Source organism: Variovorax sp. FW301-JW7, assembly GCF_058788795.1.
This window is the reverse complement of record NZ_JBYTBC010000010.1, coordinates 1-112,763: the sequence shown is the minus strand read 5'-3', so window position 1 is coordinate 112,763 and position 112,763 is coordinate 1. Positions and strand designations below refer to the sequence as shown.

General features: G+C 69.3%; 103 protein-coding genes and 1 riboswitch (1 of these 104 running past the window's edge). Of the genes, 43 read left to right on the top strand and 60 right to left on the bottom strand.

From position 1 onward, the window contains the following. From AC3WQM_RS24795 to AC3WQM_RS24770, 6 genes are all read left to right on the top strand, one after another. A protein-coding gene (locus AC3WQM_RS24795) for an AmpG family muropeptide MFS transporter (RefSeq protein ID WP_492682439.1) crosses the window boundary here: on the top strand, positions 1-44 show its final stretch. The gene continues 1,351 nt to the left of window position 1, outside the view; only the last 44 of its 1,395 coding nucleotides appear in the window; its start codon lies off the left edge, out of view; it ends in the stop codon at positions 42-44. A gap of 155 nt (positions 45-199) precedes the next feature. Next, on the top strand, positions 200-1,402 hold the full coding sequence (locus AC3WQM_RS24790) for a beta-ketoacyl-[acyl-carrier-protein] synthase family protein (protein WP_492682437.1): 1,203 nt from the start codon (positions 200-202) through the stop codon (positions 1,400-1,402). Then, positions 1,399-2,214: a beta-ketoacyl synthase chain length factor gene (locus AC3WQM_RS24785; RefSeq protein WP_492682435.1), complete on the top strand. Its 816-nt coding sequence runs from the start codon at positions 1,399-1,401 to the stop codon at positions 2,212-2,214. Before AC3WQM_RS24790 ends, AC3WQM_RS24785 begins: the two co-directional genes overlap by 4 nt. A gap of 202 nt (positions 2,215-2,416) precedes the next feature. Then, a complete protein-coding gene (locus tag AC3WQM_RS24780; protein WP_062476797.1) occupies positions 2,417-3,139 on the top strand; it encodes a response regulator in 723 nt (240 codons plus the stop codon). Between the two features lie 16 nt (positions 3,140-3,155). Further along, positions 3,156-4,364, top strand: a complete 1,209-nt coding sequence (locus tag AC3WQM_RS24775; RefSeq protein WP_369630911.1) for an ATP-binding protein — start codon at positions 3,156-3,158, stop codon at positions 4,362-4,364. 65 nt (positions 4,365-4,429) lie between these two features. Further along, complete coding sequence (locus tag AC3WQM_RS24770; RefSeq protein WP_492682433.1) at positions 4,430-5,659, top strand: O-antigen ligase family protein; 1,230 nt, start codon at positions 4,430-4,432, stop codon at positions 5,657-5,659. 49 nt (positions 5,660-5,708) lie between these two features. Here the strand turns inward: AC3WQM_RS24770 and AC3WQM_RS24765 are convergent, their stop codons facing one another. Beyond that, complete coding sequence (locus tag AC3WQM_RS24765) at positions 5,709-5,918, bottom strand: zinc-finger domain-containing protein (RefSeq protein WP_056583879.1); 210 nt, start codon at positions 5,916-5,918, stop codon at positions 5,709-5,711. Between the two features lie 8 nt (positions 5,919-5,926). Then, complete coding sequence (locus AC3WQM_RS24760; RefSeq protein WP_489060258.1) at positions 5,927-6,880, bottom strand: branched-chain amino acid transaminase; 954 nt, start codon at positions 6,878-6,880, stop codon at positions 5,927-5,929. Positions 6,881-7,015: 135 nt separating this feature from the next. Between AC3WQM_RS24760 and AC3WQM_RS24755 the strand changes: the two genes are divergently transcribed. Continuing rightward, a complete protein-coding gene (locus tag AC3WQM_RS24755) occupies positions 7,016-8,014 on the top strand; it encodes a recombination-associated protein RdgC (RefSeq protein ID WP_489060260.1) in 999 nt (332 codons plus the stop codon). Positions 8,015-8,039: 25 nt separating this feature from the next. On the opposite strand, the gene AC3WQM_RS24750 is transcribed toward AC3WQM_RS24755, so the two are convergent. Next, entirely contained in the window at positions 8,040-8,468 is a 429-nt protein-coding gene (locus AC3WQM_RS24750) for a glycerate kinase (protein ID WP_390347307.1), read from the bottom strand. A 277-nt stretch (positions 8,469-8,745) separates the two neighbouring features. Between AC3WQM_RS24750 and AC3WQM_RS24745 the strand changes: the two genes are divergently transcribed. Beyond that, positions 8,746-9,201: a hypothetical protein gene (locus AC3WQM_RS24745; protein WP_489060264.1), complete on the top strand. Its 456-nt coding sequence runs from the start codon at positions 8,746-8,748 to the stop codon at positions 9,199-9,201. 99 nt (positions 9,202-9,300) lie between these two features. On the opposite strand, the gene AC3WQM_RS24740 is transcribed toward AC3WQM_RS24745, so the two are convergent. From AC3WQM_RS24740 to AC3WQM_RS24730, 3 genes are read right to left on the bottom strand one after another with little or no spacing between them, the layout of a single operon-like run. After that, positions 9,301-10,818 (bottom strand): BCCT family transporter, encoded by a 1,518-nt coding sequence (locus tag AC3WQM_RS24740; protein WP_487848853.1) that lies wholly within the window; start codon positions 10,816-10,818, stop codon positions 9,301-9,303. A 40-nt stretch (positions 10,819-10,858) separates the two neighbouring features. Then, positions 10,859-12,250, bottom strand: coding sequence for a DNA repair protein RadA (gene radA / locus AC3WQM_RS24735; protein WP_307696501.1), 1,392 nt, complete (start codon positions 12,248-12,250; stop codon positions 10,859-10,861). Positions 12,251-12,273: 23 nt separating this feature from the next. Further along, positions 12,274-13,200 (bottom strand): LysR family transcriptional regulator, encoded by a 927-nt coding sequence (locus AC3WQM_RS24730; RefSeq protein ID WP_492682431.1) that lies wholly within the window; start codon positions 13,198-13,200, stop codon positions 12,274-12,276. A gap of 74 nt (positions 13,201-13,274) precedes the next feature. On the opposite strand from AC3WQM_RS24730, the gene AC3WQM_RS24725 reads away from it, so the two are divergent. The 18 genes from AC3WQM_RS24725 (at position 13,275) to AC3WQM_RS24640 (ending at position 29,737) form a co-directional block, all read left to right on the top strand. Next, positions 13,275-14,975: an FAD-dependent oxidoreductase gene (locus tag AC3WQM_RS24725; protein WP_492682429.1), complete on the top strand. Its 1,701-nt coding sequence runs from the start codon at positions 13,275-13,277 to the stop codon at positions 14,973-14,975. Continuing rightward, positions 14,972-15,976, top strand: coding sequence for a tripartite tricarboxylate transporter substrate binding protein (locus AC3WQM_RS24720; protein ID WP_492682427.1), 1,005 nt, complete (start codon positions 14,972-14,974; stop codon positions 15,974-15,976). The genes AC3WQM_RS24725 and AC3WQM_RS24720 overlap by 4 nt, the downstream gene beginning before the upstream one ends. A gap of 87 nt (positions 15,977-16,063) precedes the next feature. Next, entirely contained in the window at positions 16,064-16,501 is a 438-nt protein-coding gene (gene hpaR, locus AC3WQM_RS24715; RefSeq protein ID WP_492682425.1) for a homoprotocatechuate degradation operon regulator HpaR, read from the top strand. Next, complete coding sequence (locus AC3WQM_RS24710) at positions 16,498-17,133, top strand: fumarylacetoacetate hydrolase family protein (protein ID WP_492682423.1); 636 nt, start codon at positions 16,498-16,500, stop codon at positions 17,131-17,133. Before hpaR ends, AC3WQM_RS24710 begins: the two co-directional genes overlap by 4 nt. After that, positions 17,130-17,900, top strand: coding sequence for a fumarylacetoacetate hydrolase family protein (locus AC3WQM_RS24705; protein WP_492682421.1), 771 nt, complete (start codon positions 17,130-17,132; stop codon positions 17,898-17,900). Before AC3WQM_RS24710 ends, AC3WQM_RS24705 begins: the two co-directional genes overlap by 4 nt. A gap of 35 nt (positions 17,901-17,935) precedes the next feature. After that, entirely contained in the window at positions 17,936-18,937 is a 1,002-nt protein-coding gene (locus tag AC3WQM_RS24700; RefSeq protein ID WP_492682419.1) for a Bug family tripartite tricarboxylate transporter substrate binding protein, read from the top strand. Positions 18,938-18,974: 37 nt separating this feature from the next. After that, positions 18,975-20,441 carry a 5-carboxymethyl-2-hydroxymuconate semialdehyde dehydrogenase gene (hpaE, locus tag AC3WQM_RS24695; protein ID WP_492682417.1) on the top strand — a complete coding sequence of 489 codons (1,467 nt, stop codon included), beginning with the start codon at positions 18,975-18,977 and terminating at the stop codon, positions 20,439-20,441. After that, a complete protein-coding gene (locus AC3WQM_RS24690) occupies positions 20,438-21,412 on the top strand; it encodes a tripartite tricarboxylate transporter substrate binding protein (protein ID WP_492682415.1) in 975 nt (324 codons plus the stop codon). The genes hpaE and AC3WQM_RS24690 overlap by 4 nt, the downstream gene beginning before the upstream one ends. Positions 21,413-21,414: 2 nt before the next feature. Further along, on the top strand, positions 21,415-21,750 hold the full coding sequence (locus AC3WQM_RS24685) for an aromatic ring-opening dioxygenase subunit LigA (RefSeq protein WP_062476850.1): 336 nt from the start codon (positions 21,415-21,417) through the stop codon (positions 21,748-21,750). Next, positions 21,747-22,574 carry a DODA-type extradiol aromatic ring-opening family dioxygenase gene (locus AC3WQM_RS24680; protein ID WP_062476853.1) on the top strand — a complete coding sequence of 276 codons (828 nt, stop codon included), beginning with the start codon at positions 21,747-21,749 and terminating at the stop codon, positions 22,572-22,574. Before AC3WQM_RS24685 ends, AC3WQM_RS24680 begins: the two co-directional genes overlap by 4 nt. Positions 22,575-22,587: 13 nt before the next feature. After that, positions 22,588-22,995: a 5-carboxymethyl-2-hydroxymuconate Delta-isomerase gene (locus tag AC3WQM_RS24675; protein ID WP_492682413.1), complete on the top strand. Its 408-nt coding sequence runs from the start codon at positions 22,588-22,590 to the stop codon at positions 22,993-22,995. Positions 22,996-23,012: 17 nt separating this feature from the next. After that, on the top strand, positions 23,013-23,816 hold the full coding sequence (gene hpaH / locus AC3WQM_RS24670; protein ID WP_062476860.1) for a 2-oxo-hept-4-ene-1,7-dioate hydratase: 804 nt from the start codon (positions 23,013-23,015) through the stop codon (positions 23,814-23,816). 11 nt (positions 23,817-23,827) lie between these two features. Next, positions 23,828-24,649: a 4-hydroxy-2-oxoheptanedioate aldolase gene (hpaI, locus tag AC3WQM_RS24665; RefSeq protein ID WP_492682411.1), complete on the top strand. Its 822-nt coding sequence runs from the start codon at positions 23,828-23,830 to the stop codon at positions 24,647-24,649. A gap of 21 nt (positions 24,650-24,670) precedes the next feature. Further along, positions 24,671-25,138, top strand: a complete 468-nt coding sequence (locus tag AC3WQM_RS24660; protein WP_095949815.1) for a nuclear transport factor 2 family protein — start codon at positions 24,671-24,673, stop codon at positions 25,136-25,138. 37 nt (positions 25,139-25,175) lie between these two features. Then, positions 25,176-26,909, top strand: a complete 1,734-nt coding sequence (gene ilvD / locus AC3WQM_RS24655; RefSeq protein ID WP_062476869.1) for a dihydroxy-acid dehydratase — start codon at positions 25,176-25,178, stop codon at positions 26,907-26,909. A 37-nt stretch (positions 26,910-26,946) separates the two neighbouring features. After that, the gene (locus AC3WQM_RS24650) at positions 26,947-27,939 is read left to right on the top strand and encodes a Bug family tripartite tricarboxylate transporter substrate binding protein (RefSeq protein ID WP_062476871.1); all 993 of its coding nucleotides are present in this window, start codon (positions 26,947-26,949) and stop codon (positions 27,937-27,939) included. A gap of 18 nt (positions 27,940-27,957) precedes the next feature. After that, positions 27,958-28,746, top strand: a complete 789-nt coding sequence (locus AC3WQM_RS24645) for a class II aldolase/adducin family protein (protein ID WP_070063516.1) — start codon at positions 27,958-27,960, stop codon at positions 28,744-28,746. A gap of 13 nt (positions 28,747-28,759) precedes the next feature. Further along, a complete protein-coding gene (locus AC3WQM_RS24640) occupies positions 28,760-29,737 on the top strand; it encodes a 2-dehydropantoate 2-reductase (protein ID WP_492682409.1) in 978 nt (325 codons plus the stop codon). Between the two features lie 15 nt (positions 29,738-29,752). On the opposite strand, the gene AC3WQM_RS24635 is transcribed toward AC3WQM_RS24640, so the two are convergent. From AC3WQM_RS24635 to AC3WQM_RS24625, 3 genes are all read right to left on the bottom strand, one after another. Further along, positions 29,753-30,547: a hypothetical protein gene (locus tag AC3WQM_RS24635; protein ID WP_492682407.1), complete on the bottom strand. Its 795-nt coding sequence runs from the start codon at positions 30,545-30,547 to the stop codon at positions 29,753-29,755. A gap of 150 nt (positions 30,548-30,697) precedes the next feature. Further along, complete coding sequence (locus tag AC3WQM_RS24630) at positions 30,698-31,411, bottom strand: YebC/PmpR family DNA-binding transcriptional regulator (RefSeq protein ID WP_492682405.1); 714 nt, start codon at positions 31,409-31,411, stop codon at positions 30,698-30,700. 95 nt (positions 31,412-31,506) lie between these two features. Then, a complete protein-coding gene (locus tag AC3WQM_RS24625) occupies positions 31,507-32,463 on the bottom strand; it encodes a DMT family transporter (protein WP_492682403.1) in 957 nt (318 codons plus the stop codon). Positions 32,464-32,604: 141 nt separating this feature from the next. Here AC3WQM_RS24625 and AC3WQM_RS24620 point away from each other — a divergent pair, with 141 nt between their 5' ends. Continuing rightward, positions 32,605-33,543: a LysR family transcriptional regulator gene (locus AC3WQM_RS24620; protein ID WP_492682641.1), complete on the top strand. Its 939-nt coding sequence runs from the start codon at positions 32,605-32,607 to the stop codon at positions 33,541-33,543. On the opposite strand, the gene alr is transcribed toward AC3WQM_RS24620, so the two are convergent. Then, positions 33,486-34,583, bottom strand: coding sequence for an alanine racemase (gene alr / locus AC3WQM_RS24615; RefSeq protein ID WP_492682401.1), 1,098 nt, complete (start codon positions 34,581-34,583; stop codon positions 33,486-33,488). The genes AC3WQM_RS24620 and alr overlap by 58 nt on opposite strands. Before the next feature lie 171 nt (positions 34,584-34,754). Here alr and lplT point away from each other — a divergent pair, with 171 nt between their 5' ends. The 3 genes from lplT to AC3WQM_RS24600 all read left to right on the top strand — a co-directional run bounded on the left by lplT (position 34,755) and on the right by AC3WQM_RS24600 (position 37,511). Continuing rightward, a complete protein-coding gene (gene lplT / locus AC3WQM_RS24610; RefSeq protein WP_492682399.1) occupies positions 34,755-36,059 on the top strand; it encodes a lysophospholipid transporter LplT in 1,305 nt (434 codons plus the stop codon). Between the two features lie 61 nt (positions 36,060-36,120). Next, positions 36,121-37,011: a DMT family transporter gene (locus tag AC3WQM_RS24605; protein ID WP_492682397.1), complete on the top strand. Its 891-nt coding sequence runs from the start codon at positions 36,121-36,123 to the stop codon at positions 37,009-37,011. 11 nt (positions 37,012-37,022) lie between these two features. Next, positions 37,023-37,511, top strand: a complete 489-nt coding sequence (locus AC3WQM_RS24600) for a glutathione peroxidase (protein ID WP_492682395.1) — start codon at positions 37,023-37,025, stop codon at positions 37,509-37,511. Here AC3WQM_RS24600 and AC3WQM_RS24595 read toward each other — a convergent pair whose 3' ends face one another. From AC3WQM_RS24595 to AC3WQM_RS24550, 10 genes are all read right to left on the bottom strand, one after another. Then, positions 37,512-37,946, bottom strand: a complete 435-nt coding sequence (locus AC3WQM_RS24595) for a carboxypeptidase regulatory-like domain-containing protein (protein WP_489060301.1) — start codon at positions 37,944-37,946, stop codon at positions 37,512-37,514. Positions 37,947-38,044: 98 nt separating this feature from the next. Then, positions 38,045-39,283 carry a glycolate oxidase subunit GlcF gene (gene glcF, locus AC3WQM_RS24590; RefSeq protein WP_492682393.1) on the bottom strand — a complete coding sequence of 413 codons (1,239 nt, stop codon included), beginning with the start codon at positions 39,281-39,283 and terminating at the stop codon, positions 38,045-38,047. Positions 39,284-39,305: 22 nt separating this feature from the next. Next, positions 39,306-40,430 (bottom strand): glycolate oxidase subunit GlcE, encoded by a 1,125-nt coding sequence (glcE, locus tag AC3WQM_RS24585; protein WP_492682391.1) that lies wholly within the window; start codon positions 40,428-40,430, stop codon positions 39,306-39,308. A 7-nt stretch (positions 40,431-40,437) separates the two neighbouring features. Beyond that, positions 40,438-41,940 (bottom strand): FAD-linked oxidase C-terminal domain-containing protein, encoded by a 1,503-nt coding sequence (locus tag AC3WQM_RS24580; RefSeq protein WP_354345236.1) that lies wholly within the window; start codon positions 41,938-41,940, stop codon positions 40,438-40,440. Positions 41,941-41,954: 14 nt separating this feature from the next. Then, positions 41,955-43,616: an L-lactate permease gene (locus tag AC3WQM_RS24575; RefSeq protein WP_492682389.1), complete on the bottom strand. Its 1,662-nt coding sequence runs from the start codon at positions 43,614-43,616 to the stop codon at positions 41,955-41,957. 126 nt (positions 43,617-43,742) lie between these two features. Continuing rightward, positions 43,743-44,630 (bottom strand): LysR substrate-binding domain-containing protein, encoded by an 888-nt coding sequence (locus AC3WQM_RS24570; protein WP_492682387.1) that lies wholly within the window; start codon positions 44,628-44,630, stop codon positions 43,743-43,745. Positions 44,631-44,812: 182 nt separating this feature from the next. Beyond that, entirely contained in the window at positions 44,813-45,742 is a 930-nt protein-coding gene (locus AC3WQM_RS24565; RefSeq protein WP_492682385.1) for an SMP-30/gluconolactonase/LRE family protein, read from the bottom strand. 208 nt (positions 45,743-45,950) lie between these two features. Then, the gene (locus AC3WQM_RS24560; protein WP_492682383.1) at positions 45,951-47,375 is read right to left on the bottom strand and encodes an ammonium transporter; all 1,425 of its coding nucleotides are present in this window, start codon (positions 47,373-47,375) and stop codon (positions 45,951-45,953) included. A gap of 29 nt (positions 47,376-47,404) precedes the next feature. After that, positions 47,405-47,743 carry a P-II family nitrogen regulator gene (glnK, locus tag AC3WQM_RS24555; RefSeq protein WP_099794566.1) on the bottom strand — a complete coding sequence of 113 codons (339 nt, stop codon included), beginning with the start codon at positions 47,741-47,743 and terminating at the stop codon, positions 47,405-47,407. 70 nt (positions 47,744-47,813) lie between these two features. Next, entirely contained in the window at positions 47,814-48,677 is an 864-nt protein-coding gene (locus tag AC3WQM_RS24550) for a TorF family putative porin (RefSeq protein WP_492682381.1), read from the bottom strand. 217 nt (positions 48,678-48,894) lie between these two features. Between AC3WQM_RS24550 and AC3WQM_RS24545 the strand changes: the two genes are divergently transcribed. Next, on the top strand, positions 48,895-50,442 hold the full coding sequence (locus AC3WQM_RS24545) for a YifB family Mg chelatase-like AAA ATPase (protein WP_492682379.1): 1,548 nt from the start codon (positions 48,895-48,897) through the stop codon (positions 50,440-50,442). 23 nt (positions 50,443-50,465) lie between these two features. Here AC3WQM_RS24545 and AC3WQM_RS24540 read toward each other — a convergent pair whose 3' ends face one another. The 13 genes from AC3WQM_RS24540 to AC3WQM_RS24480 all read right to left on the bottom strand — a co-directional run bounded on the left by AC3WQM_RS24540 (position 50,466) and on the right by AC3WQM_RS24480 (position 66,546). Further along, positions 50,466-51,653 carry a fumarylacetoacetate hydrolase family protein gene (locus tag AC3WQM_RS24540; protein ID WP_492682377.1) on the bottom strand — a complete coding sequence of 396 codons (1,188 nt, stop codon included), beginning with the start codon at positions 51,651-51,653 and terminating at the stop codon, positions 50,466-50,468. A gap of 65 nt (positions 51,654-51,718) precedes the next feature. Then, positions 51,719-55,462: a molybdopterin cofactor-binding domain-containing protein gene (locus AC3WQM_RS24535; RefSeq protein WP_492682375.1), complete on the bottom strand. Its 3,744-nt coding sequence runs from the start codon at positions 55,460-55,462 to the stop codon at positions 51,719-51,721. Next, entirely contained in the window at positions 55,459-55,971 is a 513-nt protein-coding gene (locus tag AC3WQM_RS24530; RefSeq protein WP_492682373.1) for a (2Fe-2S)-binding protein, read from the bottom strand. The genes AC3WQM_RS24535 and AC3WQM_RS24530 overlap by 4 nt, the downstream gene beginning before the upstream one ends. After that, positions 55,949-57,109 carry an ABC transporter substrate-binding protein gene (locus tag AC3WQM_RS24525; RefSeq protein ID WP_492682371.1) on the bottom strand — a complete coding sequence of 387 codons (1,161 nt, stop codon included), beginning with the start codon at positions 57,107-57,109 and terminating at the stop codon, positions 55,949-55,951. Before AC3WQM_RS24525 ends, AC3WQM_RS24530 begins: the two co-directional genes overlap by 23 nt. Before the next feature lie 70 nt (positions 57,110-57,179). Continuing rightward, entirely contained in the window at positions 57,180-57,905 is a 726-nt protein-coding gene (gene pncA, locus AC3WQM_RS24520; protein ID WP_095949848.1) for a bifunctional nicotinamidase/pyrazinamidase, read from the bottom strand. 34 nt (positions 57,906-57,939) lie between these two features. Then, a complete protein-coding gene (locus AC3WQM_RS24515) occupies positions 57,940-58,674 on the bottom strand; it encodes an ABC transporter ATP-binding protein (protein WP_492682369.1) in 735 nt (244 codons plus the stop codon). After that, positions 58,671-59,462 carry an ABC transporter ATP-binding protein gene (locus AC3WQM_RS24510; protein ID WP_095949850.1) on the bottom strand — a complete coding sequence of 264 codons (792 nt, stop codon included), beginning with the start codon at positions 59,460-59,462 and terminating at the stop codon, positions 58,671-58,673. The genes AC3WQM_RS24515 and AC3WQM_RS24510 overlap by 4 nt, the downstream gene beginning before the upstream one ends. Then, positions 59,459-61,384 (bottom strand): ABC transporter permease, encoded by a 1,926-nt coding sequence (locus AC3WQM_RS24505; protein WP_307589730.1) that lies wholly within the window; start codon positions 61,382-61,384, stop codon positions 59,459-59,461. The genes AC3WQM_RS24510 and AC3WQM_RS24505 overlap by 4 nt, the downstream gene beginning before the upstream one ends. An 81-nt stretch (positions 61,385-61,465) precedes the next feature. Further along, positions 61,466-62,671, bottom strand: a complete 1,206-nt coding sequence (locus AC3WQM_RS24500) for an ABC transporter substrate-binding protein (RefSeq protein WP_492682367.1) — start codon at positions 62,669-62,671, stop codon at positions 61,466-61,468. 59 nt (positions 62,672-62,730) lie between these two features. Further along, positions 62,731-63,315, bottom strand: a complete 585-nt coding sequence (locus AC3WQM_RS24495) for an amino acid synthesis family protein (RefSeq protein ID WP_130426486.1) — start codon at positions 63,313-63,315, stop codon at positions 62,731-62,733. 41 nt (positions 63,316-63,356) lie between these two features. Continuing rightward, positions 63,357-63,998, bottom strand: coding sequence for an amino acid synthesis family protein (locus AC3WQM_RS24490; protein ID WP_492682365.1), 642 nt, complete (start codon positions 63,996-63,998; stop codon positions 63,357-63,359). A gap of 21 nt (positions 63,999-64,019) precedes the next feature. Continuing rightward, positions 64,020-64,922, bottom strand: coding sequence for a UPF0280 family protein (locus AC3WQM_RS24485; protein ID WP_492682363.1), 903 nt, complete (start codon positions 64,920-64,922; stop codon positions 64,020-64,022). A 4-nt stretch (positions 64,923-64,926) separates the two neighbouring features. After that, positions 64,927-66,546, bottom strand: a complete 1,620-nt coding sequence (locus AC3WQM_RS24480; protein WP_492682361.1) for a 6-hydroxynicotinate reductase — start codon at positions 66,544-66,546, stop codon at positions 64,927-64,929. A 319-nt stretch (positions 66,547-66,865) separates the two neighbouring features. Here AC3WQM_RS24480 and AC3WQM_RS24475 point away from each other — a divergent pair, with 319 nt between their 5' ends. From AC3WQM_RS24475 to AC3WQM_RS24465, 3 genes are read left to right on the top strand one after another with little or no spacing between them, the layout of a single operon-like run. After that, on the top strand, positions 66,866-67,639 hold the full coding sequence (locus AC3WQM_RS24475) for a ferredoxin--NADP reductase (protein ID WP_062473986.1): 774 nt from the start codon (positions 66,866-66,868) through the stop codon (positions 67,637-67,639). Positions 67,640-67,667: 28 nt separating this feature from the next. Next, positions 67,668-68,444, top strand: coding sequence for a TetR/AcrR family transcriptional regulator (locus tag AC3WQM_RS24470; protein ID WP_492682359.1), 777 nt, complete (start codon positions 67,668-67,670; stop codon positions 68,442-68,444). After that, positions 68,390-69,589: an amidohydrolase family protein gene (locus AC3WQM_RS24465; RefSeq protein WP_492682357.1), complete on the top strand. Its 1,200-nt coding sequence runs from the start codon at positions 68,390-68,392 to the stop codon at positions 69,587-69,589. Before AC3WQM_RS24470 ends, AC3WQM_RS24465 begins: the two co-directional genes overlap by 55 nt. Before the next feature lie 28 nt (positions 69,590-69,617). On the opposite strand, the gene AC3WQM_RS24460 is transcribed toward AC3WQM_RS24465, so the two are convergent. The 4 genes from AC3WQM_RS24460 to metH form a co-directional block, all read right to left on the bottom strand. Continuing rightward, entirely contained in the window at positions 69,618-70,022 is a 405-nt protein-coding gene (locus tag AC3WQM_RS24460; RefSeq protein WP_492682355.1) for a GtrA family protein, read from the bottom strand. Between the two features lie 7 nt (positions 70,023-70,029). Beyond that, positions 70,030-70,971, bottom strand: coding sequence for a glycosyltransferase family 2 protein (locus AC3WQM_RS24455; RefSeq protein WP_492682639.1), 942 nt, complete (start codon positions 70,969-70,971; stop codon positions 70,030-70,032). Between the two features lie 29 nt (positions 70,972-71,000). Continuing rightward, complete coding sequence (locus AC3WQM_RS24450) at positions 71,001-72,794, bottom strand: ArnT family glycosyltransferase (RefSeq protein ID WP_492682637.1); 1,794 nt, start codon at positions 72,792-72,794, stop codon at positions 71,001-71,003. A gap of 61 nt (positions 72,795-72,855) precedes the next feature. After that, positions 72,856-75,618, bottom strand: a complete 2,763-nt coding sequence (gene metH / locus AC3WQM_RS24445; protein ID WP_492682353.1) for a methionine synthase — start codon at positions 75,616-75,618, stop codon at positions 72,856-72,858. Between the two features lie 22 nt (positions 75,619-75,640). Next, a riboswitch (S-adenosyl-L-homocysteine riboswitch) is annotated at positions 75,641-75,716 on the bottom strand. A 132-nt stretch (positions 75,717-75,848) separates the two neighbouring features. Between metH and AC3WQM_RS24440 the strand changes: the two genes are divergently transcribed. Together AC3WQM_RS24440 and AC3WQM_RS24435 are read left to right on the top strand one after the other, a co-directional pair. Then, entirely contained in the window at positions 75,849-76,904 is a 1,056-nt protein-coding gene (locus tag AC3WQM_RS24440; RefSeq protein ID WP_235926910.1) for an esterase/lipase family protein, read from the top strand. A gap of 11 nt (positions 76,905-76,915) precedes the next feature. Continuing rightward, positions 76,916-77,827: a lipase secretion chaperone gene (locus AC3WQM_RS24435; protein ID WP_492682351.1), complete on the top strand. Its 912-nt coding sequence runs from the start codon at positions 76,916-76,918 to the stop codon at positions 77,825-77,827. 21 nt (positions 77,828-77,848) lie between these two features. Here AC3WQM_RS24435 and AC3WQM_RS24430 read toward each other — a convergent pair whose 3' ends face one another. Then, complete coding sequence (locus AC3WQM_RS24430) at positions 77,849-78,286, bottom strand: PACE efflux transporter (RefSeq protein WP_062473998.1); 438 nt, start codon at positions 78,284-78,286, stop codon at positions 77,849-77,851. Positions 78,287-78,388: 102 nt separating this feature from the next. On the opposite strand from AC3WQM_RS24430, the gene AC3WQM_RS24425 reads away from it, so the two are divergent. Next, positions 78,389-79,309 carry a LysR family transcriptional regulator gene (locus AC3WQM_RS24425; RefSeq protein ID WP_062474000.1) on the top strand — a complete coding sequence of 307 codons (921 nt, stop codon included), beginning with the start codon at positions 78,389-78,391 and terminating at the stop codon, positions 79,307-79,309. Between the two features lie 6 nt (positions 79,310-79,315). On the opposite strand, the gene AC3WQM_RS24420 is transcribed toward AC3WQM_RS24425, so the two are convergent. From AC3WQM_RS24420 to AC3WQM_RS24340, 17 genes are all read right to left on the bottom strand, one after another. Continuing rightward, entirely contained in the window at positions 79,316-80,074 is a 759-nt protein-coding gene (locus AC3WQM_RS24420) for an SH3 domain-containing protein (RefSeq protein WP_492682349.1), read from the bottom strand. Positions 80,075-80,152: 78 nt separating this feature from the next. Continuing rightward, positions 80,153-81,202 (bottom strand): homocysteine S-methyltransferase family protein, encoded by a 1,050-nt coding sequence (locus tag AC3WQM_RS24415; RefSeq protein WP_492682347.1) that lies wholly within the window; start codon positions 81,200-81,202, stop codon positions 80,153-80,155. Positions 81,203-81,268: 66 nt separating this feature from the next. Next, on the bottom strand, positions 81,269-82,426 hold the full coding sequence (locus tag AC3WQM_RS24410; protein ID WP_492682345.1) for a histidinol-phosphate transaminase: 1,158 nt from the start codon (positions 82,424-82,426) through the stop codon (positions 81,269-81,271). Then, positions 82,423-83,244, bottom strand: coding sequence for an N-formylglutamate deformylase (gene hutG, locus AC3WQM_RS24405; RefSeq protein ID WP_062482294.1), 822 nt, complete (start codon positions 83,242-83,244; stop codon positions 82,423-82,425). Before hutG ends, AC3WQM_RS24410 begins: the two co-directional genes overlap by 4 nt. Positions 83,245-83,250: 6 nt before the next feature. Further along, positions 83,251-84,633, bottom strand: a complete 1,383-nt coding sequence (locus AC3WQM_RS24400; RefSeq protein ID WP_492682343.1) for a formimidoylglutamate deiminase — start codon at positions 84,631-84,633, stop codon at positions 83,251-83,253. After that, the gene (gene hutI / locus AC3WQM_RS24395) at positions 84,630-85,886 is read right to left on the bottom strand and encodes an imidazolonepropionase (protein ID WP_492682341.1); all 1,257 of its coding nucleotides are present in this window, start codon (positions 85,884-85,886) and stop codon (positions 84,630-84,632) included. The genes AC3WQM_RS24400 and hutI overlap by 4 nt, the downstream gene beginning before the upstream one ends. Before the next feature lie 19 nt (positions 85,887-85,905). Next, on the bottom strand, positions 85,906-86,478 hold the full coding sequence (locus tag AC3WQM_RS24390; RefSeq protein WP_492682339.1) for a HutD/Ves family protein: 573 nt from the start codon (positions 86,476-86,478) through the stop codon (positions 85,906-85,908). After that, on the bottom strand, positions 86,475-87,143 hold the full coding sequence (locus AC3WQM_RS24385) for an amino acid ABC transporter permease (protein ID WP_062482282.1): 669 nt from the start codon (positions 87,141-87,143) through the stop codon (positions 86,475-86,477). The genes AC3WQM_RS24390 and AC3WQM_RS24385 overlap by 4 nt, the downstream gene beginning before the upstream one ends. 7 nt (positions 87,144-87,150) lie before the next feature. Further along, positions 87,151-87,903 (bottom strand): transporter substrate-binding domain-containing protein, encoded by a 753-nt coding sequence (locus AC3WQM_RS24380; RefSeq protein WP_487848898.1) that lies wholly within the window; start codon positions 87,901-87,903, stop codon positions 87,151-87,153. Positions 87,904-87,955: 52 nt separating this feature from the next. Continuing rightward, positions 87,956-88,690: an IclR family transcriptional regulator gene (locus AC3WQM_RS24375; protein WP_095951039.1), complete on the bottom strand. Its 735-nt coding sequence runs from the start codon at positions 88,688-88,690 to the stop codon at positions 87,956-87,958. 141 nt (positions 88,691-88,831) lie between these two features. Further along, positions 88,832-89,671 (bottom strand): phytanoyl-CoA dioxygenase family protein, encoded by an 840-nt coding sequence (locus AC3WQM_RS24370; RefSeq protein WP_307589766.1) that lies wholly within the window; start codon positions 89,669-89,671, stop codon positions 88,832-88,834. Between the two features lie 70 nt (positions 89,672-89,741). Further along, positions 89,742-91,472 carry a urocanate hydratase gene (gene hutU / locus AC3WQM_RS24365; RefSeq protein ID WP_095743140.1) on the bottom strand — a complete coding sequence of 577 codons (1,731 nt, stop codon included), beginning with the start codon at positions 91,470-91,472 and terminating at the stop codon, positions 89,742-89,744. Between the two features lie 37 nt (positions 91,473-91,509). Continuing rightward, on the bottom strand, positions 91,510-93,072 hold the full coding sequence (gene hutH, locus AC3WQM_RS24360) for a histidine ammonia-lyase (RefSeq protein WP_492682337.1): 1,563 nt from the start codon (positions 93,070-93,072) through the stop codon (positions 91,510-91,512). Between the two features lie 69 nt (positions 93,073-93,141). After that, positions 93,142-93,879: a histidine utilization transcriptional repressor HutC gene (hutC, locus tag AC3WQM_RS24355; RefSeq protein WP_062481289.1), complete on the bottom strand. Its 738-nt coding sequence runs from the start codon at positions 93,877-93,879 to the stop codon at positions 93,142-93,144. A gap of 7 nt (positions 93,880-93,886) precedes the next feature. Next, positions 93,887-94,681 (bottom strand): ABC transporter ATP-binding protein, encoded by a 795-nt coding sequence (locus AC3WQM_RS24350; protein WP_062481286.1) that lies wholly within the window; start codon positions 94,679-94,681, stop codon positions 93,887-93,889. Then, the gene (locus tag AC3WQM_RS24345) at positions 94,666-95,511 is read right to left on the bottom strand and encodes an ABC transporter permease (protein WP_492682335.1); all 846 of its coding nucleotides are present in this window, start codon (positions 95,509-95,511) and stop codon (positions 94,666-94,668) included. Before AC3WQM_RS24345 ends, AC3WQM_RS24350 begins: the two co-directional genes overlap by 16 nt. Positions 95,512-95,524: 13 nt before the next feature. After that, complete coding sequence (locus tag AC3WQM_RS24340) at positions 95,525-96,493, bottom strand: ABC transporter substrate-binding protein (protein ID WP_492682333.1); 969 nt, start codon at positions 96,491-96,493, stop codon at positions 95,525-95,527. A 306-nt stretch (positions 96,494-96,799) separates the two neighbouring features. On the opposite strand from AC3WQM_RS24340, the gene recQ reads away from it, so the two are divergent. Further along, a complete protein-coding gene (gene recQ, locus AC3WQM_RS24335) occupies positions 96,800-98,710 on the top strand; it encodes a DNA helicase RecQ (RefSeq protein ID WP_492682331.1) in 1,911 nt (636 codons plus the stop codon). 10 nt (positions 98,711-98,720) lie between these two features. Here recQ and AC3WQM_RS24330 read toward each other — a convergent pair whose 3' ends face one another. After that, a complete protein-coding gene (locus tag AC3WQM_RS24330; protein ID WP_492682329.1) occupies positions 98,721-99,623 on the bottom strand; it encodes a LysR family transcriptional regulator in 903 nt (300 codons plus the stop codon). A gap of 121 nt (positions 99,624-99,744) precedes the next feature. On the opposite strand from AC3WQM_RS24330, the gene AC3WQM_RS24325 reads away from it, so the two are divergent. Beyond that, positions 99,745-100,974: an alpha-hydroxy acid oxidase gene (locus tag AC3WQM_RS24325; RefSeq protein WP_492682327.1), complete on the top strand. Its 1,230-nt coding sequence runs from the start codon at positions 99,745-99,747 to the stop codon at positions 100,972-100,974. A 52-nt stretch (positions 100,975-101,026) separates the two neighbouring features. Then, positions 101,027-101,995 (top strand): tripartite tricarboxylate transporter substrate binding protein BugE, encoded by a 969-nt coding sequence (locus AC3WQM_RS24320; RefSeq protein ID WP_492682325.1) that lies wholly within the window; start codon positions 101,027-101,029, stop codon positions 101,993-101,995. A 16-nt stretch (positions 101,996-102,011) separates the two neighbouring features. On the opposite strand, the gene xylB is transcribed toward AC3WQM_RS24320, so the two are convergent. From xylB to AC3WQM_RS24300, 4 genes are all read right to left on the bottom strand, one after another. Further along, positions 102,012-103,484 carry a xylulokinase gene (gene xylB / locus AC3WQM_RS24315; RefSeq protein ID WP_492682323.1) on the bottom strand — a complete coding sequence of 491 codons (1,473 nt, stop codon included), beginning with the start codon at positions 103,482-103,484 and terminating at the stop codon, positions 102,012-102,014. A 70-nt stretch (positions 103,485-103,554) separates the two neighbouring features. Next, entirely contained in the window at positions 103,555-104,736 is a 1,182-nt protein-coding gene (locus AC3WQM_RS24310; RefSeq protein WP_492682321.1) for a nucleoside hydrolase, read from the bottom strand. A 190-nt stretch (positions 104,737-104,926) separates the two neighbouring features. Continuing rightward, positions 104,927-106,552: a S41 family peptidase gene (locus AC3WQM_RS24305; RefSeq protein ID WP_492682319.1), complete on the bottom strand. Its 1,626-nt coding sequence runs from the start codon at positions 106,550-106,552 to the stop codon at positions 104,927-104,929. Positions 106,553-106,628: 76 nt separating this feature from the next. Further along, positions 106,629-108,953 carry an ATP-binding protein gene (locus AC3WQM_RS24300; protein WP_492682317.1) on the bottom strand — a complete coding sequence of 775 codons (2,325 nt, stop codon included), beginning with the start codon at positions 108,951-108,953 and terminating at the stop codon, positions 106,629-106,631. A gap of 116 nt (positions 108,954-109,069) precedes the next feature. On the opposite strand from AC3WQM_RS24300, the gene AC3WQM_RS24295 reads away from it, so the two are divergent. From AC3WQM_RS24295 to AC3WQM_RS24285, 3 genes are all read left to right on the top strand, one after another. After that, positions 109,070-110,269, top strand: a complete 1,200-nt coding sequence (locus AC3WQM_RS24295; protein ID WP_492682315.1) for a threonine ammonia-lyase — start codon at positions 109,070-109,072, stop codon at positions 110,267-110,269. Between the two features lie 121 nt (positions 110,270-110,390). Further along, positions 110,391-110,543 (top strand): hypothetical protein, encoded by a 153-nt coding sequence (locus AC3WQM_RS24290; protein WP_169805104.1) that lies wholly within the window; start codon positions 110,391-110,393, stop codon positions 110,541-110,543. A 151-nt stretch (positions 110,544-110,694) separates the two neighbouring features. After that, complete coding sequence (locus AC3WQM_RS24285) at positions 110,695-112,548, top strand: phosphoenolpyruvate carboxykinase (GTP) (protein ID WP_492682313.1); 1,854 nt, start codon at positions 110,695-110,697, stop codon at positions 112,546-112,548. Positions 112,549-112,763 lie beyond the last annotated feature (215 nt).

Genomic DNA, 112,763 nt, shown 5'->3' with positions numbered 1-112,763 from the left:
CCTCGCGCATGGCGGCCCGCACAGGCGACGGCGAGCGTCAATAGGGCCTGCGCCGGAGCTGTCATCTATAGGAAACAGCCGACGCAACCCGATACGTAACGCTGGTAGGCTGCGACATTCATTGCGTGAAAATTGCGCTTTTCCGCTTTTTCCTCTGTCGTCGACGCCTTTTTCCTTGTCGCGCGCTCCCATATCCATCGTGCCGTCCCGAATTTCTCCCCTTCAAATCAGTGCCTACACGGCCACCTCGGCCGTCGGCGTCGGCAAGGAAGCGCACGCCGACGCGCTCGCGCACTCGCGCAGCGGCCTGCGTGCCAACGATTTCGGCGAGGCACCGCTGCCGACCTGGATCGGCCGTGTCGACGGCCTGGAAGACGTCCGCCTGCCCGAATCGGCCGCGTTCTGGGACTGCCGCAACAACCGGCTGGCCTGGCTGGGCCTGCAGGCCGACGGCTTCCTCGAGGCGGTCGCGGCGGCGCGTGAGAAGTACGGCGCCACGCGCATCGCGCTGGTGCTCGGCACCTCCACGGCCAGCATCGGCGAGACCGAGCTGGCCTACACGCAGCTCGACGCCGACGGCAACTTTCCGCCGGACCAGCGCCGCGCGGCCGTCCACACGCCGCATTCGCTGGCCATGTTCGTGCAGCAGGTGCTGGGCATCGACGGCCCGAGCGAGACGATTTCGACCGCCTGCTCGTCCAGCGCCAAGGTGTTCGCCTCGGCCGAGCGCCTGATCCGCCTGGGCCTGGCCGACGCGGCCGTGGTCGGCGGCGCCGACACGCTGTGCGGCAGCGTGCTGTTCGGTTTCAACTCGCTGGAGCTGGTCTCCACCGAGCCCTGCCGCCCCTTCGACGCCGCCCGCAAGGGCATCAGCCTCGGTGAGGCAGCCGGCTTCGCGCTGGTCGAGCGCGTGCAGGCGGGCGAGAGCGCCACGCAGCTGCTGGGCTACGGCGAAGCCAGCGACGCGCACCACATGTCGACGCCGCATCCCGAGGGCCTGGGCGCCGAGCGCGCACTGGACGACGCGCTGGCGCGCGCCGGCCTGTCGGCCGACGCCATCGACTACATCAACATGCACGGCACGGCGAGCCAGAAGAACGACGAGGTCGAGGGCGCGCTGGTGGCGCGCCGCTTTCCGGCGCGCACGCACGCCAGCTCGACCAAGGGCTTCATGGGCCACACGCTGGGCGCAGCCGGCATCGTCGAGGCCGTCGTCTGTCTGCTGGCGATCGAGCGCGGCCTGATGCCGGGCACGGTCAACACGCGCACGCTGGACGAAGGCTTCGGCCCCCAGATCAAGCTCGCGCCTGCGACGGGCGAGGTGCGCTACGCGCTGTCCAACTCCTTCGGCTTCGGCGGCAACAACTGCGCGCTGGTCTTCGGCAAGGCGGTGGCGGCATGAGCACCCCCACGCTCTACATCGAAGGCCCCGCCTTCTGGACCCCCACGCTGCCCGGCTGGGACGCCGCGCGCGCGGCCTTCCGCGGCGAAGGCGCGCTGGCCGACCCGCCCGCCAAGCGGCCCTCGCCGCAGGTGCTGGCCCCGGCCGAACGGCGCCGCGCGCCCGACACCGTGGCGCTGGCGCTCGAAGTGGCCGCCGCGGCCATCGCGGGCGCCGACCGGCCCGCGGCCGACGTGCCCTGCGTGTTCACGTCGGCGCACGGCGACCTGTCGATCAACGACTACATGTGCAGCACGCTCGCGGGCGACCCGAAGATGCTGTCGCCCACCAAGTTCCACAACTCGGTGCACAACGCGGCCGTGGGCTACTGGACCATCGGCACCGGCTGCATGGCGGCCAGCAACGCCGTCTCGGCCTATGGCCACAGCTTTGCCGCCGGCCTGCTCGAGGCGGCCGTGCAGTGCGCGGCCGACCAGACGCCGGTGCTGCTGGTGGGCTACGACGCCCCCACGGTCGGCGCGCTGGCCTCGGTGACCGACAGCCGCGGCCTGCTGGCCGTGGCGCTGGTGATCGCGCCCGAGCGCACGGCCCGCACGGTGGCCAGCCTCGACTGGTCGCTGGTCGGCGATGCCGCTGCGGCGACGGCGCCGCGCTCGGCCGCCGCCGCCACGCTGAAGGACATCAACCCGATGGCCGACGCCCTGCCCCTGTTCGAGGCGCTGGCGCAGGCCCCGGGCAGCGCAGACGCGCCCATCGACCTGCCGCTGTCGGCCGCGCTGGCCCTGCGGCTGCGCCTGCAGGCCGCGGGCTGACCGGCCCCCGCCGGGGTCGGCGGTGCGTGTTGACACACACGAACCGCGCGGGTGGCGCCCCGGTACGTCATCATTGCCGCATGGCGCCCACGCAACCTGGGCGAAGCGCTATGTTTTCCGCAGCGATCCAGGTTGACAGGGCGATGCTGCGTTTACCCAACTTTACGGAGCGTTCAAGCCCGCTTGCTCCCGGTGAACGACCATGAAGCGCATGAGCACCCCCCAACTCCTGATGATCGAAGACGACGCCCGCCTGGCGCAGATGGTGGGCGAGTACCTGACGCAGTCGGGTTTCGCCTTCAACCACGCCGGCGACGGCGCCACCGGCCTGGAGCAGCTGCAGCAGCACGCGCCCGACCTGGTGATCCTCGACCTGATGCTGCCCGACACCGACGGCCTCGAGGTCTGCCGCCGCATCCGCGCCCTGCCCGGCCCGCTGGCCAAGGTGTCGGTGCTGATGCTCACGGCCAAGGGCGACCCGATGGACCGCATCATCGGCCTGGAGATCGGCGCCGACGACTACCTGCCCAAGCCCTTCGAGCCGCGCGAGCTGCTGGCGCGCATCCGCGCCGTGCTGCGCCGGCGCAGCGAGAACGCCACCGAGGCCGAAGCCTCCACGGTGATGCGCTTCGGCACGCTGGAGATCGACCGCAACGCGCGCACCGTGTCGGTGGCCGGCGCGCTGGCCGACCTCACCTCCTACCAGTTCGACCTGCTGGTGGCGATGGCCGAGCGCGCGGGCCGCGTGCTCACGCGCGACCAGATCATGGAGGCCGTGCGCGGCCGCGAGCTCGAGGCCTTCGACCGCTCGATCGACGTGCACATGGGCCGCATCCGCGCCGCCATCGAGGTGGACGCGAAGAATCCGAAGCGCATCCTCACCGTGCGCGGCGTGGGCTACGTGTTCGCCAAGCAGCAAGACTGACCCGGACCGCCCCGCGATGCTGCGCAGCCTCTACCGCCGCCACCTCTACGTCCGCATCTGGCTCGCGGTGGTCGGCGGCGTGGTCATCCTCACGCTGATGGCCAACTGGATCGTGCGCGTGGCCGCCGAGGCCGAGCGCGAGCGCCTGGCGCCCGTGCCGCGCGAGGTGGTCGTGCTCGACAGCCAGGACCGCACCATCGGCACCGGCAAGGCCATGCGCGTGCCGGGCCAGGGCCTGGAGTTCGACGTGCAGCTGAGCGACGGCCGCGACATGACGCTGCGCGTGGCGCCGCGCGAGCGCCCCACCGGCACCGGCGGCTTCGCGCCCTGGCGCACGCCGTTCGGGCTGGGCTGGATGATCGCGCTGGTCGGCGTGGCGGTGGCATTGGGCGTCTACCCGATCGTGCGGCGCATCACCCAGCGGCTCGAGACCCTGCAGCGCGGCGTGCAGCGCTGGGGCGAGGGCGACCTGTCGGCGCGCGTGCCCGAGGAAGGACAAGACGAAGTGGCCGATCTCTCCAAACTTTTCAACGCCTCCGCCGAACGCATCGAACAGCTGGTGCGTTCGCACAAGTCGCTGCTGGCGAATGCCTCGCACGAGTTGCGCTCGCCGCTCACCCGCATCCGCATGGGCCTGGAGCTCATGGGCGACCGGCCGAGCCCGACGGCGCGCGAAGAGATTTCGCGCAACATCGGCGAGCTCGACCAGCTCATCGACGAGATCCTGCTGGCCAGCCGGCTCGACGCCAGCGAGGCCGACATGGGCACCATCGAAGCCGTCGACCTGACCGGCCTGGCCGCCGAAGAGTGCGCGCAGGTGAACGCCGAACTCGACCTGGCCGAAGGCACCGACAACGCGACGCTCACCGTGCAGGGCGTGTCGCGCCTGCTGCGCCGCGCGATCCGCAACCTGCTCGAGAACGCCCGCCGCTACGGCGCGGGCGAGATCAGCGTCGAACTCGGCAGCGCCGGCGGCTACGCCACGGTGCGCGTCAACGACCGCGGGCCGGGCGTGCCGGCGGCGCTGCGCGAACGCATCTTCGAACCCTTCTACCGCCTGCCGGGCGCCAGCGAGCGCAACGGCGGCGTCGGCCTCGGGCTGGCGCTGGTGAAGTCGATCGCCGAACGCCACGGCGGATCGGTGCAGTGCGAAGACCGGCCGGGCGGGGGCGCGAGCTTCGTGATCCGCCTGCCGGCCAAGGGCCCTGCCGCCGCAGCGCACTGAGCGCCTTCGGGCGCGCAGGGGCAAGTCAGGTTCAGCCGAGGGGCCGCACCTAAAATCCCGCCCCTATGCAGAGATCGCACATCGTTCGGCCCGCGGCCATGTTCTGGGGGCTGGTGGTGTTCATGCCGGTCGGCGTCACCTACCTGTCGGCCATCGTGCTGCTGCTCACCCTGCTGGTGGCCGGCGGCCTGCGCGAGCGCTATGCGCGGCTGCGCGCCAACCCGCTGTGGTGGCCGGTGGTTGCCTACGTGGCGTGGACCTTCATCGTGCTCGCCGTGCGGCCGCACTACCCCGAGACCCCTTCCAACCTGTTCCACGGACTGCGCATCGCCCTCACCTTCCTGATGGCGATGGCGCTCACGCGCGAGGAGGCGCTGTGGGCGCTGCGCGGCTTCCTCTTGATCGCGGCGCTCAACATCGTGCTCATCGTGCTGCACTACAGCCTGGGCTTTCCGGTGCCGGGCGCGCTGCGCGGCGTGGTGATGGAGGTGGGCAACAAGTCGATCAGCAACGCGCTGCTGTTCAGCATCGTCGCGGCCAGCGCCGCGGTCTACGGGCTGTCGCAGATCGCCGGGCACCGCCCCTGGCGCGCGCTGCCGGCCTTTGCGCTCGTGCTCGGGCTGGGCGCCGTCGTCGCGCTGCCGCTCACCTCGCGCACCTCGGTGCTGGCGCTGCTGCTGGTGATTCCGGTGGTCTGCCTGCACCAGTGGAAGAACCACCTGAAGGCGCTGTCGGCCGCGCTGATCCTGGGCGCGGTGGTGATCGGCGCGGGCCTGTACCAGCTGCCGCAGCTGCAGCAGAAGGTCGAGACCGGCATCGAGGAACTCGAGAAGGCGCAGACCGGCGCCGTGTTCCACGGCAGCTGGATCATCCGCTACTACATGTACCGCGACACCGGCGCCATGATCGCCGACCAGCCCGTCGCGGGCTGGGGCATCGGCGGCTGGACCGAGCAGTGGCACAAGCGCGGCCCGGCGCTGTTCGCCGACTCCAACATGCCGCACAACGACTTCCTCTGGGTGGGCGCACAAGGCGGCATCCCGGGCATCCTGAGCCTGCTGGCGATCATGCTCGTCGCCGTCTGGCAGGCCTGGCGCCGGCCCGACATCGCCGGCCGCTACGCGCTGGCCGCCACGCTCATCGCGCTCATCGCGTCGAGCGTGAATTCGGCGATGCGCGATGCGCAGATCGGGCTGGCCGTGCTGTGGATCGCGATGGTCTACCTGCGGCTGGCGCAGGAATCGCAGGACCCCGATCCGTGGCGCGGCCTGTGGCCGCGGGCCCGGCCAAGCTGAAACGAAAAAAACGGCCGCAAGGGCCGGTTTCTTTTTTCCGCCTGGCCGCTCAGTGGCGGCTGGACACGGTCTCGCCCGCCTTCAGGCGGTACACCGTGCCGCAGTACGGGCACTTGGCTTCGCCGGTGCGCGCCACGTCGAGGTAGACCTTCGGGTGGCCGTTCCAGAGCTTCATGTCGGCCTTGGGGCTGGGGCAGAACACGCCGCCCTGGTGATTGAGCTCCTTCGCGAGGAGTTCGACGACTGCATTGGTGGACATGGTTTCTCTCAGACCTTCGTGAGCCAGTGGGCGTACTTGGGATTCTTGCCGTTCACAATGTCGAAGAAGGCCGACTGGATCTTCTCGGTGACCGGGCCGCGCGAGCCGCCGTCGCCGCGGTTGCCGATCTCGATGCGGTCGAGTTCGCGAATCGGCGTCACTTCGGCGGCGGTGCCGGTGAAGAAGGCTTCATCGGAAATGTAGACCTCGTCGCGCGTGATGCGCTTTTGCACGAGCTCGATGCCCAGGTCCTTGCAGATGTGCAGGATGGTGTTGCGCGTGATGCCGTTCAGGGCGCCGGCCGACAGGTCGGGCGTGTAGACCACGCCGTTCTTGACCACGAACACGTTCTCGCCCGCGCCTTCCGACACGAAGCCGCTCGCGTCGAGCAGCAGCGCTTCGTCGTAGCCGTCGTCCAGCGCTTCCATGTTGGCCAGGATCGAGTTGGTGTAGTTGCTCACCGACTTGGCCTGCGTCATCGTGATGTTCACGTGGTGGCGCGTGTAGCTGGAGGTCTTCACGCGGATGCCGCGGCGCATGCCTTCTTCACCGAGGTAGGCGCCCCAGGACCAGGCGGCGACCATGGCGTGGATCTTGTTGCCCTTGGGGCTCACGCCCAGCTTTTCGGAGCCGATCCAGATGAGGGGGCGCAGGTAGCAGCTTTCGAGCTTGTTCTCGCGCACGACCTGTTTCTGGGCTTCGTTCAGCTGTTCCTGCGTGAAGGGGATCTTCATGCGCAGGATCTTGGCGCTGTTGAACAGGCGCTCGGTGTGCTCGGCCAGGCGAAAGATGGACGTGCCGCCGTCGGCCGTCTTGTAGGCGCGCACGCCCTCGAAGGCGCCGCACCCGTAGTGCAGCGTGTGGCTGAGCACGTGGATCTTGGCGTCGCGCCAGTCCACGAGTTCGCCGTCCATCCAGATCTTGCCGTCACGGTCGTCCAGCGAGGGGGGGATCGAGCTCATTTCCTGATTCCTTTGGGAGCGGTGGGGGGGTGCGACCCGCGGGGAAAGTCGCAAAAGCTTTCGATTTTAAGGCGGTGCCTGGAATCGGGTGCCCGACAATGGCCGGTTGTGCCAACCAGTGGAAAAAGGGTTCCCGTGTCCGTATTCAAGAACGTCATCGTCTATCGCATCGAACCTGCCTGGTCCCAATCACTGACCGAGGCAGAAGAAGGGCTGGCCAAGCAACGCTTCGTGCCTTGCGGCCCCTCGCAGGAAAAGTCCGCCGGCTGGGTCGAGCCCCGCGGCGAAGCCAACGGCCCGTTGGTCGAATCCATCGACGGCCAGTGGCTGGTCGAGTACATGATCGAAAGCAAGCAGGTCCCCGGCTCCGTGGTGCGCCGCAAGCTCGACGAGCGCTGCGCCCAGATCGAGACGACCACCGGCCGCAAGCCCGGCAAGAAGGAAAAGAAGGAGCTCAAGGAAGACATCACCCTCGAGCTGCTGCCCATGGCCTTCACGCGCAGCGCGCGCGTGACGGTGTGGATCGACAAGGCCGAGAACCGCCTCGTGATCAACTGCGGCAACGCGGCGCGCGCCGACGAAGTGGTCACCAGCCTCGTGAAGTCGCTCGACGGCTTTGCCGTGGCGCTGATCAACACGCAGATCGAGCCGGCCGCCGCCATGGCCAACTGGCTGCTGACGCAGGAGCCGCCGGCCGGTTTCAGCATCGACCGCGAGTGCGAGCTCAAGGCCTCCGACGACTCCAAGGCCGTGGTGCGCTACGCCAAGCACGCGCTGGACATCGACGAGGTCAAGCAGCACATCACGGACGGCAAGCGTCCGACACGTCTGGCGCTCACCTGGGACGACCGCGTGTCCTTCGAGCTGACGCACGGCCTGCTGATCCGCAAGATCACCTTCCTCGAAGGCACGGGCGACGGCGCGGCGGGCGGCAAGAAGGAAGACAACTTCGACGCCGACGTGGCCATTGCCACCGGCGAACTCGGCCAGCTGGTGCCGGCGCTGCTCGACGCGCTGGGCGGCGAGGCGGCGTTCTCGGCAGCACCACCGGATGAAGCACCCAAGGCTGCGGCTACTGCCACCGCGCCTGCGGCGCAGGCCGACACGCCCGAAGAAGAAGACGCACCGTTCTAAGTAAGGCGAAGCGCCCGCGCCGCCTTCAGGCCGCGGGCGTTTCTTCGTCCGCCGGCGTCTCGGGCCGCGTGAGCGTCCAGCTCTGCAGCTTGCCGCCGTTGAACACGGTATCGACGTAGGAGCCGCCGGCATCGGTCCAGCGGTACAGCTCGGGCTGCTCGTTCTCGGGCGAGCGCAGCTCGCCGAGCGCGCGCGTCATCGCGATGACGTGCATCAGCGTCACGCCGGGCTTGAGCTTGGCGTTGAGCATCACCGAGCTCGCCACCGTGCCCATGGGCCGGTCGGCGGCCCGCTTGAGCACCTGCATCGTGCGGTTGAAGTGCATCAGCAGGAACATCACGATGGCGCCGCCGGCGAACGCCACGCCGCCCCATCCGTATTGGTGCCACGACAGGCCGAGGAGCACGACGGCCCCCACGGGCACCAGCAATTTCTGGAAATTCATGGGGCGCATTGTCGCCGCCCGGTGGAAGGCCCCCGCAAGCCGATGCAGTTGCCCCAGGGGTCGCGCACCTGCGCCATGTGTTCGTCGCCCTCCAGCCGCAGCGATGAATTTCATTCGGCGACAGCGGGAAACGGGCCGCGATTGTGCAGCCCTGACCGCGCCGCAGTAGCGACCGTGGCTACCGCCGGGCGCAGAAAGCGGTACTCACCCCGAAAAGCGCAGGGTGCGGCGATGGGTGCGGGCACATTTCGCCGCACGGGCATCTGCCCGGGCCACCGAGAAACGCATGAACATCCAGCGCTCCGTCAGCATCGTTCGACTCACCCTTGCCGCCGCACTCGCGGGCACCGTCCTCAGCGGTTGCTACGTGGTGCCGCTCGGGCAACCCGCTCCCATCGCGCCGTCGCAGCAAAGCTATGCCGTCGCACCGGGGCCTGTGTCACAGACCTTCAGCGCGCGGCTCTATCCGTCGAATGCCGAAGCCGCGCGCTACGGCGCCGTCGGGGGCACGGTGACCAACGACATGAACGGCCGCGGCCACTTCAATGCGCAGATCGGCGCCGAACAGTTTCAGGGAGAGGCGACCCGCGTGGCCGGCTCGCGCACCACCGGCGTGGCGAACGCCACCGGCAGTCGCGGCGGCAACCTGAGTTGCCAGTACACGATGAACTCCGCCACCTTGGGCAGCGGCCAGTGCGTGCTCAACAACGGGCCGGCGTTCACGATGCACATCGGAAGCTAAGCAACGAATCAGAGAAGGCCAGGGAGGCCAGGGAAGGTAGGGAGGGTCTGCCCGGCGCGTCCACCACGCGCCGGGCATTTTTTTCTTTGGCCTACCGATTCACCAGTTCACGAGCTGCCGCATCTTGCGTCGCAGCTCGCGCTCGCGTTTCTGCTCGGCGTTCCAGTCGTCGCGGATGGCCAGCGTGACCGACAGCGCCATCAGCAGGATCACGAACGCAAAGGGCAGCGCGAACACGATGGTCGCCGTCTGTATCGCCTTGATGCCGCCCGCGAACAGCAGGCTCAGCGCAATCGCCGCCACCAGCACGCCCCAGGTGATCTTCACGCGGGCCGGCGGGTTGGGGTTGCCCTTCGTGCTCATGATGCCCAGCACCAGCGTCGCGGAATCGCCCGAGGTCACGAAGAACACGAACACCAGCAGCGTCGCCACGATCGACAGCAGCCCGCCCATGGGCATGGCCTTGAACATCACGAACATGGTGGTCGACACGTCGGCCTTCACCGACTCGACCAGCGGCACGCCCTGGAAGATCTCGAAGTTGAGCGCGGCGCCGCCGAACACCGAGAACCACGCGAAGCCCACCAGCGTGGGCGCGATCACCGTGCCCAGGATGAACTGGCGGATCGTGCGCCCGCGCGACACGCGCGCAATGAACAGGCCCACGAACGGCGACCACGCCAGCCACCAGGCCCAGTAGAAGAGCGTCCAGTCGGCCACCCACGAGCTGTTGCGAAACGGGTTCATGCGCAGGCTCATGCGCACGAACTCGGCGAGGTACGAACCCAATGTGTTGGTGAAGGTCTCGACGATGGCGATGGTGGGCCCCACCACCAGCACCGTGAGCGCCAGCAGCGCGGCCAGCACCAGGTTGCCCATCGACAGCCACTTCACGCCGCGCTCGACGCCCGTGACCGCCGAGGTGATGAACAGCACCGTCGTCACCACGATGATCACCGCCTGCGTCCAACGGCCGATGTCCGTGCCGAAGGCCGCGTGCAGCCCGCTGTTGATCTGCGTGGCGCCCATACCCAGCGAGGCCGCCACGCCGAAGGCCGTGGCCACCACGGCCAGCACGTTGAAGGCCGGCGACAGCCGCTGCACGAAGCGCCACGGCAGCGCCTCGGTGGCCGAGCTGACCAGCGGCAACGCCTTGCGACGGAAGCTGAAGAAGGCGATCGACAGGCCCACGATGCCGTAGATCGCCCAGGGGTGCAGCCCCCAGTGGAAGAAGGCGTAGCGCATGGCCACGCCGGCCGCATCGGGCGTGCCGGGGATCACGCCGGGCGGCGGGTTCGCGTAGTGTGAGATCGGTTCGGCCACGCCCCAGAACACCAGGCCGATGCCCATGCCGGCCGCGAACAGCATCGCGAACCAGGCGCCGATGGAGAACTCGGGCTCGTCGTCCTCGTCGCCCAGCTTCAGGTCACCGAAGCGGCTGAACGCCAGGAAGAAGGCCAGCACCACCAGACCGAGCACCACCCACAGGTAGAACCAGCCGAAGTTGCGCGTGATGTCGGCGAGCGCGGTGCTGAACACGCGGTCGAGCGACGCGGGAGAAATCAACCCCCACAGCACGACCACGGCGATCAGCCCGGCGGAGACGATGAGTTGCATGGGGGGTCTCCTGGTGGGGGTGTTGTCGTGCGGGTGCGCGTCAGTCGAGCCGTCGCACCACGTCCATCGCTTCTTCGATGCGGTCGACCGGGTGGATGGTCAGGCCCTCGATCTCCTTCGTGCCCTTGCGCGGCGCGTTGGCCTTCGGCACCACGGCCACGCTGAAGCCCAGCTTGGCCGCTTCGCGCAGGCGCTCCTGCCCGCGCGGCGCGGGCCGCACCTCGCCGGCCAGGCCCACTTCGCCGAAGGCGATGAAGCCCTTGGGCAGCGGCTTGCCGCGCAGGCTGGAGGTGATGGCCAGCATCACGGCCAGGTCGGCCGCGGGCTCGCTGATGCGCACGCCGCCCACCGCGTTGACGAACACGTCCTGGTCCATGCAGGCCACGCCCGCGTGGCGGTGCAGCACGGCCAGCAGCATCGCGAGGCGGTCGCGGTCCAGGCCCACCGACAGCCGGCGCGGGCTCGGCCCGCCGTTGTCGACCAGCGCCTGGATTTCCACCAGCATCGGCCGCGTGCCTTCGAGCGTGACCAGCACCACGCTGCCGGGCACCGGCTCGGCGTGCTGGCTCAGGAAGATCGCGCTCGGGTTGGTCACGCCCTTCAGGCCGCGCTCGGTCATGGCGAACACGCCGATCTCGTTCACCGCGCCGAAGCGGTTCTTGATGGCGCGCACGAGGCGAAAGCTCGAGTGCGTGTCGCCTTCGAAGTACAGCACCGTGTCGACCATGTGCTCGAGCACGCGCGGGCCGGCCAGCGCACCTTCCTTGGTGACGTGGCCCACCAGCACCACGGCCGTGCCGCTGGTCTTGGCAAAGCGCGTGAGGTGCGCCGCGCATTCGCGCACCTGCGCCACCGAGCCGGGCGCGGAGGTGAGCTGGTCGGAGTACACGGTCTGGATGGAGTCGATCACCGCGATGGCCGGGCGCGTGGCGTCGAGCGTGGCGATGATCTTTTCGAGCTGGATCTCGGCCAGCACCTGCACCTGCGAGTGGTCGAGCCCGAGGCGGCGCGAGCGCAGCGCGACCTGCGAGCCGCTTTCTTCACCCGTGACGTACAGCGCGTTCTGCCCTGCGCGCTGCAACGCATCGACCGCCTGCAGCAGCAGCGTTGACTTGCCGATGCCCGGGTCGCCGCCGATCAGCGTGACGCCACCCGACACGATGCCGCCGCCGAGCACGCGGTCGAGTTCGTCGATGCCGGTGGGCGTGCGCGCGATATCGGTCGCTTCGATTTCCGACAGCGTGGCGAGTTCAGACGCGCCCGCGAGCGACGCGAACTGCGTGCCGAAGCGGTTGTTGGCCGGTCCGTTGGCCGCGCCGGCGACCTGTTCGATGAGTGTGTTCCATGCACCGCAGCTGGGGCATTTGCCGAGCCACTTGGGGCTGGTACCGCCGCATTCGCTGCAGACGAAAGTTGTTTTGTCCTTGGCCATGCAGCGAGTTTAGGGGGCGCGGTTCAGGCGATGGCGAATTCGCGCACCAGCAGGTCCGCGAACGCCGCCGCGGCCGGCGAGAGCGATCGGCCCTGCCGCGTCACGACCGCGATGTTGCGCGCCACCGTCGGGCGCATGAGCCGCCGCGCGACCAGCCGCGTGTGGTCGGCATGCGCGAGGATCGACGCCGGCAGCAGCGCCGGGCCGAGCCCGCTGGCCGCCATCGCGAGCGCCGTGGTCAAGAGCGTCACCTCGTAGGCGATGTCCAGCCGCACGCCGGCGGTTGCGGCGGCGATGTCGATGCTGCTGCGCACGCCGTACCCGGGCTTGACCGTGATCAGCGGATGGCCCGCGAGCTGCCGCCAGGTGATGCGGTCGGTGCCGGGCAGGCGCAGGTCGCGGTCGGCAATCACCGCGAGGTGGTCGTGCACGAACACGCGCTGGTCCAGCCCCGGCGTGCGCGCCTGCAGCGTGCCCACGCCGAAGTCGACCTGCTCGCCGAGGACCTTCTCCACGAACTGCCCGGGCGCGCAGTCTTCGATGGCGACCTTCACGTCGGGATGCAGGTCGAGGTAGCGGCGCAAGGCCTTGGGCATCAGCGTCTGCGCGATGGTGGACGTGGCCGCGATGCGCACGCGCCCGCGCCGGCCCGCCGCCAGCTCGGCCATGCCAGTGCCCAGCGCATCGAGTTCGGCCAGCACGCGCTCGGCATAGGCGATGGCCTCGTTCGCGGCTTCGGTGCGTTGCAGCGAACGCGTGGTGCGGTCGAACAGGCGCACGCCGAGCCGCGCCTCGAGCTCGCGCAACAGCACGCTGACGGCCGGCTGGGTCAGCGACAACGACGCCGCCGCGCTCGACAGCTGGCCGCTGTGGTACACGGCCGCGAACGCGCGCAGCTGCCGCACCGAGGGCACGCCGCGCATTGATAACGGTTTTTTATGAATGGCCATGAAAGTTTCACTTTTTCCGCGAGCCGGTTCGGCACTGTAATGGCGCCTCACAAGAATCTGGAGACAAGCGAGCCATGACCGAGCAACTGCAAGCCCAGGTGCTGATCGTCGGCGCCGGCCCCGTGGGGCTGACGCTGGCCATCGACCTGGCGCAACGCGGCATCGACGTGCTGATGACCGAGATCCGCCATCGCGGCGAACCACCCAACGTGAAGTGCAACCACGTGGCGGCGCGTTCGATGGAGGTGTTCCGCCGCCTGGGCGTGGCGCAGGCGCTGCGCGACGCGGGCCTGCCGGCCGACTACCCGAACGACGTGGCCTACCGCACGGCCGTGACGGGCATGGAGCTGTCGCGCATTCCGATCCCCGCGCGCCGCGACCGCTACACCGCCACCGGCGGCCCCGACACCTGGTGGCCCACGGCGGAGCCGCCGCACCGCATCAACCAGATCTTTCTCGAGCCGGTGCTGTTCGCGCATGCCGAGGGCACGCCCGGCCTGCGCATCCGCAACCGCACGCGCATCGACGACTTCGAGCAGGACGACGAGGGCGTGTGGGCCACGGGCGTGGACCTGGACGACGGCCGCACGGTGCGCATCCGCTGCCAGTACCTCGTCGGTTGCGACGGCAGCCGCTCGACGGTGCGCAAGAAGATCGGCGCCAGCCTGCACGGCACCGACGTGGTGGGCCGCGTGCAGTCGACGTACTTTCGTGCGCCCGCGCTGCTGGGCCTGCTGAAGCATCCGCCGGCCTGGGCCACCTTCGCGCTGAACCCGCGCCGCTGCGGCAACGTGTACGCCATCGACGGGCGCGAGACCTGGCTGCTGCACAACTACCTGCTGCCCGAGGAGACCGACTTCGACTCGATCGACCGCGACTGGGCGATCCGCCAGATCCTGGGCGTGGGCGAGGACTTCGAGTACGAGGTGATCTCCAACGAAGACTGGGTCGGGCGCCGGCTCGTGGCCGACCGCTTCCGCGACCGCCGCGTGTTCATCTGCGGCGACGCCGCGCACCTGTGGATTCCGATGGCGGGCTACGGCATGAACGCCGGCATCGCCGATGCCATGAACCTCTCGTGGCTGCTCGCGGGCCGGCTGCACGGCTGGCTGGCCGAAGGCGCGCTCGCGGCGCACGAGGCCGAGCGCCAGCCGATCACCGAGCAGGTGTCGCGGTTCGCGATGAACCACGCGCTGGCGCTGCAGCGCCAGCGCGAAGGCGTGCCCGAGGACATCGAGGCGCCCGGGCCCGAGGGCGACGCGCTGCGCGCCGCGCGCGGCCAGGCGCTGTACGACCTGAACGTGCAGCAGTACTGCTGCGGCGGGCTCAACTTCGGCTACTTCTACGACGGCTCGCCGCTCATCGCCTACGACGGCGAGGCCGCGCCCGCCTACACGATGTACGAGTTCACGCCCTCGACGGTGCCGGGCTGCCGCACGCCGCACCTGTGGCTGGACGACGGCCGCTCGCTGTACGACGCGATGGCGATGCCCGGCGAGGGCTACACGCTGCTGCGCTTCGACCCCGCGATCGATGTCGCGCCGCTCGAAGCCGCCGCCGCGGCGCGCGGCCTGCCGCTGCGCACGCTCGACATCCGCGCCTCGGCCGCCACCGCGGTGTACGACCGGCCGCTCGTCATCTCGCGCCCCGACCAGCACGTGGCCTGGCGCGGACATGCCGTGCCGGCCGACGCGCTCGCGCTGGTCGACCTGCTGCGCGGCGCCACTGCAGTGGCCGCACCGACTTCCGAAAAAGAAAGAGAGACAAGCCAATGAACCGTCGCCATGCCTTGCGCCATCTGGGCGCGCTGTCCGCCGCTGCCTGCGCCGCAGGTCCCGCCCTCGTGCGCGCACAAGGCGACAAGCCCATCACCCTCGTCGTGCCCTACGCGCCCGGCGGCACGACCGACATGCTCGGCCGGCTCATCGCGCAGCAGCTGGGCACCGCGCTGGGCCGCACCGTGATCGTCGACAACCGGCCGGGCGCCGGCACCGCCATCGGCGCGTCGCAGGTGGCACGCGCCGCGCCCGACGGCACGACGCTGCTGGTCGCGACCAGTACCACGCTCGCCATCAACCCCTGGCTCTACAAGAAGCTCTCGTACGACCCCGCGAAAGACTTCGCACCGGTCGGCCTCATCGGCGCGGTGCCGCTGATGGTGGTGGTGCACCCGTCGGTGCCGGCGACCACGCTGGCCGAGCTGGTGGCGCTCGCGAAATCGCGGCCCGATGCGCTGAGCTACGGCTCCGCCGGCAACGGCAGCCCGCAGCACCTGGGCGCGGAGATGTTCAAGGTCGCGACCGCGGCGAACATGGTGCACGTGCCCTACAAGGGCAGCGCACTCGCGCTGACCGACCTGCTCGGCGGCCAGCTGCAACTCATGTTCACCGACATCGCGCCGGCGCTGCAGCACGTGCGCAGCGGCAAGCTGCGCGCGCTGGCCGTGACCTCGCGCAAGCGCCAGCCGACCTTCCCCGCCGTGCCGACGGTGGCCGAATCGGGCGTGGCGGGCACCGCCGATTTCGAGGCGGTGGCGTGGCAGAGCGTGGTCGCGCCCGCGGGCACGCCCAAGGCCTTCATCGACCGCTGCAGCCAGGAGATCGCCCGCCTCGTCGCGCAGCCCGCGCTGCGCCAGAAGCTCGAGAACGAGGGCTTCGAGCCGGCCGCGCCGGGGGCGCACGGCGCGGGCGCGCCGGAGCAATTGGCCGCCTACATCCGCAGCGAAACCGAACGCTGGGGGCGCGTGATCCGCGCTTCCGGCACCACGATCGACTGAGCGTCCGACGGCCCGCAAGGGTTATCCCGCAGGCGTGCTTTCTCAGCATTCATTTAACATGTTAAATAATTCTGAGAGGCACAGCTTTTGAGCACCACCTTCACGCACCGCAATTTGCCGCGCCTGCTGCTGCAGGCCCGCGAAGCCGTGATGGCCCACACGCGGCCCAGCCTGCGCGAGCACGCGCTGTCCGACCAGCAATGGCGCGTGCTGCGCGTGCTCGGCGAGCACGGCGCGGTCGACACCGGCCGCGTCGCGCGCGAGGCCTTCATCCTCGGCCCCAGCCTCACGGGCGTGCTGGCGCGCATGGAGCGCGACAACCTCATCGCCCGCGCCCGCGACCCGGCCGACCAGCGCCGCACCGTGGTCGAGGCCACGCCGCACGGCATGAAGCTCGTGAAGCGCCTGGGCACCAGCATCGAGGCGCACTACGACTGGATGGAACAGTCGCTGGGCAAGGCCAAGCTGACGCAGCTCTACGGCCTGCTGGACGAACTGATCGCGCTGGAGCAACCCGAACCATGACCACCTCCTCCTTTCTCCCCACCGGCACCGTGTACGGCACGCTGCTGAACTTCCGCGCCGAGGCCGCGGCGCTCGCGCCGCAGATGACCGAGGCGCCCTACAAGGCACCGCCGAAGGCGCCCGTGCTCTACGTGAAGACGGTCAACACCTGGAGCCCGCACGGCAGCACCGTCACCGTGCCCGCCGCGGTGACCGACGTGGAAGTCGGCGCCAGCATCGGCATGGTGATCGGCGCCGAGGGCGACATCGAAGGCTTCGTGCTGTTGAACGACTTGTCGATTCCGCATGCGAGCTTTTTCCGCCCGCCGGTGAAGTTCAAGTGCGTCGACGGCTTCCTGGGCATCGGCCCGGCGCTGCGCGACGCGCAGGAGGTGGCCGACCCGGCGCAGTTCCGCGTCGAGGTGCGCATCAACGGCGAGCTGAAGCAGTCGATCGACTTCTCGCAGCTCGTGCGCCCCGCGCCGCAGCTGCTGGCCGACGTGGGCGAGTTCATGACGCTGGCGCACGGCGACGTGCTGATGCTCGGCTGCGACCTGGGCCGTCCGCTGGCCCGCGCAGGCGACCGCATCGACATCTCCGCGCCGGGGTTCGAGACCCTGAGCAACACGCTGGTGAAGGAAGCAACGGCATGAAGCACGCACGCGTCATCTTCGAAGGCCGCGAGCACACCGGCACCGCGCACGAATTCAACGGCCAGGCCGACGCCGCCGTGCGGCTGGACGACGACCGCGTCGTGCCGCAGGAGCAGCTCGTGTGGCTGCCGCCGCTCGCGCCCACGGCGCGCCCGCGCACCATCCTCGCGCTGGGCCTCAACTACGCCGACCATGCGAAAGAACTGGAGTTCAAGGCGCCCGAGGAACCGCTGGTGTTCATCAAGGGCCAGAGCACGCTCATCGGCCACCGCCAGCTCACGCACCGCCCGGCCGATGTGAAGTTCATGCACTACGAGTGCGAGCTCGCCATCGTGGTCGGCAAGACCGCGAAGCACGTGAAGCGCGACGACGCCTACGACTTCATCGGCGGCTACACGGTGGCCAACGACTACGCGATCCGCGACTACCTCGAGAACTGGTACCGCCCCAACCTGCGCGTGAAGAACCGCGACACCTGCACGCCGCTGGGTCCGTGGTTCGTCGATGCGGCCGACGTGGCCGACCCGATGGCGCTCGCGCTGCGCACCACGGTGAACGGCACCGTCACGCAGCAGGGCAACACGCGCGACATGATCTTCGACGCGCCCTTCCTCATCGAGTACTTCAGCCGCTTCATGACGCTGTCGCCGGGCGACCTGATCCTCACCGGCACGCCCGACGGCGTGGTCGATTGCCAGCCGGGCGACGTGGTCGTGACCGAGATCGACGGCATCGGCGCGCTGGTCAACACCATCGCCGCGCGCTGACCGCACCCCTTTCAGAAAAACGGAGACACACCGCCATGACGACCGCCAGAACCCGGACCTTCCGCCTTGCTGCCGCCTTCGTGGCGGCCAGCGCCGCCACGCTGCTGCTCGCACCGGCCGCGACCGCACAGACCGCCTCGGCCTACCCGACCAAGCCCGTGCGCTGGGTCGTGGGCTACCCGGCCGGCGGCGGCACCGACTACCTCGCGCGCACGGCCGGCGCGCAGCTCTCGCAGCAGCTCGCGCAGCCCGTCACGGTCGACAACCGCCCCGGCGCGGGCGCGATCATCGCGTCGGAAAACGTGGCGCGTTCGCCGGGCGACGGCTACACCGTGTTCTCGGCCGACAACGGCGTGCTGGTCTACAACCCCGCGCTCTACAAGAAGCTGCCCTACGACGCCGAGAAAGACTTCGCGCTGCTCGGCATGATGGGCCGCTCGCCGCTGATCATCACGGCCGCGCCGGGCGCGGGCTTCAGCGACGCCAAGGCGCTCATCGCGGCGCTCAAGGCCTCTCCGGGCAAGTACAGCATCGCCACGCCGGGCACCGGCAGCCCGCACCACCTGGCCTACGAGCTGTTCCAGCGCGAGGCCGGCGTGTCGCTGCTGCACATCCCCTACAAGGGCGGCGCGCCCGCGCTGCAGGACCTCATGGGCAACCAGGTGCCGCTGATGATGCTCGACCTGCCCAGCGGCATCAGCGCCGTGAAGGCCGGCAAGGTCATTCCGCTGCTGGCCATGTCGACCGAGCGCGTGCCGCAGCTGCCCCAGCTGCCCACGGCCAAGGAGCTCGGCTACGCCGTCGAGGCCTACACCTGGCAGGGGCTGGTGGCACCGGCCGCCACGCCCAAGGACATCCAGGCGCGCCTGGGCGCCGACCTGCTGAAAAGCATGAACGACGCCGGCGTGAAGCAGAAGCTCTACGACGCCGGCTGGGAAGCCCGCCCCACGGACGCCGCCGAGATGGCCCGCTTCGTGGACACCGAACGCAAGAAGTGGCACGCGCTGATCAAGGCGCGCGACATCAAGCTCGACTGACGACACACCGCCGCAAGGCCGCAACACCTTCACGCCCATGCAACAGATCCATCACCTCATCGACGGCAAGCCAGTCCAAGGCGCCGACTACTTCGAAACCGTCAACCCCGCCACGCAGGAAGTGCTGGCCGAAGTCGCCTCGGGCGGCGAGGCCGAGGTGAACGCCGCCGTGGCCGCCGCCAAGGCTGCCTTTCCCAAGTGGGCCGGCCTGCCCGCGCCCGAGCGCGCGAAGCTGATCCGCAAGCTCGGCGACCTGATCGCCAAACACGTGCCCGAGATCGCACAGACCGAGACCAACGACTGCGGCCAGGTGATCGCGCAGACCGGCAAGCAGCTCATTCCGCGCGCGGCCGACAACTTCTACTACTTCGCCGAGATGTGCACGCGCGTGGACGGCCACACCTACCCCACGCCCACGCACCTGAACTACACGCTGTTCCATCCGGTGGGCGTGTGCGCGCTCATCAGCCCGTGGAACGTGCCCTTCATGACCGCCACCTGGAAGGTCGCGCCCTGCCTGGCCTTCGGCAACACGGCCGTGCTGAAGATGAGCGAGCTCTCGCCGCTCACGGCCGCGCGCCTGGGCGAGCTGGCGCTCGAAGCCGGCATTCCGGCCGGCGTGCTGAACCTGGTGCACGGCTACGGCAAGGAAGCCGGCGAGCCGCTGGTGGCGCACCCCGACGTGCGCGCGATTTCGTTCACCGGCTCCACCGCCACCGGCAACCGCATCGTAAAGAGCGCGGGCCTGAAGAAGTTCAGCATGGAGCTGGGCGGCAAGAGCCCGTTCGTGATCTTCGAAGACGCCGACCTCGACCGCGCGCTCGACGCGGCCGTGTTCATGATCTTCAGCAACAACGGCGAGCGTTGCACGGCCGGCTCGCGCATCCTGGTGCAGCAGTCGATCTACGCCGACTTCGCCGCGAAGTTCGCGGAGCGCGCCAAACGCATCGTCGTGGGCGACCCGCTGGACGAGAAGACCATCGTCGGCCCGATGATTTCGCAGGCCCACCTGGCCAAGGTGCGCAGCTACATCGAGCTGGGCCCGAAGGAAGGCGCCACGCTGCTGTGCGGCGGGCTCGACGCACCCGCCAACCTGCCCGACCGCGTGAAGAAGGGCAACTACGTGATGCCCACCGTGTTCGCCGACGTCGACAACCGCATGAAGATCGCGCAGGACGAAATCTTCGGCCCGGTCGCCTGCCTGATTCCGTTCAAGGACGAGGCACACGCCATCGAGCTGGCCAACGACATCGCCTACGGCCTGAGCAGCTACGTGTGGACCGAGAACATCGGCAAGGCGCACCGCGTGGCCGCCGCCGTGGAAGCCGGCATGTGCTTCGTCAACAGCCAGAACGTGCGTGACCTGCGCCAGCCCTTCGGTGGTACCAAGGCCTCGGGCACGGGCCGCGAAGGCGGCACCTGGAGCTACGAAGTGTTCTGCGAGCCGAAGAACATCGCGGTGTCGATGGGCTCGCATCACATTCCGCACTGGGGCGTGGCGTGAGCGTTCAACGCCGCCTGCTGCTGCAAGGCGCGGCCGCACTCGCGGCCCTGCCCGCATTGGCACGCGCGCAGACGGCCTGGCCCGCCAAGCCGGTGCGCATCGTCGTGCCCTTCACGCCCGGCGGCACCACCGACTTCGTCGCGCGTCTCGTCGGCCTCGAACTCGGCAAGGCGCTGGGCCAGCCGGTGATCGTCGAGAACAAGCCCGGTGCCGGCACGGTGATCGGCGTCGATGCGGTCGCCAAGTCGGCGCCCGACGGCCACAGCTTCGTGTGCGTGGCCAACAGCTTCACGGCCAACCAGACGCTCGTGCGCAAGCTGCCCTACGACACGCTCAAAGACCTGCGCCCGGTCGCGCTCATGGGCATGTCGGAGCACGTGTTCGCCACGCATCCGGGCAGCGGCCTGAAGACGCTGGCCGACCTGCGCAACCAGGCCAGGGCCAAGCCCGGCACGCTGAGCTTCGCCTCCTTCGGCAACGGCACCTCGGCCCACCTGTCGGGCGAAATGCTCAAGCTGCAGATGGGCCTGGACATCGTGCACGTGCCCTACAAGGGCCAGGGCCCCGCGCTGGCCGACCTGCTCGGCGGGCAGGTGACCGTCATGTTCGGCAACTGGCCCGAGTTCCGTGGCCATGTGCAGGCCGGCAAGCTGGTGGCGCTGGGCATGGCGACCGCGCAGCGCTCTCAGTACGCGCCCGCGATACCCACACTGGCCGAACAGGGCGTGGCCATCGAGTCCAATTCGTGGAACGGCCTGCTGGCCCCGGCCGGCACGCCCGACGCCATCGTGCAACGCGTGAACGCCGAAGTGAACCGCGCCCTGGCATCGCCGGCCGTGACCGATGCCTTCCACAAGGGCGGCATCGCGTCGCTGTCGGGCACGCCCGAGCGCTTTGCCGAGTTCATCCGCAGCGAGATCGCGAAGTACGGCGACGTGATCCGCAAGGCCAACATCCAGATCGAGGGCTGACCATGAGCCTCTATGCGATGCAGAAATTTTTGTTCGCGCTGAACCGCGACGCCGACGTGCAGCGCCGCTTCGCCGAAGGCGGCGACACGCGCGCCACGCTGCTGGCCGGCTACGACCTGAACGACGAAGAGCGCGAAGCGATCGGCACCGGCGACATCGGCAAGCTCTACGTGCTCGGGTGCAACGGCCAGTTGCTGATGCACTTCGCCCCCCTGCTCGGCGTCGCGTGGGCCGACTACCTCGAAGCCATGCGCGAAGGCGTGCGCAAGTACGGCCCCGTGCGCGCCGGCATCTACGCAATGACAACAGGCACCGACGAGAAAGTGGCAGGCGTATGAGTCTCGTATTCGCAGGCGTGTGCAGCCACGCCCCCGGCATCACCGGCCGCGCGCACCTCGCCGACCCGGCGGTCAAGGACGAGTTCCACGCGCAGTTCCATCGCTTCGGCGAGGCGATGCGCGCCACGAAGCCCGACGCGGTGATCGTCATCGCGGCCGAGCACTTCGCGAACTTCTTCATGAACAACATGCCGGCCTATGCGATCGGCATGGCCGACAGCTACGAGGGCCCGATCGAAGACCCGAAATGGCTGGGCATCGAGAAGCACACCATCCCCGGCGACGCCGCGCTGTCGCAGCGCCTGATCCGCGAGGTGATGCAGACCGTGGACGTGGCCTACGCGGAAGAATGGAAGTTCGACCACGGCATCATGGTGCCGCTGAACTTCCTCACGCCGAACTTCGACACCAAGGTCATTCCCGTGAACATCAACTGCCAGGGCCCGCCGCTCACGCCGCTGCACCGCGCGTGGGCCTTCGGCGAAGCCCTGCGCCGCGCCTGCGACAAGGTGCCCGAGCGCATCGCGCTGGTGGGCACGGGCGGCATCTCGCACTGGCCGGCCACGCCCGACTCGGGCAAGGTCAATGCCGAGTGGGACGCCGAGTTCATGCGCCGCTGGTGCGCCAACGACCGCGAGGCGCTGCTCTCGCAGGCCGACTACGGCGACGAGGCCACCTACCGCGAAGCGGGCCAGGGCGGCTTCGAGATCCGCACCTTCCTGAGCGTGGCCGCGGCCGCGCGCGGCAAGGGCGAGATCTTCCACATGAAGGCCATTCCGATCTTCGCGGTGACCTGCACGGCCGCGACGATGTCGGTGGTTTGAACGGAGCACGACCATGCCGCACCTGGTGATCCTGTACACGCCCAACATCGAGGCCGAGACCGACGTGTCGGCGCTGTGCCGCACGCTGGCCGACACCATGCTCACGCAGCGCGACGAGGCCGGCAAGCCGGTGTTCCCCACCGGCGGCACGCGCGTGCTGGCCTACCCCGCCGCGCACTACGCGGTGGCCGACGGCAAGGCCGACTACGCCTTCGTGTACCTGAACCTGCGCATGGCCTCTGGCCGCTCCGAGGCGGTGAAGAAGAAGGCCGGCGACGAGCTGCTGGCCGCCGTGCGCGCGCATTTCGAGCCCGTCTTCACGCAGCGGCACATCGGCATCACGCTGCAGATCGACGAAGCGCCGGGGCAGGTGTACGACGGCAAGCACAGCAACCTGCATCCCCTGTTCAACAAGTCATAGAGAAGAAGCGAGCCCCCATGCTCTCCACCGCCACCATCGCCCAACTGGCCGCCGAACTGCACGAGAGCGAAAAATCGCGCGTGCAGGTCGAGCATTTCTCCAAGCGCTTCCCCGAGATGACCATCGAGGACGGCTACGCCATCTCGCGCGAATGGGTGAAGCACAAGATCGCCGAAGGCCGCATCGTCAAGGGCCACAAGATCGGCCTCACCTCGCGCGCCATGCAGCAGGCCAGCCAGATCACCGAGCCCGACTACGGCACGCTGCTGGACGACATGTTCTTCGAGCAGGGCGGCGACATCCCGTTCACGCGCTTCATCGCGCCGCGCATCGAGGTCGAGCTGGCCTTCGTGCTCGGCAAGAAGCTGCAGGGCCCGAACGTGACCATCTTCGACGTGCTGGCCGCCACCGACTACGTGGTGCCCGCCATCGAGATCATCGACGCGCGCATCGAGCAGTTCGACCGCCACACCAAGGCCATGCGCAAGGTGTTCGACACCATCGCCGACAACGCGGCCAATGCCGGCATCGTGCTCGGCGGCCGGCCCGTGAAACCCGACGCGGTCGACCTGCGCTGGGTGAGCGCGCTGCTCTACAAGAACGGCGTGATCGAGGAGTCGGGCGTGGCCGCGGCCGTGCTCAACCACCCGGCCACCGGCGTGGCCTGGCTCGCGAACAAGCTCGCGCCGTGGGACGAATGCCTCGAAGCCGGCGAGATCGTGCTGGGCGGTTCGTTCACGCGGCCCACCAACGCGGTGCCGGGCGACACCTTCCACGCCGACTACGGCCCCCTGGGCTCCATCGCTTTTCGCTTCGTCTGACGAGTTTTTTCATGCACACCCCACTCAACACCTTCAAGCAGGCCCTGCAAGCCGGCCAACCCCAGATCGGCCTGTGGGTCGGCCTGGGCGACGGCTACGTGGCCGAACTGCTGGCCGGCACCGGCTACGACTGGCTGCTGGTCGACGGCGAGCACGCACCCAACGACGTGCGCTCGGTGCTCGCGCAGCTGCAGGGCATCTCCAGCGCGTGGTCGGCGCAGCCCGACGCGCAGCGCTCGCATCCCGTCGTGCGCATTCCGGTCGGCGACACCACGCTGATCAAGCAGTACCTGGACATCGGCGCGCAGACGCTGCTGGTGCCGATGGTCGACACCGCCGAGCAGGCCGCGCAACTGGTGCAGGGCATGCGCTACCCGCCCGAAGGCATTCGCGGCATGGGCAGCGCATTGGCGCGCGCCTCGCGCTGGCAGGCGTACCCGAACTACCTGCACGAAGCCAATGCGCAGACCTGCCTGCTGGTGCAGGCCGAGACGGTCGAGGCGATGAAGAACCTCGACGCCATCGCGGCCACGCCGGGCGTGGACGGCGTGTTCATCGGCCCGGCCGACCTGTCGGCCTCGATGGGCTTCGTGGGCCAGCCCAACCATCCCGAGGTGCAGGCCGCGATCGCCGACGCCATCGCGCGCATCCGCAAGGCCGGCAAGGCGGCCGGCATCCTCTCGACCACCGAGGAGCAGGCACGCAAGTGGCTCGCGGCCGGCGCGCTGTTCGTGGCGGTGGGCGTCGACACCATCCTGCTCGCGGCTGCGGCCAAGCAGCTGCTCGCGAAGTACAAGGCCGCGCCGGGCGCCACCGCGCCCAACGGCTACTGACCCCCTTTCAAGGACATTTCGATGCGACGCACCACCCTCGCGGCTTTCGCCGCAGCTGCCGCCCTGTTCCTCGGCGCCTGCGCCCAGACGGGCCCGGCCTCGACCGCGCAGGCCCGGCAGGAAGCCAACCGCCAGACCGTGCTCGCCTTCTACGAAAAAGGCCTGAACCAGAAGGACGCCGACGCGGCGCTGCAGTACGTGGGCAACCGCTACGTGCAGCACAACCCGACGGCGGCCGACGGGCCCGAGGGCTTTCGCAAGTTCATCGCCTTCCTGCGCGAGAAGTTTCCGAACTCGAAGAGCGAGATCAAGCGCAGCTTCGTCGACGGCGACTACGTGATCCTGCACGTGAACGCGGTGCGCGAGCCGGGCACGCGCGGCAGCGCCATCGTCGACATCTTCAAGCTCGAGAACGGCAAGATCGTCGAGCACTGGGACGTGGTGCAGCCCGTGCCCGAAACCGCCGCGAACACGAACGGCATGTTCTGACGCCCCGCCCTTCCACGAGCCAGCCTTCGCCAGCCGCATGACCACGCCTACCGACCCCACGAAACGCTTCCGCTCCGCGACCATCCGCGAGGGCACGATCCGCGCGACCACGCGCAGCTTCCTGCACGCGCTGGGCCAGGACGACGAGGACATCGCGCGCCCGCATGTCGGCGTGTTCCACACGGGCGGCGAGATGAGCCCGTGCAACCTCAACCTGCGCGAGCAGGCGCAGCACGCCAAGACCGGCATCTACGCCGGCGGCGGCACGCCGCACGAATGCCCGGTGGTGTCGGTGAGCGACGGCCTGACGATGGCGCATTCGGGCATGCGCTTCTCGCTGATCTCGCGAGAGCTCATCGCCGACAGCGTGGAAGCGTCCACGCGCGGCCACCAGTGGGACGGCATCTTCGCCATCGGCGCCTGCGACAAGAACCTACCGGGCCTGATGATGGGCATGGTCCGCTGCAACGTGCCCAGCGTGTTCGTGCACGGCGGCTCGGCATTGCCGGGCCAGATGCCCGGGCCGGACGGGCGCGATCTCAACGTGGTCGACACCTACGAGACCATCGGCAAGGTGCTGGCCGGCACGGCCACGCACGACGAACTCGACGCCATGAGCCGCGCCTGCCTGCCCACGGCCGGCGCCTGCGCGGGGCAGTTCACGGCCAACACCATGGGCATGGTGTCGGAGGCGCTGGGCCTGGCGCCCATCGGCTCGAGCATGGTGCCCGCGGTGTTCAGCGAACGCGCGCCGCTGATGCGCCGCGCGGCGAAACAGCTCATGAAGGCGGTGATGGGCGACGGCCCGCTGCCGCGCGACGTCGTGACGCGCAAGGCGCTCGAAAACGCCTGCGCCGTGGTCTCGGCCACGGGCGGCTCGACCAACGCCGCGCTGCACCTGCCGGCGATCGCGCACGAGGCGGGCATCAAGTTCCATCTGGACGACGTGGCCGAAATTTTTGCGCGCACGCCGCTCATTGCCGACCTGCGCCCCGGCGGCCAGTACCTGGCGCGCGACGTGTACTACATCGGCGGCGCGGGCGTGATCCTGCGCACGCTGCTGGAGCAAGGCTTCCTGCACGGCGACGCCCTCACCTTCACCGGCCGCACGCTGGCCGAGGAAGTGGCCGACGCCGCCGCGCCCGACGGCCGCGTGGTGCGCGCGGCGGGCAACCCGATCACGCGCGACGGCGGGCTGGCCGTGCTCAAGGGCAACCTCTGCCCCGACGGCGCGCTGCTCAAGACGGCGGGCCTGAAGACGCTGGTGCACCGCGGCCCGGCGCGCGTCTTCAATTCGGAAGAAGAAGCGCAGGCGGCCGTGCAGAACCGCCGCTACGAAGCGGGCGACGTGATCGTCATCCGCAACGAAGGCCCCAAGGGCAGCCCCGGCATGCGCGAGATGCTGGGCATCACCGCGCTGCTGTACGGCCAGGGCATGGGCGACAAGGTGGCGCTGCTCACCGACGGGCGTTTTTCGGGCGCCACGCGCGGCCTGTGCATCGGCTACGCGGGGCCCGAGGCGGCCGACGGCGGGCCGATCGCGGTGCTGCGCGACGGCGACATGGTGGCCATCGATGCACGCGCCGCGGCGCGCAGCATTTCCGTCGAACTGAGCGCCGAAGAAATCGCGTCGCGGCTGGCCGGACGTGAGGTAAACGCGGGGGCGGCGCACGGTGGTTTGTTGGAAAAATACGCGCTCACCGTGCGCCCTGCCCACCAGGGCGCCGTGACCCACTCGGGCGCGGTCACCTGGCTGCGCGACGAGTCGTGATCCTGTTCCCTCCTCACCCACCCGAAAAGAGACAGACATGACCTTCACCCGCCGCCACATGCTGCAGTCCACCGGCGCTTCGGCGCTGCTCGCCAGCCTCGGCCAGCAGGCCTTTGCGCAGGCTGCCGCGCTCGAGAACGCCACCATCGTCACCGGCTTCGCGGCCGGCGGCACTTCGGACACCACCTGCCGGCGCCTGGCGCTGAAGCTGAGCCCCGACTACGCCAAGACCGCCGTGGTCGAGAACCGCACCGGCGCGGGCGGCCAGATCGCCGTGAGCTACGTGAAGGGCCGCCCGGCCGACGGCACCACCATCCTGCAGACGCCCACGTCGATCCTCACGATCTACCCGCACATCTACAAGAAGCTGCCCTACGACCCGATGGTCGACCTCACGCCCGTGAGCCTGGCCTGCATCTTCGACTTCGGCTTCGCGGTCGGCCCGGCCGTGCCGGCCACGATCAAGACGGTGCCCGAGTTCCTCACCTGGGCCAAGGCCAACCCGGCCGGCGCCAACTACGGCTCGCCGGCCGCGGGCTCCACGCCGCACTTCATCGGCGCGCTGCTGGGCAAGCAGGGCGGCGTCGAGCTCAAGCACGCGGCCTACCGCGGCACGCAGCCGGCCATGCTCGACCTGCTGGGCGGCAATATCTCGGCGGTGTCGGGCCCCATCGGCGACATCACGCAGCACTTGCAATCGGGCAAGGTGCGCATCCTGGGCGTGTCGGGTGCCAAGCGCAGCCGCTTCGCGCCCGATGTGCCGACCTTCGGCGAGCAGGGCATCAAGAACATGGCGCACAGCGAATGGTTCGCCTTCTTCCTGCCGGCCAAGGCCTCGCCCGAGCTGGTGACGAAGCTCAACACGGCGATGAAGAACGCGCTCGCACAGAAGGACGTGATCGACGGCCTCGGCACCTTCGGCCTGGAAGCCATGTCTTCCACGCCGGCCGAGCTGGCCGATCTGTTGAAGAAGGACACCGCCAAGTGGGCGCCGATCGTCAAGGAAGTCGGCTTCACCGCGGAAGGCTAATCACATGAAGGAACTGCCATGAACACACTCGCCACCGCGCCATCGGCGCTGGTCCATCCCTCGATCCATCCCGACGAGCGCGCCGCGCGCGAGGAGCTCGCGGCCTGCTATCGCGTGTTCGCGATGCTGGGCTGGACCGAGATGATCTACAACCACATCACGGTGCGGCTGCCCGACAGCGTGACCGGTGGCGAGAAGCAGTTCCTCATCAACCCCTTCGGCCTGCACTACAGCGAGGTGACGGCCAGCAACCTGGTGAAGATCGACCTGCAGGGCAAGGTGCTCGACGGCTCGACCTACCCGGTGAACCCGGCCGGCTTCGTGGTGCATGCGGCCATCCACGACGGCCTGCCCGGCGCGCACTGCGTGATGCACACGCACACCACGGCCGGCGTGGCCGTGGCCTGCCTGCAGGGCGGCCTGCAGCAGACCAATTTCTATACCGCCCAGCTGCACGGCATGGTGGCGTACCACGACTTCGAGGGCATCACGATCCATGCCGACGAGGGCCCGCGCCTGCTCAAGAGCATCGGCGACCGCAACGCAGTGATCCTGCGCAACCACGGCCTGCTGGCCTGGGGCCAGACGCTGCCGCAGACCTTTGCCATCTTGTGGACGCTGCAACGCGCCTGCGAGATCCAGATGGCGACCTTCTCGATGGGCGCCGCCATTCCGGTGAGCGAGGAGATCGCGCAGCGCTGCACGCGCGACGCGCTGCAGTTCAGCCCCGCGCACGGCGCCGGGCAGGACGTGTTCAATGCGCTGGTGCGGCAGGTGGACCGCATCGACCCGAGCTACCGCAACTGAGGCGCCTGTTCCCATGAAGATTTGCATCTACGGCGCCGGCGCGATCGGCGGATGGATTGGCGTCGGCCTCGCACAGACAGGCCAGCGCCTGAACGTGGTGGCGCGCGGCGCCACGCTCGACGCGCTGCAGAAAGACGGCCTCTCGCTCATGCGCGGCGACGTGCGCACGCGCGTGCCGGTGAACGCGGTGGCCGACCCCGAGGCACTCGGTGTTCAAGACCTGGTGGTGATCGCCGTGAAGGCGCCCGCGCTGGCGGGCGTGGCCGAGCGCATCGGGCCGCTGATCGGGCCCGACACGATCGTGCTGGTGGCCATGAACGGCGTGCCGTGGTGGTTCCTCGAAGGCGGCTTCGGCGGCGAGATCACGGGACACCGCCTCGCGGCCGTCGACCCTGAAGGCGCCATTGCCAAGGCCATTCCGTCGCGCAACGTGATCGGCTGCGTGGTGCACGCCAGCTGCTCGCTCGACGGGCCGGGCGTGGTGCGGCACCACTTCGGCAACGGGCTGATCGTGGGCGAGCCTTCGGGCGAAGCCACGCCGCGCGTGCAGAAGCTGGTCGAGCTGCTCAAGAGCACGGGCATCGACACCACGCTGTCGCCGCAGATCCAGAAGGACGTGTGGTTCAAGCTGTGGGGCAACATGACGGTGAACCCGATCAGCGCGCTCACCGGTGCCACCACCGACCTGATCATGGGCGACGACTACGTGCGCGGGTTCATCTCGGCCGTGATGCTCGAGGCCAAGGAGATCGGCCGGCGCATCGGCATCGAGATCACGCAGAGCCCCGAAGACCGGCACGCGGTGACGATGAAGCTCGGCGCGTTCAAGACCTCGATGCTGCAGGACGTGGAAGCGGGCCGTTCGGTCGAGCTCGACGCGCTCGTCACGGTGGTGCGCGAGCTGGGCGAGCTGACGGGTGTGGCCACGCCGTTCACGGATGCGCTGCTGGGGTTGGCGCGGCTGCGCACGCGCCAGCTCGGGTTGTACTGAGCGAACTGCCGCTGATTACCAGCGGTTTTCGGGCGCGGCGCCGATGGCTTCGACGCAACGGGCCACGATCTTCACGCGCTCCTCGCGCAGCCGCTGCCAGCCGTCGGCCTGCCACTGGGTCCAGGCCAGCGGCTCCGATTCGTAGCTGCAGCCGATCGGCGGGCGCATGAAGCCCGCGCGCCCCAGTGAGGCGCCGTACTTGAGCCGGAACAGTTCGTCCGAGCCCATCAGGTTTTCGTACACGAGGTGCCACGACCCCGGGACCAGCGGCGAGTCGGCCTCCTTCTGCGTCTGGCGCGCGGCCTCGATCTCTTCAGGCGTCGAGCCGTCGGTCAGCGCGGTGGCGAGCGCGGTCTCGGTGCGGCGGCGGTAGATGTCGGTGGCGATCTTGCTCAGGGCCTCCTGCAGGTCGCTCATCGCCGGGTTGACGCTCACCGGGTCGTCGCGCAACGCTTCGAGCGTGGTGCCGCCGAGGCCGTCCTTCGAGAAGCCCTGCACGGCCGCGCCGGTGCCGAGCACGGCGAACGCGACGTTCAGCGCGACCTGGCCGGCCACGCGACCCACCGTGTCTTCGCGCCGCACCACGCGCAGGTGGTCGGCGCCGCTCTGCTGGGGCATGCGCAGGTAGCGGACGCGGGTTTGGGGTGCGGGTGCGGCAGGGGTGGCTTCGGCGGGTGCTGAGGCGGCGGCCATGGGCGGTGCGGCGGCTTCGGTCTGGGCTTGCGCCGAGAAGCCGGCGATGGCCAGTGCCAGGCCGAGGGCATGCCGTGTGGCACGCGACGGCGTTCGTTTCTTCGTCGAATGGGTCATGTGAACTGTTTTCCTCCGGCGCGGATTGTCTCCGCGCTGGAGGGCGCCGTTCATTCGAAGATGTTCGGGACGCGTGCACAGGACACCGGGTGCTCGCGGAGCAAGGTGCCCCGTCGGCGTGATCGCCGCCCCGAACCTCAGGCGTTCAGTTCAACCCGCCAACCCGACGTACACGTTCTGCACGTCGTCGTTCGCATCGATGGCCGCCAGAAACGCCTCGACCTCTTCCAGGTCCGCCGCACTCAGGCTCGCCGGATCAATGGGGTTCTTCGGCCGGTAGCCCAGCTTGGCCGACAGCACGGTGAAGCCCTGGGCCGGGAGCGCACGGCTCACGAGGTCGAGGTCGGCGGCCTCGGTCAGGAACAGGGTGGTGCCGTCGTCGGCGCCCGGCTCGAAGTCCTGGGCGCCGGCTTCGATGGCGGCCACTTCGGCGTCGGCGTCCTTGCCGGCGGGCTCGGCTTCGATCATGCCGAGGTGGTCGAAGTCCCACGAGACCGAGCCGGAGGTGCCGAGCTGGCCCTTGCGGAACAGCACGCGCATTTCAGGCGCGGTGCGGTTCACGTTGTCGGTCAGGCACTCGACCATCACGGCCACGCGGTGCGGGGCGAAGCCCTCGTACATGACGTGGTCGAAGTGCACCGCCTCGCCCGTGAGGCCGGCGCCCTTCTTGATGGCGCGGTCGAGCGTGTCCTTCGGCATCGAGACCTTGCGGGCCTGCTCGACGACCAGCCGCAGCCGCGCGTTCGAGGCCGGATCGGCGCCGTTGCGCGCGGCGATCATGATTTCCTTGGCCAACTTGCCGAACAGCCGGCCCTTGGCATTCGCGGCCACGTCCTTGTGCTTGGCTTTCCATTGCGCGCCCATGTCTGCATTCCTTGGTGTGGTGGGGGGCGGCGAAACGCCGCAGCCCCCGAGGATGCCACGAGCCGGGGGCGGCGCCCAGCCGGCCCCTTCCGCCGTCAGGGGCGCCCCTGCGGCCCGCCCTCCTCGGGCGCCAGGCTCACCCACAGGGCGGCGCCCACGATCAGCAGGCCGCCGGCCCAGCCCCAGGCACCGATGCGCTCACCCAGCCCGAGCGCCGCGATGGCCGCGCCGAACACCGGCTCGCTGCCCATGAGCAGCGACACCCGGCTCGGGCTGCTGCGCGAGGCCGCGTGGTTCTGCGCGAAAAAGGCGAACACGGTGCACAGCAGCACGAGGTACGCCATGCCCCACCAGAAGCCGGCCGTGGCGGGCGGCAGGTGCCAGGCGCGCCCGCCCGACGCGGCCAGCAGCGACAGCGCCGCCGCGCCCAGCGCCATCACGCCGGACTGCACGGCCGTCAGCGTGAGCGCCGGCAGGGTGTGGCGGCTGGCCAGGCGGCGCGTGAGGCACACCATGACGGCGCGCAGGAAGGCGGCGACGAGCATGAGGGCGTCGCCCCACCCCATCGACAGACTGGCGAGCGAGGGCGCCGACAACAGGGCTGCGCCCACCGCCGAGAGCCCGGCCGCCCAGAACACGCGCCGCGCGGGCCGCCGGCCCAGCAGCCACCATTCGACGAACGGCGTGATCGCCACGCACAGGCTGATGAGGAAGGCGGCGTTGCTCGCCAGGGTCAGCGAGACGCCGAAGGTCTCGCACAGGAAGATGGCGAGCAGGTTGGCGCCCAGCAGGCCGCCCACGGCGAGCCCCTGGCGCCACTGCGGGTCGCGCCACAGCGGTCGCAGCGCGGGCAGCAGCACGAGAAAGGTGAGGCCGAAGCGCAGCGCGACGAACTCGAGCACCGGCAGCTGCTGCGTCGCCTGCTTGGCCACCGCATAGCTGCCGCCCCAGACCGCCGCCACGAGCAGCAGCATGAGTTCGGCCGGGCCGAAGCCGGCCGTCCACCACCCGCGCCCCGCCGGGACCGCACCTTGCAACGCCTTTGAATCCATACTGTCTGCCCGCGGCCCGGGGCGCCTGAAAGAAGAAGAGAAGGCGCATTGTTCCGGGCGGCACCAGGGCCGCACAGCCGTCGGCCGGAACAGGACTCTTGCGTGGTCGGAACGAATTCATTTCTCAAGGTGCTGCCCGAGATGGTGACCTTCGTGCGGGTCGCCGAACTGGGCAGCTTCTCGGCCGCGGCCGACCTGCTGGGCATCACGCCCTCGGCCGCGAGCCGGCAGGTGAAGCGGCTCGAACAGGAGATCGGCGTGCAGCTGCTGCAGCGCACCACGCGCCAGCTGCGGCTCACGGAGCCCGGCGCCGAGGCTTTTGCGCGCTGCCGCGAGCTGGTGGCGGCGGCGCAGGGCGCGATGGACGTCGGCGCGCAGTTCGCCCGCACGCCCACCGGCCGGGTGCGCCTGAGCGCGCCGAAGGCCTTTGCGCGGCGCGTGCTGCATCCGCACCTGCTCGACTTCCTGCGCACATACCCGGCGGTGGACGTGCAGCTGGTCGTGGCCGACCGCGACATCGACCCGATCCGCGAAGGCGTCGATCTCGTGGTGCGGCTGACCACGGCGCCGTCCGAGGGGCTGGTGGCGCGGCAGTTGATGGCGGTCGAGCACATCCTGTGCGCCACGCCGGCCTACCTGGCGCGCCACGGCGCCATCGCGCACCCGCACGACCTGCGCGCGCACAGCTGCCTGTCGCTGGGCGAGCACGAGCGCGACAACCACTGGCGCTTCCGAAAAGACGGCGAAGACGAGGTCGAGGTGGTGGTGGACGGCCGCTACGTCTGCAACCACAGCGAGATGCGGCTCGACGGCGCGCTCGCGGACCTGGGCGTGGCCTGCGTGCCGGCCTTCACGGCGCGCGAGGCGCTGGACGACGCCCGCGTGGTGCGCGTGCTGCCCGACTGGGCGCTGCAGGGCAGCTACCAGGGGCACGCGTGGCTGATGTACCCGCCCAGCCGCTACCTGCCGCCCAAGTGCCGGGTGCTCGTGGAGCACCTGCTCGGCGCGCTGGCCGGCAGCGACTATTCGTCAGCCGGTGCGAAAGGCACCCGCGGCGCGACCGCGCACATGAGTTCGTAGCCGACGGTGCCGGCGGCCTGGGCCACCTCGTCGATCGGCAGCACCGCGCCGGTCAGGGCCGAGCGGCCCCACAGCGTGACCTCGGCGCCGAACTGCGCGTCGGGCACGGGCGTGAGGTCGACGGTGATCATGTCCATGCTCACGCGGCCCACCATGCGGGTGCGCACGCCGTTCACGAGCACCGGGGTGCCGGTGTCGCAGTGGCGCGGGTAGCCGTCGGCATAGCCGACCGCCGCGATGCCGATGGTGAGCGGGCCGTCGGCCGCGAAGCGCGAGCCGTAGCCGATGGTGTCGCCGGCCTTCAGCGTCTGCACCGAGATGAGCCGGGTCGACAGCGTCATGGTCGGCTGCAGCTGCCAGTGCGCCGCGTCGTGTTCGGGGAAGTCGGGGGCGCTGCCGTACAGCACGATGCCGGGGCGCACCCAGTCGCCGCGCGTGCGCGGCGCATGGCGCAGCGTGGCCGCGCTGTTGGCGATGGAACGCTCGCCCGGCAGGTCGCGCGTGGCGCGCTCGAACACCTCGAGCTGGTGCTCGATGCCGCGCGGGCCGTCGGCGTCGCTGAAGTGCGTCATGAGCGAGATCTCGTCGACCTGCGGGAGCGCGTTCAGGCGCGTCCAGGCCGAGGCGAAGCGCTCGGGCGAGAAGCCCAGGCGGTTCATGCCGGAGTTCATCTTCAGGAACACGCGCTGCGGCTTCAGGGTCTTGTGGGCCGCGAGCATGTCGATCTGCTCGTCGCAGTGCACCGAATGCCACAGGTCCAGGCGCGAGCACAGCTCCAGGTCGCGCGCATCGAACACGCCTTCGAGCAGCAGCACCGGGCCGCGCCAGCCCAGCGCGCGCACGCGCTCGGCCTCGGCCAGGTCGAGCAGCGCGAAGCCGTCGGCGCCGCGCAGGCCCTCGAAGACACGCTCGATGCCGTGCCCGTAGGCATTGGCCTTGACCACGGCCCAGACACGGGCGTCGACGGCCGAGCGGCGGGCCCGGTCGAGGTTGTGGCGCAGGGCGGCGGTGTGGACGGTGGCGAGAATGGGGCGCGGCATGGCGGGTGTCGGGGTGGTTTCAGACCACGTTTTAGCATCTTCGGGAATGGGGTCGAATCCCGTGGGGATGCCTGAATTCGCGTCGTACCCCCATGCTATAACCGCCCATTCGCGCCTGACGCGACACTTTTTCACTACCGCCAGCAGACCCTCTGGCCAGCCAGCCCATCGATGAAGCGCGGTTTTTACACGATCATGTCGGCCCAGTTCTTTTCGTCGCTGGCCGACCAAGCGCTTTTCGTCGTTGCCGTCGATCTCATGCGAAGTTCGGGCGCCCCCGAATGGCAGCGGGCCGCCCTGGTGCCGATCTTCGCGGTCTTCTATGTGGTGCTGGCCCCGCTGGTGGGCGCCTTTGCCGACGCGCTGCCCAAGGGCAAGGTGATGTTCATCAGCAACGCGATCAAGGTCGTGGGCTGCCTGATGATGCTGTTCGGCTCGCACCCGTTGCTGTCGTATTCCATCGTGGGCCTGGGCGCCGCGGCCTACTCGCCGGCCAAGTACGGCATCCTCACCGAGCTGCTGCCGTCGTCGCAGCTGGTCAAGGCCAACGGCTGGATCGAAGGACTGACCATCGCCTCGATCCTGCTGGGCATCGTGCTCGGCGGCATGCTGGTGGGCCACGCGGTGTCCAGCCACCTGCTGATGATCGACCTGCCGTTCATCGACACCGGCATCGACTCGCCGGCCGAGGCCGCCATTGCGGTGCTGATCTTCGTCTACGTGCTCGCAGCCTGGTTCAACACCCGCATCCCGCACACCGGCGTCGAGATGCGCCCGCTGCGCTCCGACCCCGCGCAGAGCATGGTGCGCAACCTGGCCGGCCTGCTGCCCGACTTCTGGCATTGCAACGCCCGCCTGTGGCGCGACCGGCTGGGCCAGATCTCGCTGGCGACCACCACGCTGTTCTGGGGCGCGGGCGGCAACCTCAAGTACATCGTGCTGGCCTGGGCCGCCGTGGCGCTCGAATACAACACCACCCAGGCCTCGGCGCTGACCGGCGTGGTGACCATCGGCACCGCGGTGGGCGCCATCGTGGCCTCGATGTACATGCGCCTGGACATGGCCACGCGCGTGATCCCCATGGGCATCGCGATGGGCCTCATGGTGATCTGCATGAACTTCATCGGCAACGTCTGGCTGGCGGTGCCGTTCCTGATCATCCTGGGCGGCCTGGGCGGCTTCCTGGTGGTGCCGATGAACGCGCTGCTGCAGCACCGCGGCCACAACCTGATGGGCGCGGGCCGCTCCATTGCCGTGCAGAACTTCAACGAGCAGGCCTGCATCCTCCTGCTGGGCGGCTTCTACAGCGTGTGCACGGGCCTGGGCCTGTCGGCCTACGGCGCGATCAGCGCCTTCGGCCTCGTGGTGGCGGGCTGCATGTGGCTCATCAAGCGCTGGCACGAGAACAACCTCAAGAAGTATCCTGAGGAAGTCGAACACCTCCTCGCGATCGCCCGCAGCGACAAGCACCACTGATTTCGCGCGACCGCGTTGGTGCAATGGCCGGCGCGCCGAGCGCCCCCACTCCAACGCCCCCATGCCCGCACTTGCCCTGATGTTCAACGCCTTCGTGTGGGGCGTGTCCTGGATTCCGTTCCGCCAGATCGCCAGCCATGGGCTGCATCCGCTGTGGACCACCTGCCTGATCTACCTCGTCATCGCCACGGCGATGGGCCTCGTGCGCCGGCACGCCTGGAAGGCCTTCGCCGCGTTCCCGATGCTGGTGGCGCTGGGCCTGGCGGCCGGCTTCACCAACGTGGGTTTCAACTGGGCCGTGACGCAGGGCGACGTGGTGCGCGTGGTGCTGCTGTTCTATCTGATGCCGCTGTGGAGCGTGCTGCTGGCCTGGCTGCTGCTGGGTGAGCGGCCCACGGGCGGCGCGCTGATGCGCGTGGCGCTGGCGCTCACCGGCGTGGTCGTGGTGCTGAAGGCGCCCGGCACCGACTGGCCCGTGCCCTCGAGCCTGCCCGACTGGCTGGGCGTGGCGGCGGGCTTCGGCTTTGCCGTGACCAACATCGTGCTGCGCCATCTGCGGCATGCGCCGGGCGAGTCGCGCGCGCTGGCGATGTTCTGGGGCTGCACCGTGGTGGCGGGCGTCGGGGCGGTGACCGGCACCGCGTTCGGCGGCATCGATTCGCCGCTGCTCGCCTCGCCGGGCTGGCTGGGCTGGGCCGCGCTGCTGGGCACGGGCTTCATCGTCGCCAACGTGTGCCTGCAGTACGGCGCACCCAAGCTGGCGGCCAGCGCCACCTCGGTGATCATGCTGTCGGAAGTGCTGTTCGCGAGCGTCTCGTCGGTGGCGCTGGGCGCGTCGACCATGAACTCGCGCATCCTGGTCGGCGGCGCGCTGATCGTGCTGGGTGCGGTGTGGTCGGCGTTTGCGCGAACCCCGCCCGCGCGCGATGATGGCGTTTCCGCGTCCACCTGAGGAACTCCCCCATGACCAGCGTCTACGACTTCGAGGCCACCCGCATCGACGGCAAGCCGGTGAAGCTCTCGACCTTCCGCGGCAAGGTGCTGCTGATCGTCAACACGGCGAGCAAGTGCGGGTTCACGCCGCAGTTCGAAGGCCTCGAAGCGCTGCACGAGAAGTACGCCGGCCAGGGCCTCACGGTGCTGGGTTTTCCGTCGAACCAGTTCGGCGGCCAGGACCCGGGCAGCAACGAGGAAATCGGCGCCTTCTGCATGACCAACTACGGCGTGAGCTTCCCGATGATGGAGAAGATCGACGTCAACGGCAGCGGCGCGCTGCCGCTGTACCAATGGCTCACCAAGGAAAAGCCGGGCCTGCTGGGCAGCACGGCGATCAAGTGGAACTTCACCAAGTTCCTGGTCGGGCGCGACGGCGCGGTGCTCAAGCGCTATGCGCCGCTGGACACGCCGGCCTCGCTCACGCGCGACATCGAGGCGGCGCTCGCCGCCGGCTGATCAGAACCGAAAGTCGGCCGTCTTCGGCGCGCCGCCGACCGTCACGGTCTGGCTCCTGGTTTCGCCCTTCGACGTGCTCACGTCGATCACATAGCGTCCCGCCGGCACGTCGATGAGGCACACCGGCCCGTTGGCGGTGAAGGCCATGGCGGCGGAGCTGTTGGCGTCGCCGCCCTTGATCGCGACGTTCAGGTTGGCCAGGTAGGCGCCGTCGGCGCGCGCGAACAGCAGCGACAGCGGGTGGTTCTTCATGGCGGCGCGCATGGCGTCCGACTCGTCGGAGCCGATGCCGCCGCACACATAGCGCGTGGTGCCGATGCCCTGCCAGGGCGGCAAGGCCGAGGGCGGCTGCTGCGCCTGCGCGGCGACGGTGCCTGCGATGCAGGCGGCGGCCAGCAATGCGCGGCGCAGCGGAAAAGCAGAAACGAAAGACATGGCACGAACTCCTTGCAGCGTCTTCGGTTCGCCATGATGCGCCCCGAACGCACCGTGCGCACGTCGGACGGCAACGTACCCTGCCGTGCGCGTGCGCCCTACCCTGCCGGCGCCTGCAGCGCCGCGTCGAGCAGCTCGACCCAGTGCCGCACCGGCGTGTCGCCGCTGCCGCTTTGCAGGTGCGTGATGCAGCCGATGTTGGCCGAGGCGATGGTCGTGGGTTGCAGCTGCTTCAGGTGGCCGAGCTTGCGGTCGCGCAGCGGGTAGGCCAGCTCGGGCTGCAGCACCGAATACGTGCCGGCCGAGCCGCAGCACAGGTGCGATTCGTTCATGGCCACGCGCACGTCGAAACCCAGCGCGCGCAGGTGCGTCTCGACGCCGCCGCGCAGCTTCTGGCCGTGCTGCAGCGTGCACGGCGGGTGGTAGGCGACCACACCTTCGGGCGCGCGCACGCGGCCCTGCAGCGCGGGCACGAGCTCGGGCAGCAGCTCGCTCAGGTCGCGCGTGAGCGCGCTGATGCGCGCGGCCTTGGCGGCATAGGCGGCGTCGTGCTGCAGCAGGTGGCCGTACTCGCGCACGGTGACGCCGCAGCCCGAGGCGTTCATCACGATCGCTTCCACCTCGCCGCGTTCGACGAAGGGCCACCAGGCATCGATGTTGGCGCGCATCTGCGCCTTGCCGCCCTCCTGGTCGTTGAGGTGGAACTTCACGGCGCCGCAGCAGCCCGCCTTGGGCGCGACCACGGCCTGGATGCCGGCCGCATCGAGCACGCGCGCGGTGGCGCTGTTGATGTTCGGTGCCATCGACGGCTGCACGCAGCCCGCGAGCATCAGCACCTTGCGCGCATGCGTGGCGGTGGGCCAGCGGCCGGCGTCCTGCTTCGCGGGCACCTTGGCCTTCAGCCCTGCAGGCAGCAGCCCGCGCACCGACTGGCCCAGCGCCATCGCGGGGCCGAACAGCGGCGACGGCAGCGCCTCCTTGAGCAGCCAGCGCGTGGCCGACTCCACCGCGGGGCGCGGCACTTTCTCGTCGACGATCTTGCGGCCGATGTCGACCAGGTTCCCGTACTGCACGCCGCTGGGGCAGGTGCTTTCGCAGTTGCGGCAGGTGAGGCAGCGGTCCAGGTGCAGCTGCGTGCTGCGCGTGGGCGCATGGCCTTCGAGCACCTGCTTGATGAGGTAGATGCGCCCGCGCGGGCCGTCGAGCTCGTCGCCGAGCAGCTGGTAGGTCGGGCAGGTGGCGGTGCAGAAGCCGCAGTGCACGCACTTGCGCAGGATGGCTTCGGCTTCGCGGCCCGCGTCGGTGTCGCGGAATTCGGGGGCTAGTTCGGTTTGCATCGCGGGGGTGTCGTTTCTTTTCTTATTGGTCGCCTGCGAAGAGCCGGCCGCGGTCGAAGACCCCGTGCGGATCGAACGCCTGCATCAGCGCGCGATGGATGCGTGCCACCGGCGCACTCAATGCATCGAAGCGCGGCACGTCGCAGTCGGCCGCTTGCGCCGCGGGCACACGGAACAGCGTGGCATGGCCACCGGCGGCCTGCGCAGCCTCGCGCAGGCGCGCCGCCTGCGCGGGCGGCGCGAAGTACCAGCGTTGCCCGCCGTGCCACTCGACCAGCGGCGCGGCGCAGCCGTCGATGGCGATCACCGGCGCGGTCTGCGGCACCGACAGGCGCCACAGCGCCAGCGAACCGTCGGCATCGAGCGCGAACCACGGCATGCGCTGGTCGCGCAGCGCGGCCCAGCCGGCGGCTGCGCGCACCGGGTCCTGGCGTTCGCCGCCGAGCTGCGCGCAGGCGGCTTCGACGGCCGCCACGGCGCCGCGCAGCCGCAGGCGCAGCACGCCCGCGCCGGGCGCGTGTTCGAACCAGCTGCTCGCGTTCAGCGGCAGCGGGCGTCCGCCCCATTCGTTGAGCAGGCGCAGCGCATCGGCCTGGCTGCAGGCGAAGGCGAGCGTGGCCTCGGCGGGCGCCACGGGCAGCACCTTGAGGCTCACTTCGGCGATCACGCCCAGCGTGCCGAGCGAGCCGGCCAGCACGCGCGAGACGTCGTAGCCGGCGACGTTCTTCATCACCTGGCCACCGAAGCTCAGCACCTCGGCGCGGCCGTTGATGAGCGTGGCGCCGAGCACGTAGTCGCGCACCGCGCCCACGCTGGCGCGCGACGGGCCGCTGAGGCCGGCGGCGACCATGCCGCCCACCGTGCCGCCGGCATCGAAGCACGGCGGCTCGAACGGCAGGCACTGGCCTTGTTCGGCGAGCGCGGCCTCGAGCTCGGCCAGCGGCGTGCCGGCACGCACGGTGACGACCAGCTCGCTGGGTTCGTAGCTCGTGATGCCGGCGAGCGCGCGCAGGTCGAGCAGCTCGCCGCGCGGCGGCTGGCCGTAGAAATCCTTGGTGCCGCCGCCGCGCAGGCGCAGCGATGTGGCATCGGCCGCGGCGGCGCGCACGCGCTCGACGACCTGCTGGAGGGCGGTATCCGTGTTCATGAGGCTCTCAGAATCTCGGCAGGTCGGGATGCGCCAGCCGGCCGCCGCGCACCACTTCCTTGCCGTACTCGGCGCAGCGCTGCAGCGTGGGAATCACCTTGCCGGGGTTGAGCAGCCCGGCGGGGTCGAAGGCGCGCTTGATGCCGAACATCTGCTCGTTCTCGGCCGCGGTGAACTGCACGCACATGCTGTTGAGCTTTTCCACGCCCACGCCATGCTCGCCCGAGACGGTACCGCCCATGGCGACGCTGGTCTCGAGGATGTCGGCGCCGAACAGCTCGCAGCGATGCAGCTCGTCGGGGTCGTTGGCGTCGAACAGCACCAGCGGGTGCAGGTTGCCGTCGCCCGCGTGGAACACGTTGCAGCAGCGCAGGTTGTACTTCTTCTCCATCTCCTGGATCGCCAACAGGATGTCGGCGAGCCGCTTGCGCGGGATGGTGGAGTCCAGGCACATGTAGTCGGGGCTGATGCGGCCCGATGCCGGAAAGGCGTTCTTGCGGCCGCTCCAGAATTTCATGCGCTCGTCTTCGCTGGTGCTCACGGCGATGGCGGTGGCACCGCAGCCGCGCAGCACGTCGGTCATGCGGCCGATTTCTTCTTCCACTTCTTCCGGCGTGCCGTCCGATTCGCACAGCAGGATGGCGGCGGCGTCGAGGTCGTAGCCGGCGTGCACGAAGTCTTCGACGGCGGCGGTCATGGGCTTGTCCATCATCTCCAGGCCGGCCGGGATGATGCCCGCCGCGATCACCGCCGCGACCGCGTCGCCGGCTTTGCGCACGTCGTCGAAGCTGGCCATGATGCAGCGCGCCAGCTGCGGCTTGGGCACGAGCTTCACCGTGACCTCGGTGGTCACGGCCAGCATGCCTTCGCTGCCGATGGCCAGCGCGAGCAGGTCGAGCCCCGGCGCGTCGAGCGCCTCGCCGCCGAACTCGATGGGCTCGCCCTCGGCCGTGAAGCCGCGCACGCGCAGCACGTTGTGCAGCGTGAGGCCGTACTTCAGGCAGTGCACGCCGCCCGAGTTCTCGGCCACGTTGCCGCCGATGGTGCAGGCGATCTGGCTCGACGGGTCGGGCGCGTAGTAGAGGTTGAAGGGCGCTGCGGCTTCGCTGATGGCGAGGTTGCGCACGCCGCACTGCACGACGGCCGTGCGGCTCACGGGGTCGACCTTCAGGATGCGGTTGAACTTGGCCAGCGACAGCGTCACGCCCAGCGCGTGCGGCATGGCGCCGCCCGAGAGCCCGGTGCCGGCGCCGCGCGCCACCACGGGCACGGCCAGCGCATGGCAGGCGCGCAGCACGGCGGCCACCTGCGCCTCGGTCTCGGGCAAGGCCACCACCAGCGGGCGCTGGCGGTAGGCCGTGAGGCCGTCGCACTCGTAGGGCGTGGTGTCTTCGGCGTGCCAGATGAGCGCATGCGCGGGCAGGTGCGCCTGCAGCGCCCGCACCACCTGCGCCTGGCGCTCCGCCTTCGACAGCTGCGTGTGCTGTTCGGTCGTGACGGGAGCATTCATGGCGGGAGCAACTTTCAGCGGACGACCATCAGGGTGAATGGCCACACATAGGCCTGCAGCGTCACGTACAGGCCGACCAGCGAGGCCAGCGCGATCGAATGGAAGAACACGTAGCGCAGGATGTCGCCTTCGTGATTGAACCACCGCGTGGCGGTGGAGGCCACCACGATCGACTGGGCGTCGATCATCTTACCCATCACGCCGCCCGAGCTGTTGGCTGCGCCCATGAGGTTGGGCGCCAGGCCGAGCTGCTCGGCCGCGACCTTCTGCATGCCGCCGAACAGCACGTTCGAGGCGGTGTCGGAGCCCGTCATGGCCACGCCGATCCAGCCCATGAGCGTGCCGAAGAAGGGATAGAACACGCCGGTGTTGGCGAAGGCCAGGCCCAGCGTGGTGTCGGTGCCCGAGTAGCGCGTGAGCGTGCCCAGCGCGAGCATCAGCACGATGGTCATGAGCGAGTAGCGCACCATCCAGAGCGTGCGAAGAAAGGTGCGCACGATCTCGACGGGGTTGTACTTCATGAACAGCGCGCTCACGATCGCCGACAGCAGGATGCCGGTGCCCGTGGCCGACAGCAGGTTCAGCACGTACACCGCGCCTTCCTTCGTGGGTGCCATGACCACCGGCGGCATCTTCTCGATCAGGTTGTGCAGCCCGCCCATCGGGAACGAGGGCGCGAACACGCCATTGAGCGCGGTCTTCACCGCCGGCAGGCCCCAGATGAAAACGAACACCGAGAGGATCACCCAGGGCATCCACGCGCGCACCAGCGCCTCGCGGCTGTGCACGACGATGGCGGCCGGCGGCTTGGCCTCGTGCGCGCTCACGTCCTTGCCGCGCAGCGAGGGCGAGCGCCACACGTTCTTGGGCTGCCACACGCGCAGGAACAGCACCAGGCTGGCCATCGACACGATGGCCGCGATGATGTCGACCAGCTCGGGGCCGATGAAGTTCGACACCAGGTACTGCGGCACCGCGAACGACACGCCTGTGACCAGGATGGCGGGCCACACTTCCATCATCGCCTTGCGTCCGGCGAAGGCCCACACCAGCCAGAACGGCACCAGCAGCGAGAAGAACGGCAGCTGGCGCCCGATCATCGCGGTGACTTCCATCAGATCGTAGCCGTGCACCTTGGCCAGCGTGATCACCGGTGTGCCGAGCGCGCCGAAGGCCACCGGCGCGGTGTTGGCGATCAGCGAGAGGCCCGAGGCGGCCAGCGGCGAGAAGCCCAGCCCGATCAGGATGCCGGCCGTGACCGCCACCGGCGTGCCGAAGCCCGCCGCGCCCTCGAAGAAGGCGCCGAAGCAGAAGGCGATCAGCAGCAGCTGGATGCGGCGGTCTTCGGTGATGCCCGAGAGCGAGTCCTGCAGCACCTTGAAGCTGCCGTTCTGTTCGGCCAACTGCTGCAGGAAGATGATGTTCAGCACGATCCAGCCGATCGGCAGCAGGCCCGTGAAGCCGCCGAAGAGCGCGGCGCGCCCGGCCATCTCGGCCGGCATGCCGTAGGCGAACACGGCGACGGCCAGCGCCGCCAGCAGGCCCAGGCCGGCGGCGATGTGGGCCTTGATGTGGAAGAAGCCGAGGCACGCGAGCATCACCACCACCGGGATCGCGGCGAGCGCGGTGGAAATGATCATGTTGCCGAACGGGTCGTAGATCTGCTGCCAGGTCATGCGTTGTCTCCGGGGAGGCTGTTGTTGTGCCTCGCACTCTAGGGAGATGCGCACCGTCCGGGTTGAAGGATTTTTGCCCGGACCTTGATAAAAATTTGTCGCGCCGACCTGTCGGTCAACCGCGCATCAATGCAGCATCTGTGCGAGCCAGTCGACGAAGGCGGCGCATTCCCAGCGCTCCAGCGTGCCCGGCTGCCAGCAGATGTAGTGGCGGTGCGGCGAGGGCACGGGCCGTTCCGACAGCGCCACCAGCCGGCCCGATTCGAACCAGGCGGCGCCCAGTTTCTGTCGCACCAGCGCCACGCCGAAGCCGCTGGCCGCCGCGTCGTAGACCAGGCCCAGGTCGTTGAACTGCGAGCCCAGGTGCGGCTCGGGCTGGTCGATGTCGCAGCTCGCGAACCAGGTGCCCCAGGGCTCGAGCGGGCTGCGGATCAGCCGCGCGCTGGCGATCTCGGCCGCGGTGCGAAAGCCGTCGAAGGGCCCGAACTCGTTGAGGTAACTCGGGCTGCAGGCGGGCACCACGTCCTCGGCGATGAGCAGGCGGTGCTCGCAATCGGCGTACGCGCCGATGCCGTAGCGCACCTGCAGGTCGGTCTGCTCGGCCGTGACGTCGAGCAGCGGAATCGACACGTGCAGCGCCAGCTCGATGTCGGGATAGAGGTTGCGAAAGAGCTCCAGCCGCGGCATCAGGAACTGGCGGCTGAAGGTCGGCGTGACGGCCACGCTCAGGCGCGGCGCACGCAGTGCCGCGTCACGGCTGCCGGGCGTGGCCTGCTGCAGCGCAGCCAGGCCGACGCGCACGTTCGCCAGGTAGGCCGCGCCGTCGGCCGTGAGGCTGAAGTCGCTGCGACCGAAGAGCTTGAAGCCCACGTGCGCCTCGAGCTGGCGGATGCGGTGGCTCACGGCGCTGGCCGTCACGCACAGCTCGTCGGCCGCGCGGCCCGCATGCCGCAGCCGCGCGACGGCCTCGAAGGTCAGCAGGCATTGGATCGGGGGGATGTGGTGCAACGCCATCCGCGGGGCAGCCGGAGAGCTCAGAAGGCGTGAATGAATCCGGCGTGGCCGAGCAGCCCGCCCAGGCGCGCCCCATCAAGGCGCAAAGCGCAGCCATAGCTCGGGCTATGGCGAGCATTTGCAACGCCGAGGGGGCGTGTCTGGGCGGGATGAGCGGACATGGCGGGTTCGTTCACGCCTTCTTAGTCTTCGAAGAAATTCACCGGCAGGCCCGGCGTGTCGACGCGCATCGAGAGCACGGTGCCCGAGGCCGGGCGCTGCACCAGCTCGTCGGCCGGACGGCCCTTGCGTCCGCTGGTGACGAACAGCGTGCGCAGGTCGTCGCCGCCGAAGCAGGGCATGGTCGGGCATTGCACCGGCACCGCGATGGCCGCGACACGCTCGCCCGTGGGCGCAAAGCGCAGCAGCTGCGCGCCTTCGAACATCGCGACCCAGTAGTGGCCGGCGGCGTCGACGGTGGCGCCATCGGGTCGGCCGTCGTAATGCGAGGGCGCGCCGGGCACCCAGCCCGCGGGCTTGGGGTCGAACTGCTGGAACACGCGCGCATGCGACAGCGTGTTGGCCTCGGCGTCCCAGTCCCAGGCGCGCACCACGTGCGCGGCGGTGTCGGCCCAGTACAGGGTGCCGTTGTCGGGCGAGAACGCCAGGCCGTTGGCGGTGGTGACGTGTTCCAGCATCGACGTGATGGTGGGAGACACGTCGCCCGGGCGTGCGTCGAAGCAGTAGAGCGCGGCGTTGGGGAGGTCCTTGGCCTCGTTGAGCGAGCCGGCCCAGAAGCGGCCGAGCGCGTCGCACTTGCCGTCGTTGAAGCGCATGGTGCGCACGTCGTGCTCCGCGCGCGCCATCGCGACCAGTTCACCGCCCCATTCGCGGGCGCGGTAGATGCCGTCGCGCAGCGCGATCACGAGGCCGCCGCTGCGTGCCGGCGCCATGCAGCCGGGTTCGGTGGGCAGCGCCCATCGCTCGACCGTGGCCGCGGGCGAACCGATCTCGCCGCGCGTGCGCAGCACGGCGCGGCCCGGGATGTCGAGCCAGTAGAGCGCGCGTTCGTGCGGATGCCAGAACGGCGATTCACCCAGTTCGCAGAGGCTGTCTTCGATGGAGGTCCACATGGTGGGGCGATTGTGCCCCCGGCCACGCGGGCCGCGGGCAAAAAAAAGCCCGCTGACGCCGAAGCGCTCGCGGGCTGAACATCCAAAGGAGACTCGCCTGAAAAACCGGGAGCTGTCGTTCTTCTTTGTGTCGAAAAGGGTGGTGGTGGTCTTTGAAGCGCGGGGGCCGGCACCGTGCCGGACCACCCGCTGTCTGTCTGTATGCGAATCAGCGGTTGTAAGCTGTTTCGCCGTGTGACGAGATGTCGAGGCCTTCGCGCTCTTCTTCTTCCGACACACGCAGGCCGAGGGTCAGGTCGGCGATCTTGAAGGCGATGAACGCCACCACGCCGGACCACACGATCGTGAACAGCACGCTCTTGACCTGGATCCAGACCTGGCCGCCCATCGTGAAGGTGTCGGGGGTCAGGCCGCCGGTGCCGCCCAGGCCCTTGGCTGCGAACACACCGGTCAGGATGGCACCCAGGATGCCGCCCACGCCGTGCACGCCGAACACGTCGAACGCGTCGTCGGCGCCGAGCATGCGCTTGAGGCCACCGACACCCCACAGGCAGACCAGGCCGGCCAGCAGGCCCAGCACGATCGAACCCATCGGGCCGACGAAACCGGCGGCAGGCGTGACGGCCACGAGGCCGGCAACGGCACCGGACGCGGCGCCCAGCATCGAGGCCTTGCCCTTGTGCAGGCTCTCACCCAGGATCCACGACAGGGCCGCGGCGGCGGTGGCGAGCACCGTGTTCACGAAAGCCAGGCCGGCGGCGGCGTTGGCAGCACCTGCCGAACCCGCATTGAAGCCGAACCAGCCGACCCACAGCAGCGAAGCGCCGACCATGGTGAGCGTGAGCGAGTGCGGCGTGAACGCTTCCTTGCCGTAGCCGACGCGCTTGCCGATCATGTAGGCACCGACCAGGCCGGCGATACCGGCGTTGATGTGCACCACGGTGCCGCCCGCGAAGTCGAGCGCGCCGTCCTTGCCCAGCAGGCCGCCGCCCCACACGATGTGGGCCATGGGCACGTAGCTGAAGGTGAACCAGATCACCGAGAACAGCAGCACGGCCGAGAACCTGGCGCGTTCTGCGAAGGCGCCGACGATCAGCGCCACGGTGATGGCCGCGAAGGTGCCCTGGAAGGCGACGAACACGTATTCGGGAATCGTGGTCAGCGCGCCGAAGGTCTCCTGCGTGATGCCCTTCATGAAGATCTTGTCGAAGCTTCCGAAGAAATTGCCGTCGCCCGTGAAGGCCAGGCTGTAGCCGTAGATGGCCCACAGGATGCTGATCAGCGAGAAGATCACGAAGACCTGCATCAGCACCGACAGCATGTTCTTGGAGCGGCCCAGGCCGCCGTAGAACAGCGCCAGGCCGGGGATGGTCATCAGGATCACGAGCAGGGTCGAGGTGAGCATCCAGGCGGTGTCGCCGGAGTCGACCTTGGGCGCGGGTGCCGCGGCCGGAGCGGCGGGCGCAGCTTCGGCAGCAGCGGGTGCTGCAGCCGCTGCAGGCGCGGGTGCAGCCGCGGCAGGTGCCGATGCAGCCGGTGCCTCAGGGGTGGCGGCGGGTGCCTGGGCCAGCGCCGACGTGCCGGCGACGAAGACGCTCAAACCGAGCGCAAGAGAGACAAGAAGTTTTTTCATAGTCGTTGTTCTTTCGGGCCAGGACTCGATCAGAGGGCTTCGCGGCCCGTTTCGCCGGTGCGGATGCGCACGACCTGCTCGAGGTTGTAGACAAAGATCTTGCCGTCGCCGATCTTCCCGGTGCGCGCAGCGCCCTCCACCGCCTCGATCACGCGGTCGACGAGGTCGTCGGAGATGGCCGCCTCGATCTTCACCTTGGGCAGGAAGTCGACCACGTACTCGGCGCCGCGGTACAGCTCGGTGTGGCCCTTCTGGCGACCGAAGCCCTTCACTTCCGTGACGGTGATGCCCTGCACGCCGATGGCCGAGAGTGCTTCACGCACCTCGTCGAGCTTGAACGGTTTGATGATGGCTGTGACCAGCTTCATGATGAGTTGCTCCTTCTGGATGGATGAAAGGTGGCGCGGCAACGTGGGCCGCACCTGGTTGTTGTGTCGATTACAGCGTCTTCGTCAGCGTGACGATGAAGCGTGCCTTGTTGGGCGAGTACGTCGTCTGGCCGAAGGTGCCGAAACCGAAGTCGTAGCCCGGGTTGGCCACGGCGAGGTACGAGCTCTTCTTGTTGGCGCCCTGCACCGAGCCGGTGAGCGTCAGGCCGCTGCCGAAGTCGTAGGTGGCGCCGATGTTGTAGTCGACGTAGCTCTTGTAGCCCAGGCTGCGGATGTCGCTGGACATGTTGGTGAAGCCGACCGCCGCCTTCAGCGTGACCTTGGGCACGATCTCCTTGCTGTAGGCCAGGTTCAGGTAACCGGTGTTGGTGCCCTTCAGGCCCGAGCCGGCCTTGTTGCCCGCGTAGCCGAAGTAGTCCTTCGACACGGTGTGCGAGTACTTGGCCGTGAACGAGCCGAAGCTGTCGTTGGCGTAGGTGGCGCCCACGTAGAGCTCGGTGGTGTTGCCTGCCGAGTTGCCCGGGTAGATGTAGGTCAGCGCACCGACGTCCATGTCGACCGGGCCGGCCTTGAACTTGTAGCCGCCGTAGATGTCGCTCTCGATGCTGTTGCCCTTGAGCCAGTTGACGCTGGAGTTCCAGTTGCCGACGTAGAAGCCGCTCTCGCCGAAGGCGTAGTCGAAGCCGCCCTGGATGGCGGGCTTGAAGCCCTTGGTCTTGGCGTAGTCGTTCTTGCCGATCATGTCCTGGTCCTGGCCGCGGAACTTGTAGTTCGAGGTCAGGGAGACATTGCCCGTGAGCAGGGGCGCGGGTGCCGGGGCTGCGGCGTCGGCGGCCTGGGCCATGGCGGCGCCCGAGGCGGTCAGTGCAGTGGCCAGAACGATCAACGCCTGGGCGGCGGTACGGTGCGTCATCAGGGAACTCCTCGCAAGTGTGTTGTTGGACCTGAGCACCCTCAAAGCAGGGAGCGTGCCAAAGTGCACAAATACCGCCCCGGCCAGAGGGCGGCGATGCGCGGCGGTGAGCGCCAAATCGTTACAAGCCCTGTTTCCGGCAGTTGCACACGCTTGCACGCTGCACGGTCCTGGGCCTGCATGTCGCAGGCGCACCAACTTGGGGAGAAGGAGAACAATGAGTCTGTCTTTGGTGCAAAGCCGCGCCTTGCTCGGCCTGGAGGCCGCCGCCGTCACGGTCGAGGTGCATCTGGCGAACGGCCTGCCGAGCTTCACCCTGGTGGGGCTGGCCGAGACGGAGGTCAAGGAGGCGCGCGAACGCGTGCGCTCGGCGATCCAGAACGCCGGGCTTGAATTTCCTACGAACAAGAAGATCGTCGTCAATCTCGCACCCGCCGACCTGCCGAAGGATTCGGGCCGCTTCGACCTGCCCATCGCCCTGGGCATCCTCGCGGCCAGCGGGCAGATCGAGAACGCCCGGCTGGCCGGCCACGAGTTCGCGGGCGAGCTGTCGCTGTCGGGCGAACTGCGCCCCGTGCGCGGCACGCTGGCGATGGCCCTGGCCCTGCACACACGCGGCGTGGCGACGCGGCTGGTGCTGTCCATGGACAGCGCCCGCGAGGCCGCGCTGGTGCCCGGCGGGGAGGTCTACGGCGCCCGGCACCTGCTGGACGTGGTGCGCCAGTTCCTGAGCGACCGCGACGCCGCCGCATCCGCGCCCGAGGGCCCCGACGACGGCTGGACCCGCGTGCTCCCCGCGACCGGCGATGCCGCGCCGCACTACGCCGACCTGGCCGACGTCAAGGGCCACGCCAGCGCCAAGCGCGCGCTGGAGGTGGCCGCCGCCGGCGGCCACAGCCTGTTGATGGTGGGCGAACCGGGTTCGGGCAAGTCCATGCTCGCGCAGCGCTTTGCCGGCCTGCTGCCGCCGATGGGCATCGACGAGGCACTCGAAAGCGCCGCCATCGCCAGCCTGGGCGGGCGCTTCGCCACCGGACGCTGGATGTGCCGGCCGACAGCGGCGCCGCACCACACGGCCAGCGCGGTGGCGCTGGTCGGCGGCGGCTCGCCGCCCCGGCCCGGCGAGATCTCGCAGGCGCACCACGGCGTGCTCTTTCTCGACGAATTCCCCGAATTCGCGCGCGCCGCGCTGGAGGCGTTGCGCGAACCGTTGGAGACCGGCACGATCACCATCGCGCGGGCCGCGCGGCGCGCGGAATTTCCGGCGCGCTTCCAATTGGTCGCGGCGATGAACCCCTGCCCCTGCGGCTACCTCGGAACGACCACGGCCAAGGCCTGCCGCTGCACGCCCGACCAGATCCTGCGCTACCAGGGCAAGCTCAGCGGCCCGCTGCTGGACCGCATCGACCTGCACATCGAGGTGCCCGCTGTGCCCGCGCAGCTGCTGCTCGATGCACCGCCCGGCGAATCGACCGCCAACATCCGCACCCGCGTGATCACCGCACGCGAACGCGCGATGCGGCGCCAGGGCACGCCCAACCAATCGCTGCAGGGCAGCGCCATCGACACGCATGCTGCGCTCGACACGCCGGCGCGGCAGTTCATGTTCAACGCCGCGAACAAGCTCGGCTGGTCGGCGCGCAGCACGCACCGCGTGCTGAAGGTGGCGCGCACGGTCGCCGACCTGGCGGGCGCGGACACGGTGGAGGTCGCGCACGTGGCCGAAGCCGTGCAGTACCGGCGGGCGCTGCGCAGCGGCGCGTAGACAGCGCCACGCGCCCCGGCGGGCTACAGCAGGCCGCGTCCGGCCAGGTTGCGCATCAGCGCCCCGATGCCGTAGCGCCAGCGCGGCGCCTGGTCGGCATGGACCACGCGGTTGTTCAAAGCACCCAGCTCGGGGGCCGCGATGCGCACGTGGTCGCCCACGACGTGCGTGAACCCTTGCCCGGGGCCATGGCGGTCTTGCGTCGGCGCGAACATCGTGCCCAGGAACAGCATGAAGCCGTCGGGGTAGGCGTGGTGGCGGTTGAGTGTCTGCGCCACGAGGTCGAGCGGATCGCGGCTGATCTTCGACAGCGAGCTCGAACCTTCGAGCGTGAAGCCTTCGGGGCCCGTCACGTTCAGCGCGACCGTGATGCGCCGCACATCGGCGATGCCGAAGTGCGCATCGAACAGGCGGATGAACGGGCCGATGGCGCACGAGGCGTTGTTGTCCTTGGCCTTGCCCAGCAGCAGCGCGCTGCGGCCTTCGAAGTCGCGCAGGTTGACGTCGTTGCCCAGCGCGGCGCCGAGCGTTTCGCCGCGGCTGTTCACCGCGAGCACGACTTCGGGCTCGGGGTTGTTCCAGGCCGAGTCCGCGTGGATGCCCACGTCGGCGCCGGTGCCCACGGCCGCAAGCACCGGGGCCTTGGTGAAGACCTCGGCGTCGGGGCCGATGCCCACTTCGAGGTACTGCGACCACATGCCTTGCGCGATGAGCACGTCCTTCACCTTCATGGCTTCGGGCGAGCCCGGCACGATGTCGGCGAGGTTGTCGCCGAGCACATCGCCGATGGCCGCGCGCGTGGCTTCGGCGCGCGAGGCATCGCCACGTGCCTGCTCTTCGATCACGCGTTCGAGCAGGCTCGCGACGAAGGTCACGCCGCTGGCCTTCACGACCTGCAGGTCGCAGGGGGCGAGCAGCCAGGCCTGGTGGCTGTCGCGCGTGCTTTCGTCGCTGTTGGCAAGCACGGCATCGAGCGCGGCGATGCGCGGTGCGGTGCCCGCTTGCAATGCAGCGCGCACGGCTTCGGCCGGCGAGCCCTGGCCTTCGAGCAGGTCGCTCATGGTGGGCGCGAGCTTTGACAGGTCGTGCAGGCCATCGCCCTGCACGGCCACCAGCACCGGGCCCACGCCGGGTTGCCAGAGGCGACCGACAAGGGTGGCGCGCTCGGCGTCGCGGGGCAGGCTGGAAGCGGTCGAAAGGTCCAAAAGCATGGCGTGGTGTCTCCGTGAATAAGGTCTGCGCGCCATCGTAGCCGCGCCTCGGGAACCGCCGTGTGTCAGTGGCCCGGCGTGGCCCGCACGCGCGCCACGTCGGTGGGCAGGTTCGTCCACGGCGCTTCCTGCGGCGCGAAACGTGCGCGCATGTAGCCGGCGAGGTCGGCGATCTGGCGGTCGTCGAGCGCTTCGCGGAACGCGGGCATGAAGCCGATGTCGCGGTGCGCGGGCGCGCGCACGCCATCGAGGATGGTGCGCAGCAGGTTGTCGGGCCGTGTGCTCGTGAGGCTGCTGTTGAGTGCGAGCGGCGTGTTCACGCCCAGCAGCGTGGGGCCGTCGCCGTCGTGGTGGCACGAGGCACACGCGCTGTCGAACATGCGCTGCGCGGGGCCGAGCAGCTGGCCCTGCGTGCGCGCGGCGTTGTCGATGGCCTGCTGCGCGAGCGTCTGCGGTTGCGCAGCCGGCGCGGGGTTGAACGACCCAAGGTAGACGGCCATCGCGCGCACGTCAGCGTCGGGCACCTGCGCGAGTTCGCGCACCACCTCGGCCATCGGGCCGCCCGCGATGCCGTGGCGCGGCGAGTGGCCGTGGCGCAGGTAACGGTACAGCGCGTCGGTGTCCCACGGCACGGCGGCCTTCGACAGCTGCGTGAGCGCGGGCGCCTCCCAGCCATCGACCATCGCGCCCGAAAGGAACGCGCTGCCGCCCTGCTCCGCGCCGAGCGCGTTGCGCGGCGTGTGGCAGGCGCCGCAATGGCCCAGGCCGTTGACGAGGTAGGCGCCGCGGTTCCATTCGGCGCTTTGCGTGGGCACGGGCGGCAGTGGCGCGGGGTCGTGGAACAGCGCGTTCCATCCGGCCATCAGCGGGCGCAGGTTGAACGGGAACTTGAGTTCGGACTTGGGCGTTGCCGCGCGCACCGCCGGCATCGCCATGAAGTACGCGTAGAGCGCCTGCAGGTCGTCGTCGCTGGTCTTCGCGAAGGCGGTGTAGGGGAACGCGGGGTACAGGTGGTGGCCGTCGCGCGAGACGCCTTCGCGCATCGCGCGCTGGAAGGCGCTGAACGACCAGCGGCCCAGGCCCGTCTCGGCGTCGGGCGTGAGGTTGGTGGTGTAGAGCGTGCCGAAGGGCGTCTCCATCGCGCGGCCACCGGCGTTGGGTGCGCCGCCCGGCGCGGTGTGGCACACGGCGCAGTCGCCGAGCGCGGCGAGCACACGGCCGCGTTCGATGGTGGACTCGCTGTAGACCGGTGCGCTGAGCGACACCGGCGCGATGGCCGCGCGCCAGCCGAGCAGGCCGGCGATGACGCCCAGGCCGCCGATGAAAAGGGCGGCACCGGTGGCCCACACGCCCTTGCGCCGGGGCCAAAGAGCATTGCTCCTTCCCCTTCTGGGGGAAGGTTGGGATGGGGGCACGGCAGCGTCACCACTCGAGCGCCGCATGCCCCCGCCCCCGCCCTCTCCTGGAGGGGGAGGGAGAAACTCCCGATTCAGTTCCGCCAGCACCGTCTCCGGCGTGAACGGCGGCGACCTGAACCGAACGCCGGTCGCATCGAAGATCGCATTCGCGATCGCCGCCGTCCCCGGCACCGACGACGACTCTCCCGCGCCCAGCGACGGCTCGCCGGGACGCGGCATGTGCATCACCTCGATCACCGGCACGTCGCGGAAATTGAGGATCGGGTAGCTGCCCCACTCGCGGCTTGCGACCACGCCCGAAGGCAGCACGCCCGGCAACTGCGCGCCGCCCGTTGCGGCGCCCTGCTGCGGCGCGAACTGCACCTGCTCCTTGAGTGCGCGGCTCGTGGTCTGGATCACGTTGCCGTGCACCTGGTGTTCGACCCCCGCCGGGTTGACCAGCAGCCCCGCGTCGTGCCCCACCACCACGCGGCGCACATGCACCTCGCCGGTCTTCTGGTTGACCTCGACATCGGCCACCCACGCGGCCCACGCCGCGCCGAAGCCCGGCCACTTGCTGTGGATGTAGCGCGCGTACGCGAAGCCCTGGCCGAAGAGGATGTCGCCGCCTTCGCCGAGCCCGCCGTCGGCGTTCTCCTGCGGCCCGGTGCGCATGCGCCAGCCGGCCTTCTGCGCAGTGGCCTGCACGAGTTCGATCGCGCGCGGGTCGTCCAGGTGCCGCAGGCGGAACTGCACGGGGTCGACGCCGGCGGCCGTCGCCAGCTCGTCGATGTACGACTCGTGTGCGAACGAACTCGGCAGCGCCGACACACCGCGCAGCCACGAGGCGCGCACGATCGGCGCCATGTCGTTGACCTTCACGCGCAGGTTGTCGTAGCTGTACGGCGGTCGCGCGGTGCGGTCGCCCATCTCGTAGGCCTGCGCCACGGGCTCGACCGTGCGCGTGAGCAGCAGCGCCAGCGTGGGCGCGCCGTTCGATGGGTACGAGGTTTCGAAGTCGTAGGCGGCGACGCGGCCGTCGGCCATGAGCCCGCCGTCGATCTCCATGAGCTGCGCGGCGCCCTTGGGCTCCCACGCATGCTCCTGCTCGCGCGAGAGCTGCACGCGCACCGGCGCGCCCACGGCGCGCGCGAGCAGCGCGGCATCGGCCGCCACGTCGTCGGCGCCGTTGCGGCCGTAGCAGCCCGCAGCCTCCATGCGCACCACGTCGACCTGCACGTCGTCCACGCCCATGAGCTTGGCGAGATCGGCGCGCAGCACGTGCGGATTCTGCGACCCGGCCCAGCAGCGCAGCTGCATGCCGCTGCCGTCGGCCGGTTGCCACTCGGCCAGCGCGCACGAGGGGCCGATGGACGCATGCATCTGGTAGGGCCACACGTAGGTGCGCTGCATCGGCTGCGCGGCGGCGGCCATGGCGCCGTCGACGTCGCCTTCGTCGACCAGCAGGCGCTGCGTCGAGGGGTTGTCGCGCAGGGCCTGCGCCACGTCGCGCAGGTCGGGCATGCCGGGCCAGGGCTTCCAGGTCACGCGCAGCTCGCGCATCGCCTGCTCGGCGTGCTCTTCGCGCTCGGCCACGATGCCGACGAAGTCGCGCACCACGACCACGGCGCGGATGCCGGGGATATGGGCGATCGACGACTCGTCGACCGCTTCGAGCGTGTTGCCGATGAACTCGCCGTGGTCCGCGCCCGCATACGGCGGGCGCACCACGCGCCCGTGCAGCATGCCGGGCACGCGCATGTCGTGCACGAACACGAGGTCGCCCGCGAGCTTGGCCGGGATGTCGACGCGCGCCTGGCGCGTGCCGACGAGGCGGTAGTCGGCCGGGTCCTTGGGGGTGGCGTCGAGGTCCAGCCGCAGCACGGTGCGCTGGTGCGCCACGAGGTCCGCGTAGTTGATGTGCCGGTCCGGCGCCTCGGCCACGCGCACCACGCCGTTGCGCACCTGCAGCGCATCGACGGCCACGCCCAGCCGTTCGGCCGCGCGCGCCAGCAGCCACGCGCGTGCCTGCGCCGCGGCCAGCCGCAGCGGCTGCGCGTGGATCTGGATCGACGCGCTCGCGATGGTCGCGCCCTGGTTGGGCGCGCGCGCGGTGTCGCCGAGCATCATGCGCACGCAGGGCATGCCGAGGTCGAGCTCCTCGGCCACGATCTGCGCCAGCGCGGTCTGGATGCCGGTGCCCAGGTCGACGTGGCCATTGAGCGCGGAGACGCTGCCGTCGTCCCACAGCGCGAGCAGCACCTCGTCGCCTTCGCTGGGGTGGCTGGCGATAAAGGCGGGCTGGCCCTTGGCGGGCGGCGGCGGGGGCGGCGCCTCGCGCACCACCAGCAGCACGCCATCGGCGGCCAGGAACTCCGCGCGCATCTGCGGCAGGTCGGCGCGGCGCGTCATGCGGCGGTGGCGTCCGGCGGGGCCGCGTGCAGGCGCACGGCGGCACGCTGCACGGCGTCGAGGATCTCGATGTGCGTGCCGCAGCGGCACAGGTTGCCCGAGAGCTCGCTGCGGATGCGGGCCTCGCTCGCGTTGGGATCACGCGCGAGCAGTGCCGCCACCTGCATCACCATGCCGTTGAGGCAGTAGCCGCACTGCGCGGCCTGTGCATCTTCAAAAGCGGCCTGCACCGGATGCCAGCGCCCGCGCATGCCCAGGCCTTCGAGCGTGGTGATGCTGCGCCCTGCCACGCCGTGCGCGGGGATCACGCAGGACCGCGCGGCCACGCCGTCGACATGCACCGTGCAGGCGCCGCACTGCCCGAGCCCGCAGCCGTACTTGGGCCCGTTGAGCCCGAGGTCGTTGCGCAGCAGGTGCAGCAGCGTGGCTTCGCGCGGCACGTCGGCGAGCGCGTGCGCCCGGCCGTTGACCTGCAGGTGCAGCGGCTCAGCGCCGCAACTGGCCGTCACGGGTGTACATCTCCAGGTCCACGAAGGTCGAGCCGTTGTGGTTCTTCGCGCTGTAGTCGATGGGGAAGTCGCCGAAGCGCGTACTGCCGATGCTCTCGAGCCCGGCGATGAAGCTGTCGCGCGTGAGCGCCTTGCCCGCGCGGCGCAGGCCCTCGGCCATCACGCGCGCGACGATGTAGCCCTCCAGCGCGGTGTAGCTGTCGATCCTCTGGCCGAACTCGGCGCGGTCGCGCTGGTAGTCGGCCACGATGGGCACGCGCTGCGCACCGGGCGGCGGCACGATGCTGGCCGTGACCAGCCCGGCGAGCTTGCCTTCGAGCCGCTTGGCCGAACCCGCCGCGTCGGTGATGCCGACCGACAGCGTGTACAGCGGCGCGGCCGCGCCGCTCGCGCGGTAGTCGCGGATGAAGACCTCGGTCATGCGCCCGGCCATGATCATCACGACGGCGCCGGGGCGGCCCTCGGCGAGCCCGCCGATCACCTGCTTGGCGTCTTCGGCCGCGATGGCCATGGGCAGCGTCTGCACCACCTTCACCTTGTATTCGGCGGCCAGCTGCTCGCAGGTGGCGAGATTCGACTTGCCGAAGGCGCTGTCCTGGTAGACCACGGCGATCGACTGGATGCCCAGCGTCGAGAGGTGGCTGATGATCTTGCGCAGCTCCAGGTCGTAGCCCGCGCGCACGTGGAACAGGTAGCGGTTGGTCTTGGTGCGAAACGACGTGGTTCCCACCAGCGGCGCGAACATCGGCACGCCGGCCTTCTCGGCCAGCGGCATGGCGGCCGCGAGGTTGCCCGTGGCGACGTAGCCGGTGAGCGCGAAGACCTTGTCCTCGTCGATCAGCTTGGCCGTGTTGACGGCCGTCTTCGCGGGCTCGTAGGCGTCGTCGTAGGTGACGAGTTCGATCTTGCGGCCGTGGATGCCGCCCGACTTGTTGACGCGGTCGAAGTACAGCTGGATGCCCGCGCGGTAGTCGACGCCGAAGTCTTTCGCCGGGCCGCTGAACACGGCCGACTGGCCGATGCGGATGGTGCTGTCCGTCACGCCGTTGTCCGCGCGCGCCGGCCGCAGCAGGCCGGGGCCGAGGGCCAGGGCCGCGCCGCCCGCCACCAGGGTGCGCCTTGAAATCGAAAGCTTCATGCGTCGTCTGTCTCTGTGTTGTTGTCGTCGGAAGGGTGTTGCCGCGGCGGCGCCGCGGACTTCGGGGTCGTCAGCCGGCCTGGATGTCGCCGGACTGGATGCGCTTGACGCCCTTGGCCGTCATCTGCTTCCAGGCGGCGGCCAGCGAGCCGTTGAGGTCGATGCCGCGCGTGGCGTCTTCGATCACGTAGGCCTCGAAGCCGGCCTTGCGCGCGTCCATCGCGGTCCAGGCCACGCAGAAGTCGGTGGCCAGGCCGGTGACGAACACGGTCTTGATCCCGCGCGCCTTGAGGTAGCCGGCCAGGCCGGTGGCCGTCTTGTGGTCGGCCTCCTCGAAGGCGGAGTAGCTGTCCATGTCCTTGTGGAAGCCCTTGCGGATGATGAGCTGCGCGGTCGGCACCTTCAGCTCCTTGCCGAGCGCCGCGTCGTCGGTGCCCTGCACGCAGTGGTCGGGCCACAGCACCTGCGTGCCGTAGTTGAGCTTGGTGGTCTCGAAGGGCTTCTTGCCGCTGTAGGTGCTGGCGAACGAGGCGTGGCCCGCCGTGTGCCAGTCCTGCGTGACGACGATGTTCTGGAACGCGGGCGCCAGCGCGTTGATGACCGGAATCACCTCGTTGCCACCCTTCACCGCGAGCGTGCCGCCGTCCAGAAAACAGTTCTGCACGTCGACCACGATCAGCGCGGCCTTGCCACCGGGCTTGATCTTGCCGGCCGCGAAAGCGGAGAGGCCGAAACTGCCGAGGCTGCCGACGAGCCCCAGGGCAGCGGCGGACTTCAAGACGGTTCTGCGATGCATGGTGTGGACTCCGGTGGTTGAGGAAAGGAAACGGTCAGACGCTGAGGTAGGCCCTGCGCACTTCTTCGTTCGCGGCCAGTTCGGCCATCGTCGCGTGATAGCGGATCTGCCCCTTCTCGAGCACGTAGGCGCGGTCGGAGACCAGCTCGGCGAAGTGCATGTTCTGCTCCGACAGCAGGATGCTCACGCCCTGCGCCTTGAGCTCGAGGATCATGTTGGCCATCTGCTCGACGATGACCGGGGCCACGCCCTCGGAGGGTTCGTCGAGCAGCACGAGATACGGGTTGCCCATCAGCGTGCGCGCCACGGTGAGCATCTGCTGCTCGCCGCCGCTCATGCGGCCACCGGGGCGGTTCGGCATCTCGCCAAGGTTGGGGAACAGCTGGAACAGGCGCTCGGGCGTCCACAGCGGCGCGGCCGTGCCGTCGGCCCACTGGCGCGCGGGCTGCTTGCCGACCTCGAGGTTTTCCATCACCGTGAGGTCGGTGAACACGCGCCGGTCTTCGGGCACGAAGCCCAGGCCCAGGCGCGCCGCGTGGTGCGGCTCGCTTTTCGAAATGTCGTGGCCCAGGAAGCGCACGGCGCCGCGGCGCTTGGTGAGCATGCCGATCAGCGTCTTGAGCGTGGTCGACTTGCCCGCGCCGTTGCGGCCCATGAGCGCGACGACTTCGCCGCGCCGCACTTCGAGGTCGACGTCGTAAAGAATCTGCGCGGCGCCGTACCAGGCGCACAGCGACTTGGCTTGCAGAAGCGGTTCGTGCGTGCTCATGCGGTAACTCCCAGCGCTGCGGCTTTCTCTGCGATCTTCTCGAAGGTCTTGCCGCTGCCGAAGTACACCTCCTGCACCTTCGGGTGGTCGCGAATTTCGAGCGGCTTGCCCTGCGCGATGAGGCGCCCGCGCGCCAGCACGATCATGCGATCGGCGTACGCGAACACCACGTCCATGCTGTGCTCGGTGAAGAGCACGGCCATGCCGCGCTGGATGACGAGGTCCTTGGTGAGCGCCATGAGCGAGTTGCGCTCCTGGGGCGCCATGCCGGCGGTGGGCTCGTCCATGAGCAGCAGCTTGGGCGAGTTGGCCATGGCAATGGCGAGTTCGACGCGCTTCACGTCGCCGTAAGCCAGCACGCTGCAGGGCCGGTCGGCCTGCGCCTTCATGCCGACCTGGTCGAGCAGCGCCAGCGCTTCGTCGCGCTTGTGGTCGGCTGCGCGGCGCCACATCGAGAACAGCTTGTGGTCGTGCGAGAGCAAGGCCATCTGCACGTTCTCGACCACGGTGAGCGAGGCAAAGGTTTCGGCGATCTGGAAGGTGCGGCCCACGCCCTTGCGCCAGATCTCGCGCGGCTTGCGGCCCACCAGTTCGTGGCCGTCGAGCGTGATCGAGCCCTGGTCGGCCTTGAGCTGGCCGTTGACCATGTTGAAGGTGGTCGACTTGCCGGCGCCGTTGGGGCCGATGAGCGCGAGCAGTTCGCCGGGCGGCAGCTCGAAGCTGATGCCGTCCACGGCCTTCACGCCGCCGAAGGATTTGCCGAGGTTGGTGACTTTGAGGAGGCTCATGCCTTCACCTCCTTGAGCTTGGCGTCTGCTTCATCATGCTTCGGTGCGCGCCAGCGATCGACGAGCTGTTTGATCGAGCCTGCAATGCCCTGCGGGAACAAGAGCACCAGGATCAGGATGATGGCGCCGAGCATCGCGCGCCAGTAGTCGGTGTTGCGTGCCACGGTGTCGTGCAGCCAGGTGAAGGTGACGGCGCCGACCACGGGGCCCGCGAGCGTCTGGATGCCGCCCAGCAGCACCATCACGAGGCCGTCGACCGACTTGCCGACCGACAGGCTCTCGGGCGAGATGCTGCCCTTGGAGAACGCGTAGAGCGCGCCGGCCAGGCCCGCCACGGTGCCGGCGATGACGAAGGCCGCCCACTGCATGCGCTTGACGTCGATGCCGATGGCGTCGGCGCGCAAGACCGAGTCGCGGCCCGCGCGCAGCGCATAGCCGAAGGGCGAGAACAGCACGCGGCGCAGCCACCACACGCCCGCGCCCACGAGCACCAGCGTGAGCCAGTAGTACACCTGCTTGTTCGACAGCCACTCCGAGGGCCACACGCCGGTCAGGCCGTTGCTGCCGCCCGTGAAGCTGTCCCACTGGTAGGTGACGGCCCAGGTGATCTGCGCGAAGGCCAGCGTGAGCATCGCCAGGTACACGCCCGACAGCCGCACGGCGAACCAGCCGTAGACGAAGGCGCCGAGCGCGGCCACCAGCGGCGCGACCACGAGGGCCAGCTCCATCGGCAGGTGCAGCGCGCGCACCAGCAGCGCCGCGCCGTAGGCCCCGAGGCCGAAGTAGGCGGCGTGGCCGAAGGAATGCATGCCGGCCGGGCCCATGATGAAGTGCAGGCTGGTGGCGAACAGCGCGGCGATCAGCAGGTCGATCATCAGCACCGTGGTGTAGGGCGAGCCGGCCGTCAGCAGCGGCAGCGCGGCCAGCACCAGCGCGAGCCCGGCGGCGGCCACGATGTAGGCGGTGCTGGGGCGGCGCAGCGGTTCTTCCTGCATGCCGACGTAGCGGCTCGGCGCCTGCGGCCGGCCGAACAGGCCCCAGGGTCGCCACACCAGCACGATGGCCATCACGAGGAAGTCGACCATCAGCGTGAGCTTGGAGAACGACACGTCGATGCCGAAGATCTGCACCACGCCCAGCCAGATGCACACGGCCTTGATCTCGGCGATGAGCAGCGCGGCCACGTAGGCGCCGGGCAGCGAGCCCATGCCGCCGACCACGACCACGACGAAGGCGGCGCCGATGGTGTTCAGGTCCATCTCGAGCGTGGCGGGTTCGCGTGGCAATTGCAGTGCGCCGCCCAGGCCCGCGAGCAGCGCGCCGAGCGCGAACACGGCGGTGAAGAGCCAGGCCTGGTTGACGCCCAGCGCGCTGACCATCTCGCGGTCTTGCGTGGCGGCGCGCACCAGCGTGCCGAAGCGCGTGCGCGTGAGCAGCAGCCACACGAGGCCGAGCACCAGCGGGCCGACGACGATCAGGAAGAGGTCGTAGGAAGGAAACTGGCGCCCGAGGATTTCGACCGAGCCCTTCAGGCCCGGCGCACGCGGGCCGAGCAGTTCGTCAGGACCCCAGAGCCACAGCACCGCGTCCTTGATGACCAGCACCAGCGCGAAGGTGGCCAAGAGCTGGAACAGCTCGGGCGCCTTGTAGATGCGGCGCAGCAGCAGCACCTCGATGAGCGCGCCCAGCACGCCCACCGCGAGCGCGGCGATCAACAGCGCAGGCCAGAAGCCCACGCTCGGGCCGAGCTTCTCGACCAGCGTGTACGCGGTGTAGATGCCCACCATGAAAAAAGATCCATGGGCGAAGTTGACGATGCGCGTCACGCCGAAGATCAACGAGAGGCCGGCCGCCACCAGAAACAGCGAAGACGCGCCGGCCAACCCGTTGAGCAACTGAACAACGAAGCCTGAAAAGCTCATGAAAGACCCTGAGGAAACTGGAGACACCGCGCCCCCGTCGTCATCGACCGACGGCAGGCGCGTTGCAGGAGCCGCGCGTGGTCAGTCCGCGGGGCGCATCTTCTTCACTTCGTCGTCCGTCGGCTGGAACTTGGCACCGTCGAGGTACACGTAGTCGACCATCACGCCCTTGCCGCCGTCGTTCTTGGTCTTGCCGACGTACGCGCCCATGGTGGACTGGTTGTCCTGGGCGCGGTAGCTGATCTTGCCGAAGGGCGTGTCGACCTGCAGGCCCTTGAAGGCGGCCACGAGCTTCTCGGTGTCGGTGCTACCGGCCTTCTTCACGCCGGCCGCGATCGAGTAGATGGCGCTGTAGCCCACCACCGAACCCAGGCGCGGGTAGTCCTTGAACTTGGCCTGGTAGGCGTCGTTGAAGGCCTTGTGCTCAGCGGTCTTCACGCCGTACCAGGGATAACCGGTGACGACCCAGCCGTTGGGCGCCTCGTCCTTCAGCGGGTCGAGGTACTCGGGCTCGCCGGTCAGCACGCTCACCACTTCACGGTCCTTGAACAGGCCGCGCGTGTTGCCTTCGCGCACGAACTTGGACAGGTCGGCGCCGAACAGCACGTTGAAGATGGCCTCGGGCTTGGCATCGGCCAGGGCCTGCACCACGCTGCCCGCATCGACCTTGCCCAGCGGCGGTGCCTGCTCGGCGACGAACTCGACGTCGGGCTGGATCGCCTTGAGCAGCGTCTTGAAGGTGGCGACCGACGACTGGCCGTACTCGTAGTTGGGGTACACGATGGCCCAGCGCTTCTTCTTGAGCTTGGCGGCCTCGGGCACCAGCATCGCGACCTGCATGTAGGTCGAGGGGCGCAGGCGGTAGGTGTACTTGTTGCCGTTGCTCCAGACGATCTTGTCGGTGAGCGGCTCGGCGGCCAGATAGAAGAACTTCTTCTGCTTGGCGAAGTCGGTCAGCGCCAGGCCGGTGTTCGACAGGAAGGCCCCGGCCAGCACGTCGACCTTCTCGCGCGAGATGAGTTCCTCGGCCACGCGCACGGCGTCGCCGGGGTTGGCGTTGTCGTCGCGGCTGATGAGCTCCAGCTTCTTGCCGTTGACGCCGCCCTTGGCGTTGATCTCGTCGACCGCCAGTTCCATGCCCTTCTTGTAGGGCTCGAGAAAGGCGGGCTGCGCCTTGTAGCTGTTGATTTCGCCGATCTTGATCACGCCCTGCGCATGCGCGGGGACGAGGGCGGTGGCCAGCGTGACGACGGAAGCGGCGCAGAAGGCAAGGCGCAATGGATTCATCGGGAAGCTCCTAGAAGTTCGAACAGAAAACACGATGCGGGTGACGATGCAATGACAGGTCAGCGAAGACCGTCTTCGCCCTTGATTTCACTGACCTGCAGGCCGCCGATGCGCGGCAGCGGGCGGCCGCTGTCGGTGACGGCCACGGCCACGACGATCTCGTTGGCGCGCGGCGCGTCGCTCACGCGGGCCTCGACGGCGTCGAAGTGGCTGCGCACGAAGGCGGCGTCTTTATGGCCCAGCGGCACGTCGATGGCGGTGCCCAGCGTGCCCTGCTTCTTGGCCGAAGGCACGAGCGCCGCGCCCTTCTCCACCGCCACGCGCAGCGGCGCGCCCAGCTTGGGATGCAGGATGGCGGCGGCATGCTCCAGCTCGCCGCGCTCGCCGACGATGGCGGCCTTGCCGTAGCTCTGCGCCTGGCCGGGTTCGATGCCCAGCGCCTTCACGGCCTTCTGGCCCAGCAGCGCGCCGAGCTCTTCGCCGATGGCGATGAGTTCGTCGAGGTTCTCGCTGTAGCGGCCGGCGTAGGGGTTCTCGATGACGGCGATGGCGACGGCGCGGCGCGTGGGCGGCGTCACGTCCTGCCCCATTTCCTTGCGGGTTTCGTCCACTTGAATGACGAGCTTGCGGATGTTGGCGGTCATGTCTGTGTGTTCCTTGTTGTCTTGTCTCTTGTCTTGTGCGGTCAGCGCAGGCCGTCCCACTTGCTGATGTCCTTGGCGAGCAGGCCGCCGACGCGCGCATGCACGCGGTAGCCGGTGCTCATCGCGAGGATGAAGACGATCTCGTCGGCCATCGGCGCGCCGGGCACGCGCACCTCGATGGCGTCGAACTGGCCGCGCACGTAGCTGGCGTTGATGTTGGTGAGCGGCACGTCGAGCGCGGCGCCGGGCGGGCCGACCTTCTTGGTCGAGGGCACGATCGACAGCGCGTTGCCGGGCTGGCCGGTTTTCTCTTCGGCCTTGCCCGCGGTGTAGGCGGCGCGGCTGCCCTTCCAGCCGAGCAGCTCGCGCATCGCGTAGCCGCCGGGCACGTGCCACAGCGCGCCGTGCTCCAGCTCGCCGGCGGCGCCGACGATGGCGCCCTTGCCGTAGGTGGCGATCTGCTCGAGCGGCACGTCCATGGCGGCGTGCAGCTGGTGCGCCATGTCGACGCCCACGGGGTCGAGCAGCGCCATCATCGGCAGGATGTCGGGCTCGTAGCGGCCCGCGAAAGGATTGGCCAGCACCGCGCCGATGGCACCGCGCACCAGCGGGGTTTCGGCACGCGGTCCGAACTCGTGGTGGATGTGCTCGACATGGGTGAAGACGCGACGGATTTCGATCATGAAAAAGAACCTTGCTTTTCGTTAAGCAAATACTGAACCAACTGCTTCGGGCAGCGCGATGTCCAGCGACTTCGAGCATAAGGGTTCCACCCGCCGCCACTGCCCCTGGCAAACGAGCAGAACGGCCCACACGAGCCCCCTTTTCTGCAACGCGCGGGCGCACGCCGCGCCCGCATCGAGTGCATGGTGCACCTGCGCGGGCGCCAGCGGCGGCACGTCGACGGTGACGAGGGTGTCGCCGAGGTCGCTGTCGTCCTTGCAGGCGCTGGCGGGCAGGCGCTGGATGGCGGCGTCGGCCACGTCGACGGCGTTGGCAATCACGGTGGCGGCGGCGTCGGCCTGCGCCGCGGTGGCGGCCAACACCGTCACGCTGTCGGCGATGCCCAGCGAGAAACTGCGCCCGCGCCAGCCGCTGGTGGCGACACCGCGCACGGGCTGGTCGGCGTGCAGTTCGAACTGGCCGTCGGTGGTCAGCATGCCGCTGTCGCGCCAGTCGAAGCGCGCGAGGTCGGCGAACAGGCCCACGCGCGCCGTGTGGCCGGGCGCGAGGTGCAGTGCGATGTCGCCGCCGTTGTTGATCCAGGCCCGCTCGATGCCGGGCCGGTCGTAGAAGGCGATGAGTTCCTGCGCCACGCTGCCGGCCACGGCCGCCATCGGCGTGAGGAACAGCGGCGAGAACGCATCGCAGGCGTCCCACATGCGCCGCGCCACCACGCCGCGCGGGCGCTGCCGTGCGGCCACGGGCAGGCGCAGCTGCGGCAGCTCGCGCACGAGTTCGTCGAGCACATGGCCGAAGCGCGCCCAGGCCGCGTCGTGCGCGGCGGCGACGGCGTAGGGGTCGCCGTGCGCTTCGGCCACGATGTCGATCGGGCCGTGGTTGAAATGCCAGCGGCCCGCGTCGAGCGCCGTGCGTTGGGCGGACATGGTGTCAGCCCAGCATGGGGGCATGGCCGAGCGGCCACGGGTTGGCATCGTCGATGACGAGCCATTGGCGCGCCAGCGGTGCGCCGTCTTCCTGCCACGCACCGCGCGCAAGCGCCTGCTCGAGCGGGAAGATGTGTTCGACGTGCCCGCCGAGCGCCTCGTAGTCGTCGCGCCGCATGCTGAACTCGATGGGCGCGACGATGGCCGGCGTGGGCACGGTGCCGAAGCTGTTGTCGGGCATGCGCATGACGTCGACCATCACGGTGATGCCGCCGCCGGGCCACACATAGGCCGGCGCGCCGCCGCAGGTGACATTGACCAGCGCGCGCTTGATGGCGCGCGTGAGCAGCACCGGGTTCTCGGTGACGCCCGCGCGCAGGCTGCCGCCGGCGCCGCCGAGGAACAGCACGGTGCACAGCGAAGGCTCGCAGTTCTCGCCGATGCGATCGACGATGCGGCGCACCTCGGGCGGCATGGGCTGCTCGATGGGCTTCAGTGCGTCGTCGAGCACGTACCACTGCGCGTGCTCGCCGGTGGTGGAGGTCATGAGCAGGCGCAGGCCGGGGCGGGCCACGCCCTCTTCCCAGCCTTCGATGATCGCGAGCGGGTCGGCGATGTCGGTGCCGCCCCAGCCGTTGCCGGGATTCGCGACCTGGAAGTAGCGCCCCGGCGTGGACTTGCGCCCCAGCATCTGGATGCCCGAGGGCGTCATGTCGAGGCAGCGGCCGGCCTGGTGTTCGGTGAGCACGCCGGTGATGTGGTCGTCGACCACCACCACCTCGTCGGCCACGCCGGCGAACTGGCGCGCGAAGATGCCCACGGCCGCCGAGCCGCAGCCCACGCGCATGCGCTGCTCTTCCACGCCGTTGACGATGGGCGCCTTGCCGGCCTGGATGACGAGGCTGGCGCCGCCGTCGATGGTGCATTCGACCGCCTGCTTGTTGCCCAGCAGCTGCATGAGCTCGGCCGTCATGCGGCCCTCTTTCTTGCTGCCGCCCGTGAGGTGGTGCACGCCGCCCAGCGACAGCATCTGCGAGCCGTACTCGGCCGTGGTGACATGGCCCACGACCTCGCCCTTGTAACGCACGTTGGCCTGCTCGGCGCCCAGGAAGCGGTCGGTGTCGATCTTCACCTTGAAGCTGCAGTAGCTGAAGATGCCTTCGGTGACGACGGTGACCATGTCGACGCCCTGGGCTTTGGAAGCCACGATGAAGGGTGCGGGTTTGTAGTCGGGATACGTGGTGGACGAGCCCACGCCGGTGACGAAGACCTCGTCGGCGTGCAGCAGGTCGCCGTTCCAGTCGGGCGTCGCGTCCGCTTCGGCCGCGTCGGCGCCGGGCCGGTCGAAGGGCACGAGCGCCGGCTGCTCGCTGGCGAGCGTGCGGCGCAGCAGCACCACCGGGTCGACGCGCACCAGCACGCCCTGGCGGTTGGCGTAACGGTCGCAGGCGCCGGTGCGGCCGTCGGAGATCTGGCACAGCACCGGGCAGGCGTTGCACTCGACCTTGGCGGTGCTCATCTTCTCGTTGCGCGGCGGCGCCTTGCCGAAGGCGGCGCCGCCGGCCTGCGCGACCAGGGGCATGTCGATGCCGGGCAGTCCGTCTGTCTTGGTGTGTTCAGTCATCGGGGCGATCTCGTGGTGTGGTGCTGTCGGAGCGGGTCTTCAGGCCCCGGAGGTTTGCAACAAACGTGCCGTGCAGGTGCTTGTGCGGCGGCTTTCGTTTGTGTAGCATCCCCTACACTTTCATGTTGCGTTCACTACATCAAAGGTCAATGTAGCAAACAGGCCCGATGCTTGCAATGGTGTTTTCTCGCGGTGTTCATCGGGGTTTTTCCGACCAACGACAATGCAGGGTTGCTAGCCGGCCGATGGCGGACGCCCCAAAGGCGTGCATTTCGGCTCAGCCACCCTTTTCTGTCTTCAACCAACACTTGAGTTCCGTATGAGTGCATTCAGCGAAGAACGCGTCCTGAGCGTCCACCACTGGACCGACCGCCTGTTCACCTTCACCACCACGCGCGACCCGGCGCTGCGCTTCTCGAACGGTCATTTCACGATGATCGGCCTGAAGGTCAACAACAAGCCCCTGCTGCGCGCCTACAGCATCGTGAGCCCGAACTACGAGGAGCACCTCGAGTTCCTGAGCATCAAGGTGGAAGACGGCCCGCTCACCTCGAAGCTGCAGCACATCCAGGTGGGCGACACCGTGATCGTGGGCCGCAAGCCCACCGGCACGCTGCTCATCGACTACACGCTGCCGGCCAAGCGCCTGTACCTGTTCGGCACGGGCACCGGCCTGGCGCCGTTCATGAGCATCATCCGCGACCCCGACACCTACGAGAAGTTCGAGCAGGTCATCCTGGTGCACGGCGTGCGCCAGGTCGACGAGCTGGCCTACCACGACCTCGTGACCGATCACCTGCCCAAGCACGAGATCCTGGGCGAGATGATCGCCAAGCAGCTGCTGTACTACCCCACGGTCACGCGCGAGGAGTTCCGCAACCAGGGCCGCGTCACCGACCTGATCGAGAGCAACAAGCTCACCGACGACCTGGGCCTGCCCCCGCTCAACGTCGAGGAAGACCGCGTGATGCTGTGCGGCAGCCCCGGCCTGCTGGTCGACCTGAAGCACATCCTGGAAAAGCGCGGCTTCAAGGAAGGCAACACGAGCACGCCAGGCGACTTCGTGGTCGAACGCGCCTTCGCCGAGAAGTAAGACCCGACACACAGGCGCTGCGCGCACGATGGCCGACTCCCGCTCCGTCAGCAAGCCCAAGCCCCAGCGCCGCACCGGCGTGCGCGAGGCCGCGGCCCAGGCCACGCGCGACAGCATCCTCAAGGCGGCGACCAAGGTGTTCGCCAAGTACGGCTACGACGGCGGCAGCGTGGAGAAGATCTCCAAGGCCGCCAAGTCGTACGACCGGATGATCTACTACTACTTCGGCAGCAAAGAGGGCCTGTTCATCGCGGTGCTCGAAGGCATCTACCAGCGCATGGACGATGCCGAGGCCGCCATTGCGCTCGATGCCTCGCGGCCCGTGGAAGCGCTCACCGAAGTCATCCGCTTCGTGCTCGGTTACTACCGCAAGAACCCCGAGTTCGTCACGCTGCTGAACACCGAGAACCTGCACAAGGGCCGGCACATCTCGAAGTCGCTGCGGGCGCGCGAGTACTCGTCGCGGGCGGTGGCCATCATTTCGGAAATCCTTGCCAGCGGCGCGGCCCAGGGCCTGTTCCGCACCGACCTCGTGGCGCGCGACATCTACCTGCTGATCGCGTCCACCGGCTATTTCTACACCTCGAACCGGCACACGCTCACGGCCTTCCTCGGCGAGCCGATGGAGTCGCCGGAAGCCGTCGCGCACTGGGAAGATTTCGTCATCGAGACCCTGCTGCGCACCGTGCGCGCGGACGAGGCATCGGACAACAGAACCCCTTCCCCACCCCACGACGAGGACACAACGAAATGGCAGAAATCGCAGCCGGCGCAAAGTCGGGCAAGGTCGTCATCAAGAACATAGGGCTGCTGCTCTCGGGCGACATCGACAAGCCCATCCTCGACGCCGACACCCTGGTGGTGAACGACGGCCTGATCGTGGCGGTCGGCAAGGAGAAAGACTGCGACCTCGAAGGCGCCGTCACCGTCATCGACGCGAAGAAGACCTGCGTCGCACCCGGCCTCATCGACAGCCATGTGCACCCGGTGTTCGGCGACTGGACGCCGCGCCAGGGCCAGATCGGCTGGATCGACTCCACCATGCACGGCGGCGTGACCACCATGATCTCGGCCGGCGAGGTGCACCTGCCCGGCCGCCCGAAGGACATCGTCGGCCTGAAGGCGCTGGCCATCACCGCGCAGCGCGCCTTCGACAATTTCCGCCCCGGCGGCGTGAAGGTGCTGGCCGGCGCGCCGGTGATCGAAAAGGGCATGGTCGAGAGCGACTTCAAGGAACTCGCCGAAGCCGGCGTGGGCCTGCTGGGCGAAGTGGGCCTGGGCTCGGTGAAGGCCGGCTACGAGGCCAAGGAAATGGTGGCCTGGGCGCGCAAGTACGGCATCCAGAGCACGATCCACACGGGCGGCCCGTCGATCCCCGGCTCGGGCCTGATCGACAAGGACGTGGTGCTCGAAGCCGACGCCGACATCATCGGCCACATCAACGGCGGCCACACCTCGCTGCCCGAGGCGCATGTGTGCGAGCTGTGCGAGAAAAGCTCGCGCGCCATCGAGATCGTGCACAACGGCAACGAGAAGGTCGCCATCGCGGCGGCCAAGGCCGCCCTCGAACTGAAGTGCCCGCACCGCGTGATCCTCGGCACCGACGGGCCCGCGGGCTCGGGCGTGCAGCCGCTGGGCATCCTGCGCATGGTGGCGATGCTGTCGTCCATCGCGAACATCCCGGCCGAGCTGGTGTTCTGCTTCGCGACCGGCAACACCGCGAAGATCCGCAAGCTCAACTGCGGGCTGATCGAGGTGGGCCGCGACGCCGACTTCGTGTTCATGGACCGCGCCCAGCATTCGCCCGCGCCGGGCCTGCTCGAAAGCGTGCAGCTGGGCGACATCCCGGGCGTGGGCATGGTGATGATCGACGGCATCGTGCGCTGCGGCCGCAGCCGCAACACGCCGCCGGCCACCGAGATCCCGGTGGTGGTGTCGGGCGGGCACTGAGCGCGCTTGAACGCGCCCCGCGGCGGCCTCAGCCGCCGCTGCGGTGCGAGCGGAAGACCAGGTAGCGCGCCGAGAGAAAGTTGGCGCCCATGCCCGCGAGGCTGCCCAGCGCCACGCCGAGCGCGGCGGCCCAGCGGCCTTCCACCCAGTGCAGCGTGAGCACGTAGGTGCCGTAGTTCAGCACGGCGCCGGCCAGCATGGTCGTGAGGTAGCCCAGGTATTCGCGCCAGACCGAACGCCCCGTGGCCGCGCTCGCCGCGAAGGTGTAGCGGCGGTTGTAGAGCCAGGTGGTGGTGGCGGCGGCCAGGAACGACACGACGCGTGCGCCGTACCACCCCAGGAGCGGTGCCAGCAGGTAGAGCACCGTCACGTCCACCGCGAGTCCGATCACGCCGGCCACGGCGAACGAGAGGAACTCGCGCCCGATCTTCATGACGGCATCAGCGTGCGCGCAGGCTCTCGCGCACGCAGGGCTGCGCCAGGTAGCGCAGCCGCTTGGCCTCCTGCCGGCCGAGCGTGACGGTGTGCATCACCACGCCGCAGACGAAGGACAGCAGCGCCGCCAGCATCGCGCCGGTGGCGAGCACGGCCGTGGGCAGCCGCGGCACCAGGCCGGTGTGGGCGTAGGTCATGAACAGCGGCACGGCCAGCGCCAGCGAGCCGATCGCGAGCACGGCCGCGACGATCGAGAAGAACTGCAGCGGCCGCTCGCTGACGAACAGCTTGCCGATGGTCTTCAGGATGCGCCAGCCGTCGCGGTAGGTCGAGAGCTTGCTGTGCGAGCCTTCGGGGCGCGTGCTGTAGGCGGTGGCTTCCTCGGCGTAGGGCATGCGCAGCTCGAGTGCGTGCACGGTCAGCTCGGTCTCGATCTCGAAGCCCTGCGACAGGGCCGGGAACGACTTGGCATAGCGACGCGAGAACACGCGGTAGCCCGAGAGCATGTCGGTGAGGCCGCCGCCGAAGAGCTGCGCCACGGTGCCCGTGAGCAGCCAGTTGCCGAAGCGGTGGCCGGCGCGGTAGGTGAGCGCGTCCTGGCCGTCGTCCACGCGGCTGCCGACCACCATGTCGAGGTTGCCCTCGACCAGCCGCGCGATAAGGCGCGGCGCGGCGGTGGTGTCGTAGGTGGCGTCGCCGTCGACCATCACGTAGATATCGGCCTCGACGTCGGCGAACATGCGCCGCACCACGTTGCCCTTGCCGCGCGCGGCCACGTGCGTGACGATCGCGCCGGCCGCACGGGCCACGGCGGCGGTGTCGTCGGTGGAGTTGTTGTCGAAGACGTGGATCTCGGCGCCCGGCAGTGCCGCGCGGAAGCCTTCGATCACCTGCGTGATGGCCAGGGCCTCGTTGAAGCAGGGAATGACGGCGGCAATGCGTGGCATGGCGGACACGGGAGCAGGTCGGTGGTCGGTCATGGAGCGGTCGTCGGAAGGAGTCGGTAGGCCCGGCTGCCGTCTTGTTCGTGCAGCAGGCCATAGTACGTGTCGAAGTCGGGCCGCACGCTGAGCACTTTCACCATCTCGGGCGACATGACGACGGTGGTGAAGCCCTCGGCGGCCAGCTTGCGCGCCGTGTCGCCGGCCGACATCAGCAGGTAGTCGCGGTAGCGCCAGCGCCCGAGCGTGTCGCCCCAGATCGGATTGGGGCCGTAGTAGATCGCCTCGTTCAGCGCGATCTGGTAGACGCGCCCCGTCACATTGCGGCGCACATAGTCCATCACGCCGTAGCCCGGCACGTGCTTGCGCAGGAAGGCCTCGCGCGCCTCGGGCGTGAGCGAGATCATCGACACCTTGGTGGCCGTCTGGCCCACCGACACGGCGGCCAGCACGGCCAGCAGCAGCACCACGATCCAGTCGCCGACACCGGCGCCGCTGCGCGGGCCGGTGGATGTTTCAGCCTGGGTTCCGCGCAGGCGGTGCACGCCGGCCGCGATCCAGCCGAACAGCACCTGCCAGCCCACGGCCGCCGTCATCGCGAGCAGCGGGAACGAGGCCATGAGGTAGCGCGGGTAGCGCGAGGTCACGACCCACACGGCCACCGAGTACAGGCAGAACCAGCCCGCCGCGCGCACGGCGGCGGAGCGCTTCCACCACACGCTGAAGGGCGCGAGGAACACCGACCAGATCAGCGCGTTGGGCATCTCGGCGTGGTCGCGCACGTCGGCCACCTGCTGCACATAGTCGGCCGGCACCCATTCGGTGAAGCCGAACACGCGCGCGCCGATCGGGTTGAAGGGGTCGCCCGTCATGATCGCGTTGCGCGCGTACCAGTAGATGCACGGAATCAGGAAGCACAGCAGCGCGGGCGCCCAGGCCCGCCACACGCGGCGCTCGTGGCGCACCACGAACAGCGCCACCAGCGGCAGGAAGATCAGCGCCTGGTACTTGGAGCCCGCCGCCACGCCGAGGCAGAACGCCGCCAGGCAGAGCCAGCGCGAGCCGTCGCGCAGCGGTTCGGATTCGCGCCACCACCACAGCGCCACGCAGGCCGACAGCACGAACAGCGCGACGCCCATGTCGATCAGCGCGTTGGCGTAGTCGCCCATGCCCAGCCAGATGGCCGCACCGATGCAGGCGGTGAGCCGGTTGGCGTGCAGGATGCCCAGGCGGAAGATCATCAGCACCGACAGCGCGCCCGCCAGCGCGTTGAGAAAGTGCGGCAGCACGTCGTCGCCCACCTGCAGCGCGGCGGCGTACAGCAGGTTGTAGTTGTACGGGAACCAGGGGTAGCGCAGCCAGTCGTGGATGCCCAGCGTGCCCTGCTGCGCCACGAGGCGTGCGTAGGGCAGGTGGTACATCAGCTCGTCGAAGGCGGCCGGCGGCGCGAGCGGCGCCACCAGCGCGGGCAGCGCGACCAGCGCCAGCGCGATGGCGGCGATGCGTTCGAAGCGGGTCCACGGCGGTGTGGCCGGCGCGGCGGCGCGCAGCCCGCGCACCTCGGCGCGCCAGCCGCGCCACTGCCACGCGGCGGCCACGACGCCCGCGCCGATCAGCCCGAGCGTGGCCTCGCGGCGGAAGAGCCCGAAGATGGCCAGCGCCTGGAAGGCACAGATGTAAAGGCCGACACCGAGCGCGGCCGACATGGCCGCCTCGAGCCAGGCGTCGCGGCGCGACGGTGGGCGCAGGCGCGCGAGCACCGCGCGGCCGGCACCCCAGCAGGCAATCACGAAGATCGCGAACTGGGCGTAGTGCGCGGCGGCAAAGATCAGCTTCTGAATATCAACTCCCGTGGCCGGTCACTCCGGTCGCGCCGACCGGCCGGCAGGTTCAAAGGTTCGGCGCCAGCAGGCGCTCGAGCTCCGCTTCGCTCGTGCGGCGCCGCGCGGCCTGGTCCTGCAACTGGTCGTGCCCGATCTTGCCGACGTTGAAGTACGTCGCATCGGGGTGCCCGAGGTAGAAGCCGCTCACGCTGGCGGCGGGCATCATAGCGAGGCTCTCCGTCAGGGTCATGCCAATGTCCGCGCAGTTCAGAAGGTCGAACATCGGGCCCTTCACGCTGTGGTCGGGGCAGGCCGGGTAGCCGGGCGCGGGGCGGATGCCGCGGTACTTCTCGGCAATCATGTCGTCGTTGCTCAGGCCCTCGTGGGGTGCGTAGCCCCACAGGTCGGTGCGCACGCGGTGGTGCATGGCCTCGGCAAAAGCCTCGGCCAGCCGGTCGGCCAGGGCCTTGAGCATGATGGCCGAGTAGTCGTCGAGGTCGTCGATGAAGAACTTCTCTTTCTTCTCGACGCCCAGGCCAGCGGTGACGGCGAACACGCCGACGTAGTCCTTCACACCGCTGTCCTTGGGGGCGACGAAGTCGGCCAGGCAGCGGCTGGGGCGCATCACGCCGTCGATCATCTGCTTCTCGGTCTGCTGGCGCATGCCGTACCAGGTGAGCGCGACTTCGCTGCGCGTCTCGTCGGTATAGAGCTCGATGTCGTCGTCGTTCACGGTGTTGGCGGGCCAGAAGCCGACCACGCCGCTGGCGCTGAGCCAGCGCCCTTCGATGAGGCGCTTGAGCATGCGCTGGCCGTCGGCGTACACGCGCACGGCCTCGGTGCCGACGATCTCGTCCTTCAGGATGGCGGGGAACGGGCCGGCCAGGTCCCAGGTCTGGAAGAACGGGCCCCAGTCGATGTACTTGGCCAGCTCGGTGAGGTCGAAGTTCTTGAACACGCGCCGGCCGATGAACTTGGGCACGGTGGGCACGAAGTTCGCGAAGTCGACGGGCGTCTTGTTGGCGCGCGCCTTGGCCAGCGGCCACATCGGCACCTGCTTCTTGTTGGCGTGCTGCGTGCGCACCTTCTCGTAGTCGGCGTTGATCTCGTCGATGTACGCGGTGGCCTGGTCCGAGAGCAGGCTCTGCGCCACGCTCACGCTGCGCGAGGCATCGGGCACGTAGACCACGGGGCCTTCGTAGTGCGGCGCGATCTTCACGGCCGTGTGCACGCGGCTGGTGGTGGCGCCGCCGATGAGCAGCGGGATCTTCTTGATGCGGAAGTGGTCGTCGCGCTGCATTTCGCCGGCCACGTACTGCATTTCTTCCAGGCTGGGCGTGATCAGGCCCGACAGGCCCACGATGTCTGCGCCCTCGACCTTGGCCTTGGCCAGGATTTCGTGGCACGGGACCATCACGCCCATGTTCACCACTTCGAAGTTGTTGCACTGGAGCACGACGGTGACGATGTTCTTGCCGATGTCGTGCACGTCGCCCTTCACCGTGGCGATGATGATCTTGCCCTTGGTGCGCACGTCGCGGCCGGCGGCCTCGTCGCGCAGCTTTTCGGCTTCGATGTAGGGCAGCAGGTGGGCCACGGCCGACTTCATGACGCGTGCCGACTTGACCACCTGCGGCAGGAACATCTTGCCGGCGCCGAACAGGTCGCCCACGATGTTCATGCCGTCCATGAGCGGGCCTTCGATCACGTGCAGCGGGCGGCCGCCCTTGGCCAGGATCTGCTGGTAGGCCTCTTCGGTGTCTTCGACGATGAAGTCGGTGATGCCGTGCACCATGGCGTGCGACAGGCGCTGGTTGACGTGCACCGGCTGCTCCGGCGTGCCGCGCCACTCGAGGCGCTTGCTTTCGTCCTTGGCACCGCTCTTGGCGGTCTCGGCCACTTCGACCAGGCGCTCGCCGGCGTCGGGACGGCGGTTGAGCACCACGTCTTCGACGCGCTCACGCAGCGTGGGCTCCAGGTCGTCGTACACGCCGACCATGCCGGCGTTGACGATGCCCATGTCCATGCCCGCCTGGATGGCGTGGTACAGGAACACGGTGTGGATGGCTTCGCGCATCGGGTCGTTGCCGCGGAAGCTGAAGCTCACGTTGCTCACGCCGCCCGACACCTTGGCGCCCGGCAGGTTCTGCTTGATCCAGCGCACGGCTTCGATGAAGTCGACCGCGTAGTTGTCGTGCTCCTCGATGCCGGTGGCGATCGCGAAGATGTTCGGGTCGAAGATGATGTCCTCGGGCGGAAAGCCCACCTCGTCGACCAGCACGCGGTAGGCGCGCTCGCAGATCTCGATCTTGCGTGCGTAGGTGTCGGCCTGGCCCTTCTCGTCGAAGGCCATGACCACGGCGGCGGCGCCGTAGCGCTTGACCAGCTTGGCCTCGTGCTTGAATTTGTCGACGCCCTCCTTCATGGAGATCGAGTTGACGATGCCCTTGCCCTGGATGCAGCGCAGGCCGGCCTCGATGACGTCCCACTTCGAGCTGTCGACCATCACCGGCACGCGTGCGATGTCGGGCTCGCTGGCAATGAGGTTCAGGAAGCGGACCATGGCGACCTTGCTGTCGAGCATGGCCTCGTCCATGTTGATGTCGATCACCTGCGCGCCGTTCTCGACCTGCTGGCGCGCGACGGCCAGGGCGTCCTCGAACTGGCCGTTGAGGATCATGCGCGCGAAGGCCTTGGAGCCGGTGACGTTGGTGCGCTCGCCGATGTTGACGAACAGCGTGCCCTCGCCGATGGCGACCGGTTCGAGGCCGGACAGCTTCATGGGAGGGGGAGCAACGGGAGCGGAAACGGATGCGGGAATCTGGGACATGGCCTCACCTGCGGAAGAGTCGAACAGGCGAGCGTCGTTGTCGCCCCAAGCCTGACGATTCGCCTCTGTGGCGAACCGCTGCAACGCTCCTTGGGAAGTCGCGCATTTTAGGTCGATTCGATTGCGCCCTGGGAAAACCCCAGTTTTCATTCCTGCACGGGTCAACAGAATGCGCCCACCGTTTCTGAACGAACGTTCGTGTTTTTAACCAAACGTAAGGGAGTTCGCCGATGGCCAGGAAGTGGAATGTCCGGTTGCAGCATGCAGCCACCCCGATGCGCGCCGTGGCCTTGAGCTGCGGCCTCCTGGCCGCTGCGGCCCTCGCGGTTCATGCGCCACCGGCGCGTGCCGCCGCCGGCGACAGCGCCACGCGCGTCGAGGCCCGCGTCACCTCCGACACGGCGAAGACGAAGTACCCGATCGTGCTGGTCCACGGCCTGCTGGGCTTCGACAACCTGCTGGGCGTCGACTACTTCTACGACATCCCCGGCAGGCTGGCCGCGGCGGGCGCCAAGGTGTACGTGGCACAGGTGTCGGGCACCAACACCTCCGAGATCCGCGGCGAGCAGCTGCTGCAGGAGCTCAAGACCATCCGCGCGCTGGAGCAGAACCCCACGCTCAAGTTCAACCTCATCGGCCATTCGCAGGGCTCGCCCACGGTGCGCTACGTGGCGGCGGTGGCGCCCGACATGGTGGCCTCGGTCACCTCGGTGGGCGGCGCCAACGGCGGCTCGAAGGTGGCCGATCTGCTGGCCAAGCTGCCCGAAGGCGGCATCGGCCAGACCCTGGTGGTGAAGGCCGTCGGCCTGCTGACGGGGCTGATCGGGTTCCTCTCGGGCAAGGACCCGAGCCAGCTGCCCGAGGTGCCGCTGAACGCGCTGGCCTCGCTGACCACGGCGGGCGGCGCGGCCTTCGACGCCAAGTTCCCGCAGGGGCGCCCCGCGCCGGGCTCGTCGTGCGACGTGAAGAGCGGCGCGGCGGTGGCCAACGGCGTGCGCTACTACTCGTGGTCGGGCGTGTCGACCAGCTTCAACCTGTTCGACCCGAGCGACACGGCGCTGTCGACCCTGGGCAGCCTGTTCTTCTTCGGTGAGGCCAACGACGGCCTGCTCGCGGTCTGCACCACGCGCCTGGGCACCCACCTGGGCGACTACCGCCAGAACCACCTGGACGAGGTGAACCAGGCCTTCGGCAACACCTACGGCAGCCAGTTCCCGTACTACGAGAAGAAGCCGCCGGAGCTGTTCAGGGAACAGGCCGCGCGACTCAAGAGCGCGGGGCTCTGAGGACGCGGCGCATGCGCGGTGTGGCCTTGACCATCGGCGCCGTCGCGCTGGTGGCCGCGGGGACCGGCTGGCTGGCGCTCGGCCCCGGGGCGGTCGATGCGCCTCAGGCCGCCGCGCCCCGCCCCACGGCGGCGGTCGCGGTGCCCGGCGCGCCCCCGCCGGTGCCGCAAGCTGCGGCGGCCCCCGACGCCCTGCTCACCAGCGACCTCATCACCCTCTTCGACCAGGTGCTCGCCGAAGCGCAGGCCGACAGCAAGGCCACGCTGATGGCCCGCGCGCCCGCCCTGCTCGCCCAGCGCCTGCGCGAAGACTGGCGCGTGCGCGCACTGGGCCTGCTGGAGCGCTACGTCGACATGCAGGAGGCCCTGCGCACCCTGCAGCCGCCCGTGCCCGGCGACCCGGCCTTTTTGCGTCGCAGCCTGGAGGCGCGCGAGGCGGTGCGCCGGCAGTTCTTCGCGCCCGAGGAAATCGAAGGCCTGTTCGGCGACCAGATCCGGCAGGACCGGTTCATGGCCGAGAAGATGGAGTTGCTGTCCAACCCCGACCTCACGCCCGAACAGCGTGCCGCGGCGCTGGCGCAGAGCGAGCAGGCCTGGCTGTCGCCCGCGCAGCGCGAGGTGCGCAAGGAGGCGGTGGCCCATCTGGACGTGATGCGCCAGACCGAGGCGCTGCAGGCGCGCGGCGCCAGCCCCCAGGAGCGCTTTGCCGCGCGCAGCGAGACCTACGGCTACGAGGTGGCGCGCGGCCTGGCCACGCTCGACCAGGAAACCCAGGAATGGAATGCGCGGCTCGACCGCTACGCCAGCGCGCCCGAGGCCGAGCGGGCCCAGCTGCGCGAGACGCTCTTCAACGAGAACGAGCGCCTGCGCCTGAGCGGTGCCCTGGCGATGCGCTCGTCCGCTGCGCTCAAGCCGGCGCGATAAATCCGTTAAGTAAGCGCAGGCTTACGCAGGCTGCGCTTCACCCATGGCCGAGGCCGGCAGGCCGAACACGCGGTCGAAGGCCCAGTTGAAGACGAAGGTGTAGACCAGGAAGAACACCACCAGGCCCAGGTCCATCACCAGCGCCTGCCAGAGCGACACGCCCAGGCCCCAGGCCAGCATCGGCACCAGGAAGGCGATCAGGCCGCCCTCGAAGCCGATGGCGTGGGCGATGCGGCGCTTCAGGCTGCGCCCGCGCACCGCCTGGCGCGACTCCCAGCGCTCGAACAGGGCGTTGAACGTCAGGTTCCAGATCACCGCGATCACCGAGGCGCCCACGGCCAGCAGGCCCGAGTGGCCGAGCCCCGCGTCCGACATCAGGGCCAGGCCGGCGCTGGCCGCCACGATGGCGATGCCCTCGTAGAGGGAGATGTAAACGATCCGACGCTGAAGGCCCTGCATGACTGTTTCTCTGTGTGTTTGACTGCGATGGAGGGACTTTATTTGCTTTTAGTTGATATAAAAAGTTAACTTGTTTCAGTTTTATTGATAGATCGGGACGCCATGGCTTTCTCCAGCGACAACGTCGAGGTCTTCCTGGCCGTGATCGACCACGGCTCGTTCTCGGCCGCCGCGCGGGCGCTGCGCAAGGTGCCGTCGGCCGTGAGCATGGCCATTGCGAACCTCGAGGCCGAGCTGGCGCTGCCACTGTTCGACCGCAGCGGCCGCGAGCCCCAGCCCACGTCGGCCGCGCGCTCGCTCGAGCCGCAGGCGCGGCTGCTCGCGGCCCAGCTGCGGCAGTTGCAGGTGCAGGCGCTGGCGCTCACGCAGGGGCTGGAAGACCGGCTCACGCTGGCCATCGCGCCCGAGCTGCTGGCCGCGCCCTGGAGCGGGCCGCTGGCCGCGCTGGCCGACGACTACCCGCTGCTGCAGGTCGAGGTGCTGGCCGCGCCGCAGGCCGATGCGCTGGCGCTGCTGCACAGCGGCCGGGCGCAGCTGGCGCTGGTGTTCGAGCGCCCCAGCCTCGACGGCCGCGAGGGCTTCCAGGAGGTGGGCAGCGACACCATGGTGGCCGTGATGGCGCCCGAGCACCCCGTGCTGCGCGCGGCGGCCGGCGGGCGCCTGCGCGAGGAGCACCTGACCAACACGCGCCAGATCGTGGTGGCGGGGCGCGACCTCGCCACCAGCGACCCGCGCTTCGTGTTCGCGCGGCATGTCTGGCGCACCGACAACGCGCTGGCCGCGCTGAGCCTGATCACCGCCGGGCTGGGCTGGGGCTGGCTGCCGCGCAACTTCGCGCGCCCGCACGTGGCGGCGGGCGCGCTGGTCGAGATCCCGTTCGAGAACCTCAGCAACGGGCTGGACCTGTGGGTGGACGTGGTGTGGTCGCGCGAACGGCCGCTGGGCCTGGGCGCGCAGCGCTTCGTGGCGCTGATCGCGCGCGACCGTCAGGCGGCGGCCGGCATCGGGACGCCGGCCGTGTGAGCTGGGTCAATTCTTTCCGTGGCCGTGGCCGTGCCCGCCTCCACCGCCGTGCCCGCCTCCACCGCCGTGCCCACCGCCCCCGCCGTGCGGACGCCCTCCTCCACCCCCGCCGCCCCCACCGGGCCGGCCTCCGCCCGGGTGCGGATGCGACACGCCCGGCGGCGGCCCGGGCCGGAAGCCCGGCTGCGGGCGCGGCGGACGGAACCCCGGGTCGACGGGCGGCCGGATGCCAGGCCCGTGCGGAGGACGGACCCCAGGTCCGTGGGGCGGACGCACGCCAGGCCCCGGCGGCCAGGGCCTCGGCTGCCAGCCCGGGTGCACGGGCGGCGGCGGGCGCCAGCCTGCGATCGGCGGCGGGGGCCGCTGGCCCCACCAGCGCCGGTCGCCGTACCAGGGGCGGTCGCGGTAGTAGTCGGCCCAGTAGCTGCCGATCACGAAGCTCACGATCGGCACGCCGATGACCGCGCCGTAGGTGGCCAGCGGCACGCGCTGCTGCTGGTAGGCGTAGTCGAGGTTCCTGGCCCAGACCCAGCCGCGCCCGCCGTCGGGCAGCACCACGTCGCACCAGCCATAGCCGCTGGTGCAGCCGACCACGTCGACCGGCTGCCCCGGCCCGAGCCGTGCCACCAGCGGGTAGTCGCCCGAGGGCCCGGCGCGCATATTGACCGCGCCGCGCGTGAAAGCCTGCTGCGCCGCCGCCGCGAACGGCAGCAGCAAGACGAACGCGCCCAAGGCAGCGCGGCGCAAGAAGGATGTGGCGTTCATGGGGGGCTCCTGTGCGCCCCAGCGTAGGCGTGGGGCGGGGAGCCGTCAATCAGCCGAAGGCGCGCGTGGCGCCCGGCGTCAGGCGGCTTCTTTGTAGAAGCCGTTGCTGTTGAGTGCACGCCCCTTCGCAGGCGCCACCGCCGCGCCGATCGCCGCGATGTGGTCCGGCGTGGTGCCGCAGCAGCCGCCCACGATGTTCACCAGCCCCTCGGCCGCGAACTCGTGCAGCAGGCGCGAGGTGACGTCGGGCGTCTCGTCGAAGCCGGTGTCGCTCATCGGGTTGGGCAGGCCGGCGTTCGGGTAGCAGCTGATGTAGGTGTCGCCCGCCACGCGCGCCAGCTCCTGGATGTAGGGGCGCATCAGCGTTGCGCCCAGCGCGCAGTTCAGGCCGATGGCCAGCGGCTGTGCATGGCGCACGCTGTGCCAGAAGGCGGTGACGGTCTGGCCGCTGAGGATGCGGCCCGAGGCATCGGTCACCGTGCCGCTGATGATCAGCGGCAGGCGCTGGCCGCTGTTGTCGAAGTACTCGTCCACCGCGAACAGCGCGGCCTTGGCGTTGAGCGTGTCGAAGATGGTCTCGACCAGGATCACGTCGGCGCCGCCCTCGACCAGCGCTTCGGTCTGCTCGTAGTACGCCGCGCGCAGCGATTCGAAATCGACATTGCGTGCGCCCGGGTCGTTCACGTCGGGGCTGATGCTGGCCGTCTTGGGCGTCGGGCCGAGGGCGCCGGCCACGAAGCGCGGCTTGTCGGGCGTGCTGTACTTGTCGCAGGCCGCGCGCGCCAGCTTGGCCGATTCGAGGTTCATCTCGCGCGCCAGGTGGGCCATCTTGTAGTCCTCCTGCGCGATGGTGGTGGCGCCGAAGGTGTTGGTCTCGATGAGGTCGGCGCCGGCCGCGAGGTAGGCCTCGTGGATGTCGGTGATGACGTCGGGGCGCGTGAGCGACAGCAGCTCGTTGTTGCCCTTCACGTCGCGCTCGAAGTCCTTGAAGCGCTCGCCGCGGTATTGCTCCTCGGTGAGCTTGAAGCGCTGGATCATCGTGCCCATCGCGCCGTCGAGGATGGCAATGCGGTTGGCCAGGATGCCCGGCAGCGCCTGGCCGCGGGTATAGATGAGGGGCTTGGTCATGTCCGCGATTGTAAAAACCCCGGTCTGGCCCGGTCCTCAGGCGGGTCTTGGCGACCCGCCCCGGCGTCAGCCTTGCCCGCCCGCGATCTCCGCCAGCGCCTGCACGAAGCGCGCGTTGTCCGCGTCGGTGCCCACCGACACGCGGATGAAGGTCTCGAAGCCCGGCTCTTTCCAGGGCTTGACGATGATCCCGCGCGCCAGCAGCGCCTCGTTGACCGGCGCGTTGGGCCGCCCGAGGTCGACGAACAGGAAGTTGGCCGCCGACGGCGCGATGCGCAGGCCCGGCCAGACCGACCCGGCCAGGGCGCGAAGCTGCGCCGCCAGCGCCTCGCGCTGTTGCACGGTGCGCGCCACCGCCTGCGCCATGAAGGCCTCGTCGCCCCAGGCCGCCAGCGCCGCGGCCTGCGCCGCAAGGTTCACGTTGAAGGGCGTGCGCACGCGGTCGAGCAGCTGCACCAGCGCCGCGTCGGACGCCATGCCGTAGCCCACGCGCAGGCCGGCCAGGCCCCAGGCCTTGGAGAAGGTGCGCAGCACGATCCACGGGGCGCGGCCTTCGCCGGCCGCCTGCCAGGCGCGCAGCAGGGCGAGCACGTCGGGGTAACCGGGCGCCAGCCGTGCATATTCGTAGTAGGCCTCGTCCACCACCAGCAGCGTGCCCGCGGGCACCGCCGCGAGCAGGCGCGCGAAGTCGCCGGCATCGAACATGCAGCCGACCGGGTTCGAGGGGTTGGCCAGCATCACCACCTTGGGCCCGCGCGCGAGCGCCGCGCACCAGGCGTCGACGTCGAAGCCGAGTTCCGGCGTGAGCGTCAGCAGCTCGACCTGCGCGCCCATCATGCGCGGGTAGATCTCGTGCAGGCCGAAGGCCGGGCGCTGCGTGAGCACGCGGTCGCCCGGCGACAGCAGCGCCTGGCACAGCATCTGCAGGATGTCCTCGGAGCCGTTGCCGATCACCACCTCGCCGGGCAGCGCACCGGTGCGCTGCGCGATGGCGGCACGCAGCGCCGTGGAGTTGGCGTCGGGGTAGGTGCCCGCGCGCGCCGCCAGGTCGACCAGCGCCCGCGCCACCGCGGGGCTGGGGCCGTACGGGTTCTCGTTGCTCGCCAGCCGCGCGATCTCGCTGACGCCGTAGCGCGCGCGCACGGCGTCCGAGGACAGCCCCGCGTTGTAGGGCGGCAGCGGCGGCACCTCGGGGCGCGCGAACGCGTGGATGGCGGCGCTCACCGGGCACCGCCTTCGACGAAGGCCAGCACCGCTTCCAGCATGCGGCGCACGTGCGGCTTCACGCCCGCAGCCACGTCGGGCAGGTAGTCGAAGGGCAGCGCTTCCTGCATGTAGCTCGACTGGGTCATCTCCAGCTGCACCGCGTGCACGCCGCCGGCCGGGTTGCCGTACTGGCGCGTGATGTGGCCGCCCTTGAAGCGGCCGTTGAGCACGCCGGTGTAGCCCGGCGCCGATTCGGCGATGCCGCGCAGCGTGGCGGCCAGTGCGGGGTCGCAGCTCTTGCCGTCGGCGGTGCCCAGGTTCAGGTCGGGCAGCTTGCCTTCGAAGAAGCGCGGCAGCACGGAGCGGATCGAGTGCGCGTCCCACAGCGCGACGGTGCCGTGCGCGGCCGTGAGGCGATCGAGCTCGGCCTGCAGCTGCTGGTGGTACGGGCGCCAGACGGCCTCGCGCCGTTCGGCAACTTCTTCGTCGGACGGGTGGTCTTCGGGCTTCGCATAGACCGGCGTGTCGTCGAAGGTGTCGACCGGGCACAGGCCGGTGACGCTCTGGCCCGGATAGAGGCTCGCGCCGTCCGGCGGACGGTTCAGGTCGACCACATAGCGCGAGTGCGTGGCCACCAGCACCGAGGCGCCGAGTGCGTCGGCAAAGTCGTAGAGCTGTTCGAGGTGCCAGTCGGTGTCGGGCACGTGGCGCGCCTCGTCGGTGAAGCGCGCGGCCAGCGCGGGCGGCACGTGCGTGCCGACATGCGGCATCGAGATCAGCAGCGGGCGCGTGCCCTGGCGAAAGCGGAACGCCGGTTCGGTGGTGGTGAAGGCCATGGGAATTCAGTCCTTGAGGAGTTGGGTGCGCGCGGCAACGAAGGCGGCTGCGGCATCGCCATGCAGCGCGTGGCGCCCGGCCGTGACGCGCGGGCGGCCCGCCACCCAGACCGCGTCGACGGCCGAGGTGCGGTGGCTCGCGAACACATGGGCCGAGAGCATGTCAGGCGCCGACAGGCCCTGCAGCGCGAGGTGATGGGCATCGAGCACGACGAAGTCGGCCTGCTGCCCCGCGGCCAGCCCGCCGACCGCACGGCCCGCCGCCTGCGCCCCGCCCTGCACGGCTTCGAGCGTGAGCGCGGTGGCCACGTGCGGCTGCGCCGCGCTGGCGCCGACGTTGCGCTGGCGCCGGCCCAGGCGCTGGCTGTATTCGAGCATCAGCAGCTCTTCGGCCGCGTTGACGCTGGCATGGCTGTCGGAGCCCACGCCCCAGGCGCCGCCGTGGCTGCGCCAGCGCGCGAAGTCGAAGATGCCGTCGCCCAGGTTGGCCTCGGTGGTCGGGCACAGGCCCGCGACCGCGCCGCTCTGGGCGGCGTATTCGTATTCGGCGTCGTTCATGTGCGTGGCGTGCACGAGGCACCAGCGCGCATCGACGGCCGCGTGGTCGAGCAGCCATTCGACCGGGCGCAGGCCGCTCCACTCCACGCAGTCGTCCACTTCCTTCGTCTGCTCGGCGATGTGGATGTGGACCGGCGCGGTGCGGTCGATGGCGTCCAGGCCGGCGAGCGCCTCGCGCAGCGCCTCGGGCGGCACGGCGCGCAGCGAATGCGGCGCCAGGCCCAGGCGCGCGCCCTGCGCGTCGCAGTCGGGCTTGAGCGTGTCGAGCAGGCTCAGCATCGATTCGGTCGAGCGGATGAAGCGACGCTGCCCCTCGGTGGGCGGCTGGTCGCCGAAGCCGCTGGTCTGGTAGAGCACGGGCAGCAGCGTGAAGCCGATGCCGGTGTTCTGCGCGGCGCGCAGCAGCGCACGGCTCAGCGCCGCGTCGTCGGCGTAGGGGCGCCCGTCGGTGTCGTGGTGCACGTACTGGAACTCGCACACGCTGGTGTAGCCCGCCTCGAGCATCTCGGCGTAGAGCCAGGTGGCGATGGCCTCCATGTGCTGCGGGCCGAGGCGCGCGGCAAAGCGGTACATCAGCGTGCGCCAGCTCCAGAAGCTGTCCTGCTGTTCGGCGCGGTGCTCGGTGAGTCCGGCGAAGGCGCGCTGGAAGGCGTGCGAATGCAGGTTGGGCATGCCGGGGATCACCGGGCCGGTCGCCACCTGCGCGCCCGCGGGCGGTTGCGCGCTGGCCTGCACCTGCGTGAGCTGGCCGGCGTCGTTCCACGACAGCAGGACGTTCTTCGTCCAGCCTGCGGGCAGCAGCGCATCGGCTGCGAAAAGCGTGTGTGTCATTCGGTGGCTCCGATGGCGATGCGTCCCTGGCGCACCACGGCGCGCACCGGCTGCTGGCCGAACCAGTAGGCCAGCTCGGCGGCGTCGTGCAGGTTCCAGAGCACGAAGTTGGCGGGCATGCCGGGCGCGATGGCGCCGTGCGTGTCCTGCAGGCCGAGCGCGCGCGCGGCGTGCACGGTGACGCCGGCCAGCGCCTCGGGCACGGTGAGGCGGAACAGCGTGCAGGCCATGTTGACCATCAGCAGCAGGCTCAGCGTCGGCGAGGTGCCGGGGTTGTGGTCGGTCGAGACGGCCATCGGCACGCCCGCGGCGCGCAGCGCGTCGATGGGCGGCAGGTGCGTGTCGCGCAGCGTGTAGTAGGCGCCCGGCAGCAGCACGGCCACGGTGCCCGACTGGCGCATGGCCGCGATGCCGTCGGCCGACAGGTGCTCGATGTGGTCGCACGACAGCGCGCCGTAGCGCGCGGCCAGCGCCGCGCCGCCCATGTCCGAGAGCTGCTCGGCATGCAGCTTCACGGGCAGGCCCAATGCCTTGGCGGCTTGGAAGACCTGCTCGGTTTCCGCGAGCGAGAAGGCGATGCGCTCGCAGAACACGTCGACCGCATCGACCAGCCCTTCGGCCGCGAGCGCGGGCAGCATCTCGTGGCAGACGAGGTCGATGTAGTCGCCGCTGCGGCCGGCGTATTCGGGCGGCAGCGCGTGCGCGCCGAGGAAGGTGGTGCGCACGGTGACGCCGTAGGCCTGGCCCAGGCGCCGCGCCACGCGCAGCTGCTTGCGCTCGTGCTCGAGCGCCAGGCCGTAGCCCGACTTGATCTCGATGGCGCACACGCCGTCGGCCAGCAGCCGCTCGAGGCGCGCGGCGGCCTGGGCGAAGAGCGTGTCCTCGTCGGCCTCGCGCGTGGCGCGCACCGACGAGACGATGCCGCCGCCGGCCTTGGCCACCTCTTCGTAGGTGGCGCCCGCGAGCCGCATCGCGAACTCGTTGGCGCGCTGGCCGCCATAGACCAGGTGCGTGTGGCAGTCGACGAGACCGGGCGTGACGAGCGCGCCGCCGCCGTCGTGCGGCGCGAGCCCCGCGAACTCGGCCGGCAGGTCGGCGCGCGCGCCGACCCAGCGGACCGTGCCCTGTGCGACCACGAGGGCGGCTTCGGCGTCGGGCGCCAAGGTCAGGCCGGGCGCCGCACCGGGCGCCAGGCGCAGGCCGGTCCACAGGCCGTCGGCCGAGGGGAATTCGCTGGGGGGTGTCATCGTCATCTCCTTTTTCTGTGGCTACTCAGGCCGGCACGAAGCGCACGGCCACCAGCCGCGCGCCGTCGCTCGCCGGTGCGGCCTGCCATGCCTGCGCGGCGTCGGTCCAGCACAGGCCGTCGCCGTCACCCAGGGCTTCGCCGTCATTCAAGCGCCACTCGCCGCGCAAGGCCAGCAGCACGCCGTGCGGCGCGGGCGCGATGTCGGCGGCGCGTTCCAGCACCTGCACCTCGGCGCGCCACTGGCCGCCGCGCGCCATCACGTTGAAGTCGTTCGAGGCGCCGCCGAGCAGCGTGCAGTCGATCGGGTCGTCGCCCGAAAAGGCGAAGGGCTGGTGCGGCACGTCGAGCCGGTGCGACAGGCGGCCGTCGTGCGTGAAGAGGCGCACGCCGTCGCCTTCGAGCAGCATGATCTGGCGGTCGATGCCCGGGAACACCGAGAACGGGCCCGGCGACGCGATGGTGGCGATGCTCACGCGCCAGCCGAAGCTGTCGAGCCCCGCGCCTGGCGGCCAGTTGGCGATTTCCTGCGTGGTGCCGCCGCCGTTCTTCCAGGGTGTGGCGCGCAGGGTCGCGCGCGAAAAACGCTGCACGCTCATCGCATCAACCCGCCCTGGCGCAGCTTCTGTTCGAAATGCCGCAGGATCAGGGTCATGGTGCCCGTGAGCATGAAGTACACGAGCGCGATGGCCAGGTACACCTCGAGCGAGCGGTACGACACGCTGATGATCTTCTGGCCTTCGTGCATCACGTCATGGATGGTCAGGAGCGACACCAGCGCCGAGTTCTTGATCAGCGCGATGAACTCGTTGCCCAGCGGCGGAATCATGCGCACCACGGCCTGCGGCAACACGATCTGGCGCATGGCCACGCCGGGCGTCATGCCCAGCGACTGCGCGGCCATGGTCTGGCCCTTGTCGATCGACTGGATCGCACCGCGCACGATCTCCGACACGTAGGCGCCCGAGTACACGCCGAGCCCCAGCACGCCGCACACGAAGGCGGGCAGCAGGATGCCGAAGTGCGGCAGGCCGAAGAACAGGATGAACAGCTGCACCAGCAGCGGCGTGCCGCGAATCGCCGCCACGTAGGCGGTGCACACGCCGTAGATCCAGCGCCGCTTCGGGTTCAGCCGGCCGATGCCGACCAAGAGGCCCAGCACGCAACCCAGGGCCAGCGCGCAGGCGGTGATCTCCACCGTGACCAGCGCGCCGCGCAGCAGGTCGGGCCAGCCCTGCCAGACGGGCGAGAAATCGAAGTCCATGGCGCGCTTACTTGGCGGTGGCGCTGAACCACTTCTTCACGATGGCGGCGTAGGTGCCGTCGGCCTTGAGCTTCTCGATCGCGCCGTTCACGGCCTTGGTGAGCTCGGGCGTGTCCTTGCGGATGGCCATGCCGTATTCCTCGGTGGTGATCTGCTCGTCGAGCACCTTCAGGCCGCCGCGCGTGCGCACGTACTGGAAGGCGGCGGGCTTGCCGGTGACGGCGGCGTCGGCGCGGCCGATGTCCACGAGGTTGAACATCTCCTGGTTCTTCTCGACCTCCATCAGCTGCACCTGCGGGAATTTCTCCTTGGTGTAGGCCACCGACTTGGTGCCCACCTGCACGCTGACCTTCTTGCCGTTGATGTCGGCCGGCTTCTTGATGGTCGTGTTGTTGTCCTTCACCATGACCACGAGGCCGCCGGCGTAGTACGGCACGGTGAAGTCGACGACCTTCTTGCGCTCGTCGGTGATGTAGATGCCCGACACGGCCATGTCGAAGCGCTTCGAAATGAGGCCCGGCACGAGGCCCTTGAAGTCGATGTCGATCCACTCGATCTTGCGGCCCAGCGTCTTGCCGATGGCCTCGACCAGTTCCACGTCGAAGCCGGTGCGCTTGCCGTTTTCCACGAACTCCATCGGCGGGAAGGTGGCGTCGGTGGCCACGCGCAGCGGCTCGCCCTGGGCTTGCGCGGCGCCAGCGAAACCGAAGAAGGCGAGGCCCGACAGGGCGGCGGCGACGAGGGTGCGACGGGTGTTCATGGGAGGGCTTTCGTGGAGGTGAGGGAGGGAGAAAGAAATAGAAAAGCGGCGACTACTGCAGTGCGCGCGAGATGCGGGCCGCCGTGACGACGGTCATGTGGACCAATGCAGCTTCCATGCCTTCGACGCGCGTGAGTGGCGCCATCAGCGTGATCGCCCCGCGCAGGCGCCGGCCCGCGGCCAGCACCGGCGCGCTCGCGCCCCACACGCCGGCATCGACCTCGCCGTGGGTCACGGCATGGCCGGCGGCGCGGATGGCGTCGAGTTCGGCGGCGCGCTCGGCACGGCGTTCGGGGCCTTCGTCGAGCCCGTCGAGCAGCAGGTCGCGCGCGTCGTCGGGTGCGTGGGCCAGCAGGCACTTGGCGCTGGCGCCGTCGCGCGCGGGCACGCTGCGCCCGCGGTCGAAGGAGCAGCGCAGCGACTGCTCGCTGTCGATCATCTCCAGGCACACGACGCGCTCGTTCACCAGGGTGACGAGCGCCACGCTCTCGTGGCTTTGCTGCGCCAGCACGCGCATGTCGGCGCGCGCGGCCATCACGAGGTCGGAGTTGCCGTCGAAGCCGCTGGCCAGCTGCACGCTGACGGGTCCCGGCGAGTAGCGGCCCTCGGACTCCATCACGAAGCCCCAGCGGCGCAAGGTGGCGACCTGGCGGTACAGCGTGCTCTGCGACAGGCCGGTGGCCTGCACCAGCTCGGCCGCCGTCATCGCCGCCTTGCTTTGCGCCAGCACCGACAGCACGAACAGCGCGCGGTCGTTGTGGGCGGGAGCGTCAAGGGGGGTCGTCATCGGGGGCAATCGCTGGGCGGTCGAAAGTGGATGCGGCGTGCAGTATCTTGCTCGCCGTTCTCACGACCAAGCCCGAATTCCCACGCGATGGGAATGAGCGCGTTTTTTCTTTCTACCTTCGTCTTACCAAGCGGGTCGGACTCAGCGCACCAGCAGCGGAAAGAGCGGATCGTCCATCGGCGCGCCGGCCGGCAGGCGCTCGGCCAGGCCCGGGAAATCGGGCGAGGTCTTCCAGCTGCGCGGGGCGTGGCGGATGTCGTCGCCCAGGAAGCGCACCGAGAACACGCGGCGCCGGTTCGGCCCCTCGACGCCGGCCGCCGCATGCAGCGTGAGCATGTGGAAGCAGACGAAGTCGCCGGGCTCGATGTCCCAGCCGACGATGGGAAAGCGCTCGCGCGCGCCCTCGATGTCGGGCAGGTCGTCGAGGCTGCCTTCGGGGAACCACTTGGCGTGGTTGTCCATGAAAGTGCGCGGCATGAGCCACGGCCCCTTGTGGGAGCCGGCCACGAACTCGAGCGTGGCGGCACGCGACACCGGGTCGACCGGAATCCACATGCTGACGTTCTGCATGCCCTCGATGTTGTAGTAGGGCTGGTCCTGGTGCCACGGCGTGCGCTGGCGCGTGCCGGGTTCCTTCACGAGCAGGTGGTCGTGGTACAGGCGCACGGTGTCCGAGCCCATGAGCCGCTGCGCGAGGGGCGCCAGCGGCGCCTGGCGGATGAAGCGGCCGAAGGCGTCGATCTCCTGCCAGTTGCAGAAGTCCTCGAAGAAGCGGCCCGGGTCGTCGGGCCGGCTCGCGACCTTGGCGCGCGGGCTGGGCGCCGCCAGGTTCGCCTCGATGCCGTCACGCAGCAGCGCGAGCTCGTCGGCCGTGAGCAGTTGGCGGATGCAGACCGCGCCGTCGCGCTGGAACTGCGCCACCAGCGCGTCGTCCACGCGTTCGCGCACGCGGCGCTGCAGGTCGGAAGCATCGAGGGTCATCGTCGGGTCTCCTTCTTTGTCGGGGTGTCGGTGACCCGCTTTTTTACTTCACCTGCGGCGCCTGCCGGCCTTACTTGATCATCGGCAACTTCAGGCCCTGCTTCTTCGCCGTGGCCACGGCGATGTCGTAGCCCGCGTCGGCATGGCGCATGACGCCGGTGGCCGGGTCGTTGAAGAGCACGCGCCCGATGCGCTTGGCGGCGGCGTCGGTGCCGTCGCACACGATCACCACACCCGAGTGCTGCGAGTAGCCCATGCCCACGCCACCGCCGTGGTGCAGGCTGACCCAGGTCGCGCCGCCGGCCGTGTTGAGCAATGCGTTGAGCAGCGGCCAGTCGGAGACGGCATCGGTGCCGTCCTTCATGGCTTCGGTCTCGCGGTTCGGGCTGGCGACCGAGCCGGTGTCCAGGTGGTCGCGGCCGATGACGATCGGGCCCTTGAGCTCGCCGTTCTTCACCATCTCGTTGAAGGCCAGGCCGGCGATGTGGCGCTCGCCCAGGCCGAGCCAGCAGATGCGCGCGGGCAGGCCCTGGAAGGCGATGCGCTCGCGCGCCATGTCGAGCCAGCGGTGGGTGTGGGTGTTGTCGGGGAACAGCTCCTTGATCTTGGCGTCGGTCTTGTAGATGTCTTCCGGATCGCCCGAGAGCGCCACCCAGCGGAACGGGCCCTTGCCTTCGCAGAACAGCGGACGGATGTAGGCCGGCACGAAGCCCGGGAAGTCGAAGGCGTTCTTCACGCCTTCGTCGAACGCAACCTGGCGGATGTTGTTGCCGTAGTCGACCGTGGGGATGCCCATGGCCTGGAAGTCGAGCATGGCCTGCACGTGCACGGCGCACGACTTCGCGGCGGCCTTCTTCAGCGCGTCGTGTTGCGACGCGTCCTTCATGGCGGCCTGCCATTGCGGCACGCTCCAGCCCGAGGGCAGGTAGCCGTTGATCAGGTCGTGCGCGGAGGTCTGGTCGGTCACGAGGTCGGGCTTGAGGCCGCCGGCCTTCGCGCGCTTGACCAGCTCGGGCAGGATGTCGGCCGCGTTGCCCAGCAGCGCGATCGACACGGCTTCCTTTGCGTCGCAGTGCTGCTTGATGAGCTCGAAGGCGTGGTCGATGTCGCGTGCCTGCTTGTCGACGTAGCGCGTGCGCAGGCGGAAGTCGATGCTCGACTGCTGGCACTCGATGTTCAGCGACACCGCGCCGGCCAGCGTGGCCGCGAGCGGCTGCGCGCCGCCCATGCCGCCCAGGCCGGCCGTGAGGATCCACTTGCCCGCGAGGCTGTTGTTGTAGTGCTGGCGGCCGGCTTCGACGAAGGTCTCGAAGGTGCCTTGCACGATGCCCTGGCTGCCGATGTAGATCCAGCTGCCCGCCGTCATCTGGCCGTACATGAAGAGGCCCTGGCGATCGAGCTCGTTGAAGTGCTCCCAGTTGGCCCACTTCGGCACGAGGTTGGAGTTGGCGAGCAGCACGCGCGGTGCGTCGGCGTGCGTCTTGAACACGCCCACGGGCTTGCCCGACTGGATGAGCAGCGTCTCGTCGTCTTCCAGTTCCTTCAGCGAGGCGAGGATCTGGTCGTAGCAGGCCCAGTCGCGCGCGGCGCGGCCGATGCCGCCGTACACCACGAGGTCTTGCGGGCGCTCGGCCACCTCGGCGTCGAGGTTGTTCTGCAGCATGCGGTACGGCGCTTCGGTGAGCCAGCTCTTGCAGTTCAGCTCGGTGCCGCGCGGGGCGCGGATCACACGGGTCGGGTCATGGCGCGGGTCGGTGCCGGCAGCGGGGGTGTTCAGGGCGAATTTGTCGGGTGCGTTCATGGCGTGGTTCTCCTTGTCGGGTGGCGGTCGGTACGGATCACTTCGAGTGGCTGGGCAGGATGTCGAGCAGCGCGGCCGGCAGGTCGGCCGCGAGCGCCCACAGGCGCATGGCTTCGATGTCGGGTGCGAGGTAGCGGTCGGTCTCGAGGAACGCGACCTTCTGGCGGATGCGGGCGAATTCCGCTTCGACCAGCGGCGAACTCTTCAGCTTGCGCTTGAGTTCGATGCCCTGGGCGGCGGCCATCGCTTCGATGCCGACGACGACCGCGGTGTTGTTGACCATGTCGCCCAGGCGGCGCGCCGCGAAGGTGGCCATCGAGACGTGGTCTTCCTGGTTGGCCGAGGTCGGCAGGCTGTCGACGCTGGCGGGGTGCGCGTGCGACTTGTTTTCCGAGGCGAGCGCGGCGGCCGTGACCTGCGCGATCATGAAGCCGGAGTTCAGGCCGCCGTCGCGCACCAGGAAGGGCGGCAGGCCCGACAGGCCGCTGTCGAGCAGCAGCGCGAGGCGGCGCTCGGCGATGGCGCCGACTTCGCTCACGGCCAGCGCAATGATGTCGGCCGCGAAGGCGACGGGCTCGGCGTGGAAGTTGCCGCCCGAGATCACCTCGCCGGTGTCGCAGAACACGAGCGGGTTGTCCGATGCGGCGTTGGCTTCGATGACCAGCACGCGCGAGGCGTGGGCCAGGTTGTCGAGGCAGGCGCCCATCACCTGCGGGATGCAGCGCACCGAGTACGGGTCCTGCACGCGGCCGCAGTCGGCGTGCGACGGGACGATCTCGCTGCCGTCGAGCAGCGTGCGCACCGCGCCGGCCACGGCGATCTGGCCGGGCTGGCCGCGCGCGGCGTGGATGCGCGCGTCGAAGGGCTTGATCGAACCCTGGATGGCTTCGAGCGACAGCGCGCCCGACATCAGCGCGGCAGCAAACACGTCTTCGGCGCCGAACAGGCCGGCCAGCGCCAGTGCGGTCGACACCTGCGTGCCGTTGAGCAGCGCCAGGCCTTCCTTGGGGCCGAGCACGAAGGGTTCGAGGCCGATGCTGCGCATGGCTTCGGCGCCGCTCACCTTCTGGCCGTCGGCCAGCGTGGCTTCGCCTTCGCCGATGAGCACGCAGGCCATGTGGGCCAGCGGCGCGAGGTCGCCCGAGGCGCCGACCGAGCCCTTGCACGGGATGCTGGGCGTGACGCCGGCGTTGAACAGCGCCAGCAGCGCATCGACCAGCGCGGGCCGCACGCCCGAGTGGCCCCGCGCCAGGCTCACGGCCTTGGTCGCGAGGATCATGCGCACCACCGGCGCGGCCAGCGGCTCGCCCGTGCCCACGCTGTGCGAGAGCACGAGGTTGCGCTGCAGCTCGGCCAGGTGGTCGTTGCCGATGCGCGTGCTGGCGAGCTTGCCGAAACCGGTGTTGATGCCGTAGACCACCTCGTCGTTCTCGACGATGTGGCGCACCGCGGCCTCGGCCTTGGCCATGCCGTCCTGCACCGACGGGTCGAGCGCAAGGTGCACGCCGCCGGCCTGGATGCGTCGCAGCATCGCAAGGTCGACCTTGCCGGGCGTGAGGGTCAATGTGGCGTGGGAAGTGGCGGTGTGATTGCTTGGCATGTGAACCTGTCTATACAAGTGGTTGCGAGAGAAAACGTGGGCCTCTGAGGGTCGAAAAAAACGGTCTGTCTAGCCGAAGGTGGGGTTGCCGTCGGACTTGAAGCGGCTGCCGAGGCTGTAGCGCGAGGCCGGGTGCAGGCAGCGCACCCAGGTCACGGGCGTGTTGCGGATCCAGGTGCGGCGCGTCAGCAGCAGGCAGGGGTCGGTGGGCGCCATCGCGAGCCGCTCGGCCTGTTCGGCGCTGGGCAGCACGGCATCGACGACGTGTTCGATCTGGTCGAAGGGCACGTTGCGCACCAGGTACTCGCTGGGCGGCACGGCCGTGAAGTCCTGCTCGAGAAAGTCGGGCACGACCTGCGGGTTGACGTAGCGCTCCTCGAGCTGCACGGGCGTGTCGTTGTCCAGGTGCAGGCAGGCGCTGTGGAACACCGAGTCGCCCGCGCGCAGGTCGAGCCAGGCGGCCACGTCGGGCGAGGCCGCGAGGCGCTCGACCGCGAGCATCTCGCAGCGGTAGTCGTGGCCGCGCTGGCGGATTTCGCTGGCGATGTTGGCGATCTGCAGCAACGTCGACTGCGGCTTGTTCTCGGCCACGAAGCTGCCGACGCCGGCCACGCGCACGATGCGCCCCTGCTCCATGAGCTCGCGCAGGGCGCGGTTCACGGTCATGCGCGCCATGCCGAACTGCGCGACCAGCTCGTTCTCGGAGGGCAGGCGATGGCCGGGCGGCCACGTGCCGTCCTGGATCTTGCGGGAGATGTGATCCTTGACTTGCGCATAGAGCGCGAGGGACGGCAGGTCGCGTTTCATCGTGCTTTCAATGTTCCGCGGCGGCCATCGACTCGGCGCGGATTTCTTCGGTCAGGCGCGCCTTGATGTCCATGAACTCGGGCGAGGTCTTGATGGTGTAGCTGCGCGGGTGCGGAAAGTCGACCGCGATCTCGGTCTTGATGCGGCCCGGCCGCGCGCTGAACACCGCCACGCGGTTGGCCATGAAGATCGCCTCGTCGATGTCGTGCGTGACGAACAGCACCGTCTTCTGCGCCGACTCCCAGATGCCCAGCAGCAGCTCCTGCATGAGCACGCGGGTCTGGTTGTCGAGCGCGCCGAAGGGCTCGTCGAGCAGCAGCATCTTGGGGTCGTTGGCCAGCGCGCGCGCAATGGCGGTGCGCTGCTGCATGCCGCCCGAGAGCTGCTTGGGGAAGTGGTGCTCGAAGCCGCGAAGACCCACCTTGGCGATGAAGAACTCGCTGCGTTCCTTCTGGTCGGCTTCGCTCATGCCGCGCTCGCGCAGGCCGAAGCGGATGTTCTGCGCCACCGTGAGCCACGGGAAGAGCGTGTAGCTCTGGAACACCACGCCGCGGTCGGCGCCCGGGCCTTCGATGCGCTCGCCGTCGAGCATCACCTGGCCGGTGGTCGGGAAGTCGAGCCCCGCCACGATGCGCAGCAGCGTCGACTTGCCGCAGCCCGAGGGGCCGAGGATGGTGACGAAGTCGTTCTCCTTCACCTCGAAGTCGATCGGCTGCAGCGCTTGCGTGCGCTGGCCCTTGGTGCCGGTGAAGACGCGCGAGACGCCTTGAATGGAGAGTTGGTTCTTCACAGTGCAGCCCATGCAAACAGACGGCGATTCATCGCCTTGAAAGCGAAGTCGGACAACAGGCCGATGACGCCGATCACGATGATCCCGAAGATGATCTGGCCGGTGTTCAACAGCGCCTGGCTGTCGGTGATCATGTGGCCGATGCCCGACGAGGAGCCGATCAGTTCCGCCACGATCACATACGTCCAGGCCCAGCCCAGCACGAGGCGCAGCGTTTCGGCGATGCCCGGCGCGGCGCCCGGAATGAGCACGCGCGCCACGATGCCGCGGCTGTTGGCGCCCAGCGTGTAGGCGGCCTCGACGAGGTCGCGCCGCGCGCCGCCCACGGTGACGGCCACCATCAGCACGATCTGGAAGAACGAGCCGATGAAGATCACCAAGAGCTTCTGCATTTCGCCCAGGCCCGCCCACAGGATGAGCAGCGGGATGAAAGCCGAGGCCGGCAGGTAGCGGCAGAACGACACGAAGGGCTCGAAGAAAGCCTCGACCGTCTTCCAGGTGCCCATGGCCACGCCCAGCGGCACCGCGATGACGGCCGCCAGCAGGAAGCCGCCGAACACGCGCCACACGGTCATGCCGATGTCGCCGATGAAGCCGTACTCGGTGAAGAGCAGCCAGCCCTCCCTGACCATCGTGATCGGGCTCGCCAGGAAGGTGGGCGACACGAAGCCGCCCAGCGTGGCGATGCCCCACACCACCACGAAGAGCACGAAGAAGCCCAGCCCCAGCATCGTGCGCGCGGACGCGCTGATGGGTTCGAGCGGCGCGAACACGCGACGCCGCACGGGAGGCGCGGGCGGCGGCGTCACGGCGCGCGCCGGGGCGGCGGTCATCGGTTGCATCTGCGGCAAGGCCTTACTTGACATAGCTGGCGTCGAAGGTGGCGGCATAGTCTTCCGGCGCCTTGCGGATCACGCCGGCCTCCAGCAGGATGGCCGCGGCTTCCTTCATGAAGCTGGTGAGCTCGCCCGCGAAGAACTTCTGGTTGGCGGCCTTGTCCTGCCAGCGCAGGTAGGCCGACGACTTGGCGAACTGCTCGCCGCTTTGCTTGACGGCCGAACCCATGAGCTCGTTGGCCTTGGCCGGGTCGGCCTTGATCAGGTCCAGCGCGTCGAAGTACGACTTGGTGAGCGCGGCAGCGGCCTTGGCGTTGGTCTTGAGCCAGGTGGGCGCGCAGCCGACGGTGTCCATCACCATCGGGTAGTCGAGCGTGGTGGCCAGGATCTTGCCGGCGGCGGGGTTGGCGCGCACGGTCGACAGGTAGGGCTCATAGGTCATGGCGGCGTCGTTCTGGCCGGCCACGAAAGCCTGCGCGGCGGGCTGCGGCTCGAGCGAGACCACCTTCACGTCCTTCAGCGTCATGCCGTTCTTGCTGAGCATCCAGGCCAGGCCGAAGTACGGCGCGGTGCCCGGGGCGCTCACGCCGATGGTCTTGCCCTTGAGGTCGGCAAAACTCTTCACGTCGTTGCGCACGGCCAGGCCGTCGGCGCCGTAGGACTTGTCCATCTGGAAGATCTGCACGATCGGCACGCCGTTGGCGTTCCAGGCCACGTGCGTTTCCACCGTGGTGGCCGCGCACTGGATCGCGCCGGAGGCCAGCGCCAGGTGGCGGTCCTTCTGCGGGATCATCTTGAGTTCGACGTCCAGCCCGTTCTTCTTGAAGATGCCGGCCTTGTCGGCCAGCGAGAGCGGCGCAAAGCCGGTCCAGCCGGACATGCCGAGCGAAATCTTCGTGTCCTGGGCGGCGGCCGTTCCGGCCATGCCCGCTGCACATGCACCTGCTGCCAGCAGCGAAGCGACTTTCACAACTACCGTCTTGACCATGGGGACTCCTGGTTCCATTTTTTGAGAGAGGTGACTCGGCGATACATGCCCGGGGGATATGGGCAGCACGCCTCGCATTGTTGCCAGGCGCCCTAACTTGTCTATACAGGATAACCCGAAAGTCCTGTTTTGGTGCATCTCCGAGAGAAATGCCCCATTTTGCTGTCTAGACAAGAGGGGTGCCGGGACGGGGTTCACCATTGCAAACGCCGTGCCACAGTCATATCGGAGCCGCTGGGGGACAATCGGCGTCCGCCCCGGCTCCGGCCCTTTTCTCCCCCTCTCCCGCCCTTCGCACCCCCGCCTGTGTCTTCCCTCGCTCCCCGCCCCTTCGACGCCACCAGCGACGGCAGCAGCCCCGGCAGCGCGGCCCCCGCCGACATCCTTCACGACGTGTTCGGCTACGCGCGCTTTCGCGGGGCCCAGCAGGACATCGTGGAGCACGTGGTGGGCGGCGGCGACGCGCTGGTGCTGATGCCCACGGGCGGCGGCAAGTCGCTCTGTTATCAGATCCCGGCCATTGCGCGGCAGCGCGCGGGGCGCGGCGTGTCGGTGGTGGTGTCGCCGCTGATCGCGCTGATGCACGACCAGGTCGGCGCGCTGCACGAGGCGGGCGTGAACGCGGCGTTCCTGAATTCGACGCTCGACTGGGAGCAGACGCAGGACGTGGAGCGCCGCATGCTGCGCGGCGAGATCACGCTGCTGTACGCGGCGCCCGAGCGCGTGAACACGCCGCGCTTTTTGTCGCAGCTCGATTCGCTGAACGAGCGCGGCAAGCTCTCGCTGTTCGCCATCGACGAGGCGCATTGCGTGAGCCAGTGGGGCCACGACTTCCGCCCCGAGTACCGCGCGCTCACCGTGCTGCACGAGCGCTACCCGGGCGTGCCGCGCATCGCGCTCACGGCCACGGCCGACGACCTCACGCGCGCCGACATCGTCGAGCGGCTGCAGCTGGAAGAAGCGCGCCAGTTCGTCTCCAGCTTCGACCGGCCGAACATCCGCTACACCATCGTCGAGAAGAAGGACGCCACCACGCAGCTGCTGCGCTTCATCGAGCGCGAGCACGAAGGCGATGCGGGCGTGGTCTATTGCCAGTCGCGCAAGCGCGTGGAAGACCTCGCGACGACGCTGCAGGGCGCCGGCATCAACGCGCTGCCGTACCACGCAGGGCTCGATGCGGCGGTGCGCCAGAAGCACCAGGACCGGTTCCTGCGCGAAGAAGGCATCGTGATGGTCGCGACCATCGCCTTCGGCATGGGCATCGACAAGCCCGACGTGCGCTTCGTGGGCCACGTCGACATGCCCAAGAACATCGAGGGCTACTACCAGGAAACCGGCCGCGCGGGCCGCGACGGCGCCCCCGCCGACGCCTGGATGGCCTACGGCCTGAACGACGTGGTGAACCAGCGCCGCATGATCGACGAGAGCCCGGCCGGCGAAGAGTTCAAGCAGGTGATGCGCGGCAAGCTCGACGCCCTGCTCTCGCTGGCCGAGGCCAGCGACTGCCGCCGCGTGCGCCTGCTGGGCTACTTCGGCGAGAAGAGCACGCCCTGCGGCAACTGCGACAACTGCCTGAACCCACCGCAGGTGTGGGACGGCACCGATGCCGCGCGCAAGCTGCTGAGCACCATCTACCGCGTGCAGCAGCTCAGCGGCATCAGCTTCGGCGCAGGCCACATCATGGACATCCTGCGCGGCAAGGCGACCGAGAAGGTCAAGCAGTTCGGCCACGAGCGCATCAGCACCTTCGGCATCGGCGCGGAGTTCAGCGAGGTGGCGCTGCGCGGCGTGCTGCGCCAGCTGATCGCCACCGGCGCGCTGGCGGTGGACGCCGAGGCGTTCAACACGCTGAAGCTCACCGAGGGCTCGCGCGCGGTGCTCAAGGGCGAGACCTCGGTGTCGCTGCGCGAGTCGGTGTCGTCGCCGGCCGAGCGCAAGCCCCGGCGCGAGAAGGCCGCCAAGGGCGCGCCGTCGCCGGCTGCGGCCTCGCTGGACGACACCGGCAAGAAGCGCTTCGAGGCGCTCAAGGCCTGGCGCGCCGAGGTGGCCAAGGAACACAACCTGCCGGCCTACGTGATCTTCCACGACGCCACGCTGGCCGCCATTGCCGAGCGCGCACCCGCGACGCTCGAAGACCTGCAGGGCATCAGCGGCATCGGCACGAAGAAGCTCGAGGCCTACGGCGCCGAAGTGCTTCGCGTGTGCGAGGCCTTCTGACGCTCTCCACCTAGAGCAGGCGGGCCGCCTTCGAGAAATCGATGGACGCGAGCACCGCGGCGCGCATGGCCGTCAGCAGATGGCGCTCGTCGTTGCTGCGCTTCTGGAAGGTGTAGGTCAGCGCGGGCAAGGCCTGGCGGGTCTTCAGGATGCGCAGGTCGCCGCGGCGCGACAGCAGGCGCGCCCAGCCTTCCGGCAGGAACCCGACACCGATCCCCTCGATCAGCAGGCCGGCAACGGCGCCCCAGCTGTTGCAGCTGAGGCGGTGCGGCGCCTCGAGGTTCTCGGCCATGAGCCATTCGTCGAGCAGGCGGCTGGTGCCCGCGCCGGGCGGCAGCGTCACGATGGGATGTTGCGCGAGCAGCGGCGCGCCGATCGTCGTAGTCTTGCCCGCCAACGCGGGGGCGGCCACCCACACGAAATGCGCCTGGCCCACGGTGTGCGACGAGATCAGCCCGTGGTGCGGTGAGCGCCCGGCGATCACCGCGCAGTCGAGTTCGCCGTTGCGAAGGCGTTCGTCCAGCGCCGAGCCGAAGTTGACGTGCGGCTCCAGGCGCAGGTCGGGCAGGTGCCGCCCCACGTGCGCGACGAGCTGGGGCAGCCAGGTCAGCGCGCTCAGTTCACCGATGCCGAAGGTGCAGCGACCTCCGAGGCTGGCGGGCGCGCCGATCGACCGCTTCGTTTCGTCGGCCGCCAGCAGCAAAGCGGCGGCGCGCGGCAAGAAGCGCTCGCCCGCGTCCGTGAGCGTGGCCCGTTGCCCGGCGCGGTCGAACAAGGGCGCGCCGAGCGACACCTCCAGCTCGACCAGTCGCTTGGACAGCGACGAGGTCGACAGGTGCAGCCGCTGCGCCGCGAGCGCAAAGCTGGCGCAGGTCGCGGCCCAGTAGAAGGCCTCCAGTTGCTTCAGCGTCATGCGCCGTCTCCCTCGGTTATTTCGAAAAAAGCGAAATGACAAATTACCATAAATTCGCTTTTTTAAAACCTTCTGCCCCCCTACAGTCCGCGCGGACCGAACGACTGACTGGATGGCGGACATGACTGTTTTCTCGCGTGCCTTCGATGCCCCGCGCACCGCGCCGGCGCAAGCCCCTGCTGCTGCCGCGACGCCGCGGCGGCTGGCCGGCATCCTGTCGCTGCAGGACTTCGAGCACGCGGCGAAGCGCCGGCTGCCGCGCCCGCTGTTCGGCTACATCGCCGGCGCGGCCGAAGACAACCGCTCGCTGGACGCCAACCGCGCCGCGTTCGACGCGCACGACTTCCTGCCCCGGGTGCTGGTCGACGTCTCCCGGCGCTCGCAGGAGGTCACGCTGTTCGGCCAGCGCTACGCGTCGCCCTTCGGGATCGCGCCGGTCGGCATCAGCGCGCTGTCGGCCTACCGCGGCGACCTGGTGCTTGCGCAAGCGGCGCAGGCGGCCGGCATTCCCGCGGTCATGAGCGGCACCTCGCTCATTCCGATGGAAGAAGTCGCCCAGGCCGCGCCCGGCACGTGGTTCCAGGCCTACCTGCCGGGCGACGCGGCGCGCATCGACGGCCTGGTGGCGCGCATCGCCGGCGCGGGCTTTCGCCACCTGGTCGTGACGGTCGACATTCCGGTCTGGGCGAACCGCGAAAACAACGTGCGCGCCGGCTTCACGACGCCGCTGCGGCCCAGCCTGCGGCTGGCATGGGACGGCCTCGTGCGGCCGCGCTGGCTGCTCGGCACGCTCGCGCGGACCTTCGTGACGCAGGGCATGCCGCATTTCGAGAACTCGTTCGCCACGCGCGGCGCGCCTCTTTTCTCCAGCACCGCGATCCGCGACACGACCGGCCGCGACCACATCCACTGGGACCACATCGCCCGCATCCGCCAGCAGTGGCGCGGGCCGCTGATCCTGAAGGGCATTCTTCATCCGGCCGATGCGCGCCGCGCGCGGCAGCTCGGCGCCGATGGCCTCATCGTCTCCAACCACGGCGGCCGGCAGCTCGACGGCGCGGCACCGGCCCTGCGCGCGCTGCCGCAGGTGCTGGACGCCGCGGGCGAGTTGCCCGTGATGGTCGACGGCGGCGTGCGGCGCGGCAGCGATGTGCTGAAGGCGCTGGCGCTCGGCGCCAAGGCCGTGTTCGCCGGCCGCCCGTTCATGTACGCCGCCGCCGTGGGCGGCCACGCGGGCGTCACGCACGCGATCCGGCTGCTGCGGGACGAGGTCGACCGGAACATGGCGATGCTCGGCGTCAACGACCCGGGCGAGCTCGACGCGAGCTGCCTGATCCCGCGGCGCCCCTGAGCTGCGCCCACTCATCCCACCCATTCCATCCATCCAAGAGGAGGAAGACACCTTGCCGAAAACCCCCACCCTGTTCGCCCTCGCCTGCCTGCTGGCGGCAACCGTGCCCGCTCACGCGCAGGGCTACCCCGACAAGCCCGTCAAGCTGCAGGTGCCGTTCGCGCCGGGCGGCACGACGGACATCATTGCGCGCGTCATCTCCGAGCCCCTGGGCAGGCACCTGGGGCAGAGCGTCATCGTCGAGAACAAGTCGGGCGCGGGCGGCGCGATCGGGGCCGCCGAGACCGCGCGCGCCACGCCCGACGGCTACGCGCTGGGCATCGGCACCGTGTCGACGACGGCGGCCAACCCGGCCATCAACCCCAAGGTGCCGTACAACCCGAAGGCCGACTTCACGCCGATCATCAACCTGGCCGCGACGCCCAACGTCATTGCGATCCACCCCAGCTTTCCGGCCCGGGACTACAAGGGCTTCATCGAGGTGCTGAAGAAGAACCCCGGCAAGTACGCCTACGCCACCGCAGGCACGGGCAGCATCGGGCACCTGCAGATGGAGCTGTACAAGGGCATGGCCGGCGCGTCCGTCACGCACATCCCCTACCGGGGGTCGGGCCCGGCGCTCAACGACACCGTCGCGGGCCAGGTCGCGATGATCTTCGACAACCTGCCGTCGGCGCTGCCCTTCATCAAGGACCGCCGGTTGATCCCGATCGTCGTGGCGGCGTCCGAGCGCCTGAAGGACCTGCCCGACGTGCCGACCTTCAAGGAGGTCGGCCTCGCGCCGGTGAACCGCATGGCGTACTACGGCATCGTGGGCCCCAAGGGCCTGCCCAAGGACGTGGTGGACAAGGTGCACGCGGCGGCGCGCAAGTCGCTCGATGAGCCTGCCGTGCGCAAGCGCATCCAGGACACCGGCTCCTTCGTCGTCGGCAACACGCCGCAGGAATTCACGCAGCAGATCGCCGCCGAGTTCGACGTGTACAAGAAGGTGGTGGACTCCGCCGGGCTCACGCTGGACTGAACCGGCGAGCGCCTCGTCAGGCCACCGACGCCCAGACCGGCGCCATCGCGCGATAGAGCGTGCGGAAGGCCTCGAGCCGGGGCTGGTAGGCCGCATGCAAGGCGGCGTCGGGCGCCAGCACCTGGCGCACGGCAGGCGCGACGACCACACCCGCCGGGTCTTCGCCCGTGACCGCCAGCCGCGCGAGCCGCGCCGCACCGAAGGCCGGGCCGCGGTCGGCGGATTCGTACAGCACCAGCGGCACGTCGAGCACCGACGCGATCAGCTGCGCCAGGAAGGCGGAGCGCGCACCGCCGCCGATCAGCGCCAGGCGCTCGGGCCGCGCCGTCTGCGCGCTCAGCGCTTCCAGCCCGTCGGCGAGCGAGAAGGCGATGCCTTCGCAGACCGCCTGCATCAGGTCGGCGCGCGTGGTCGCGCCCGACAGGCCGACGATCGCGCCGCGCGCGAACGGGTTGTTGTGCGGCGTGCGTTCGCCGAACAAGTAGGGCAGCGCGAGCAGGCGCGACGGCCCGGTGTACGCGGCCTCGACCTCGGCCAGCAGCGCGCCGACCGATGCACCGCCGGTGCACGACGCCAGCGCGGCCAGCGGGCTCGCGCCGTTGAGCAGCGCCGCCATGCGGTACCAGCGCTGCGGCAGCGCGTGGCAGAAGGCGTGCACCAGCCGCTCGGGGTCGGGGCGGTGCGCGGTGTCGGCCACCAGGATCTGCGCCGAGGTGCCGAGCGACACGAAGCCGTCGCCCGGCCCGACCACGCCGATGCCGACACCGCCCGCCGCGGCATCGCCCGCGCCGCCGGCGATCGGCACGCCGCGCGGCAGGCCCCAGCGCGCAGCCAGCGCGTCGCGCACGGTGGCGCAGGGCTCGCACGACTCGACCACGCGCGGCAGCCAGGCGGGATCGACCCCGCAGGCGGCGAGCGCCTGCGGCGACCAGCGGCGCTGCGCCTGGTCGAACAGCCAGGTGCCGGCCGCGTCGGTGACGTCGGTCACCTTCTCGCCCGACAGCTGCAGGCGCACGTAGTCCTTGGTCAGCAGCAGCGAGCGGGCGCGCGCCACGGCCTCGGGCTCGTGGGTGCGCAGCCAGCGCAGCTTGGGGCCGGTGAAGCCCGCCATCGGCTGCACGCCGACGGCGCGGCGCAGGGCCAGGTCGGTCTGCATGAGCTCGGCGGCCTCGGCGGCGGCGCGGCCGTCGTTCCAGAGGATCGCGGGGCGCACGGGGCGGTCGGCCGCGTCGAGCAGCACCAGCGAGTGCATCTGGCCCGACAGGCCGATGCCTTGCACGCCGGCCATGGCTGTCGGGTGCGTGCGCGCCAGCTCGTCGAGGCCATCCGCCACGGCGGCCCACCACTGGTCGGGGTCGTGCTCGCACCACAGCGGCTGCGGGTACTGCGAAGTGAGCGGCCGATCGACCGTGGCCACGACATGCAGCAGCTGCAGGTCGGTCAGGACGATCTTGACCGCGGAGGTTCCGATATCGATGCCGATCAGCATGCGTGTGTTCCCTGTTCGAGGGCCGCAGTATCGGCGCTCCGGCCAGTCGCGCAGGCTGACGGCAGGTGGTTTATGAGCCGGTCGCCGGCAGCGAGATCGGCACCGGCCGCGTGAGCAGGTCGATGTAGAGCTCGAAGAAGCGCGCGTTGTCGAACTTCTTCACCACGGTCATCTTCTGCAGCGGCACGCCCGCAGGCGGCGTGGTGTAGCCGATGGAGCGGCCGTTGTCGGCGGCGCCGGGCTTGGCGACCACGTCGACATAGCGCTCGACGGTCTGCGTGGCGTAGCGTGGATCGATGAGGTAGGCCAGCACCAGCGTGTCCCAGATGTTCTGCGTGTAGTTCGGGTTGTTCTCGAAGCCGTTGGTGCCGCTGAAGCCGTAGCCGTTGAGCTTGCGGAACACCTCGGTCACGGCCGTGGGCTTGGCCGGGTGGGCGATGCGGTCGTAGATGGGCTTGGTGAGGAACACGGTGTCGGTCACGTCCAGCGGCACCACCACCTGCGGGATCGGCAGGCGCACCACGAACTGCGCGGCCTCGGGGTCGAACCACCAGTTGAACTCGGCGAAATGGGTGGTGTTGCCCGCCACGTCGACGGCGCCGCCCATGTAGATGATCTTCTTGATCAGCGGCACGATGTCGGGGCTCTTCTTCACGGCCAGCGCGATGTTGGTGAGCGGGCCGATGGCCAGGATGGTGATCTCGTTCGGGTTGGCCTTGACGGTGTCGATGATGAAGTCGACCGCGCTCTTGCGCTGCACCACGGTGCGGGTGGCGAAGCCGTCGGGCGAGGGCTTGAGGTCGGCATCGGTCTTGGGCTCGGGGCCGCTCCAGGCGCCCAGGTAGCCGTCGCCGCCTGCGCCAGCCTTCATTTCGGCCTCGATGTCCGCGAAGGTGTGGTTCAGCGCGTAGTTCTCGCCCACGTAGACGCCGATGCGCTGGCCCACGCCCAGGCGCTCGACCGACATCAGCGCGTCGGCCACGCCCTGCTTGAGCCACTGGTTGCCCGAGACGACGCTGATGCCCATCACCTGCACCTTGCCCTCGGCCTGCAGCTGCGCGGCCATGACGCCGAGCTGGCCGTCGTCGCTCATGGTGTTGTAGTCGCTGTCGATGATGACTTTCTGCGCCACCGGCGTCGCCGCGTAGCCGGGCGCCAAGCCGATGCCGGCACCACCATCGCCCCCGCCGCCGCATGCCGTGAGCACGGCCACGGCGACGAGCCAGAAGGCCCTCACTGTCCATTTGCGCATCTGCTTCTCCTAAGTGTTTGGTTTTCAACCCGGTTTCCAGAGGGTCGCCAGGAGGTGGAAACGTTTGCGCAAACCTTTGCGCAAACGTTTGCCAAACTCTAAGTGGCAGGCCACGGGCGTGGCAATGGGGTGCGGCTAGGGGTTTTCCGCGAGGCCGGAGCGTCGGCCTCGCGCGGGGGTCAGGGTGTCATCAACCCGGGTTGGGCACGGGGTCGATCAGCCGGTTTTCGCGCAGCGGCGAGCGGGGACGCAGGAAGGGTTCGTCTTCTTCTGCCGACGTGGCGGCCTTCTCCAGGCCCGGGACATCCGCGGCCTTGGCGGACGCAGTCGGTGCGGTGCACGACCCGGTGTCGCGCAACCGCAGCGCCGCGGCCAGCCGGCCTTCGGCGGCGTCGCCCAGGAGGTGGTCGAAGTCGTCGGCCACGGCGCAGCTGGCATTGGGTGCAAAGCCGTCGCCGTAGTCGCCGAAACCGGCCTGGTTGACGCCCTTGAAGTTGACCGCGAAGTAGGTGGTGCCGCAGTTGTCCTGCGGAACGAACCCGTAGGGCTTGCCGCAGGTGGTGGCGCCCACGAGGTTGACCGTGACGCCCACGCCGCGCAGGCTGTTGATGACCGACTCGCTGGCCGAGCAGGTGCTGCGGCCCGTCAGCAGCGTGACGCGCGACAGGCCCAGCGTGGGCAGGGGCTGGTTGGCGCGGGTGGTCGTGAAGAAGGGCGTGAGGTTGTCCGCGAGCGTGGTCCGGTACGGGTTCTTGTCGTTGAATGTCAGCAACTCGAAGGTCTTGCCGTTCGTCGGGCCCGGCCCGGCCACCATGTAGGCCAGCTGGCTTGCGATGCGCAGCTGGCCGCCGCCGTTGTAGCGCATGTCGATCACGAGGTCCTGGACGCCGCCGTCCTGCTTGAGCGTGTTCATGGCCGTGACGAGCTGCGCCTCGGCGGTCGAGATGTGGTCGTTGAACAGCAGGTAGCCCACGCGGTTGCCGGCCGGCCCGATGGTGCGGGTGTACAGCACCGGGCTGCTCGTGATGCGCTGGGCCGTGAGCTCGATCGGACTGCCGCGCGTGCCGCTCACCTCGAAGGTGAAGGTGTGCTTCTCGCCGAGGGTCTGCGGCGAGATCGCGCGGTTGATGATGTCGACGTTGGTCTGCCCGGTGCTGGCCACCACGTCGACACCGTCGACGACGACCAGCTTGGCCCCGCGCGCCAGGCCGGCCGCCGCGGCGGGCGAGCCCGGCTCGACGAAGGCGAGGCGGATGTTGCGCGGCGGCGAACTGCGCACGGCCGCCGTCTCCATGCCGTAGCCGACCGACACGCCGCCCTCCGACTCCAGGCGGTACGCCTCGGTGTCCAGGTAGAAGTGGAAGCGGTCCTTGAGCTGGCCCGAGGGGGTGGTGGCGGGCGTCTTGAGCACGTTGAACCAGGTCAACGGCGTGGCGTAGTCCGAGGCCTTGAGCGTGGTGGGCACCTCGTTGTACCAAAGGTAGGTTTCGTCGATCCAGCCGCGCACCCAGCTCTTTTCGTTGTCGACGGTGCCGGCGACGTCGGGATAGGCAACGCGGGTCACGGGGTTGATGCCCCGGCGCGGCGCGGCGCACTGGCCGGCGACGGTCGAGGACGCGACGATGCCGCCGCTTTCACCGCCGCCGCCGGGGGTGGGCGTCGGCACCACGCCGATCGGGAACCCACCGCCGCCACCTCCGCCCCCGCCTCCTCCGCCGCACCCCGCCAGCAGGCCGGCCAGCGCAAGCGCCATGGCCCCTGCGGTGGCCGCCACGGCCCGCGAGCGCCGCGACGCATCTGCTTTGCGAAAAGCCATCGGTTCCTCCTGGCGTCCGCGATGGCGGACAGTGTCTGCTTGTTGTGTTGGGCGGCTGCGGCGGGACGCCCGCCCGCTACTGGATGAAGCCCATGCCGCGCGATTCGCGCACCTCGGGCTTGATCCGGTGCTCGGCTTCGAGCTGCTCGAGAAACTCCGCCGCCGAGAACTCGGCCGCGAGGATGTCGGTCTGCCGCTTCACGGCCGCGAAGTCGCCGGGGCACAGCTGCGACAGCTGCGCCAGGCGCGCGCGCACCTCGCCGGTGAGCAGGGCCGCATCACCCGCCAGCGCCTCGGTGACGAACATGCGTTCGCGCTGCGCCGCGGTGAGCGGCATGAACTTGATCTTGAAGGTGAAGCGCCGCAGCGCCGCCTGGTCGAGCCGGTCGAGCAGGTTGGTGGTGCAAATGAACACGCCGCGAAAGCGCTCCATGCCCTGCAGCATCTCGTTGACCTCGGTGACCTCGTAGGCGCGCTGCGCGCCGCGCCGGTCCTGCAGGAACGAGTCGGCCTCGTCGAGCAGCAGCACGGCCTTCTCGGACTCGGCCTCCTTGAACATGGCGGCCATGTTCTGCTCGGTCTCGCCGACGTACTTGCTCATGAGGTCGCTGGCCTGCTTGACGATGAGCGGGCGGCCCACGGCCTTGGCGATATGCTCGGCCAGCGCGGTCTTGCCGGTGCCGGGCGCGCCGTAGAAGCACAGCGTGCCGTGGCCGCGCGCCTTCAGCGCCTCGACGATGCGCGGGATCTCGAAGCGGGTCTCGACGTGGAGCATGTCCAGGTCGTAGGTGGTGACACTGCGGCGCTCGGCCGGGCTCTTGTCGAGCGTACCCAGCGCGAGGTCGGCGTTGCGCAGCTGCCGCTCGATGAGGGCCTCGACCGAAGCCTCGTCGGTCTTGGCCAGGCCGGCGAAGCGCACGGCGGTGCGGATCTGCGCGGGCGTGAGGCCCTTGCGCTCGGCCAGCTTGGCGGTGAAGGCCTCGGACACGACCACGCCTTCGAGCGTCTTCTTGACGAGCTGCTCGCGCGCGCCAGGCGGCGGCGACTTGAGTTCGAGGTGGTAGGCGAAGCGGCGGCGGAAGGCCGGGTCGATCTGCTCGATGCGGTTGGTGACCCACAGCGTGGGCACGGGGTTGGCCTCGAGGATCTGGTTGACCCAGGCCTTGCCGCTCACGCTGCCGCTGGCGGGCGCGGGGATCTGCTCGGCGCGCGCCATGAACTGCGCGGCCTCGGTGCTGATGGGCGGGAAGACGTCCTCGACCTCGTCGAACAGCAGCGCGGCCTGGGCGCTGCCCTTGAGGAAGACCTGCGCGATCTGCAGCGAGCGGTAGCGGTCGCGGCCGCTGAGCGAGTTGCCGTCGCGGTCGGCGTACTCGACCTCGAAGAGTTCGAGGCCCGCGGCCTGCGCGACCACCTTGGCCAGCTCGGTCTTGCCGGTGCCGGGCGGGCCGTAGAGCAGCACGTTGACGCCGGGCTCCTTGCGTGCCACCGCCGCACGCAGCAGCGTGACGAGCATCTGCGCGTCTTCCTGCACGAAGGAGAAGTCGTGCGGCGTGAGCGCGCTCTTGGCCGAGGGCCGCGTGAACACGGCCATCAGCTCGTTGTGGTCGCGGTACTCGCGCATGAGCACGGGCGGCAGCTTCTCGCTGACCTTCATGAGGTCGGCGAGGTCGGTGATGTTGTGCTCGGAGATGAGGTTCTCGACGAGACCGATGCGCTCCAGCCGCGAGCCCGCGCGCAGCGCCTCGCCCACCTCGCTCGCGTTGACGCCCGCGATGTCGGCGATGGCGGCGTAGGCCTCGGGCGCGTTGTTGACCTTGAACTCGACCAACAGCGAGCGCAGGTCACGCTGGTAGCGCGCGAGCGTGCCGTACAGGAGCAGCGCGCGCTCGGCCTTGTTGAGCTGCAAGAGGCCGGCGAGCGCGTCGATGTTCTTCTCGACCAGCGTGGATTGCTTGCGCAGCGCGTGCGTGAGCCAGTCGCGCGTGACGGCCAGCACCGAGAGCAGGTCTTTCGGCTGGTCTTTCGCGTACTCGTCGAGGTAGAAGAACAGCGTGCCTTCTTCATACGGGCCGCGCCACACGCCGTGGCGTTCGAGCAGCGTGCGGCCGTCGAAATCTTCGACGCCCTTCCACGCTTCGTTGCCCGCACAGCGGCGGCCCAGGAACTCGCGCAATCGCTGCAGCACCGCGGCGGGCCACACGAGATGACGCCCGGTGAGCGAGAGCAATCCGTTGATATCGCGCCGCACATTGAAGCGCGGCCCCTGCTTGGCGGCGAGCGTGAGCACGAAGTGCGAGCACATGAGCTCGAGCACCGGTGCTTCCTTGAGGCCGGGCGAAGGCAAGGCCTGCCCGCGCACCGCAGCAGCCACCACATCGACACCCGCACGCTTGACCATCAGGCAACCTCCTGCGAGGAAATACTTGGAGCGACCATAACGCAGACTTTTGGCTTCGGGAAGACGCCGAAAGAGTAAAAACCCTGATCCGCTGGATTCCAGCCACAATGCGCGCCATGGTCGGAATCGAAGCTATCCGTCGCGCCGCGGCGCGCCTGCAGGGCCAAGTGCTCAACACGCCCTGCGTGGAGTCGCGCACGCTCTCTGAAATCGTGGGCGCGCAGGTGTTCCTCAAGTTCGAAAACCTGCAGTTCACGTCCTCCTTCAAGGAGCGTGGGGCGTGCAACAAGCTGGTCGATCTTTCTGAAGGCGGCACGCGCGGCGTGATCGCCATGTCGGCCGGCAACCATGCGCAGGGTGTGGCTTATCACGCGCAGCGGCTGGGCCTGCGCGCCCTCATCGTGATGCCGCGCTTCACGCCCGGCGTGAAGATCGAGCGCACGCGCGGCTTCGGCGCCGAGGTCGTGCTGCACGGCGACACGCTGGACGCGGCGCGCGCGCATGCGCTGGCACTGGCCGAGCGCGAAGGGCTGACCTTCGTGCACCCCTATGACGACGAAGCCATCATTGCCGGCCAGGGCACGATCGCGCTCGAGATGCTCGACGCGGTGCCCGACCTCGACACGCTCGTGGTGGCGGTGGGCGGCGGCGGGCTCATCGCCGGCATGGCCGTCGCGGCGCGCGAGATCAAGCCCGGCATCGAGATCGTCGGCGTGCAGACACAGCGCTTTCCGGCGATGGTGAATGCCGTCAAAGGCACGCACCACGCGCAGGGCACGAGCACGATCGCCGAAGGCATCGCAGTCGGCACGCCCGGCGTGCTGACGCAGGAAATCATCGCGGCCAAGGTCGACGACCTGCTGCTGGTGGACGAAGGCGACATTGAGCAAGGCGTGCTGATGCTGCTGGAGATCGAAAAGACCCTGGTCGAAGGCGCTGGCGCGGCAGGCCTGGCGGCGCTGATCCGCCACCCGGAACACTTTCGCGGCAAGCGCGTGGGCCTGGTGCTGTCGGGCGGCAACATCGATCCGCTGCTGCTCGCGGCCATCATCGAACGCGGCATGGTGCGTGCCGGTCGGCTCGCCCGCGTGCGTGTCAGCGCGCGCGATGTGCCGGGCTCGCTGGCCCAGATCACGGCCACTGTGGCCGAAGCGGGCGCTAACGTCGACGAGGTGCACCACCAGCGCGCCTTCACCATGCTGGCGGCGCAGAATGTCGACGTCGAGCTGGTGCTGCAGACCCGCGGCCGGGCCCATCTGGCCAGTGTCTTGAGCGCCCTGAAAGACGCCGGTTTCGAAGCGGTGGAGCAGCACTGAGGGCTCCTCGCAACCCCCTAGACCCGCAGGCGGCGCCTCGCCGGTAAAATGGCGGGAGTTTTGTCATTTGCGGTTGACTGCATTTGATGCTTTGTCATTTGCGTATTCGAGGTATTTCCCGATGTCCCATCCCACCCCCGCCGAGCACGGCCACGCTGCCGCCGCCGAACATGACGCCGTCGAATCGGTCGTTCACCTGATGCCACTCGTGCTCCCGCTGGCTGGCGGCGTGCTGATGCTGCTGCTGGCGTCGATCGCCGTTTTTCTCGCCTGAGCTGACAGGCTTTCGCGCTTTTGTCCGCGGGCTGTGCGGCCCGCGTTGACGCAATCTCCCAAAGCGAAACGTTTTCTCAAACGGACCTCCGTGCCTGGTCAGGCTCGGCGCCCCGTTCGGAAAGACGATTTTTCAACTTAGGAGATTTCCGATGAACGCACCCACGATGAAGGGCCTTCCCATTCAGGCGCCCTCATACGTCAAGAACGCCAAGCTGATCGCCTGGGTGGCCGACATGGCCGCGCTGTGCAAACCCGATGCCGTCCACTGGTGCGACGGCAGCAAGGAAGAATACGACCGCCTCTGCCAGCAACTGGTCGACGCCGGCACCTTCAAGAAGCTGAACCCCGCCAAGCGTCCGGGCTCGTTCCTCGCGATGTCCGATCCGAGCGACGTCGCACGTGTCGAAGACCGCACCTTCATCTGCTCCGCACAGAAGGAAAACGCCGGCCCCACCAACAACTGGATGGCCCCGGCCGAGATGCGCACGACACTGCAGCCCCTGTTCGACGGCTGCATGAAGGGCCGGACCATGTACGTGGTGCCGTTCAGCATGGGCCCGCTGGGCTCGCCCATTGCACACATCGGCATCGAGCTGTCCGACAGCCCTTACGTGGCCGTCAACATGCGCATCATGACCCGCATGGGCAAGGCCGTGTACGAGGTGCTGGGCACCGACGGCGAGTTCGTGCCGTGCGTTCACACCGTGGGCGCACCGCTCGAGGCCGGCCAGAAGGATGTGACCTGGCCCTGCAACACCACCAAGTACATCGTTCACTACCCCGAGACGCGCGAGATCTGGAGCTACGGTTCGGGCTACGGCGGCAACGCGCTGCTGGGCAAGAAGTGCTTCGCACTGCGCATCGCCTCGAACATGGGCCGCGACGAAGGCTGGCTGGCCGAGCACATGCTGATCCTGGGCGTGACCAGCCCCGAGGGCAAGAAGCACCACGTGGCAGCGGCTTTCCCGAGCGCCTGCGGCAAGACCAACTTCGCCATGCTGATCCCGCCGGCGGGCTTCGACGGCTGGAAGGTCACGACCATCGGCGACGACATCGCCTGGATCAAACCCCAGGCCGACGGCACGCTGCGCGCCATCAACCCCGAAGCCGGGTACTTCGGCGTGGCCCCGGGCACCAACGACCTGACCAATCCGAACTGCATGGCCAGCCTGCACCGTGACGTGATCTTCACGAACGTGGCGCTGACCGACGACGGCGACGTCTGGTGGGAAGGAATGGGCGACGCGCCCGCGCACTGCATCGACTGGCAAGGCAAGGAGTGGACGCCGCAGATCGCCAAGGAAACCGGCGCCAAGGCCGCCCACCCGAACGCACGCTTCACCGTCGCCGCCACCAACAACCCCGCGCTCGACGAAGCCTGGGACGATCCGAAGGGCGTGAAGATCGACGCCTTCATCTTCGGCGGCCGCCGCTCGACGACCGTGCCGCTGGTCACCGAAGCCCGCAACTGGGTTGAAGGCGTCTACATGGCCGCGACGATGGGCTCGGAAACCACCGCTGCAGCCGCCGGCCAGCAGGGCGTGGTGCGCCGCGACCCGTTCGCCATGCTGCCGTTCATGGGCTACAACATGAGCGACTACTTCCAGCACTGGCTCGACCTGGGCAAGAAGCTGGAAGCCTCGGGCGCCCAGCTGCCGAAGATCTACACGACCAACTGGTTCCGCAAGGGCGCGGACGGCAAGTTCGTCTGGCCAGGCTACGGCGAGAACATGCGCGTGCTGAAATGGATGATCGACCGCGTGGAAGGCAAGGCAACGGAAGGTGTCGAGCACATCACCGGCGTGAGCCCACGCTACGAAGACCTGAACTGGACCGGCCTGGATTTCAGCGCCGAGCAGTTCGCGACGGTCACGAGCATCGACAAGGCGGCCTGGCAGGCTGAGCTGAAGCTGCACACGGAGCTGTTCCAGCAGCTGGCACACCATCTGCCGAAGGAATTGCCGGAGACGAAGGCTGCGATTGAGCAGCGGTTGGCGGCCTGAGTAAGTTCTTCTCGCAGGCTCGTGCAGCCTGCGAAGCGCGGGCCTTGAGAGCCCAATAGAAAGCCCGATGAGTTCATCTCATCGGGCTTTCTTGCTTTAGGCAGCGGTCAATTGGCGGCTCTGCAGGTGATTCCTGGTCATGGAGGCGTCTTCGTCGATGTCGAGCGCGCGTTGCATACGGCGCGCCGGCGCTTGGCTGGTTTGCAGCGCGCCCC

Coding starts and splice junctions, on each gene's coding strand:
- hpaE (WP_492682417.1), top strand. CDS start 18,975: ATGCAACAGATCCATCACCTCATCGACGGCAAGCCAGTCCAAGGCGCC.
- AC3WQM_RS24420 (WP_492682349.1), bottom strand. CDS start 80,074: ATGAACGCCACATCCTTCTTGCGCCGCGCTGCCTTGGGCGCGTTCGTC.
- AC3WQM_RS24460 (WP_492682355.1), bottom strand. CDS start 70,022: ATGAAGATCGGGCGCGAGTTCCTCTCGTTCGCCGTGGCCGGCGTGATC.
- AC3WQM_RS24785 (WP_492682435.1), top strand. CDS start 1,399: ATGAGCACCCCCACGCTCTACATCGAAGGCCCCGCCTTCTGGACCCCC.
- AC3WQM_RS24310 (WP_492682321.1), bottom strand. CDS start 104,736: ATGCGCAAATGGACAGTGAGGGCCTTCTGGCTCGTCGCCGTGGCCGTG.
- hutG (WP_062482294.1), bottom strand. CDS start 83,244: ATGGCCTTCACCACCACCGAACCGGCGTTCCGCTTTCGCCAGGGCACG.
- AC3WQM_RS24660 (WP_095949815.1), top strand. CDS start 24,671: ATGCGACGCACCACCCTCGCGGCTTTCGCCGCAGCTGCCGCCCTGTTC.
- AC3WQM_RS24505 (WP_307589730.1), bottom strand. CDS start 61,384: ATGAGCTTTTCAGGCTTCGTTGTTCAGTTGCTCAACGGGTTGGCCGGC.
- hutH (WP_492682337.1), bottom strand. CDS start 93,072: ATGCCAAGCAATCACACCGCCACTTCCCACGCCACATTGACCCTCACG.
- AC3WQM_RS24760 (WP_489060258.1), bottom strand. CDS start 6,880: ATGAGCTCGATCCCCCCCTCGCTGGACGACCGTGACGGCAAGATCTGG.
- AC3WQM_RS24680 (WP_062476853.1), top strand. CDS start 21,747: ATGAGTCTCGTATTCGCAGGCGTGTGCAGCCACGCCCCCGGCATCACC.
- AC3WQM_RS24635 (WP_492682407.1), bottom strand. CDS start 30,547: ATGACCCATTCGACGAAGAAACGAACGCCGTCGCGTGCCACACGGCAT.
- AC3WQM_RS24540 (WP_492682377.1), bottom strand. CDS start 51,653: ATGCTTTTGGACCTTTCGACCGCTTCCAGCCTGCCCCGCGACGCCGAG.
- AC3WQM_RS24620 (WP_492682641.1), top strand. CDS start 32,605: ATGGTGACCTTCGTGCGGGTCGCCGAACTGGGCAGCTTCTCGGCCGCG.
- AC3WQM_RS24300 (WP_492682317.1), bottom strand. CDS start 108,953: ATGGTCAAGCGTGCGGGTGTCGATGTGGTGGCTGCTGCGGTGCGCGGG.
- AC3WQM_RS24625 (WP_492682403.1), bottom strand. CDS start 32,463: ATGGATTCAAAGGCGTTGCAAGGTGCGGTCCCGGCGGGGCGCGGGTGG.
- AC3WQM_RS24325 (WP_492682327.1), top strand. CDS start 99,745: ATGACTGTTTTCTCGCGTGCCTTCGATGCCCCGCGCACCGCGCCGGCG.
- AC3WQM_RS24500 (WP_492682367.1), bottom strand. CDS start 62,671: ATGAATCCATTGCGCCTTGCCTTCTGCGCCGCTTCCGTCGTCACGCTG.
- AC3WQM_RS24705 (WP_492682421.1), top strand. CDS start 17,130: ATGAAGCACGCACGCGTCATCTTCGAAGGCCGCGAGCACACCGGCACC.
- hutI (WP_492682341.1), bottom strand. CDS start 85,886: ATGACGATGACACCCCCCAGCGAATTCCCCTCGGCCGACGGCCTGTGG.
- AC3WQM_RS24770 (WP_492682433.1), top strand. CDS start 4,430: ATGCAGAGATCGCACATCGTTCGGCCCGCGGCCATGTTCTGGGGGCTG.
- AC3WQM_RS24330 (WP_492682329.1), bottom strand. CDS start 99,623: ATGACGCTGAAGCAACTGGAGGCCTTCTACTGGGCCGCGACCTGCGCC.
- AC3WQM_RS24565 (WP_492682385.1), bottom strand. CDS start 45,742: ATGTGGACCTCCATCGAAGACAGCCTCTGCGAACTGGGTGAATCGCCG.
- AC3WQM_RS24415 (WP_492682347.1), bottom strand. CDS start 81,202: ATGACCAAGCCCCTCATCTATACCCGCGGCCAGGCGCTGCCGGGCATC.
- hutU (WP_095743140.1), bottom strand. CDS start 91,472: ATGAACGCACCCGACAAATTCGCCCTGAACACCCCCGCTGCCGGCACC.
- AC3WQM_RS24645 (WP_070063516.1), top strand. CDS start 27,958: ATGAACACACTCGCCACCGCGCCATCGGCGCTGGTCCATCCCTCGATC.
- glnK (WP_099794566.1), bottom strand. CDS start 47,743: ATGAAGCTGGTCACAGCCATCATCAAACCGTTCAAGCTCGACGAGGTG.
- AC3WQM_RS24595 (WP_489060301.1), bottom strand. CDS start 37,946: ATGTCTTTCGTTTCTGCTTTTCCGCTGCGCCGCGCATTGCTGGCCGCC.
- AC3WQM_RS24710 (WP_492682423.1), top strand. CDS start 16,498: ATGACCACCTCCTCCTTTCTCCCCACCGGCACCGTGTACGGCACGCTG.
- AC3WQM_RS24560 (WP_492682383.1), bottom strand. CDS start 47,375: ATGAAAAAACTTCTTGTCTCTCTTGCGCTCGGTTTGAGCGTCTTCGTC.
- pncA (WP_095949848.1), bottom strand. CDS start 57,905: ATGCATCGCAGAACCGTCTTGAAGTCCGCCGCTGCCCTGGGGCTCGTC.
- AC3WQM_RS24750 (WP_390347307.1), bottom strand. CDS start 8,468: ATGCGCCCCATGAATTTCCAGAAATTGCTGGTGCCCGTGGGGGCCGTC.
- AC3WQM_RS24545 (WP_492682379.1), top strand. CDS start 48,895: ATGAGTCTGTCTTTGGTGCAAAGCCGCGCCTTGCTCGGCCTGGAGGCC.
- AC3WQM_RS24485 (WP_492682363.1), bottom strand. CDS start 64,922: ATGTCCGCCCAACGCACGGCGCTCGACGCGGGCCGCTGGCATTTCAAC.
- AC3WQM_RS24765 (WP_056583879.1), bottom strand. CDS start 5,918: ATGTCCACCAATGCAGTCGTCGAACTCCTCGCGAAGGAGCTCAATCAC.
- AC3WQM_RS24340 (WP_492682333.1), bottom strand. CDS start 96,493: ATGGTCAAGACGGTAGTTGTGAAAGTCGCTTCGCTGCTGGCAGCAGGT.
- alr (WP_492682401.1), bottom strand. CDS start 34,583: ATGCCGCGCCCCATTCTCGCCACCGTCCACACCGCCGCCCTGCGCCAC.
- AC3WQM_RS24780 (WP_062476797.1), top strand. CDS start 2,417: ATGAAGCGCATGAGCACCCCCCAACTCCTGATGATCGAAGACGACGCC.
- lplT (WP_492682399.1), top strand. CDS start 34,755: ATGAAGCGCGGTTTTTACACGATCATGTCGGCCCAGTTCTTTTCGTCG.
- AC3WQM_RS24725 (WP_492682429.1), top strand. CDS start 13,275: ATGACCGAGCAACTGCAAGCCCAGGTGCTGATCGTCGGCGCCGGCCCC.
- AC3WQM_RS24675 (WP_492682413.1), top strand. CDS start 22,588: ATGCCGCACCTGGTGATCCTGTACACGCCCAACATCGAGGCCGAGACC.
- radA (WP_307696501.1), bottom strand. CDS start 12,250: ATGGCCAAGGACAAAACAACTTTCGTCTGCAGCGAATGCGGCGGTACC.
- AC3WQM_RS24515 (WP_492682369.1), bottom strand. CDS start 58,674: ATGAGCACGCACGAACCGCTTCTGCAAGCCAAGTCGCTGTGCGCCTGG.
- AC3WQM_RS24525 (WP_492682371.1), bottom strand. CDS start 57,109: ATGAAGCTTTCGATTTCAAGGCGCACCCTGGTGGCGGGCGGCGCGGCC.
- AC3WQM_RS24465 (WP_492682357.1), top strand. CDS start 68,390: ATGGCAGAAATCGCAGCCGGCGCAAAGTCGGGCAAGGTCGTCATCAAG.
- hutC (WP_062481289.1), bottom strand. CDS start 93,879: ATGAAACGCGACCTGCCGTCCCTCGCGCTCTATGCGCAAGTCAAGGAT.
- hpaH (WP_062476860.1), top strand. CDS start 23,013: ATGCTCTCCACCGCCACCATCGCCCAACTGGCCGCCGAACTGCACGAG.
- AC3WQM_RS24295 (WP_492682315.1), top strand. CDS start 109,070: ATGGTCGGAATCGAAGCTATCCGTCGCGCCGCGGCGCGCCTGCAGGGC.
- AC3WQM_RS24375 (WP_095951039.1), bottom strand. CDS start 88,690: ATGACGACCCCCCTTGACGCTCCCGCCCACAACGACCGCGCGCTGTTC.
- AC3WQM_RS24550 (WP_492682381.1), bottom strand. CDS start 48,677: ATGACGCACCGTACCGCCGCCCAGGCGTTGATCGTTCTGGCCACTGCA.
- AC3WQM_RS24775 (WP_369630911.1), top strand. CDS start 3,156: ATGCTGCGCAGCCTCTACCGCCGCCACCTCTACGTCCGCATCTGGCTC.
- AC3WQM_RS24535 (WP_492682375.1), bottom strand. CDS start 55,462: ATGACGCGCCGCGCCGACCTGCCGCAGATGCGCGCGGAGTTCCTGGCC.
- AC3WQM_RS24400 (WP_492682343.1), bottom strand. CDS start 84,633: ATGACACACACGCTTTTCGCAGCCGATGCGCTGCTGCCCGCAGGCTGG.
- AC3WQM_RS24685 (WP_062476850.1), top strand. CDS start 21,415: ATGAGCCTCTATGCGATGCAGAAATTTTTGTTCGCGCTGAACCGCGAC.
- AC3WQM_RS24745 (WP_489060264.1), top strand. CDS start 8,746: ATGAACATCCAGCGCTCCGTCAGCATCGTTCGACTCACCCTTGCCGCC.
- ilvD (WP_062476869.1), top strand. CDS start 25,176: ATGACCACGCCTACCGACCCCACGAAACGCTTCCGCTCCGCGACCATC.
- glcF (WP_492682393.1), bottom strand. CDS start 39,283: ATGCAAACCGAACTAGCCCCCGAATTCCGCGACACCGACGCGGGCCGC.
- AC3WQM_RS24580 (WP_354345236.1), bottom strand. CDS start 41,940: ATGAATGCTCCCGTCACGACCGAACAGCACACGCAGCTGTCGAAGGCG.
- AC3WQM_RS24575 (WP_492682389.1), bottom strand. CDS start 43,616: ATGACCTGGCAGCAGATCTACGACCCGTTCGGCAACATGATCATTTCC.
- AC3WQM_RS24650 (WP_062476871.1), top strand. CDS start 26,947: ATGACCTTCACCCGCCGCCACATGCTGCAGTCCACCGGCGCTTCGGCG.
- AC3WQM_RS24480 (WP_492682361.1), bottom strand. CDS start 66,546: ATGACTGAACACACCAAGACAGACGGACTGCCCGGCATCGACATGCCC.
- AC3WQM_RS24455 (WP_492682639.1), bottom strand. CDS start 70,971: ATGCCACGCATTGCCGCCGTCATTCCCTGCTTCAACGAGGCCCTGGCC.
- glcE (WP_492682391.1), bottom strand. CDS start 40,430: ATGAACACGGATACCGCCCTCCAGCAGGTCGTCGAGCGCGTGCGCGCC.
- AC3WQM_RS24475 (WP_062473986.1), top strand. CDS start 66,866: ATGAGTGCATTCAGCGAAGAACGCGTCCTGAGCGTCCACCACTGGACC.
- AC3WQM_RS24490 (WP_492682365.1), bottom strand. CDS start 63,998: ATGATCGAAATCCGTCGCGTCTTCACCCATGTCGAGCACATCCACCAC.
- AC3WQM_RS24510 (WP_095949850.1), bottom strand. CDS start 59,462: ATGAGCCTCCTCAAAGTCACCAACCTCGGCAAATCCTTCGGCGGCGTG.
- AC3WQM_RS24435 (WP_492682351.1), top strand. CDS start 76,916: ATGCGCGGTGTGGCCTTGACCATCGGCGCCGTCGCGCTGGTGGCCGCG.
- AC3WQM_RS24285 (WP_492682313.1), top strand. CDS start 110,695: ATGAACGCACCCACGATGAAGGGCCTTCCCATTCAGGCGCCCTCATAC.
- hpaI (WP_492682411.1), top strand. CDS start 23,828: ATGCACACCCCACTCAACACCTTCAAGCAGGCCCTGCAAGCCGGCCAA.
- AC3WQM_RS24600 (WP_492682395.1), top strand. CDS start 37,023: ATGACCAGCGTCTACGACTTCGAGGCCACCCGCATCGACGGCAAGCCG.
- AC3WQM_RS24385 (WP_062482282.1), bottom strand. CDS start 87,143: ATGGACTTCGATTTCTCGCCCGTCTGGCAGGGCTGGCCCGACCTGCTG.
- AC3WQM_RS24495 (WP_130426486.1), bottom strand. CDS start 63,315: ATGACCGCCAACATCCGCAAGCTCGTCATTCAAGTGGACGAAACCCGC.
- AC3WQM_RS24380 (WP_487848898.1), bottom strand. CDS start 87,903: ATGAACACCCGTCGCACCCTCGTCGCCGCCGCCCTGTCGGGCCTCGCC.
- AC3WQM_RS24430 (WP_062473998.1), bottom strand. CDS start 78,286: ATGCAGGGCCTTCAGCGTCGGATCGTTTACATCTCCCTCTACGAGGGC.
- metH (WP_492682353.1), bottom strand. CDS start 75,618: ATGTCCCAGATTCCCGCATCCGTTTCCGCTCCCGTTGCTCCCCCTCCC.
- xylB (WP_492682323.1), bottom strand. CDS start 103,484: ATGCTGATCGGCATCGATATCGGAACCTCCGCGGTCAAGATCGTCCTG.
- AC3WQM_RS24390 (WP_492682339.1), bottom strand. CDS start 86,478: ATGAGCGTGCAGCGTTTTTCGCGCGCGACCCTGCGCGCCACACCCTGG.
- AC3WQM_RS24720 (WP_492682427.1), top strand. CDS start 14,972: ATGAACCGTCGCCATGCCTTGCGCCATCTGGGCGCGCTGTCCGCCGCT.
- AC3WQM_RS24630 (WP_492682405.1), bottom strand. CDS start 31,411: ATGGGCGCGCAATGGAAAGCCAAGCACAAGGACGTGGCCGCGAATGCC.
- AC3WQM_RS24440 (WP_235926910.1), top strand. CDS start 75,849: ATGGCCAGGAAGTGGAATGTCCGGTTGCAGCATGCAGCCACCCCGATG.
- AC3WQM_RS24370 (WP_307589766.1), bottom strand. CDS start 89,671: ATGACCCTCGATGCTTCCGACCTGCAGCGCCGCGTGCGCGAACGCGTG.
- AC3WQM_RS24570 (WP_492682387.1), bottom strand. CDS start 44,630: ATGGCGTTGCACCACATCCCCCCGATCCAATGCCTGCTGACCTTCGAG.
- AC3WQM_RS24425 (WP_062474000.1), top strand. CDS start 78,389: ATGGCTTTCTCCAGCGACAACGTCGAGGTCTTCCTGGCCGTGATCGAC.
- AC3WQM_RS24605 (WP_492682397.1), top strand. CDS start 36,121: ATGCCCGCACTTGCCCTGATGTTCAACGCCTTCGTGTGGGGCGTGTCC.
- AC3WQM_RS24740 (WP_487848853.1), bottom strand. CDS start 10,818: ATGCAACTCATCGTCTCCGCCGGGCTGATCGCCGTGGTCGTGCTGTGG.
- AC3WQM_RS24470 (WP_492682359.1), top strand. CDS start 67,668: ATGGCCGACTCCCGCTCCGTCAGCAAGCCCAAGCCCCAGCGCCGCACC.
- AC3WQM_RS24350 (WP_062481286.1), bottom strand. CDS start 94,681: ATGGGCTGCACTGTGAAGAACCAACTCTCCATTCAAGGCGTCTCGCGC.
- AC3WQM_RS24640 (WP_492682409.1), top strand. CDS start 28,760: ATGAAGATTTGCATCTACGGCGCCGGCGCGATCGGCGGATGGATTGGC.
- AC3WQM_RS24305 (WP_492682319.1), bottom strand. CDS start 106,552: ATGGCTTTTCGCAAAGCAGATGCGTCGCGGCGCTCGCGGGCCGTGGCG.
- AC3WQM_RS24730 (WP_492682431.1), bottom strand. CDS start 13,200: ATGGCCATTCATAAAAAACCGTTATCAATGCGCGGCGTGCCCTCGGTG.
- AC3WQM_RS24700 (WP_492682419.1), top strand. CDS start 17,936: ATGACGACCGCCAGAACCCGGACCTTCCGCCTTGCTGCCGCCTTCGTG.
- AC3WQM_RS24290 (WP_169805104.1), top strand. CDS start 110,391: ATGTCCCATCCCACCCCCGCCGAGCACGGCCACGCTGCCGCCGCCGAA.
- AC3WQM_RS24345 (WP_492682335.1), bottom strand. CDS start 95,511: ATGCAACCGATGACCGCCGCCCCGGCGCGCGCCGTGACGCCGCCGCCC.